The organism is Vibrio sp. 2033 (assembly GCF_033339735.1).
Map to the genome: position 1 here is coordinate 287,664 of NZ_JAWOVC010000003.1, position 115,343 is coordinate 403,006.

General features: G+C 44.1%; 104 protein-coding genes and 1 pseudogene (2 of these 105 cut by a window edge). 28 read left to right on the forward strand and 77 right to left on the reverse strand.

Going from position 1 to position 115,343, the window contains the following annotated elements:
• Both R7P74_RS06905 and R7P74_RS06910 read right to left on the reverse strand, forming a co-directional pair.
• Nucleotides 1-159, reverse strand: the 5' end (the start) of a protein-coding gene (locus tag R7P74_RS06905; RefSeq protein ID WP_225473017.1) for an ATP-binding protein. It extends 2,199 nt beyond the left edge of the window; only the first 159 of its 2,358 coding nucleotides appear in the window; it begins with the start codon at nucleotides 157-159; its stop codon lies off the left edge, out of view.
• Entirely contained in the window at nucleotides 152-1,120 is a 969-nt protein-coding gene (locus R7P74_RS06910) for a cytochrome-c peroxidase (protein WP_017820324.1), read from the reverse strand. The genes R7P74_RS06905 and R7P74_RS06910 overlap by 8 nt, the downstream gene beginning before the upstream one ends.
• 498 nt (nucleotides 1,121-1,618) lie before the next feature.
• Between R7P74_RS06910 and R7P74_RS06915 the strand changes: the two genes are divergently transcribed.
• Together R7P74_RS06915 and R7P74_RS06920 are read left to right on the forward strand one after the other, a co-directional pair.
• On the forward strand, nucleotides 1,619-2,995 hold the full coding sequence (locus tag R7P74_RS06915) for an NfeD family protein (RefSeq protein ID WP_053307604.1): 1,377 nt from the start codon (nucleotides 1,619-1,621) through the stop codon (nucleotides 2,993-2,995).
• Nucleotides 2,996-3,005: 10 nt separating this feature from the next.
• The gene (locus R7P74_RS06920) at nucleotides 3,006-3,788 is read left to right on the forward strand and encodes a slipin family protein (protein WP_318122771.1); all 783 of its coding nucleotides are present in this window, start codon (nucleotides 3,006-3,008) and stop codon (nucleotides 3,786-3,788) included.
• Between the two features lie 41 nt (nucleotides 3,789-3,829).
• On the opposite strand, the gene R7P74_RS06925 is transcribed toward R7P74_RS06920, so the two are convergent.
• Nucleotides 3,830-4,264, reverse strand: coding sequence for a globin (locus R7P74_RS06925; RefSeq protein WP_017633662.1), 435 nt, complete (start codon nucleotides 4,262-4,264; stop codon nucleotides 3,830-3,832).
• Between the two features lie 243 nt (nucleotides 4,265-4,507).
• Between R7P74_RS06925 and R7P74_RS06930 the strand changes: the two genes are divergently transcribed.
• Nucleotides 4,508-5,164, forward strand: a complete 657-nt coding sequence (locus tag R7P74_RS06930; RefSeq protein WP_064354707.1) for an NAD(P)H-dependent oxidoreductase — start codon at nucleotides 4,508-4,510, stop codon at nucleotides 5,162-5,164.
• A 96-nt stretch (nucleotides 5,165-5,260) separates the two neighbouring features.
• Here the strand turns inward: R7P74_RS06930 and choV are convergent, their stop codons facing one another.
• From choV to R7P74_RS07000, 14 genes are all read right to left on the reverse strand, one after another.
• Entirely contained in the window at nucleotides 5,261-6,439 is a 1,179-nt protein-coding gene (gene choV, locus R7P74_RS06935; RefSeq protein WP_042523602.1) for a choline ABC transporter ATP-binding protein, read from the reverse strand.
• 2 nt (nucleotides 6,440-6,441) lie between these two features.
• The gene (gene choW / locus R7P74_RS06940) at nucleotides 6,442-7,284 is read right to left on the reverse strand and encodes a choline ABC transporter permease subunit (protein WP_005392552.1); all 843 of its coding nucleotides are present in this window, start codon (nucleotides 7,282-7,284) and stop codon (nucleotides 6,442-6,444) included.
• 75 nt (nucleotides 7,285-7,359) lie between these two features.
• Complete coding sequence (locus tag R7P74_RS06945) at nucleotides 7,360-8,298, reverse strand: choline ABC transporter substrate-binding protein (RefSeq protein WP_005382646.1); 939 nt, start codon at nucleotides 8,296-8,298, stop codon at nucleotides 7,360-7,362.
• 36 nt (nucleotides 8,299-8,334) lie between these two features.
• Nucleotides 8,335-10,050 (reverse strand): choline dehydrogenase, encoded by a 1,716-nt coding sequence (betA, locus tag R7P74_RS06950; protein WP_318122772.1) that lies wholly within the window; start codon nucleotides 10,048-10,050, stop codon nucleotides 8,335-8,337.
• A gap of 180 nt (nucleotides 10,051-10,230) precedes the next feature.
• Nucleotides 10,231-11,691 carry a betaine-aldehyde dehydrogenase gene (gene betB, locus R7P74_RS06955; protein ID WP_053307603.1) on the reverse strand — a complete coding sequence of 487 codons (1,461 nt, stop codon included), beginning with the start codon at nucleotides 11,689-11,691 and terminating at the stop codon, nucleotides 10,231-10,233.
• A gap of 18 nt (nucleotides 11,692-11,709) precedes the next feature.
• Nucleotides 11,710-12,309, reverse strand: coding sequence for a transcriptional regulator BetI (gene betI, locus R7P74_RS06960; RefSeq protein WP_017820329.1), 600 nt, complete (start codon nucleotides 12,307-12,309; stop codon nucleotides 11,710-11,712).
• 605 nt (nucleotides 12,310-12,914) lie between these two features.
• A complete protein-coding gene (locus tag R7P74_RS06965) occupies nucleotides 12,915-14,936 on the reverse strand; it encodes a tetratricopeptide repeat-containing diguanylate cyclase (RefSeq protein ID WP_080996206.1) in 2,022 nt (673 codons plus the stop codon).
• Between the two features lie 462 nt (nucleotides 14,937-15,398).
• Nucleotides 15,399-16,157 (reverse strand): SDR family oxidoreductase, encoded by a 759-nt coding sequence (locus tag R7P74_RS06970; RefSeq protein WP_005373217.1) that lies wholly within the window; start codon nucleotides 16,155-16,157, stop codon nucleotides 15,399-15,401.
• A gap of 9 nt (nucleotides 16,158-16,166) precedes the next feature.
• Nucleotides 16,167-17,063, reverse strand: a complete 897-nt coding sequence (gene mmsB, locus R7P74_RS06975; RefSeq protein ID WP_053307601.1) for a 3-hydroxyisobutyrate dehydrogenase — start codon at nucleotides 17,061-17,063, stop codon at nucleotides 16,167-16,169.
• A 19-nt stretch (nucleotides 17,064-17,082) separates the two neighbouring features.
• A complete protein-coding gene (locus R7P74_RS06980; protein ID WP_225473013.1) occupies nucleotides 17,083-18,213 on the reverse strand; it encodes an enoyl-CoA hydratase/isomerase family protein in 1,131 nt (376 codons plus the stop codon).
• A gap of 10 nt (nucleotides 18,214-18,223) precedes the next feature.
• Complete coding sequence (locus R7P74_RS06985) at nucleotides 18,224-19,000, reverse strand: enoyl-CoA hydratase (protein WP_225473011.1); 777 nt, start codon at nucleotides 18,998-19,000, stop codon at nucleotides 18,224-18,226.
• 49 nt (nucleotides 19,001-19,049) lie between these two features.
• The gene (locus R7P74_RS06990; RefSeq protein ID WP_005382663.1) at nucleotides 19,050-20,204 is read right to left on the reverse strand and encodes an acyl-CoA dehydrogenase family protein; all 1,155 of its coding nucleotides are present in this window, start codon (nucleotides 20,202-20,204) and stop codon (nucleotides 19,050-19,052) included.
• Nucleotides 20,205-20,297: 93 nt separating this feature from the next.
• Nucleotides 20,298-21,791 carry a CoA-acylating methylmalonate-semialdehyde dehydrogenase gene (locus R7P74_RS06995; RefSeq protein WP_042523587.1) on the reverse strand — a complete coding sequence of 498 codons (1,494 nt, stop codon included), beginning with the start codon at nucleotides 21,789-21,791 and terminating at the stop codon, nucleotides 20,298-20,300.
• Nucleotides 21,792-21,861: 70 nt separating this feature from the next.
• A complete protein-coding gene (locus R7P74_RS07000; protein ID WP_167416104.1) occupies nucleotides 21,862-23,040 on the reverse strand; it encodes a thiolase family protein in 1,179 nt (392 codons plus the stop codon).
• Nucleotides 23,041-23,249: 209 nt separating this feature from the next.
• Between R7P74_RS07000 and R7P74_RS07005 the strand changes: the two genes are divergently transcribed.
• The 7 genes from R7P74_RS07005 to R7P74_RS07035 all read left to right on the forward strand — a co-directional run bounded on the left by R7P74_RS07005 (nucleotide 23,250) and on the right by R7P74_RS07035 (nucleotide 30,879).
• Nucleotides 23,250-23,636 (forward strand): MerR family transcriptional regulator, encoded by a 387-nt coding sequence (locus R7P74_RS07005; RefSeq protein WP_005373242.1) that lies wholly within the window; start codon nucleotides 23,250-23,252, stop codon nucleotides 23,634-23,636.
• Nucleotides 23,637-23,681: 45 nt separating this feature from the next.
• Nucleotides 23,682-24,851: an isovaleryl-CoA dehydrogenase gene (locus tag R7P74_RS07010; RefSeq protein WP_213869863.1), complete on the forward strand. Its 1,170-nt coding sequence runs from the start codon at nucleotides 23,682-23,684 to the stop codon at nucleotides 24,849-24,851.
• A 114-nt stretch (nucleotides 24,852-24,965) separates the two neighbouring features.
• Nucleotides 24,966-26,573, forward strand: a complete 1,608-nt coding sequence (locus R7P74_RS07015; RefSeq protein WP_225473009.1) for a carboxyl transferase domain-containing protein — start codon at nucleotides 24,966-24,968, stop codon at nucleotides 26,571-26,573.
• A 104-nt stretch (nucleotides 26,574-26,677) separates the two neighbouring features.
• Complete coding sequence (locus R7P74_RS07020; RefSeq protein ID WP_225473007.1) at nucleotides 26,678-27,460, forward strand: enoyl-CoA hydratase-related protein; 783 nt, start codon at nucleotides 26,678-26,680, stop codon at nucleotides 27,458-27,460.
• Complete coding sequence (locus tag R7P74_RS07025; protein ID WP_262634421.1) at nucleotides 27,453-29,501, forward strand: acetyl/propionyl/methylcrotonyl-CoA carboxylase subunit alpha; 2,049 nt, start codon at nucleotides 27,453-27,455, stop codon at nucleotides 29,499-29,501. Before R7P74_RS07020 ends, R7P74_RS07025 begins: the two co-directional genes overlap by 8 nt.
• Nucleotides 29,482-30,384 carry a hydroxymethylglutaryl-CoA lyase gene (locus R7P74_RS07030; protein WP_262634420.1) on the forward strand — a complete coding sequence of 301 codons (903 nt, stop codon included), beginning with the start codon at nucleotides 29,482-29,484 and terminating at the stop codon, nucleotides 30,382-30,384. The genes R7P74_RS07025 and R7P74_RS07030 overlap by 20 nt, the downstream gene beginning before the upstream one ends.
• A 174-nt stretch (nucleotides 30,385-30,558) precedes the next feature.
• On the forward strand, nucleotides 30,559-30,879 hold the full coding sequence (locus R7P74_RS07035; RefSeq protein WP_005373256.1) for a DUF1840 domain-containing protein: 321 nt from the start codon (nucleotides 30,559-30,561) through the stop codon (nucleotides 30,877-30,879).
• A 98-nt stretch (nucleotides 30,880-30,977) separates the two neighbouring features.
• On the opposite strand, the gene R7P74_RS07040 is transcribed toward R7P74_RS07035, so the two are convergent.
• On the reverse strand, nucleotides 30,978-31,844 hold the full coding sequence (locus tag R7P74_RS07040) for a mechanosensitive ion channel family protein (RefSeq protein WP_005373258.1): 867 nt from the start codon (nucleotides 31,842-31,844) through the stop codon (nucleotides 30,978-30,980).
• 334 nt (nucleotides 31,845-32,178) lie between these two features.
• Between R7P74_RS07040 and R7P74_RS07045 the strand changes: the two genes are divergently transcribed.
• Entirely contained in the window at nucleotides 32,179-32,727 is a 549-nt protein-coding gene (locus R7P74_RS07045; RefSeq protein ID WP_213961563.1) for a sugar O-acetyltransferase, read from the forward strand.
• A gap of 9 nt (nucleotides 32,728-32,736) precedes the next feature.
• Here R7P74_RS07045 and R7P74_RS07050 read toward each other — a convergent pair whose 3' ends face one another.
• Nucleotides 32,737-34,152 carry an aminotransferase-like domain-containing protein gene (locus R7P74_RS07050; protein ID WP_140298865.1) on the reverse strand — a complete coding sequence of 472 codons (1,416 nt, stop codon included), beginning with the start codon at nucleotides 34,150-34,152 and terminating at the stop codon, nucleotides 32,737-32,739.
• Nucleotides 34,153-34,306: 154 nt separating this feature from the next.
• On the opposite strand from R7P74_RS07050, the gene R7P74_RS07055 reads away from it, so the two are divergent.
• From R7P74_RS07055 to R7P74_RS07065, 3 genes are read left to right on the forward strand one after another with little or no spacing between them, the layout of a single operon-like run.
• A complete protein-coding gene (locus R7P74_RS07055) occupies nucleotides 34,307-35,671 on the forward strand; it encodes a cytochrome ubiquinol oxidase subunit I (protein WP_005373264.1) in 1,365 nt (454 codons plus the stop codon).
• Nucleotides 35,672-35,699: 28 nt separating this feature from the next.
• On the forward strand, nucleotides 35,700-36,707 hold the full coding sequence (gene cydB, locus R7P74_RS07060; protein WP_225473003.1) for a cytochrome d ubiquinol oxidase subunit II: 1,008 nt from the start codon (nucleotides 35,700-35,702) through the stop codon (nucleotides 36,705-36,707).
• Nucleotides 36,708-36,727: 20 nt separating this feature from the next.
• Nucleotides 36,728-36,856: a DUF2474 domain-containing protein gene (locus tag R7P74_RS07065; RefSeq protein ID WP_085569103.1), complete on the forward strand. Its 129-nt coding sequence runs from the start codon at nucleotides 36,728-36,730 to the stop codon at nucleotides 36,854-36,856.
• Nucleotides 36,857-36,989: 133 nt separating this feature from the next.
• Here R7P74_RS07065 and R7P74_RS07070 read toward each other — a convergent pair whose 3' ends face one another.
• The 3 genes from R7P74_RS07070 to R7P74_RS07080 all read right to left on the reverse strand — a co-directional run bounded on the left by R7P74_RS07070 (nucleotide 36,990) and on the right by R7P74_RS07080 (nucleotide 39,225).
• The gene (locus R7P74_RS07070; RefSeq protein WP_228010152.1) at nucleotides 36,990-37,412 is read right to left on the reverse strand and encodes a hypothetical protein; all 423 of its coding nucleotides are present in this window, start codon (nucleotides 37,410-37,412) and stop codon (nucleotides 36,990-36,992) included.
• Nucleotides 37,413-37,488: 76 nt separating this feature from the next.
• On the reverse strand, nucleotides 37,489-38,214 hold the full coding sequence (hxpB, locus tag R7P74_RS07075) for a hexitol phosphatase HxpB (protein WP_054574664.1): 726 nt from the start codon (nucleotides 38,212-38,214) through the stop codon (nucleotides 37,489-37,491).
• A gap of 129 nt (nucleotides 38,215-38,343) precedes the next feature.
• Entirely contained in the window at nucleotides 38,344-39,225 is an 882-nt protein-coding gene (locus R7P74_RS07080) for a LysR family transcriptional regulator (RefSeq protein ID WP_213869871.1), read from the reverse strand.
• A gap of 97 nt (nucleotides 39,226-39,322) precedes the next feature.
• Here R7P74_RS07080 and budA point away from each other — a divergent pair, with 97 nt between their 5' ends.
• From budA to R7P74_RS07095, 3 genes are read left to right on the forward strand one after another with little or no spacing between them, the layout of a single operon-like run.
• The gene (gene budA, locus R7P74_RS07085) at nucleotides 39,323-40,108 is read left to right on the forward strand and encodes an acetolactate decarboxylase (protein WP_017633685.1); all 786 of its coding nucleotides are present in this window, start codon (nucleotides 39,323-39,325) and stop codon (nucleotides 40,106-40,108) included.
• Between the two features lie 29 nt (nucleotides 40,109-40,137).
• A complete protein-coding gene (gene alsS, locus R7P74_RS07090; protein WP_213869872.1) occupies nucleotides 40,138-41,841 on the forward strand; it encodes an acetolactate synthase AlsS in 1,704 nt (567 codons plus the stop codon).
• A complete protein-coding gene (locus tag R7P74_RS07095; RefSeq protein ID WP_017820351.1) occupies nucleotides 41,838-42,596 on the forward strand; it encodes an SDR family NAD(P)-dependent oxidoreductase in 759 nt (252 codons plus the stop codon). Before alsS ends, R7P74_RS07095 begins: the two co-directional genes overlap by 4 nt.
• Nucleotides 42,597-42,884: 288 nt before the next feature.
• Here the strand turns inward: R7P74_RS07095 and R7P74_RS07100 are convergent, their stop codons facing one another.
• From R7P74_RS07100 to R7P74_RS07140, 9 genes are all read right to left on the reverse strand, one after another.
• On the reverse strand, nucleotides 42,885-43,481 hold the full coding sequence (locus R7P74_RS07100) for a methyltransferase domain-containing protein (protein ID WP_005382731.1): 597 nt from the start codon (nucleotides 43,479-43,481) through the stop codon (nucleotides 42,885-42,887).
• Nucleotides 43,482-43,617: 136 nt separating this feature from the next.
• Nucleotides 43,618-44,820, reverse strand: coding sequence for a phenylacetate--CoA ligase family protein (locus R7P74_RS07105; protein WP_258480611.1), 1,203 nt, complete (start codon nucleotides 44,818-44,820; stop codon nucleotides 43,618-43,620).
• A 9-nt stretch (nucleotides 44,821-44,829) separates the two neighbouring features.
• Entirely contained in the window at nucleotides 44,830-45,651 is an 822-nt protein-coding gene (locus R7P74_RS07110; protein WP_017633695.1) for an ABC transporter ATP-binding protein, read from the reverse strand.
• 80 nt (nucleotides 45,652-45,731) lie between these two features.
• Nucleotides 45,732-46,976 (reverse strand): ABC transporter substrate-binding protein, encoded by a 1,245-nt coding sequence (locus R7P74_RS07115; protein ID WP_033906430.1) that lies wholly within the window; start codon nucleotides 46,974-46,976, stop codon nucleotides 45,732-45,734.
• A gap of 45 nt (nucleotides 46,977-47,021) precedes the next feature.
• Nucleotides 47,022-48,089 carry a branched-chain amino acid ABC transporter permease gene (locus R7P74_RS07120; protein ID WP_005382737.1) on the reverse strand — a complete coding sequence of 356 codons (1,068 nt, stop codon included), beginning with the start codon at nucleotides 48,087-48,089 and terminating at the stop codon, nucleotides 47,022-47,024.
• A gap of 11 nt (nucleotides 48,090-48,100) precedes the next feature.
• A complete protein-coding gene (locus tag R7P74_RS07125; RefSeq protein WP_005373295.1) occupies nucleotides 48,101-48,994 on the reverse strand; it encodes a branched-chain amino acid ABC transporter permease in 894 nt (297 codons plus the stop codon).
• On the reverse strand, nucleotides 48,994-50,946 hold the full coding sequence (locus tag R7P74_RS07130) for a long-chain fatty acid--CoA ligase (RefSeq protein WP_005382741.1): 1,953 nt from the start codon (nucleotides 50,944-50,946) through the stop codon (nucleotides 48,994-48,996). Before R7P74_RS07130 ends, R7P74_RS07125 begins: the two co-directional genes overlap by 1 nt.
• On the reverse strand, nucleotides 50,946-51,746 hold the full coding sequence (locus R7P74_RS07135) for an ABC transporter ATP-binding protein (protein ID WP_005373297.1): 801 nt from the start codon (nucleotides 51,744-51,746) through the stop codon (nucleotides 50,946-50,948). Before R7P74_RS07135 ends, R7P74_RS07130 begins: the two co-directional genes overlap by 1 nt.
• Before the next feature lie 242 nt (nucleotides 51,747-51,988).
• Nucleotides 51,989-53,626, reverse strand: coding sequence for an electron transfer flavoprotein-ubiquinone oxidoreductase (locus R7P74_RS07140; RefSeq protein WP_053304706.1), 1,638 nt, complete (start codon nucleotides 53,624-53,626; stop codon nucleotides 51,989-51,991).
• 155 nt (nucleotides 53,627-53,781) lie between these two features.
• Between R7P74_RS07140 and R7P74_RS07145 the strand changes: the two genes are divergently transcribed.
• From R7P74_RS07145 to R7P74_RS07155, 3 genes are all read left to right on the forward strand, one after another.
• Nucleotides 53,782-54,534 carry an electron transfer flavoprotein subunit beta/FixA family protein gene (locus R7P74_RS07145; protein WP_042523555.1) on the forward strand — a complete coding sequence of 251 codons (753 nt, stop codon included), beginning with the start codon at nucleotides 53,782-53,784 and terminating at the stop codon, nucleotides 54,532-54,534.
• Complete coding sequence (locus R7P74_RS07150; protein ID WP_285384915.1) at nucleotides 54,531-55,457, forward strand: electron transfer flavoprotein subunit alpha/FixB family protein; 927 nt, start codon at nucleotides 54,531-54,533, stop codon at nucleotides 55,455-55,457. Before R7P74_RS07145 ends, R7P74_RS07150 begins: the two co-directional genes overlap by 4 nt.
• Nucleotides 55,458-55,543: 86 nt before the next feature.
• Nucleotides 55,544-57,571 (forward strand): acetoacetate--CoA ligase, encoded by a 2,028-nt coding sequence (locus R7P74_RS07155; RefSeq protein WP_213969780.1) that lies wholly within the window; start codon nucleotides 55,544-55,546, stop codon nucleotides 57,569-57,571.
• Between the two features lie 178 nt (nucleotides 57,572-57,749).
• Here R7P74_RS07155 and R7P74_RS07160 read toward each other — a convergent pair whose 3' ends face one another.
• Together R7P74_RS07160 and R7P74_RS07165 are read right to left on the reverse strand one after the other, a co-directional pair.
• Complete coding sequence (locus R7P74_RS07160; RefSeq protein ID WP_225472997.1) at nucleotides 57,750-59,300, reverse strand: alpha-glucoside-specific PTS transporter subunit IIBC; 1,551 nt, start codon at nucleotides 59,298-59,300, stop codon at nucleotides 57,750-57,752.
• A gap of 55 nt (nucleotides 59,301-59,355) precedes the next feature.
• On the reverse strand, nucleotides 59,356-60,684 hold the full coding sequence (locus R7P74_RS07165; protein WP_005373308.1) for a 6-phospho-alpha-glucosidase: 1,329 nt from the start codon (nucleotides 60,682-60,684) through the stop codon (nucleotides 59,356-59,358).
• Between the two features lie 180 nt (nucleotides 60,685-60,864).
• Here R7P74_RS07165 and R7P74_RS07170 point away from each other — a divergent pair, with 180 nt between their 5' ends.
• Nucleotides 60,865-61,572, forward strand: coding sequence for a GntR family transcriptional regulator (locus R7P74_RS07170; protein WP_054730587.1), 708 nt, complete (start codon nucleotides 60,865-60,867; stop codon nucleotides 61,570-61,572).
• 19 nt (nucleotides 61,573-61,591) lie between these two features.
• Here R7P74_RS07170 and mnhG read toward each other — a convergent pair whose 3' ends face one another.
• From mnhG to R7P74_RS07215, 9 genes are all read right to left on the reverse strand, one after another.
• Complete coding sequence (mnhG, locus tag R7P74_RS07175) at nucleotides 61,592-61,885, reverse strand: monovalent cation/H(+) antiporter subunit G (protein WP_005373314.1); 294 nt, start codon at nucleotides 61,883-61,885, stop codon at nucleotides 61,592-61,594.
• Nucleotides 61,885-62,163 carry a cation:proton antiporter gene (locus tag R7P74_RS07180; RefSeq protein WP_005373317.1) on the reverse strand — a complete coding sequence of 93 codons (279 nt, stop codon included), beginning with the start codon at nucleotides 62,161-62,163 and terminating at the stop codon, nucleotides 61,885-61,887. Before R7P74_RS07180 ends, mnhG begins: the two co-directional genes overlap by 1 nt.
• On the reverse strand, nucleotides 62,156-62,632 hold the full coding sequence (locus R7P74_RS07185; protein ID WP_104976188.1) for a Na+/H+ antiporter subunit E: 477 nt from the start codon (nucleotides 62,630-62,632) through the stop codon (nucleotides 62,156-62,158). Before R7P74_RS07185 ends, R7P74_RS07180 begins: the two co-directional genes overlap by 8 nt.
• Nucleotides 62,629-64,125 carry a Na+/H+ antiporter subunit D gene (locus R7P74_RS07190; RefSeq protein WP_053349220.1) on the reverse strand — a complete coding sequence of 499 codons (1,497 nt, stop codon included), beginning with the start codon at nucleotides 64,123-64,125 and terminating at the stop codon, nucleotides 62,629-62,631. The genes R7P74_RS07185 and R7P74_RS07190 overlap by 4 nt, the downstream gene beginning before the upstream one ends.
• A complete protein-coding gene (locus tag R7P74_RS07195) occupies nucleotides 64,122-64,475 on the reverse strand; it encodes a Na+/H+ antiporter subunit C (RefSeq protein ID WP_017633704.1) in 354 nt (117 codons plus the stop codon). Before R7P74_RS07195 ends, R7P74_RS07190 begins: the two co-directional genes overlap by 4 nt.
• Nucleotides 64,475-67,144, reverse strand: a complete 2,670-nt coding sequence (gene mbhE / locus R7P74_RS07200; protein ID WP_005386140.1) for a hydrogen gas-evolving membrane-bound hydrogenase subunit E — start codon at nucleotides 67,142-67,144, stop codon at nucleotides 64,475-64,477. Before mbhE ends, R7P74_RS07195 begins: the two co-directional genes overlap by 1 nt.
• Nucleotides 67,145-67,308: 164 nt before the next feature.
• Nucleotides 67,309-67,500, reverse strand: a complete 192-nt coding sequence (locus R7P74_RS07205) for a hypothetical protein (protein WP_005373328.1) — start codon at nucleotides 67,498-67,500, stop codon at nucleotides 67,309-67,311.
• Between the two features lie 109 nt (nucleotides 67,501-67,609).
• Nucleotides 67,610-68,545: a universal stress protein gene (locus R7P74_RS07210; protein WP_005373330.1), complete on the reverse strand. Its 936-nt coding sequence runs from the start codon at nucleotides 68,543-68,545 to the stop codon at nucleotides 67,610-67,612.
• Between the two features lie 393 nt (nucleotides 68,546-68,938).
• Entirely contained in the window at nucleotides 68,939-69,658 is a 720-nt protein-coding gene (locus R7P74_RS07215) for an SDR family oxidoreductase (protein WP_005373333.1), read from the reverse strand.
• 135 nt (nucleotides 69,659-69,793) lie between these two features.
• Between R7P74_RS07215 and R7P74_RS07220 the strand changes: the two genes are divergently transcribed.
• Nucleotides 69,794-70,702, forward strand: a complete 909-nt coding sequence (locus R7P74_RS07220) for a LysR family transcriptional regulator (protein WP_005373334.1) — start codon at nucleotides 69,794-69,796, stop codon at nucleotides 70,700-70,702.
• Nucleotides 70,703-70,792: 90 nt separating this feature from the next.
• On the opposite strand, the gene R7P74_RS07225 is transcribed toward R7P74_RS07220, so the two are convergent.
• Nucleotides 70,793-71,566 carry an AraC family transcriptional regulator gene (locus tag R7P74_RS07225; RefSeq protein ID WP_064376645.1) on the reverse strand — a complete coding sequence of 258 codons (774 nt, stop codon included), beginning with the start codon at nucleotides 71,564-71,566 and terminating at the stop codon, nucleotides 70,793-70,795.
• A 99-nt stretch (nucleotides 71,567-71,665) separates the two neighbouring features.
• Here R7P74_RS07225 and R7P74_RS07230 point away from each other — a divergent pair, with 99 nt between their 5' ends.
• Nucleotides 71,666-72,802: a multidrug effflux MFS transporter gene (locus R7P74_RS07230; RefSeq protein WP_318122773.1), complete on the forward strand. Its 1,137-nt coding sequence runs from the start codon at nucleotides 71,666-71,668 to the stop codon at nucleotides 72,800-72,802.
• A gap of 114 nt (nucleotides 72,803-72,916) precedes the next feature.
• On the opposite strand, the gene R7P74_RS07235 is transcribed toward R7P74_RS07230, so the two are convergent.
• The 20 genes and pseudogenes from R7P74_RS07235 to R7P74_RS07330 form a co-directional block, all read right to left on the reverse strand.
• Nucleotides 72,917-73,327, reverse strand: coding sequence for a hypothetical protein (locus R7P74_RS07235; protein ID WP_268208497.1), 411 nt, complete (start codon nucleotides 73,325-73,327; stop codon nucleotides 72,917-72,919).
• Nucleotides 73,328-73,578: 251 nt separating this feature from the next.
• On the reverse strand, nucleotides 73,579-74,016 hold the full coding sequence (locus tag R7P74_RS07240; RefSeq protein WP_258500532.1) for a hypothetical protein: 438 nt from the start codon (nucleotides 74,014-74,016) through the stop codon (nucleotides 73,579-73,581).
• A complete protein-coding gene (locus R7P74_RS07245; protein ID WP_237307019.1) occupies nucleotides 73,997-74,557 on the reverse strand; it encodes a hypothetical protein in 561 nt (186 codons plus the stop codon). The genes R7P74_RS07240 and R7P74_RS07245 overlap by 20 nt, the downstream gene beginning before the upstream one ends.
• Nucleotides 74,558-74,881: 324 nt before the next feature.
• On the reverse strand, nucleotides 74,882-75,373 hold the full coding sequence (locus R7P74_RS07250) for a hypothetical protein (protein WP_318122774.1): 492 nt from the start codon (nucleotides 75,371-75,373) through the stop codon (nucleotides 74,882-74,884).
• Nucleotides 75,374-75,381: 8 nt separating this feature from the next.
• Nucleotides 75,382-75,957 (reverse strand): imm11 family protein, encoded by a 576-nt coding sequence (locus R7P74_RS07255; RefSeq protein WP_318122775.1) that lies wholly within the window; start codon nucleotides 75,955-75,957, stop codon nucleotides 75,382-75,384.
• 170 nt (nucleotides 75,958-76,127) lie between these two features.
• Nucleotides 76,128-76,606 (reverse strand): annotated as a pseudogene (locus R7P74_RS07260) (hypothetical protein).
• A 21-nt stretch (nucleotides 76,607-76,627) separates the two neighbouring features.
• Nucleotides 76,628-77,194, reverse strand: coding sequence for a hypothetical protein (locus R7P74_RS07265; protein WP_237307294.1), 567 nt, complete (start codon nucleotides 77,192-77,194; stop codon nucleotides 76,628-76,630).
• Nucleotides 77,185-77,622: a hypothetical protein gene (locus R7P74_RS07270; RefSeq protein ID WP_237307292.1), complete on the reverse strand. Its 438-nt coding sequence runs from the start codon at nucleotides 77,620-77,622 to the stop codon at nucleotides 77,185-77,187. The genes R7P74_RS07265 and R7P74_RS07270 overlap by 10 nt, the downstream gene beginning before the upstream one ends.
• Entirely contained in the window at nucleotides 77,619-78,146 is a 528-nt protein-coding gene (locus R7P74_RS07275) for a hypothetical protein (RefSeq protein WP_237307296.1), read from the reverse strand. The genes R7P74_RS07270 and R7P74_RS07275 overlap by 4 nt, the downstream gene beginning before the upstream one ends.
• Before the next feature lie 128 nt (nucleotides 78,147-78,274).
• The gene (locus R7P74_RS07280) at nucleotides 78,275-78,766 is read right to left on the reverse strand and encodes a hypothetical protein (protein WP_237307291.1); all 492 of its coding nucleotides are present in this window, start codon (nucleotides 78,764-78,766) and stop codon (nucleotides 78,275-78,277) included.
• 9 nt (nucleotides 78,767-78,775) lie between these two features.
• Nucleotides 78,776-79,348 carry a hypothetical protein gene (locus R7P74_RS07285; RefSeq protein ID WP_130546509.1) on the reverse strand — a complete coding sequence of 191 codons (573 nt, stop codon included), beginning with the start codon at nucleotides 79,346-79,348 and terminating at the stop codon, nucleotides 78,776-78,778.
• Between the two features lie 260 nt (nucleotides 79,349-79,608).
• Nucleotides 79,609-80,025: a hypothetical protein gene (locus tag R7P74_RS07290; protein WP_130546334.1), complete on the reverse strand. Its 417-nt coding sequence runs from the start codon at nucleotides 80,023-80,025 to the stop codon at nucleotides 79,609-79,611.
• 50 nt (nucleotides 80,026-80,075) lie between these two features.
• Nucleotides 80,076-80,645 (reverse strand): hypothetical protein, encoded by a 570-nt coding sequence (locus tag R7P74_RS07295; protein ID WP_053304698.1) that lies wholly within the window; start codon nucleotides 80,643-80,645, stop codon nucleotides 80,076-80,078.
• Nucleotides 80,642-81,448, reverse strand: coding sequence for an AHH domain-containing protein (locus R7P74_RS07300; protein WP_017633750.1), 807 nt, complete (start codon nucleotides 81,446-81,448; stop codon nucleotides 80,642-80,644). Before R7P74_RS07300 ends, R7P74_RS07295 begins: the two co-directional genes overlap by 4 nt.
• A gap of 14 nt (nucleotides 81,449-81,462) precedes the next feature.
• Complete coding sequence (locus tag R7P74_RS07305) at nucleotides 81,463-82,950, reverse strand: PAAR-like domain-containing protein (protein WP_262591573.1); 1,488 nt, start codon at nucleotides 82,948-82,950, stop codon at nucleotides 81,463-81,465.
• A 147-nt stretch (nucleotides 82,951-83,097) separates the two neighbouring features.
• Nucleotides 83,098-83,889 carry a type IVB secretion system protein IcmH/DotU gene (gene icmH / locus R7P74_RS07310; protein WP_165401710.1) on the reverse strand — a complete coding sequence of 264 codons (792 nt, stop codon included), beginning with the start codon at nucleotides 83,887-83,889 and terminating at the stop codon, nucleotides 83,098-83,100.
• Nucleotides 83,886-85,211 carry a type VI secretion system baseplate subunit TssK gene (gene tssK, locus R7P74_RS07315; protein WP_130546339.1) on the reverse strand — a complete coding sequence of 442 codons (1,326 nt, stop codon included), beginning with the start codon at nucleotides 85,209-85,211 and terminating at the stop codon, nucleotides 83,886-83,888. Before tssK ends, icmH begins: the two co-directional genes overlap by 4 nt.
• A gap of 11 nt (nucleotides 85,212-85,222) precedes the next feature.
• The gene (gene tssJ, locus R7P74_RS07320) at nucleotides 85,223-85,723 is read right to left on the reverse strand and encodes a type VI secretion system lipoprotein TssJ (RefSeq protein ID WP_130546340.1); all 501 of its coding nucleotides are present in this window, start codon (nucleotides 85,721-85,723) and stop codon (nucleotides 85,223-85,225) included.
• Complete coding sequence (locus R7P74_RS07325) at nucleotides 85,716-87,209, reverse strand: type VI secretion system-associated FHA domain protein (protein WP_130546341.1); 1,494 nt, start codon at nucleotides 87,207-87,209, stop codon at nucleotides 85,716-85,718. Before R7P74_RS07325 ends, tssJ begins: the two co-directional genes overlap by 8 nt.
• Before the next feature lie 9 nt (nucleotides 87,210-87,218).
• Nucleotides 87,219-87,818: a hypothetical protein gene (locus R7P74_RS07330; protein WP_130546342.1), complete on the reverse strand. Its 600-nt coding sequence runs from the start codon at nucleotides 87,816-87,818 to the stop codon at nucleotides 87,219-87,221.
• Nucleotides 87,819-88,324: 506 nt separating this feature from the next.
• Here R7P74_RS07330 and R7P74_RS07335 point away from each other — a divergent pair.
• From R7P74_RS07335 to R7P74_RS07345, 3 genes are read left to right on the forward strand one after another with little or no spacing between them, the layout of a single operon-like run.
• Nucleotides 88,325-89,638 (forward strand): type VI secretion system ImpA family N-terminal domain-containing protein, encoded by a 1,314-nt coding sequence (locus R7P74_RS07335; RefSeq protein WP_318122776.1) that lies wholly within the window; start codon nucleotides 88,325-88,327, stop codon nucleotides 89,636-89,638.
• A gap of 27 nt (nucleotides 89,639-89,665) precedes the next feature.
• A complete protein-coding gene (tssM, locus tag R7P74_RS07340; protein ID WP_130546344.1) occupies nucleotides 89,666-93,055 on the forward strand; it encodes a type VI secretion system membrane subunit TssM in 3,390 nt (1,129 codons plus the stop codon).
• A 31-nt stretch (nucleotides 93,056-93,086) separates the two neighbouring features.
• Nucleotides 93,087-93,539, forward strand: coding sequence for an Lrp/AsnC family transcriptional regulator (locus R7P74_RS07345; RefSeq protein ID WP_005373369.1), 453 nt, complete (start codon nucleotides 93,087-93,089; stop codon nucleotides 93,537-93,539).
• 54 nt (nucleotides 93,540-93,593) lie between these two features.
• Here R7P74_RS07345 and tssG read toward each other — a convergent pair whose 3' ends face one another.
• The 13 genes from tssG to R7P74_RS07410 all read right to left on the reverse strand — a co-directional run bounded on the left by tssG (nucleotide 93,594) and on the right by R7P74_RS07410 (nucleotide 109,131).
• Entirely contained in the window at nucleotides 93,594-94,592 is a 999-nt protein-coding gene (tssG, locus tag R7P74_RS07350) for a type VI secretion system baseplate subunit TssG (RefSeq protein ID WP_005373373.1), read from the reverse strand.
• Nucleotides 94,589-96,337 carry a type VI secretion system baseplate subunit TssF gene (gene tssF, locus R7P74_RS07355; protein ID WP_042523535.1) on the reverse strand — a complete coding sequence of 583 codons (1,749 nt, stop codon included), beginning with the start codon at nucleotides 96,335-96,337 and terminating at the stop codon, nucleotides 94,589-94,591. Before tssF ends, tssG begins: the two co-directional genes overlap by 4 nt.
• 10 nt (nucleotides 96,338-96,347) lie before the next feature.
• A complete protein-coding gene (gene tssE, locus R7P74_RS07360; RefSeq protein WP_318122777.1) occupies nucleotides 96,348-96,758 on the reverse strand; it encodes a type VI secretion system baseplate subunit TssE in 411 nt (136 codons plus the stop codon).
• Nucleotides 96,759-96,819: 61 nt separating this feature from the next.
• A complete protein-coding gene (gene tssC / locus R7P74_RS07365) occupies nucleotides 96,820-98,295 on the reverse strand; it encodes a type VI secretion system contractile sheath large subunit (RefSeq protein WP_005373378.1) in 1,476 nt (491 codons plus the stop codon).
• 8 nt (nucleotides 98,296-98,303) lie between these two features.
• A complete protein-coding gene (gene tssB / locus R7P74_RS07370; RefSeq protein WP_005373381.1) occupies nucleotides 98,304-98,810 on the reverse strand; it encodes a type VI secretion system contractile sheath small subunit in 507 nt (168 codons plus the stop codon).
• Nucleotides 98,811-98,836: 26 nt separating this feature from the next.
• Entirely contained in the window at nucleotides 98,837-100,411 is a 1,575-nt protein-coding gene (gene tssA, locus R7P74_RS07375; protein ID WP_239945271.1) for a type VI secretion system protein TssA, read from the reverse strand.
• On the reverse strand, nucleotides 100,398-102,398 hold the full coding sequence (locus R7P74_RS07380) for a serine/threonine protein kinase (protein WP_085569123.1): 2,001 nt from the start codon (nucleotides 102,396-102,398) through the stop codon (nucleotides 100,398-100,400). Before R7P74_RS07380 ends, tssA begins: the two co-directional genes overlap by 14 nt.
• Nucleotides 102,399-102,635: 237 nt before the next feature.
• Nucleotides 102,636-103,580, reverse strand: coding sequence for a hypothetical protein (locus R7P74_RS07385; protein WP_262655594.1), 945 nt, complete (start codon nucleotides 103,578-103,580; stop codon nucleotides 102,636-102,638).
• Nucleotides 103,573-104,565, reverse strand: a complete 993-nt coding sequence (locus R7P74_RS07390) for a DUF2169 family type VI secretion system accessory protein (RefSeq protein WP_054730210.1) — start codon at nucleotides 104,563-104,565, stop codon at nucleotides 103,573-103,575. The genes R7P74_RS07385 and R7P74_RS07390 overlap by 8 nt, the downstream gene beginning before the upstream one ends.
• The gene (locus R7P74_RS07395; protein WP_318122778.1) at nucleotides 104,546-105,865 is read right to left on the reverse strand and encodes a hypothetical protein; all 1,320 of its coding nucleotides are present in this window, start codon (nucleotides 105,863-105,865) and stop codon (nucleotides 104,546-104,548) included. Before R7P74_RS07395 ends, R7P74_RS07390 begins: the two co-directional genes overlap by 20 nt.
• Before the next feature lie 111 nt (nucleotides 105,866-105,976).
• Nucleotides 105,977-106,459 (reverse strand): hypothetical protein, encoded by a 483-nt coding sequence (locus R7P74_RS07400; RefSeq protein ID WP_025767908.1) that lies wholly within the window; start codon nucleotides 106,457-106,459, stop codon nucleotides 105,977-105,979.
• Nucleotides 106,460-106,461: 2 nt separating this feature from the next.
• On the reverse strand, nucleotides 106,462-108,540 hold the full coding sequence (gene tssI / locus R7P74_RS07405) for a type VI secretion system Vgr family protein (protein WP_318122779.1): 2,079 nt from the start codon (nucleotides 108,538-108,540) through the stop codon (nucleotides 106,462-106,464).
• A gap of 72 nt (nucleotides 108,541-108,612) precedes the next feature.
• Complete coding sequence (locus tag R7P74_RS07410; protein WP_005373415.1) at nucleotides 108,613-109,131, reverse strand: Hcp family type VI secretion system effector; 519 nt, start codon at nucleotides 109,129-109,131, stop codon at nucleotides 108,613-108,615.
• Nucleotides 109,132-109,587: 456 nt separating this feature from the next.
• Here R7P74_RS07410 and tssH point away from each other — a divergent pair, with 456 nt between their 5' ends.
• Nucleotides 109,588-112,266: a type VI secretion system ATPase TssH gene (gene tssH, locus R7P74_RS07415; RefSeq protein ID WP_054576207.1), complete on the forward strand. Its 2,679-nt coding sequence runs from the start codon at nucleotides 109,588-109,590 to the stop codon at nucleotides 112,264-112,266.
• Nucleotides 112,253-113,884 (forward strand): sigma-54-dependent Fis family transcriptional regulator, encoded by a 1,632-nt coding sequence (locus R7P74_RS07420; RefSeq protein ID WP_054576094.1) that lies wholly within the window; start codon nucleotides 112,253-112,255, stop codon nucleotides 113,882-113,884. The genes tssH and R7P74_RS07420 overlap by 14 nt, the downstream gene beginning before the upstream one ends.
• Nucleotides 113,885-113,956: 72 nt before the next feature.
• On the opposite strand, the gene R7P74_RS07425 is transcribed toward R7P74_RS07420, so the two are convergent.
• On the reverse strand, nucleotides 113,957-115,343 hold the end of the coding sequence (locus tag R7P74_RS07425; protein ID WP_318122780.1) for an OmpA family protein. The gene runs 3,239 nt beyond the window's last position; the window shows 1,387 of its 4,626 coding nt (coding positions 3,240-4,626); the start codon falls outside the window, past its right edge; the stop codon is at nucleotides 113,957-113,959.

The window sequence follows — 115,343 nt, forward strand, 5'->3', positions numbered from 1 at the left end:
GATAACATCACGCTCTTCAATCAACTCATGTCCGATATTCATTAGCCCAGCATGAAATTCTTGAGCGTTTTTTGAATTCATATACGACATATACGCCAGTGTGCAGCACGTCAGTATCCCAATAAAAAAGCAAAAGTTGATCAGTTTGAATTTATTCATTTTCCAACACCTCTAAAATTATGGGTCTAGGTGCTGTCAACGACTGCAAGAATGCTTCAATGTCCGCGACATTCTCATCGTTCATCGTTATACCGAGCTGGGTTTTAGCCATGATTTGTATCGCGTCGGATAACTTATCGACTTGCCCATTATGAAAATAAGGACTCGTTAGCGCGACATTGCGTAAACTGGCTACTCTAAAATAGAATCGCTCTTCATCTTCTATCGTAACGAGTTGCCTGCCCGAGTCCTCTACTACTGGCTTATCCTTGAAATAGGCGAACCTTTGGATCATCGCTCCGCCGATATTTTTGCCCTGATGACACTGCACACAACCTGAAGTCTGAAATGTTTTCCAACCTCTGATTTGCTGTTCACTCAGTACATGCGTGTAACCCAATAAGTAAGCATCGAATGGTGCGCCAGGCGTCTGCAGCCCTTCAACAAACTCCACAATAGCGGACTTGATATTATGAACGTTAATCGGCAATTCACCGTCACGATTAAATAGAGCTTGATAATGTTCACTCTCTTTTACATATTGCTCTATTGTTTGCCAGTTTGAATCCATTTCCATTGGATTATGGATTGGACCATCAATCTGAGCCATCAAGGTGTTTTCCGTACCATCCCATAAAAAACGATAATTTAACGCTGCATTAAACACTGTTATAGAATTTCTAATTCCATCACCTTTCACCCCCGTAGAGACAGGTGTATTTTCAGCGCCATTGGTTTGCAGATTGTGGCATGTCGCGCAGCTGACATTACCATTTGACGATAATTGAGGATCGCGGAAGAGATGCCAGCCAATTCTCGCTAGCTTAATATCCACATTAGGATCACCCTGTATGGGCTGAACTAGGGAGATATCACCTAACATCTTCGCGTTTCTTGCGGTTGTTGTTTGGCTCAAAATGAGTGTTACAACAGCTAGTGCGATTGCGCTGAATTGCCTCATCAACTACATACCTTAAACTTATCATTGATATGAATTTAGTTGCATTTTGGCGTTTTTTCCACCGACAGGAAGTTGAAAAAACGAGTTAAGTATTGCTTTGTTTAAGGCTTTGGTTGAAGAGGGAGTAATAAGGCGAATAGGAAGAAACCTATCGCCTTATGAGTAGCTAACGTATTGAAATCTGAGTTTAGTGTAGAAAAGCCAAAAACCGTTGAAACCAAGTCACCTCTCCATACGAGATCAGATCGAAAATAGTAAAGAATACGGCACAGATAACGGCCAACTTAATCAAACGCTGAACAATAAACATAAACATCACAATTACCAATAATTTGCTTTAGTTTACTATCTCACACAGCGTTTATATATAAAAATGTAGTCTCCTAATTAGCCTCGGGAACTTATTCATTAGAACCTATACTCAAGCATCTCTAAGTTATTTGGATATACTTGAATTAGGATTTCAAAAAGTCCCTGTGACCACACAAGGAGGACTGCATGAAACGACTATGGATATGGTTCTTACCTTTACTCTTGATTGCCAGTCAAGCACTGGCGAATACCGTTTGGATTGTTCCTGTCAAAGGCGCTATAGGGCCTGCTACTAGCGACTATTTATCTCGTGAAATAGAAGAAGCTCAACTAAACGGTGTCAGTTTAGTGATCTTAGAGATGGACACACCAGGCGGCTTAGATAGCGCAATGCGAGATATTATTCACGCGATTACCACCTCCTCGACTCCCATTGCAACTTGGGTCGGCCCATCTGGTTCTAGAGCTGCCAGTGCAGGAACATACATCTTGCTCGCTAGTCACGTAGCCGCCATGGCTGAAGCGACAAACCTCGGAGCTGCAACGCCCGTCGCGTTAGGTGGTACGCCTCAACCTCCTTCATCGGATGATGGCAAAGATCAAAACGCGGAAGAAACGCCAGAAGGAACCAACGAAGGTTCAGAGAAAGTTCCCGCGAAAACCGCAATGGAGAAAAAGGTGATTAATGATGCTAGAGCCTATATTAAAGGCTTAGCAAAGCTTCATGGCCGAAATGCAGAGTGGGCAGAGAAAGCAGTGAGCGAAGCAGCGAGTTTGGACGCCACAGAGGCATTGGAATTAAACGTTATTGATTATATAGCCAACTCACCAGAGGATTTAGTCAAAGCCATTGATGGACAAACTGTTAAAGTTAACAATCGTGATGTGACATTGTCACTGGAAAATCCCGTATGGATTGAAAGAACACCCGACTGGCGAGCAGAAATGCTAGCCGTTATCACCAATCCAAACGTTGCCTACATTCTAATGCTCATCGGCATCTACGGTTTACTTCTTGAATTTTACAACCCAGGAATTGGCTTACCCGGTGTGCTAGGTGGGATTTGTCTGCTTCTTGCCATGTACGCACTACAAATGATGCCCGTCAACTACGCAGGTCTTGGTCTGCTGTTACTCGGTATTGCACTAATGATAGCGGAAGCATTCAGCCCGAGCTTTGGTATTTTGGGCTTAGGCGGCGTTGTCGCCTTTGTACTCGGTTCGATATTTCTCATGGACAGTGAGTTACCAGGATTCCAGATCGCCCTTCCTTTGATTTTTGGTATTGCCATATTTTCCGTGGCTCTAATCGTGCTGACCGTCGGCCTGCTGCTCAAAATTCGTCGCCGGCGTGTAACGACGGGTTTAGAGACTTACCCTGGGAAGGTCGCCGTGGTAAGCGATGACTTTATCGATGGCGAAGGACGCGTTCAACTCAACGGTGCGTTATGGCGAGCTAAAGCCAAAGACCATCAACAATTCAAACAAGGTGATCACGTCACCATTGTTAATGTTAAAGGGCTGACCTTAACTGTGATGCCTGATGACCGCCAAAATAAATAGGAGGCGCTTTATGATGCTCTATACCGTTGCGGTGATCGTGGTGCTGCTGTTCGCACTAGCGACCCAAATGTTCAAGGTTTTGAGAGAATACGAACGTGGGGTTGTGTTCTTTCTTGGTCGATTTCAAGAAGTCAAAGGACCTGGTTTGATCATCCTTATCCCATTTATTCAGCAAATGGTGAGGGTTGATTTACGTACTGTCGTTTTGGATGTGCCGACACAAGATTTAATTACCAAAGATAACGTTTCTGTGCGCGTCAACGCGGTCGTTTATTTTCGTGTAGTTGATCCTCAAATGGCGATTAACAATATTAAAAGCTACAGCGATGCTACCAGCCAGTTAGCACAAACCACGCTGCGCTCGGTATTGGGTCAGCATGAACTCGATGAATTGCTATCAGAGCGAGAACGCCTCAATAAGGATTTACAATCCATTCTCGATCAACAGACTGATGACTGGGGAATCAAGATTGCTACGGTTGAAGTCAAACATGTTGATTTAAATGACAGCATGGTCAGAGCCCTAGCCCGTCAGGCAGAAGCAGAACGTAACCGTAGGGCGAAGATCATTCACGCTACTGGTGAGTTAGAGGCTTCAAATAAATTAAAAGAAGCAGCGCAAATGCTCAACGAAGCACCGAATGCATTGCAATTACGTTACATGCAGACACTCACTGAAATCACTACAGACAAAACATCCACTATTATTTTTCCAATGCCGATCAATCTTGTCGAAGCTGTCAGTGATATCGCCGAAGCGGTGAAAAAGAATAAAGAGACACAAGATAAGTAAGATTCTGCCCCTAGGAAGTAACGACCACTCACGTTACTTCCTTATTTGGTACTCGCTTTAAGGATGTGCCCATCTTCTTTATCACATTCTTGTTTCATTACTTCTAAGCCCGTTTTAAAGCATGTTCGCCAAGCGGTTTCAACATCGGCATCGTACCCAGAATCACACTGCCGAACCGTTTCTAACAAACTCTCAAGCCAAACATCAAAATCCTGCGGCTCTATACCAATATCTGCACTTGCATGCTTTTTCCCATACTTTTCCACCATTTTGTGCGCTTCGGTCGAGGTATCTGCCATCATAAAAAATACGATAGACCCTCTAAGCATTCTCACTTGTTGGTGCATGTCTATACCGTCAAACTTCTGTCTAAAGTTGGCACTTTTCGACCATAAATTTTTGTAGAACAAGTCGAAAAACTCCTGATCTGAAGTACAACGTTCATAGCTATCATTAAAAACTTCAATCACGTTCATGTTGCTTTCCCCTACGCCTTAATATGAGTTTAATTTAATATCAAATAAAAGCTTCCAAATAAGGACTTTTAAGTTTCAAACCGATCAACCCACATCGATTTTCAACAAAAAGTAAAAAGTGATTTAAATAAACACCCTCTTATCAATGAAAAAATATCCATTATCATGACCCCATATTCGAGGTACGCATGGTTGTCGATGCTAGTGCATCCTCATCTGTCATCACATAAAGAGGATATAAACGTGTCCCATCAAATCATTACCGATCTAAATAGCCGTTACACTGCAAAAAAATATGATGAAACCAAGCGCGTTTCTCAAGAAGACATGGCGATAATCAAAGAAGCACTGCGCTTGTCAGCGTCTTCTATCAACTCACAACCATGGAAATTCATCGTTATTGAAAGTGATGAAGCGAAGCAACGTTTCCACAATACGTTTGCAAATATGCATCAGTTTAACCAACCACACGCGAAAGCCGCATCACATACGATTCTGTTTGCTTACGATCCTAAATTTACTAAAGAGAAATTTGCGAAGCGTGTGGATGCAGAAGTAACATCTGGCCACTTGCCAGCGGAGATGTACAACAACTTTATGGGTGCTTACGCTTTTGCCGATGCAAATACGGACGAAAATGGCTTCAACGGAAACTGGACAAAAGCACAAGTCTATTTGGCACTAGGCAACCTACTACACACATTGGCACGACTAGGCATTGATTCAACACCGATGGAAGGTGTCGATCCGGCTCTGATTGGAGAAGAGTTTAAAGAAGAGCTCGAGGGCCATATTTGTGAAGTTGCACTGGCGATTGGCTACCATAAGGATGGGGAAGATTATAATCATGGTCTTCCAAAAGCGCGCCTTGCAATGGATGATGTAATTACGACTCTATAGTCGACCATTGTCTTAGCTTAGCGACTTAAGTCATTGTTTAAACTAAAAAGAGCCGCATTAATGTGCGGCTCTTTTTTACTTGGTTCTGCGTCAACTTTACGCTACTTGCTCTGACTTAAAATTACCAAGCAATGCATCGTAAAGCTCATTGTCGCTTAACACACCAACCAGCTTATTATCTTCAACCATAAGCAGAGGCTGATTGCTACGCTGTTTAAGTTCAATCGCTTCTCGCATACTGATTTCTGGGCTAACCTGAACCAGAGAGTTTTCATTAACTTCGTCAAGGTTCGAAGAGTCGCTCTTCCATTGAATCAACGATTTATCTTTATCCGCTAAACTTAACCCCTTGCTCTCTTGTATCACCCAAATATCTTTATCAGGGCAAATCAGAACACGCGTATCTTCGCGAACCAAATCGTCACGCATTAAGGAACGTCCCTTCAGCACATTTAATGGATTAGTGTGAGCAACAAAGTCCGCCACATAATCGTTTTCTGGAGCAAGAATGATCTGTTCTGGCTTGCCATGTTGAATCAGCTTTCCTGATTCCATAATGGCGATGTTGTTACCGATTTTAAGTGCTTCATCTAAGTCGTGACTCACAAAAAGAATGGTTTTGTTTAGCTTTTCTTGAAGCAGAATCAATTCATCTTGAAGCTGAGCGCGAATCAATGGGTCAAGCGCTGAAAACGGCTCATCCATTAACAAGATATCTGTGTCCATCGCGAACGCTCGCGCTAGGCCAACACGCTGCTGCATACCACCAGAGAGCTCGTGCGGGAATTTCGTTTCCCACTCAGACAAACCGACCATTTCGAGCTGTTCACGCGCTTTTTTACGGCGCTCTGCTTTGCCAATGCCTTGCATTTCTAGACCAAACGCAACGTTATCTAATACCGTTAACCATGGCATCAATGCAAACTTCTGAAACACCATGGATACGCGGTGAGTACGAAGGTGGCGCAACTTCTGTTCGTCACAGTTAGAGAGCTCAACCATGTCGTCGCCGTCTTTAATTTTCAGAGAGCCACGAGAAATATCGTTCAACCCGTTAACCGTTCGCAGCAAACTTGATTTACCCGAGCCCGAAAGCCCCATCAAGACACAGATCTCACCCTGTTTCACGTTCAGCGAAACATTATCAACCCCAACCACTTGGCCAGTTTCATCAATGATTTCTTGTCGAGACTTCCCTTGATCTAGTAGTGCTAGCGCCTGTGCTTGTTGCTGACCAAAAACGACATCAAGATTTTTAATAGTAATAGCGTCCATGATTATGCCTCCTTCTGGTTTGGTGCTTTACACAAGCGATCAAGAATGATGGCAACGAGTACAATCGCTAAACCAGCTTCAAAACCTTGTGAAATGTTTACCGTATTCAGTGCACGTACGACTGGCTTACCAAGTCCATCAGCGCCAACAAGCGCCGCAATGACCACCATAGAAAGAGACAACATAATGCACTGCGTAACGCCAGCCATAATACTTGGCAATGCCGCAGGTAACTCCACCTTAAACAGTAGCTTCATACGGCTGGCACCAAATGCTTTACCCGCTTCAAGTAGCTCCTCCGGCACTTTAATAATGCCGAGGTACGTCAATCGAATTGGCGCAGCGATAGCGAAAATGATGGTCGAGATTAGGCCAGGAACAATACCCAATCCAAACAGAACCAAGGTTGGAATTAGGTAAACGAATGTCGGGACGGTCTGCATTAAATCGAGTATTGGCCGCAACAAGGTGTATAACCAAGGACGGTGCGCCGCCATAATGCCCAACGGCACGCCAATTAATACGGAAATCGTTGTCGCTGCAAACACAAGGACAAAGGTTTCCAGCATTTCTTGCCAGTAACCAAGGTTGAGAATTGCGAGTAAGGCCAACACGATAAATACGACAAGAGGAATGCTGCGGTGTAAGAACCAAGCAATTGCCGCCGTCATAATGATTGGCGCTGCAGGTGGCATCCATTTAAAAATGTCCACCACGAAAAGAATGATCGTTTCAAGTGTAATAGAGATTGCATCGAAAAAACCCGATGCATTGATGGTTAACCAATCGACGCCAGTTTCCATCCATTGGCCCAACGGTAGTTTGTTGTCCGTAATAAAATTCAAAATAAAACCTTTGTGTTAATGAAGCGGGCAAAACTGCCCACTTTCTTTTAAAAAAACGAGCTCAAATACTGCTTATTAAGCGTTTGTTTTTAAGTAGTTTGTAATAGCTGTTAGCGCATCTTGGCCATCTACCGTTTTCACGCCCTCTAGCCACGCTTCAATTTGCTCTTGGTTTGCATTCAACCATGCTTGCGCTGCTTTTGATGGCTTCTGTTTCTGGTTAAGAATCGCTTCCATCAGTTCATTTTCCATTTCTAGGTTAAACTCTAGATTTTTCACTAGCTGACCTACATTTGGACACTCAGCGAGGTAATTTTTACGTACGTTTGTGTAGACGTTCGCGCCGCCGTAGTTAGGACCGAAGAAGTCATCACCACCCGCTAGATATTCCATTTCAACGTTACTATTCATTGGGTGCGGCGCCCAACCTAGGTACACAATCCATTGATTGCGGCGTGCGGCACGTGATACTTGAGATACCATGCCAGCTTCACTGGACTCAACTAGGCTGAAATCTTTTAGGCCGAATGCGTTACTATCAATCATTGACTGAATTAAGCGGTTGCCATCGTTTCCTGGTTCAATGCCGTAAATGCGGTCTTTAAATTTGTCGGCATGTTTTACTAGGTCAGCGAAGTTGGTTACGCCTGCGTCATAAACGTATTTTGGAACCGCTAGCGTGTACTTTGCGCCAACGAGATTCGCGCGTACGGTTTCAACAGTACCTGCATCACGGTATTTCGCGATATCACCTTCCATCGTTGGCATCCAGTTACCTAAGAAAATGTCGATATCGCCATTAGCCATAGAGGAGTAAGTTACAGGCACAGACAGAAGATCGGTCTTCGTTTTGTACCCCAACCCTTTAAGTAACTCTGATGTAACGGCAGTGGTCGCTGTGATGTCAGTCCAACCTACATCTGCGAAACGAACCGTTTCACATTGGTTGGCGTAAGCGCCTGTTGCTAAAGTACTTAGTGCAATTGTTGAGAAGATTTTTGTCATCTTAGACATGTTGAATTCCTTGTAATGATTACTGACTTTTTCATTTTATGAGATCGAATCGAGATCTCTTTTTGGCGGATGCATTCGTTGCATCTCTTGCCAGTCCGGTGCAATCCAAACTGGTACGTTGTTCGACGTTTCTAGGGCGTTATCCAAAATCATATCCGCGGCGCGTTCTGCCACCATAATCGTTGGCGCATTTAAATTACCGTTCGGAATGGTTGGGAAAATAGAAGAATCCACCACACGCAAGCCTTGAATACCGCGTACTTGGCATCGCTCATTTAAGACGGCTAATGGGTCATTATCTGCGCCCATTTTGCAGGTACAAGATGGATGGTAAGCACTCTCGACGTTTTGCTTCACCCATTCATCAATCTGTTCATCCGTTGTGATGTTCAGACCGGGTTGGATCTCATACCCACGAAACTCATCCATGGCTGGCTGATTGAGGATCTCGCGAGTAAGGCGAATACAATCACGCCAATCCTGCTTATCTTGTTCAGTGGAAATGTAGTTAAACTCAATCTTCGGCTTATCATTCGGATTCGCAGAGACAACTTCGACCGACCCGCGACTTTCTGGCTTGTTAGGTCCGACGTGCACTTGGAAACCATGACCATCAAAAGCAGCTTGCCCGTCATAGCGCATTGCCGCTGGCAAGAAGTGATATTGAATATTTGGCCACTTTAGTCCTTCACGAGAGCGGATAAACGCACACGATTCAAAGTGGTTAGTAGCACCAAGGCCTTTGCGAGTTAATATCCACTCAGTGCCAATCAAGCCCTTGCTCACCAAGCCTAATTTGCTGTTGAGCGTGATAGGTTGCTTACAGTGATATTGGAAGTACACTTCTAAGTGATCTTGCAGGTTTTTACCTACCCCTTCCAACGAGTGTTTCACCTCAATGCCCGCTTTTTCTAATACTGCCTTAGGGCCAATGCCTGAAAGCTGCAACAGCTGAACGGAGCCAACCGAACCCGCACTCGAAATCACTTCATTATTCGCAAAACATTGCTGAATTGAACCTGACTTTTCAAATTCAACGCCTACCGCTTTCTTACCTTCTGCACCAGTTTCTTCTAATAAAACTCGATGAACCGTCACCCTCTTCATTAGGGTGAAGTTTTTGCGTTTTTTAGCGCGGCTTAAGTATGCATTAGAGGTCGAAGCGCGTACGCCTTTGTCGACGGTCATATGCATTGGGCCAAAGCCCTCTTGCTGATAACCGTTGTAATCTTTTGTTTCTGGGTAGCCCGCTTCTTTGCCTGCATCAATAAAAGCTTGGTACAGTGGATTGAGCTTCATATCGTTGCCGTTACATGTGCCGACTGGACCGTGATCGCCCCGATATTCATCAGCACCACCAATCCAAGACTCTGCTTTACGGAAATAAGGCAAACACGACTGATAATTCCAGCCTTTCGCGCCTTCCTCTTCCCACTGGTCAAAGTCACAAGCGTGTCCGCGAACGTAAACCATGCCGTTGATAGATGAGCTACCGCCCAGAACTTTTCCGCGAGGACAATGAAGTTGGCGACCATCCAACCCTTGCTCTTCAACCGTCTCAAACTGCCACGCGTATTTTTCAGTGTTCATCGGGTAAGAAAGCGCCGTTGGCATTTGGATAAAAATACTTTTATCCGACCCACCCGCTTCGAGTAATAGGACCGAATTTTGACCACTTTCACTTAAGCGATCCGCTAACACACAGCCGGCCGAACCCGCACCGACGATGATGTAATCGTAGTGTTGTTGCATTTTTATTCTCCTAGGAGTTAATACTAATCACCCTAGATAAGTGAACGAAATTAGCGTAGGAAAAATGCTTGAGAACAAGGCGGAAATTTTGATAAGTAGTTAACCTACAATCAAAATTGACAACGTAGTTATCGAGCATTTTAACAAGCTAAAGTGGTCAGTTATCTACTATGAGTAGTATCATTTGTAAGGGCTTTCGAAGTCGCTTAGCTGAACCAGAACACTCTTCGTTTGTGTGTAATGTTTAAGGGTTTCGACTCCGTTTTCACGGCCAACACCTGATTGCTTGTAGCCGCCAACTGGCATTTCCGCAGGTGAGTCACCCCATGTGTTCACCCAACAAATACCCGCTTGAATTTGATGGATCACACGGTGCGCACGAGATAGGTTTTGAGTAAATACACCTGCCGCTAAGCCATAATCGGTGCCATTTGCACGCGCAATCACTTCCGACTCATCGCGGAATTTCAGAACTGACATTACCGGGCCAAAGATTTCTTGTTGAACGTGGTTCATGTCATCATCGCAATCGACAAATACGGTTGGAGCAACAAAGTTACCATTGGCTAGGCCATTGTCTGTTGCTTTGTAGCCGCCAGTCAGTAACGTCGCGCCACTCGCTTTCGCGGCTTCAATCGCTCCTAGAACTTTCGATTCATGATCTTTAGAGATTAGCGCGCCAATTTGCGTGTTCTCATCAAGCGGATCGCCGACGACTAACAGCTCGGTTCGGGCTTTAAGCTGTGCGATAAAGTCGTCATAAATACCTTCATGGACAAATACACGTGTACCGTGCGTACAAACCTCACCTTGGGTGTAGAAGTTCGCCACCATGGCCGCAGAAACGGCATCGTTTAACTTCGCATCATCAAAAATAATCAGTGGAGACTTACCACCAAGCTCCATCGTTACTTGTTTTAGTGTCTTAGCGCTGTCACTCATGACGACTTTACCGGTGCCTGACTCACCCGTGAATGACACTTTTGCGATATCAGGATGCGCCGTTAGCATCTGTCCTACTCGGTAATCCCCTTGCACGACATTAAATACGCCATCTGGCATGCCCGCTTCTGAATAAATTTCGGCGAGCTTAAGCGCCGTTAATGGTGTTTCTTCTGATGGCTTGAAGATCATTGCGTTGCCCGCAGCCAGTGCTGGCGCCGATTTCCACATCGCAATTTGAATTGGATAATTCCAAGCGCCAATACCCGCGCAAATGCCCAATGGCTCACGACGTGTATAGAAAAACTGATCGTCGCTGAGTGGCTGCTGTTCACCTTGTAGACTTGGAGCAAGGCCAGCGTAGTACTCAAGAACATCGGCACCTGTTGTGACATCAACCGCGATAGCTTCTTGAATGGGCTTACCAGTATCTGCCACTTCCAATGCAGCCAGCTCGTCATTACGCTCACGTAAAATGGCAACGGCTTTGTGTAAAATACGGCTGCGCTCAATCGCAGTCATCGCCGACCATGCAGCAAAACCTTTCTTTGCCGATTCAATCGCTGCTTGAAGATCGTCTTGGTTCGCTTGTTTAATGTTGGCCAATGGCTCACCATTCGCCGGATTGTAAGTGGTGAAGTGTTCATCTGAACACCCGTCGTACATCGCACCATTGATATAGTGTGCTTTCATTTCCATTTTGAAGACCTGTAACTTTTATATTTTTTCAGAATAAAACGTAAGTTGTTTTTCGAGATAATCGTTGATGATGATTCTCGCTCTTTCTGCATCAATGCCTTGCGGGTTGAGCGTTCCGCGCAGCCAAATTCCATCAATAAGTGATGCAATACCATGAGCAACCAATTCAGCCTGCTCTGCATTTAATAATGCTTTGAGTTCTTTTCTTAGGTGGGACAATAGACGTCGTTCGTTGACACGCTGCAAACGCTTGAGCTGCTCGTCATGCATTGAGTACGACCAAAACGCCAGCCAAGTCTTGGCAACTTGGTTTTCTGCCTGATAGCCGACAAAATTACCATCAATGATGGCGTTAATTCTTTGGTGATGAGCATCACTTGGCAGCTCACGTAACTTCTGTGTGATAGTGGACGAAAGCTGACGCAAGATTTCGCGCATCGTTTCCTCCAGCAATCCGTGCTTACCACCGAAATAGTGGTTGATAATCCCCGTTGATACACCGGCTTCTTTGCTGATTAACGAAATACTCGCCGCGTGTAAACCGACTCTATCAATCACTGACATTGTCGCTTTCACAAGCTGCGGTTTTCTGATTTCAGGCATCCCCACCTTTGGCATTTTGCGTCCCTGTTATTTTTAATTGAACGGTTAGTTAAATATAAAATGCCTGAAAATTAATTCGAACTCAAATTATTTTTAAAGAAAAATGTTAGTAAAAAAGGATGAAAAGTTGAGGGTGTACGAAAAATTGCTCGGTAAGAACTTGTCGGGATAACTAGATTTCAGTTTAAGAACAAACAAATAAAGCAATTAAAATCAAGCGATTAAATGTAGATCCATTTTAAAAACGATGATGAACGAGTTGATTTTTGAACAACAAAAATCTGTGCCACAAAAAATTTATATCGACCACTAATCATTTCACCTGTACATGGTTTGTTTGTACAAAGAATAGACACACTAGTTTGTTATAGTTTTGTAGACACAAGTGGCATTCGCACTTTGAAGGTGAAGGAGGCAAAAAGAGAGGTTATATTGAACGCCATGAATATGCGATTCGATATCCTTAAGCCATTTTTAAGTAATATCGCCAAGTGACTTTAAGATTTTAGATTCAGCGTTTTATATTCGAAGCAAGGATCTCAAAGTCACTTGGCTATCAAAGTAAATGGGAGGGATAAGTTCAGATTCATCGTGCGATGAGCCTGAACTTTTGATTTCTGTTACGCTAGCGAGCGACCTTTCACGCAGTTGCGTCCGTTCGCTTTCGCTTGATAAAGCAATTTATCGGCCTGATCGCAAAGTGATTTAAAGCTCATCTCATTATCTTCAGTGGTAACGACTCCAAAACTACAGGTCACTCTCACTTCTTCTTTCTGTTCCGTAACAAAGCAATGTAGGGATAAAGCGCTACGTAAACGTTCGGCAGTAATAAGAGCGTTTTCATGGTCTGTATTGGGCATAACAACAACAAACTCTTCACCACCAAAGCGAGCAACAATGTCGTTCTCACGTACAGTTTCCTCCAACACTTTCGCAACGCCCGTTAGTACGGTATCTCCAAACACATGCCCATAGGTATCATTTACCTGCTTGAAATAATCCACATCGATTAACGCTAAAGTTACTGGCCCCGATTGTGGTTTATTTGGCACCATTTTCTGTTTATCGAGTTTGCTATCTACCCATTTATTTAAAGCTAGATAACCGTACTTAACTTGCTCGACTTGCTCAAAAACAAAGTGTTGTATTTTTTCTTGCTTAGATTGAGGTACCGGTTTCTCTTTTCGCTCACGCCTCACTTCTACTGGCTTAGTGAACCAGTCCTCTAAAAAACCGCGATTGAACAACCCTGTCAATGTGTCTGTCTTTGCGAGGCGACGCATTCTCAAACGCGAGCGATTGACGACGAGAAATATTACCGCCATCAAAAATAGAACACCGATGAGCGCAAGTAGCGCTTCACCCAATAAGTAAAAAGTACGACGGTTATTTTCTAGCTCCATACGCTGCAACACATTGTTCCAGTTGAGATCTTCGTTCTCATATTCAAGTCGTTCCAATTCAAATAACGTCTGCTGGCGCTCAAGATTTTCAACTTCTCTTTGATTGCTAAATTGGATAAATTTATCGTGATAGTTACCGTAAGTTTCGAATGCTAGTTTAAAGTCATTGCTCCCCGCATAGGCCATAGCGGCGACTTTTAGTAGCTCCATTTGCTGTTGCTTGACGTATCGACTCTCTATAATCTCCGGCAGCATTGGCGCGATCATCGCTAAAAGTATTTCAAATTGCTGCTGCTCTAACATATATTCGGCTTGTAACAACTTAAATGTTGCCAAATACGCGCTAGACGTTTCTCTGTACTGTAAATTCTCCGCCAGCTTCAAGTGGTTAACCATCTTCTTTTCTTGATTCGTCTCGCGATATAAAGCTGCAAGTTCAAGGTTAACTCGAAATCTAAAGCGTCCATCACCGATAATTTGAGCCAGCTTTAACGCTCGCTGATATGACGCTATCGCCTCTTCGTATTGGAACTGTGCTTTATGAAGTTTCGCTATCGTCAAAACGCTCAACAACTCATTGAACGACATACGCCTATCCCTAAAATAGCGATATGCTTGTTCCAAAAGCGCCTCAGATCGGTCGTAACCCTGAATTTTGACAAGTACGTCACCTAGCTCTAGTGCTGCACGTTCGACCAGCCCGTGAACACCTGAAGATTCAGCCACATCCATGGACGACATAAGTGCAGCATAGGATTTTTTAAACTCACCTTGCTCATCGTAATAGCGTCCTTTTAGCAACAGGATTTCTGATTCAAGTTGCTTATCACCATTCTCACGCGATGTTTCCAACAAGCTATCCAACGCAGAAAGCGCGGTATCGATATCGCTCTTTCCAACCATAGTTCGCATCTGAATCAACTTAAACAGGAGATACTCATGGCTCTGTGGACGCACAAGCTCCAATCCTTTTTGAACGACACTCTGACTCTCTTCTACGCGCCCTAGCAGCTCTAAAACCGTGGCCTTGGCAAGCCAGTAACGCACCAACAGCGCTGTTGGTTGGTTTTGTAGTAAAGACTCTTCTTCTAACGCTTCAATCAAAGCTAAAGAACTCTGAGGTAATGCGTAAATTTGATTTTCGATGCCTTCTAACGACTGTAAAAACTTACCTTCCTGTTCCACCTTTTCTGTGGAGGCCTGAACAGAAAAACACAGACACCCCAATAATAGCGGCATCGTCCTAAGCGAATGAAATAGTGACATTATTGCTCTTCCCTAATGGGTAGTTACTTCAGTGTAATTGAGAATTCTGATTATTTATTATTAAGACAACTGAAGGTTATTCAGTCAGCCTCATATTCCCATGTATTTTGCGCTGAATAATAAATCACCATCTTTAGATGCCGAAATAGTTTTCGGTTACAATATGACCAATAAGAATGTTTTTTACACACCAAGAATGACGATCTCGTTAGTGAGACAAAAGATCATCTTAGTTGTGAGTTGATACATTTACATGACAAGCAATATAGAACTAACCATTCACATTAGAAATAGAATCAATTTTTATACCGTTCGATGAGATAGCAGTCGACCATGCATCCAATACATTTTTCAGATAGAAGCAATAAAAGAAAGGAGAAAATGGAAGGAAGCGGACAATCAAACTCGCTCCCCTTTTTTATGTTGCAGAGGGGGTTACATTCGCATTCCGCCATCGACTTCGAACACTCGTCCGGTCACGAATTCGTTGGTTAACACGTATTTTATGGTCGATGAAATTTCATCCGCCAAACCTAAACGTCCAACTGGAATCATTCCGATTAAACGTTCCATCGCTTCAGGTTTTATTTGGTCTGTCATGGCAGTTTTGATGACACCCGGAGCAATCGCCACTGAGCGAATTCCGAAACGCCCTAACTCTTTCGCCCACACCGTTGCCATGGTGGCTACCGCCGCTTTAGATGCTGAATAGTTGGTTTGACCAATATTCCCGGCACGCGCAACGCTGGATATGTTGATCAGAACCCCTTTGCTATCGGTGTTCAGCATTACCTTGCTCGCTTCACGGCCACACAGGAAAGTGCCTGTTACATTCACATCTAGAACAGACTGAAATTGTTCCAGCGACATCGTGTTAACCTGACCATCTTTGACTTTAATGAACATACCATCACGCATAATACCTGCGTTATTGATAACGCCATTGAGCTGCTTGAAATCTGCCTCAATTTGCTCAAAAGCAGTGCACACCTGCTGTTCGTCAGTCACGTTCGTCACATAAAAACGAGCGGTAACGCCGAGAGATTCACATTCCGCTTTCGTTTCAGCCAGTTGATCTGAATTGAGGTCGATAAGCGCAAGATGAACGCCATTTTCCGCCAGTGACAGTGCCATTTGTTTACCCAGCCCCTGCCCTGCCCCCGTGATCGCAATGACCTTATTTGCTAACTCCATAAGCGCTCCTTAGGCCTGATTTTGCTTTTGGTAGAACTCAAACAAGCTTGAAAAATCTTTTTGCCCGTTGCCCTGACCGTTGTGAAAATTAAACAGATTACGAGCCAAGCTGCCCATTGGCGTTGATGTTTGACTGGCAACCGCCGCTTCCATCGCAAGACCCAGATCTTTAGCCATTAACTGGCTCATAAAGCCGCCTTGATAACCATTGCTTGCAGGCGTATTTTCCATCACACCTGGACAAGGGTTATACAGCTCTAGCGCCCAGTTACGCCCTGAACTTTGCAACATGATGTCGGAAAGCACTTTGGGATCGAGTCCGTTTTCCATCCCTAAATTGAGTGCTTCACAGGTGCCGCTCATCAAAATGCCCAACATCATGTTATTGCAGATCTTCGCCACCTGACCAGCTCCAGCATCGCCTGCATGGAAGATGTTTTTACCCATGTGGCTAAGCACCGCTTTGGCTTGAACAAAGTTCTCTTGTGAGCCGCCAACAATGAAAGTTAACGTACCTGCTGCTGCGCCCGCAACGCCACCAGATACTGGTGCATCAACAAAACTGATACCAAGTTGCGATGCTTTTTCGCCAACCAAACGAGCAGTCGCCGGATCGATGGTGGAAGAATCAATCAGCAAGGTACCTGATTCGACGCTATCTAAGATGCCATCTTGACCAAGATAAACGCTTTGAACGTGTTGGCTCGCTGGCAGCATAGTGACAACCACGTCAACACCTTGTACTGCCTGCTGAACGGAATCGGCACTTGAAGCGCCCAATGCGGTCAACTCCTCAACTGCGTTTGGGTTCAAATCAAATACTTCGACGTTCAAGCCCGCTTTGAGTAGATTCTTAGCCATAGGCGCACCCATGTTACCAAGGCCAATAAATGCAATTTTGTCCATATCGTATTTCTTCCTTGTACTAAAGTGCCGCTATAGCTACCGACGATGCGGTCAGTGGGTATTCTGCTGAGTCAATTGGCGAGAAGAAGCGCTCCAAAACTTGTGGCGTTACGTCAGAAACCGTGCGATGTTGCCAAGTCGGTTGATTGGTTTTATCAATAATCAGCGCACGAACCCCTTCTCTAAAATCACCTTCTAAGCCACAACGTAGTGTTAGGTTAAACTCCATATCAAAACACGCTTTCAAAGAGAGATTTTGATACTGCGTTAACTGCTGATAAGTGATACTGAGCGACAACGGACTGCCATAGTTCAGTGACTTCTGCGCATTGACGAACCACTTGTTATCAACGTTAGCACTGCTGATTGCGTCAACAATTGACGCTAAGTCACCCGAACATAACTGCTCAATCAATTCCGCATAGGGCATCAACATCCCTTCGCTTGGCTCATCAACTTGTACCGAACGCAGCATAGTGGCGATTTTTTCATTAATGTTTGCTTCATCTTGCCAACTTACCGATGCAAGCAGATCCAGCAGCACTTGCTTGTTTTCTGGCTGTGCAATCCATTGGCTTAACCCCAACGCTTTCATATCTGTTGCGTTAATTTGGCAAGCCGTCAAACTTAAGAACAGTGCCAAATGTTTTGGCAACTGGTTTAGGAAGTACGTCGCGCCTACATCTGGGTAAAGGCCAATTTTAATCTCTGGCATTGCAAAGCGTGTGGTCGTTTCTGCAACGCGATGGCTAGCACCCATAAATAAGCCCACACCGCCGCCCATCAAATAACCATGTCCCCACGCGATGATCGGTTTTGGATAAGTATGAATAAGATGGTCACAGCGATATTCGAGGTCAAAGAAGGTTTCCATCGCTGAAAACGCAGAATCAAAGTCTTGCTCTTTGTTTTCAAGTGCACGGTAGATCGCTTGAATATCACCACCAGCACAAAACGCTTTTTCACCTTGAGCATGCAAGAATACCGCGATGACGCTGTCGTCCGTTTGCCATTCATTAAGCTGTTTGTACAACTTCTCAATCATCACGTAACTCAACGCGTTGAGAGCTGCTGGGTTATCAAGCTCTAGCACACCAATAACAGAGCCATCAGCGCACTCAAGTTTTGAAACATTTACTGTACCTGTCATTTGGCCTCCGCTAGCTGTTTGTCCATTGTGGCTTGCGCTTTTGCAAAAACGCATTCACACCCTCAGTCTGATCTTGTGTATTGAACAGCTGTAAAAACAGTTCACGCTCCAAAACCAATCCAGCTGCATGAGTTTGGCTGCGTCGACCTTGAATTAGCGTTTTGCACGCTGACACAGATTTCGGTGATTGACCTGCAACACGCTGTGCTAGCCCCATAGCCGCTTCGAGTGCTTGACCTTTCGCCACCACCTCTTCGACTAACCCAATTTTTTCCGCTCGCTCGGCCGTCACACGCTCGCCACACAGGATCATACGCTTCGCCCAACCTTCACCTACCAACGCGGTCAGGTTTTGCGTCCCGCCCGCACACGGCAACAAGCCTACCGATGCTTCAGGAAGTGCCATTTGTACTTGTTCTTCTGCGATGCGAATGTCACACGCCATCGCCACTTCCAAACCGCCGCCCATCGCGTAACCATTAATTGCTGCGATGGAAACACCATCGAACGCAGACAGCGCTTCAAAGGCTTCACCAAATGCGAACGCCATATCTGCGGCTTGCGATTTATCGCCGGATGCAAAGTTGTTGAGATCCGCTCCAGCAGAAAAGAATTTCTCGCCTTCGCCTGTTAATACCAACGCATAAATGGAGCGATCATTACTGAGTTCAATCGCCAACTCTTTTAGCTGATTCAAAGATTCAAGCGTCCAGGTGTTTGCTGGCGGGTTACTAATCGTGAGCTTGGCAATGTGCGCTTCACGCTCTAGTTTGATTTGTGCCGTCATAATCTTTCAGTCCTTTTTAATTTCTTTAGGTAAGGCTGTGTCTCGCTGACTAAAGCAGCTCAACGCCTTCCGTTAGTAATCGTCTTGCGACGATCAGACGCATGATTTCGTTGGTACCTTCAAGGATTTGGTGAACACGAACGTCTCGGAAATGGCGCTCGACTGGATATTCTTTGATGTAGCCATAGCCACCGTGAATTTGCAGCGCCTGATCGCAGACTTTAAAGCCCACATCAGTAGCAAAGCGTTTTGCCATGGCACAGTACGCACTTTTTTCTGCGTGCTGGGCATCGAGTTTAGCGGCAGCGAGTCGCACCATTTGACGCGCAGCGACCAGCTCAGTCGCCATATCAGCAAGCTTGAACTGCAACGCTTGAAATTGCGCCAGTGAACGGCCGAACTGTTTGCGTTCGGTCATGTATTGTTTGGCTTCGTTCAGAGCTTGTTGCGCAGTACCGACGGAACAAGTGGCGATATTGATTCGGCCGCCATCCAGACCAAGCATGGCGAACTTAAAGCCTTCTCCCTCTTCACCCAACAGATAGTCAGCCGGAATACGAACATTTTCGAAGGTAATCATGCGAGTTGGCTGGCAGTTCCAACCCATTTTGGCTTCTTTTTTACCGTAGCTAATGCCTTCGCAATCAGCAGGAACAACGAATGCAGAAACGCCACCCGCTCCTTCACCACACGAACGCGCCATCACGACCAATACATCTGTATCACCCGCGCCAGAGATAAACACTTTTGCGCCATTGAGGACAAACTCATCGCCATCACGCACTGCGCTAGTCGTTAGAGAAGCGGCGTCAGAGCCGGCATTAGGTTCGGTTAAACAGTAGGAAGCGAGCTTTTCACCCGAAATTAGATCCGCGCTAAATTGCTGCGCCACTTCGGCTTTGGCAAAGCTGGTGATCATCCACGTCGCCATGTTGTGAATGGTCATAAACGCAGTAGTCGCGGTACAACCCATAGCCAACTGCTCGAAAATGATCGCCGCATCCAAACGAGATAACCCCAAGCCACCATGCTCTGGCGGCGTATAGATGCTCAGAAAACCAAGTTCACCTGCTTGACGCAGTACATCTTTAGGGAAATGATGGTTTTCATCCCACTCGGCCGCATGAGGCGCTAACATTTGGTCTGCAAACTGCTTTGCTACTTCGGCAAACGCGAGTTGATCTTCGTTTAATTCAAAATCCATCTTGAAGTCCTAAGGTCTAATTCGTTGCATTTGTATCCGAGCCAAGCCCACTTAAACGGTGGCGCTTGGCTAGAGGTGTCGCTAATCCAGTAATTAGCTAAGTTGAATGGTCATGTTTGGACCGCTCGGAATGTCATCTTCAAACCAACGCGCGGTGACAGTTTTCGTCTCGGTGTAGAAGCGAACCGCTTGTTTACCGTAAGCATGCAGGTCGCCGTAGAAGCTGCCTTTCCACCCAGTAAACGAGAAGAACGGCAATGGCACCGGAATCGGCACGTTGATGCCTACGTTACCTACTTCGATATTGTGTTGATACTTTCTCGCGGCAGCGCCGTTCGCCGTGAAAATAGACGTACCATTACCAAAGCGGTTTGCATTGATCAGTTCAATCGCTTCATCTAGGTCATCCACTTCCATAGTTAACAGTACAGGCCCGAAAATTTCTTCCTGATAAATCGACATGTCTGTGGTCACGTTGGTAAACAGTGTTGGCCCCACCCAGTTACCGTTCGGGAAGCCAGGTACTTGGCAATCTGTCCCGTCCAGAACACAATTCGCGCCTGACGCTTTGCCTTCATTAATCAGATTCACCACTCGCTGCTTCGCTTGAGGGCTAATCAGTGGACCATAACCGGCGGTTTCATCATCCCACGCGCCAGGCTGAACCTGAGCTAACGCCTCTTTAAGCTCTGGAATCCATTCTTTGGTTTCGCCGACAAATACGGCAACCGAAATAGCCATACAGCGTTGGCCTGCAGCACCAACTGACGCGCCAACTAGGTTATTGATGACTTGCTGTTTGTTTGCATCCGGCATGATGACCATGTGGTTCTTAGCACCTGCAAATGACTGCACGCGTTTCAGGTTGTCTGTACCTGTTTTGTAGATGTACTCACCAACGGGCACAGAGCCAACAAAAGAGATCGCACGAACAACTGGATCAGTCAGAATGCGGTCGACTTGCTCTTTGGTCCCGTGAACAACTTGCAATACGCCTTTTGGTGCGCCAGTTTGTTCAAACAGCTCCGCCAGTTTCATTGCCGTTAGTGGCACTTGCTCTGACGGCTTCAAAATAAAGGTGTTGCCACAAGCGATCGCCATCGGGAACATCCACAATGGAATCATCGCAGGGAAGTTAAACGGTGTAATGCCAGCACAAACGCCGAGCGGTTGAATGTAAGAGTAACCATCAATATTGGTCGCGACGTTCTCAACCGTTTCGCCCATCATTGAGCTACAAATGTTCGCCGCTTGTTCTACGACTTCAATCCCACGCCAAATGTCACCCTTTGCATCCGCGAGGGTTTTGCCTGTCTCACTTGAAAGCAGTATCGCCAACTCATCGTGTTGCTCTTTTAGCAAATGTTGGTAACGCAGCATCAATCTAGCACGCTCCGGCGCTGCAACTTCTTTCCAGCGTTTGAACGTTTCTGTTGCGCTGGCAATCGCCGCATTCATTTCCGATTCCGTGGCACAAGGTACTTGTGCAATCACTTCGTTGGTTGCCGGGTTGGTTACATCTAGCCATTGTTTTGAATCGGAGATGGCAAATTCACCACCGATATACTGCTTTACTTGTTCTGTCATGATGACATCCTTGTATTTTTCAGCTTGTTACGGACTACTGTTATGTAAGTGAAACTTTGTTGAGAGTGATTTAGCAGATTTCAATCGCGATAGCGGTTGCCTCGCCGCCGCCAATACAAAGCGATGCAACGCCACGCTTACCACCAGTTTGTTTTAGTGCATGAATCAAAGTGACAAGGATTCGATTGCCACTTGCGCCTATTGGATGCCCCAGCGCACAAGCCCCTCCGCGAGGGTTCACTTTGCTCTCGTCCAGTTCGAGAGCTTTCACCGCGTATTGAGTCACGACAGCAAAAGCTTCATTGATTTCCCAAAGGTCCACGTCTGATTTGTCCCAGCCCGTTTTTTCCAGCAGCGATTCAATCGCGAAGACTGGTGCGATGGTGAACTCATCAGGCTGCCTTGCATGCGTGCTGTACGCGACAATTTTGGCTAGAGGCTGAAGGTTTTCCTGACGACCAAAATCACTATCGACTAAGATCATTGCCGACGCACCATCCGAAATGGAACTAGAGTTTGCTGCGGTTACGCCGCCATCTTTGGCAAACGCAGGGCGTAAGGTAGGAATTTTAGTGACGTCGAGTTTGCTCGGTTGCTCATCATCTACAACCAAGGTTTCGCCGCGCCGACTTTTTACGTTAACAGGCACGATCTCTTCTTTGAACAAACCTTGTTCGATTGCTTGCTGCGCACGAGTCACCGACTGCTGCGCCCAGGCATCCATACTTTCACGGCTAAACTGATACTTTTGCGCCGTCTGTTCTGCAAAGACACCCATCAGCTCACCTTGGTAGGCATCCTGCAACCCGTCATAAAACATGTGATCAAGCACTTGCTCGTGACCTAAACGGAAACCATCACGCGCTTTCTTTAATAGATAAGGAGAAGACGACATGTTTTCCATGCCACCAGCGATGACAGCATGCGCATTGCCAGATTGAATAAGGTCATATGCCAGCATGACGGTTTTCATACCCGAACCACAAACTTTGTTCAGTGTCGTACAACCAATCGATTGTGGCATTTCAGCTTTAAGACTTGCTTGTCTTGCAGGCGCTTGCCCCACACCGGCGGTTAAAACGCATCCCATCAACACTTCGTCTATTTTGTGCACATCGAGTTGGCTTTCGGCTAGCGCCCCTTGAATGGCTTTCGCACCGAGTTCCGTGACATCTGTTGAAGCTAATGCACCTTGAAAAGAGCCGATAGGCGTTCGCTTAGCGGCAACAATCCATGTTTCATTTTTCATTCCATTAACCTTTTGTTGACGTTTACGTCATAACTATACTAACATTTACGTTAACGTCAAGTTTGAGGTTATTGTTTGTTCGAGTGATTCTTTGATTTCGAGTAAATACGAGTGATATCAAGGCTCAAGAGTGGATGTTGTTTGTTTACTTTAACGTTAACGAATTGTATATTCATGTAAATGTTATACGAAAGTCGTAAGGTTAAGGAATGAACACATTTAAGATCAGCGAGCTCGCGAAAGAGTTCGACATTACTACTCGAAGCATTCGCTTCTACGAAGATTTAGGTCTCCTAACTCCAGAACGTAAAGGCAACACTCGAATCTACAATGGTCGTGATCGAATTCGACTAAAACTGATTTTGCGAGGTAAGCGATTGGGCTTTTCTCTTGCAGATATCAAAGAGTTATTTGAACTCTACGATACCGATCAAAGTACTGAGCAGTTGAACTATATGATTCGGTTGATCGAAGAGAAGAAGGCAGCATTGCAACAGCAAGCAAACGACATTCAAGCGGTAATGATGGAGTTAAATGCTGCGCAGTTGCGATGCCAAAACACACTGAGATCCATGAAAGGCGAAAAAGTCACCTAACACCTCAACTCTGGGATGTAGGTGACGTAAAGGCAAGGACACGCAATGAAATCTACCTACTCTTCCCTGAACTTTGTTTATGACGAAAATACCGATTTGCTTCGCGAGCAAATCAATAGTTTTGCTGCAAGAGAAATTGCGCCGCTAGCGCAATCTATCGACCAAACTAACGACTTTCCAAACCATCTTTGGTCCAAATTAGGTGACATGGGTCTTTTAGGTGTAACCACCAGCGAAGAGTTTGGTGGTGCAGGCATGGGCTATCTCGCCCACGTTATCGCTATGGAAGAAATCAGCCGAGCATCCGCTTCGGTTGCGTTAAGTTACGGCGCTCACTCCAACCTTTGCGTCAACCAAATCCACCGTAACGGCACACAAGCGCAAAAAGAGAAATACCTACCTAAGCTCATCTCCGGTGAACATATCGGCGCCCTTGCAATGAGTGAACCCGGCGCCGGCTCTGATGTGGTCTCTATGCAGCTTAAAGCCGAACGTAAAGGCGATATTTTCCTGCTAAACGGCAACAAAATGTGGATCACCAACGGCCCTGATGCACACACCTATGTTGTCTACGCCAAAACCGACCCAAGCCAGCACTCCAAAGGCATCACGGCATTTATTGTGGAACGCGGATTCCCTGGATTTACTCAAGCACAAAAACTCGACAAGTTGGGTATGCGCGGCTCGAATACGTGTGAGCTGGTCTTTCAAAACTGCGAAGTCCCTGCGGAAAATATTCTCGGCGAAGAAAACCAAGGCGTGAAAGTATTGATGAGCGGCCTCGACTACGAACGTGTGGTGCTTGCAGGCGGCCCACTTGGCATCATGCAGGCGTGTATGGATACCGTTGTGCCTTACATTCACGACCGTAAACAGTTCGGTAAATCCATCGGTGAATTCCAGCTAGTTCAAGCAAAAATCGCGGATATGTACACACAAATGAATGCCGCTAAAGCGTATGTTTACGCCGTCGCTGCCGCTTGTGATCGCGGTGAAACCACACGTAAAGATTCTGCTGGCGCGATCCTCTACAGCGCAGAGCTGGCAACCAAGATGGCACTGGATGCGATTCAACTACTTGGCGGTAACGGCTACATCAACGAGTTTGATACGGGCCGTTTGTTGCGAGATGCCAAGCTGTATGAAATCGGTGCGGGCACTTCAGAAATTCGCCGCATGCTTATTGGTCGCGAATTGTTTAACGAAAGCGCCTAATCAACATACCTAGGCGTTCTGAATCTAAATAAATTCCTTATTCAACCTAAATCTTATTCAACATAGATAAAGGCGGGTGGTGTCACCCGTCTACCGAATGGAGATCGGCTATTTATGGCTTGTTTGACGACCAATATTAATACCCATTCAGAGCAGTATCAGGAAAACTACCGCTCTATGGCGTCACTTGTAGATCAACTTTATACCGTGACTGCCCAAATAGAAGATGGTGGCGGTGAGAAAGCCCGCGAGCATCAGCAGAAGAAAGGCAAACTTCCGGTACGTGAGCGCATTCTTGCCCTACTCGACCCTTGTTCGTCCTTTCTAGAAATTGGTCAATTTGCTGGCTGGGATGTGTATCCAGATTACGTTCCATGTGCTGGAGTGGTTGCAGGTGTGGGTGTGATTGACGGCACTGAGTGCATGATCGTCGCGAACGACGTGACGGTAAAAGGCGGCAGTTACTACCCACTCACCGTGAAAAAGCACTTAAGAGCACAAGAAATTGCAGAAAAATGCCAACTACCGTGTGTTTACTTAGTCGACTCTGGCGGCGCTAACCTACCCCGCCAAGATGAGGTATTCCCAGATAAAGACCATTTTGGCCGTATTTTCTACAACCAAGCCCGTATGTCGGCCAAAGGCACTCCACAAATTGCGGTGGTCATGGGGCTATGTACCGCTGGCGGCGCTTATGTTCCTGCCATGTGTGACGTATCCATCATAGTCAAAGAACAAGGCACGATTTTCTTGGCAGGTCCACCTCTTGTAAAAGCAGCGACTGGTGAAGAAGTCAGCGCGGAAGATCTTGGTGGCGCAGACGTTCATTGTCGCACCTCTGGTGTGGCGGACTATTATGCAGAAAATGATCACCACGCGTTAGAGTTGGCAAGACAAGCGGTTTCACAAATCAACCACTTGAAACCCGTTCAACTCAAGCAAAAAGCACCACAGGAACCACGTTTTCCTGCCCAAGAGCTGTACGGCATCGTCGGAACCGATCTCAAAAAGCCGTTTGATGTTAAAGAGGTCATTGCCCGAATTGTTGATGATTCCCAGTTCGATGAATTTAAAGCCTTGTTCGGCGAAACCTTGGTCTGTGGCTTTGCCCATATTCACGGTATGCCGATTGGCATCGTCGCTAACAACGGCATTCTATTTTCGGAATCAGCACAAAAAGGCGCGCATTTTATTGAGCTGTGCGCACAACGCAAAATTCCTCTGCTCTTCTTACAGAACATCACGGGCTTTATGGTCGGTCAGAAGTACGAAGCCGAAGGCATCGCCAAACATGGTGCGAAAATGGTAACTGCTGTTGCGTGTGCAGACGTGCCGAAGTTTACCGTAGTGATTGGTGGCTCGTATGGCGCTGGGAACTACGGCATGTGTGGCCGCGCTTATGATCCAACCATGATGTGGATGTGGCCAAACGCGCGCATCTCCGTCATGGGTGGAGAGCAAGCGGCTGGCGTGATGGCGCAAGTGACCCGCGATATCAAAACTCGCAAAGGCGAAAGCTGGAGCGCGGAGGAAGAAGAAGCGTTCAAACGTCCAATTGCGGAGCAATATCAGACTCAAAGCCACGCTTATTACGCCAGTGCTCGTTTGTGGGACGACGGCATTATTGACCCTGCGAAAACCCGTGATGTTGTCGGCATTGCTCTGTCTGCTGCGCTTAATGCGCCGATACCAGACAGCAAATTTGGCATCTTCCGTATGTAGTCGGATGCAAGGCAAACCTTAACTCCTCGCGAATACTGATGTTTAACAAGTAATGGTTAGCGAGCATTGAAATACAGACTGAAATATCAGACAAAGGAAGTCACATGACCGGACTACTGCTTGAAAAAGACAGCAATGGCGTTGCTTGGTTGAGCCTCAATCGACCAGAGAAACACAACGCGTTTAATGATGAATTAATTGCTTCACTTATCGAAACCTTGGAAAAACTTGAGAGAGACGACTCTCTACGTGCATTGGTACTAACGGCGCAAGGGAAACACTTTTCTGCGGGTGCGGATCTTGGCTGGATGCAGTCAATGGCCACCAAAACCGAGAGTGAAAACCTGCAAGACGCACAGCAACTAGCGAAGCTCCTGCACAAACTGGATACCTTTAGCAAACCAACCATTGCTATGGTGCACGGCGCAGCATTTGGTGGTGCACTGGGGCTTATCTGCTGCTGCGATATCGCCATCGGTACGCCTGAAAGCCGCTTCTGTTTGAGTGAAGTGAAACTCGGTTTATTACCCGCCACCATCGGCCCCTACGTAATCCGAGCGATTGGACAACGACAAAGCCGACGTTACTTTTTAACCGCCGAACTGATTGATGCCGAAACCGCGCTATCGATGAATATTCTTCATCAGATCGACTCTCAACCACGTGAAGCCGTCAATCGCACCATTGACCACCTGCTTAACAACGGTCCACAAGCCATGCAGGCGGCAAAAGCACTCTGCTTACGTTGTGACAACCACCCTATCGATCACTCATTAATTGAATACACCAGCCAAGCCATTGCAACCGCCCGCGTGTCCAGTGAAGGACAAGAAGGACTGAGTGCATTTTTTGAAAAGCGCGCCGCTCATTGGAGGAATCATGTTTAAAAGAATACTGATCGCAAACCGCGGTGAAATTGCCTGCCGAATCATTAAAACCGCAAAAAGCATGGCTATCGAGACGGTTGCCGTCTATTCCGAAGCGGATCGCAGCAGCTTACATGTTAAACAAGCGGATTTCGCCGAATTTATCGGCCCTGCTCCGGCGAGTGAGTCGTATCTCGATATCGATGCGATTATCGGCGCAGCGAAAAAATGGCAAGCCGATGCTATCCACCCTGGGTATGGTTTTCTTTCCGAGAACCCGAAATTAGCCAAAGCGTGTAGTGAAAATGGCATCGTTTTTATTGGCCCTTCCACCAGCGCAATTGAAGCGATGGGCTCGAAGTCGCAAGCCAAAGCCATTATGTCAGAGGCAAACGTGCCTTTGGTTCCGGGCTATCACGGCACAGACAACAGCGTTGAGCACTTATTAGCGGAAGCGGAAAAAATCGGTTACCCAGTGATGCTTAAAGCAACCCAAGGGGGCGGCGGTAAAGGCATGCGAGTGGTCAACAGCGAAGCCGAAATGCCGCTGGCCATCGACGGTGCGCAGCGTGAAGCACTTTCAAGCTTTGGCGATAAGCAGCTTCTTGTCGAAAAATGCATATTGCAACCGCGCCACGTTGAAGTTCAGGTATTTGCTGACCAACATGGCAACTGCGTTTATCTATCTGATCGCGATTGCTCCATTCAACGTCGTCACCAAAAAGTAGTCGAAGAAGCACCAGCTCCCGGTCTTAGTGATGAACTGCGAAAACAAATGGGTGAAGCCGCGGTTCAGGCCGCGCAAGCGATCGATTATGTTGGCGCTGGTACGGTTGAATTCTTACTCGATAGCCGCGGTCAATTCTACTTCATGGAGATGAATACCCGTCTGCAAGTTGAACATCCTGTCACTGAATTGATCACCGGCGTTGATTTGGTTGAATGGCAATTCAAAGTTGCGGCTGGCGAGCATTTACCGATCTCGCAATCCGAAATCACCCATAACGGACACTCAATCGAGCTGCGAATTTACGCCGAAGATGCCGACAACGACTTTATGCCGTCGACTGGACGCATTGATTATTTACAAGAACCCATCTCAGACAGCAATGTTCGACTAGCTTGTGTGCGTGTTGATAGCGGTGTTACCCAAGGCGATACCATTAGCGAATACTACGATCCGATGATCAGCAAACTGATCGTCTGGGGGCAAACTCGTGATATCGCTCTAAAGCAGCTTAAGCAGGCGTTAACTCAATATCACGTACGTGGCGTAACGACAAACATTGGTTATCTGCACAGCATTATTTCGCTGCCAGCCTTTGCAGAGGTTGAGCTTGATACAGGTTTCCTCGTCACACATCAACAAGGCATAAATGAGCAGCAAGACGTGTCGGATTCAATCTGGCTTACATTGGCGGCGGTTGCTCGCTGGAATGATCTGATTTCAAAATCAGACAGCTCAACGTTACCCGCGCCAACCAAACGAGGTTTTAGACTGTCGGTTGACAACGTTTACCGATTTAACTTCACGGATGCCAATGCCAACCATCAAGTACGTTTGCAACAATCATCGCAAGATACAGGATCTCACTTCACTGTCCGATGCGGCGAGGATCTGCATCAGGTCATCCTGCTTGAAAGTGACAACCAGTTTATCGTCGATATTGATAATGTGCGTTACACCTTTAATGCACTTAGCGATGAACAAAGAACAACACTATTTTATCTTTGTCAGCAGCGCACGTTCGCTCATCAACCTAACTTTGACTCTGCAAAAGATGTAGATGATGAACTAAGTCCAACCGCACCACTCAACGGCATAATTTCAGCAGTTATGGTGGCTAAAGGTGACGAAGTGGCGGCGGGCGATCCGCTTTTGGTACTCGAAGCAATGAAAATGGAATACACCATTACCGCTCCGGTAGCAGCAACCGTTGATGAAGTGTTTTATCAACATGGAGACCAAGTACAGCATGGTTCCATCCTACTGCATTTAATTTCTGCACCCGATAATGTCTGTGAAGATAAGGAGCACGAATATGCTACCAGCGAAGGTTAATATCGTCGAAGTTGGCGCGCGTGATGGCTTGCAGAATGAAACGGCAGTGACGCTGGTTGATAAAATCCGTTTGATCAATCAGCTAAGCACCAGTGGCTTAAAACACATTGAAGCAGGCTCTTTTGTCTCGCCGAAATGGGTGCCTCAAATGGCCGATTCCGATCAAGTATTTTCAGGTATCACGCAAAAGCCTGACGTGGTTTATAGCGCACTCACACCAAATCTCGCAGGGTTAGAACGTGCACTGGAAAGCGGCGTAAAGCAAATCGCGGTATTTGGCTCCGCTTCAGAAGCGTTCAGCCAGAAGAACATCAACTGCAGCATTGCGGAAAGCCTCTCTCGTTTTGAGCCCGTGATCGAACTAGCAAAGCAGCACAACATACCTGTGCGCGGGTATTTGTCTTGCACCATGGTTTGCCCATACGAGGAAGAAATCAAGCCAGAGCAAACCACTGCGGTCGCCAATACGTTGTTTGATATGGGATGTTATGAAATTTCTCTGGGCGATACTGTCGGTAAGGCAACCCCAAATCGCGTCATCGCCATGCTGGATTCGCTGTTAACGCAACTGCCGAAAGACGCATTAGCAGTGCACTTCCACGACACATACGGGCAAGCACTAGCCAATATTTACCAAGCCTTATTAATGGGCATCAACACCATTGACAGCGCTGTAGCTGGTTTGGGCGGCTGCCCTTATGCAAAGGGGGCCAGTGGCAATGTTGCAACGGAAGATGTGCTTTATCTGTGTGAGCAGATCGGGATTGAAACGGGGGTTGATCTCAACATCATCAATCAAGCAGGTTGGCAAATTTGCCGTGCGTTAGGAAAGTCTCCTGCTTCTAGGGTCGCATTAGCTCTGGGCGATCCGTATAGCTTGTAAATCATCAACAACCAATCAGGTAATGTATTTCAACGGGCATGCAGACGTACGTGCCCGTTTTTTGTTGTTACTCATTAAAAACCTTAACGCTCAACGGTCTTCATCACATTAATTAGTATCTGATTTCAGCTACAATTTAGTTTCAAACCGAACATATAAAACAGGATCAGGTAAATGCTCATAACATTTCGTTGTCGAAGCCACTCAAACGTCACAATGTTTGGTGATATTGCATTAGATATGCTCAAAATGATGGGTCACAGCGGCACGGTGCCGGGATCAATTTCCGCTCAAGATGTTCCTGACGCGCTATCAAGATTAACTTCTGCTCTATCTGCGAAAAATGCAGCTGAAGAAAACCTCCCTACTGATGTAGACGAAGAGGAAGAACAAGCAGAGCCCGCGGTAAGCCTAGGACGCAGAGCGTTTCCACTGATTGAGTTGCTAAAATCAGCAATCAAAGAAGAATGCGAAGTCATGTGGGACAACCAATAACGCCTTCAAACTGGTTTCTAGCGAGGTGAATCCGTGTTGTGACCGCCTCGCTATGGTTACTCGACACCAAGATAAGAACACCAATACCGCTTATCGCCCTATCCGTTTCTCTCCCTAGACAACTTGATTTGCCCATCAATGTGCACATCTCGTTGTGGAAACGCGATTTCAATGCCGTGCTTTTCGAAAGCTTCGTAGATTTCAAAACGCATGGCACTTGCGACCGAGCGAATACCGCCCTCAACCGTTGAGTTAATCCAAAAATAAGATTCGAAGATCAAAGCATTGTCACCAAAGTCTTGAAAAAACACATCTGGCGCTGGCGAACTCAGAACTTGCGCTTGCTGCGAAGTCACTTCCGCCATTAAGGCAGCAACCTGTTTGACATCGCTCCCATACGCGACACCGACGACGACAGAGCCACGGACTAATCTGTCGCATAACGTCCAGTTGATCACCACGTTCTCAATCAACTGACTGTTGGGTATGAGCATATGAACACCATCGGTTCGTCTGATTCTCGTTGAGCGTGTATTTATTTGCTCGACAGTGCCTTTGGCGCCCTCAACCTCTAAAAAGTCCCCAATTCGGATTGGCTTTTCACCAATCAAAATCCAGCCACTTATGAAGTTGTTAATGATGTTTTGCGCACCAAAACCGAAGCCGATAGCGATGGCACCAGACAGAAAGGCAAACGCGGTAATTGGCACATTTATCATCGAAAGTGTGGTCATAAAAATAATGGCGAGAGCGATGACAAATAATATCCGTTTAACCAAATGAATCACGTTTGGGTCTTTCCCCGATGAAGACATTCTTGACGTAACGGTTTTGATCAAAATTTTCGATAACCATAAAGCGACAATGACCCATGTCGGCACCATCAATATCGCCCACAACGTGATAGGTTGTTCGTTAAAGGTAAACAGTGTTGTTTCTAAAAATGAAATGACCCGTTCGAACATAAAGTGCTCACTCTTGATTCATCGTTGCCAGCAAGCCAGAGCGCATAAGTCTTATATTTTTAGCCCAATCGATAGCGCAAGCGGCTCAATTAAGTTCTTCTTATTAACTATATAGTAATCTACGTAAAACGCTTCGAGTGGTTTCCCACTTTGGCTTCAACCGATTAAGCCATTTAGGGAGTACGTCTTTGTGAACTAAACGAGCCAATCAACCAACTTGAGACGCAAGGCAAATCAGTGATAACTTTCTGATTTTTAAGCATCAAATTTTCACTTCGAATCACTCTCACTTATTATGCACCTTATTGCAAATAACATTGATGGAATGATTGTCATGTCAGAACTGACTCGGATGCGCTCTGGAGAAACCTATAATTGTCTGGATGAAGAACTAAAGCTAATGCGCGCCAAAACCGCTCAGCTTGTCTTCCAATTTAACCACGAGCCAAACCCAGATATCCGTAGACAACTATTGGCGGAAATGGGCGTCCAATTAAAAAACAGCGCCTGTATAGAGCCACCGCTACAACTTACCTACGGTTGTCACTTGTCCATCGGAGAAAACACCTACATCAACTGGGATGCCATTATTCTGGACAATGGGCAGGTTGAGGTTGGCGCGAACGTCATGATTGGGCCTAGAGTGCAAATTTACACAGCCGCTCATTCACTCGATACGCAAAGGCGCTTAGCTGGAGATGAGATCGCCAAACCGGTCAACATCGGCAATAACGTTTGGATTGGTGGGGGCGCTATCATACTGCCAGGCGTGACCATTGGCGACCAGGCCATCGTTGGCGCTGGCTCTGTCGTAACCAAAGACGTTGTGCCGGGCGATCGAGTTGTCGGAAATCCGGCGCGCTCCATTAAACCAAAAAACTGAAGAAAGTCGCTATTTCGCCAAATGACAGCGAATAATGTTGGCAAGCAAATTGAGAGCATGGACGTATTTGTCATTAAGCTCAAAAGAAGCGTTAAGACGAATACAGTGATCGTATTGTTCTGTCAGGCTGAACATCTTTCCCGGTGCGATGCTGATATTATCTTTTAGCGCTTCTCGATATATCTGCAAGGCGTCGATATGCTTGGGAAGCTCTAACCAAATAAAGTACCCGCCGCTTTGGCTTAACACTTTGACTTCTTCAGGTAACAGCTCACTAAGCAGATCCGTCATCTTACTTTTACGTTCAAACAGCTTTTTCCGTAACTGCTTCAAATGCGATTCGTAATTGCGGCTTGTTAAATAGTGCACCAATGTCATTTGCACTGGTGCGCTCGTCGCTAATGTACTCATTAGCTGTAACTTTTGTACCTCTAGCGCCCGCTTTCCCGCCGCAACCCAACCAATACGTAGCCCTGCGATTAATGATTTTGAAAACGAGGAGCACAACATGGTATTGCCCGTGTCATCAAACATTCTTAGTGGGTAGACCGAGTCATTCCCTGCATGCAGTTCGCTGTACACATCATCTTCAATCACTGGCACGTTATATCGCTGTGTCAGCTCAATCAGCTTTTGTTTTTTCTCGTTGGAGAGCGTAAAACCCAGAGGATTTTGGAAGTTCGACATCAGCCAACATGCTTTCACATCGTGTGTTTGCAGCGCTCGTTCCAATGAATCTAGGTCAATACCCGTGACTGGGTCTGTTCTTACTGAGAGCGCTTTCAAACCTAACCGCTCTAAGGATTGCAATGCACCATAAAATGCAGGCGATTCCACAACCACCCAATCTCCCGGTCTTGTACAAGCTTGCAAACTGAGCGTTAACGCCTCCAGCGCGCCTGCCGTAATGACAATTTCATCGGGTGAAATTTCAATGCCTTTCGCAGCATAACGCTTCGCGATGATGGTGCGTAATTGTTCGTTTCCCGGCGGTAAGTTATCAAAGGTGGTGGAAATCGGCATATTGCGAGCGGCTGCGCTCATCGCCCGATTCACGTGATAGCGTGGGTACAAACTTGGGTCTGGATAGGCAAAGCCAAAATTGATCATGGATGGATTTTTACTCGCCTGCAGAACATCAAAGATAAACTCATTGATGTCTACCTGCTCTGTCCACGAAACCGCGGCTGGCGCTTGGGGTTCATTTGAGCTCTTAATATTGGGCGCGACTCGATAACCAGATCGCGGCTGTGACGTGACCCAGCCTTGAGATTCCAGAATTTGATACGCGTGCAACACCGTCATCAAGCTCAAACCCGAGTGTTCAGATTGGCGACGCAGCGAAGGCAGCTTGTCACCCGGATGCCATATCCCCGATTTTATCTGCCTTTTAAGCTGTTCCACTAACTCTTGATACTTCGCCAAACGCAAATCCCCTTCCATAAAGCCGAATTCAAAATAATAACACTTCAATATTTAATCTGTTATAGGTTTATAGTCACTGTCTGTACCTACTTCCCTCATTCCGCTCCTTTTAAAATAGCTCTCTCATAAAACTTAAAAGATCAAAGGAAGTTTAATGTTTGGCCTCGACGCATTTATGCTTGCACGGATACAGTTCGCCTTTACGGTATCCTTTCATATTATTTTCCCCGCTATCACCATAGGTTTGGCCACCTATCTCGCCGTGCTGGAAGGCTTATGGCTAAAAACACGTAATCCCGATTACCAAAAGCTCTATCACTTCTGGTCGAAAATTTTTGCGGTTAACTTTGGAATGGGTGTTGTATCTGGTCTTGTCATGGCCTATCAATTCGGCACCAACTGGAGTGGTTTCTCCGACTTCGCTGGTTCTATCACTGGCCCATTACTGACTTATGAAGTGTTAACGGCTTTCTTTCTCGAAGCCGGATTTCTTGGCGTAATGCTGTTTGGGTGGCGTCGCGTCGGCGAAAAGCTGCACTTTTTTGCAACCTCGATGGTGGCGTTAGGAACGATCATTTCGACGTTCTGGATTCTCGCCTCCAACAGTTGGATGCAAACGCCACAAGGCTATGAAATTGTCGACGGACGTGTGGTGCCAACCGACTGGTTTGCTATCGTTTTCAATCCTTCATTTCCTTATCGTTTGGCGCACATGAGCGTCGCGGCTTTCGTCAGTTCAGCACTCTTTGTAGGCGCGTCAGCCGCTTGGCATTTATTGAGAGGCAATCAATCGACTGCGGTAAAAACCATGTTTTCGATGTCGCTCGGGATCTTAGTGTTCCTTGCGCCACTCCAAGCCGTGATTGGCGATGTGCACGGGCTAAACACTCTGGAACACCAGCCCGCCAAAATCGCTGCCATCGAAGGACATTGGGATAACAGCGATGGCAAACCAACCCCATTGATATTGTTCGGCATGCCAAACATGGAACAAGAACGCACAGACTATGCCTTAGAAATTCCTGTTTTAGGAAGTTTGATCCTACGCCACAGTTTAACTGAGCCAATCCCGGCGCTGAAAGACTTCCCGAAAGAGGAACGACCGAACTCACCTATCGTCTTTTGGTCATTTCGAATCATGGTCGGGCTAGGACTTCTGATGATTTTTCAGAGCTTCTACAGCATATGGTTACGAAAAAAGAACACGCTTTATACTTCGCGTTGGTTCCTCAAGTTTTCATTGTTTATGGGGCCATCTGGTCTTATCGCAATACTCGCTGGCTGGTTTACAACAGAGGTTGGTCGGCAACCTTGGGTCGTGTATGGCGTACAAAAAACGCGTGATGCGGTTTCTGCACACGGAGACCTACAAATGAGCATCAGCCTGCTGTGTTTCCTTGTTGTATACAGCTTGGTATTTGGTTTTGGTTATTACTACATGATCCACCAAATCAAGAAAGGCCCCGATGCAATCGAACACGATGAGCACGACATGACGACCGTTTCAGGTCGCATTTAGAATTTGTCACAAAGTGAAGGTAGAAAATATGCATTTTGATTTATCCGTGATTTGGTTCGCGATCATCGTTTTTGCCACTTTGATGTACATCATCATGGACGGCTTCGATTTGGGTATTGGAATACTGATGCCCTTCATCAAGGATGAAAAACAAAAAGACGTCATGGTCAACAGTGTCGCGCCAGTTTGGGACGGCAACGAAACTTGGATTGTGCTTGGAGGCGCATCTCTATTTGGCGCTTTTCCGATGGCTTACGCGGTGATTATTGAAGCGCTAACCATCCCTTTAACGTTGATGTTGATTGCTTTGATCTTTCGTGGCGTCGCGTTTGAGTTTCGCTTTAAAGCATTGGAAAGCCACTTAAAGTTCTGGGATCGCTCTTTTATGGTCGGCTCGATTTTAACCACGTTTTTCCAAGGCATCGTTGTTGGCGCGGTAATTCAAGGCTTTGCGGTGGAAAACCGCGTCTTCGTAGGTAGCCAACTCGACTGGCTCACCCCTTTTCCCATCTTTTGTGGTTTGGGTTTAGTCGCAACGTACGCGCTGCTTGGTAGCACATGGCTCATCATGAAGACGGAAGGTGAACTGCAAAACACGATGTACCGCTTCACTAACAAAACACTACTGGCAATGATCTCCGCATTAGTCATTGTGAGCGCTTGGACTCCACTTGCTTACCCTGCCATTGCGGAAAGATGGTTTTCTCTGCCTAATTTGTTCTACTTACTGCCCGTACCTGTCATTACTGGGTTGGTATGTTTGAAGATTGCCGACTCCGTTAAAAAGCGTAAAGAGCGCAGCCCTTTCGTGATGGCGTTAGTGATCGTGATTCTCGGATTCGCTGGGCTTGGCATCAGTATCTGGCCAAATATCATTCCTCCTAGCATATCGATATGGGAAGCAGCGGCTCCTGCAAGCAGTCAGCGCTTTATGCTCGTTGGAGCGGTGATCATCATCCCGATCATTCTGGCTTACACCTTTTGGAGTTACTACGTCTTCTCCGGAAAAGTGAAAGAAGACGAAGCGTACCATTAACGAGTTGATAAGGAGTGAGTATGAAAATCAAAAATTGGTGTCGCCAGTGGGCATGGATGATTGGGATTTGGATCGCTAGCGTCGCTGCATTAGGGTTAGTGTCTATGTTATTTCGCGTCATGATGACCGCTGCAGGGTTAAAATCTTAGCTCGACACGTTTAAGTCAATAAAAAATGGATGCCTCTAGATCTTGTGTAAGAGCTAGAGGCGTTGAACCTAATACTCAATCTTAATGAAAAAGCCAAGCGTTAAGAATCTACTCAAAACATTCTTTCATAAGTCTACATTGCCTGAAGTCGTTCATGCATGCTTACGAGATCAAAAGGTTCAAGCTTTTTCGCAATGCTCAGTAATGCTTCCTTTTTATCTTGCGGTAAACTTTGAAACTTCGACTCTAAACGTAAATCCACTTTGCTAAAAAGTAGCTTTCTAATTTGACTAGCTTTTGCCTTTGATAATTGCAATCCATCATTATCGGAGGTTTCAATTATCATGATAATTCTTGCTAAATCACTGAATTCATCATCAGAGCATAAATAAAGTGATTGTTTGTATAAATAGCCAACCGAAATTTCAAAATCAATATTAAGCGCTTGAATCTGACTGACAATGTTTTCACTCATATCACTTTGAGAAGCAGAGTTGATACAATCATCAAATCGCCTTTCAAATGTAACAAATCGATTATTGAGCTCGTCCAACATAGTCGTATCTTTTGCGAATGATTCTATAGGTAAAACCAATAAGAACATTGGCAGTAGGTATTTTTTCAGCGACCGGCTATTCACAATCAAGTCCTTCTTCTAAAAAACTTTCATGCGGTGTTGGTGCAAGTGTTGCTTTCAAATTCAAGTCCATTAAACTCGCCAAATGGCTTTCATTAAACTCTGATAGCTTTTGCAGCTTTAGACTGGCTTCATTAAACTCTTGGTAGAACTTATCAGGTTGAGGTATCACGACTGTTTTTATGTTTGCTCGTGTTGCCGCAAGCATACCCGAATAAGAGTCTTCAAAGGCAATACAGTTACTTGAATCTACACCTAGTTTATTGATTGTTGAAAGGTAGACATCTGGCTCTGGCTTACCCTGCTCTACATCGTCTGACGATGATATCGCGTCAAAGTAACTGGCAATACCGAGTTTGTTCAAAATGATGGGAATGAGTTGATAAGGTGAATTAGTAGACAACCCTATCTTAAACCCTTTTTCCTTAAGCAATTTGAGTGTTTCTGTAACACCCTCTAATTCGCATCCTTTTTCAATTATTAATGCCTCCACTTTATCCACAACAGCATTCTCTACTTCCTCTAGGCTCTTTTCTTGCCAAGGATTACGTTCATACCAAAACCTTGTTACTTCACCTGTCGTCATAGTTGCAGTCTGCTTTGACAGCACTTCGGTCACTTGGACACCAACTGATGAAAACACCTGCTTTTCCGCTTCCTTCCACAAAGGTTCTGAATCAATCAGCAACCCGTCCATATCAAAGACCGCAGCGTATATCATTGGTACATCCTCAGTAAGTTCTATTCGTTGAGTAAGATTTGTCTATTCAACCAAAGCATAGCTTTGCATATAACGAGTGAGAGTATCACATTTGCCTGTGGCTATCAGAGCCAGTTCGATGACTCATCTTTAAGCCTCAACATGACCGATGTTCGTGGCTACTTTTAACGCTTGTTTATTGAGATTAGACGCCTCCCAAGCAACGACAACACGACTGGTTAGGGGGATATCATCAATCTCGGCGACTGTCGCGGAATCATCGAGATGTTCAGCCAGTGAGCGCGGAACGAGAGCGATACCTAACCCAGCCTGCGCCATGGCAATCGTCGTACGAAGTTGCGGTGCTGCGAACTGTGGTTCGAGCCTTACTCCTGCGTCGGCAAAAAGTGTGCTCATGCCATCAAACAATGCGGGGCCCGTCTCTCGTGGAAACAGTAAAATTTTATGGCCTCTCAACTGTTTCATCTGGATACAGGGATATTTTGCCAGTTCGTGCCCCGCCGGAATCACCGCGACAAACGGGTCGTTAAACAACACCTTGTGCTCAAAAGGCTCACTGGCGTAACAGGGTAGCCGCATGATTGCGAGATCAAGTTGTTTGCTTTTTAACTGAGTGGCAAGCTCTGGCATTGATAGTTCCGCCGTCTGTAAATGAACCCCATTCTCTTGAATACGCCCAATCCTCTCCAATACCTTAATGCAGGTTGATGTTGACGTCGCGAACCCAATTTTAACCTGCGTATTTTCACCACGGGCAATCTGTCGGGCTTTTGCTTTAGCGCGTTCCACATCAGCAAGAATATTTACCGCATCCGTATAAAAGACTTGCCCTGCATGGGTCAGTTCTACTCCTCTAGACAAGCGCTTAAATAAGTCCACGCCAAGCTCGTGCTCTAGCTTTTTGATTTGTTGACTCAAAGGAGGTTGCGCAATCCCTAACTGTTCAGCTGCTCGGGTAAAGTGACGAGTCTCGGCGACCGCGACAAAATACTTCAGGTAGCGAAATTCCATATATTTTCCATATCAAAATAAATCTTTTTTATATTGGATTTAGCACCGTGTAGAAGTCAATCTAAATATACTCTTCATTGCATAACTGGTCTTACTCATGCGTGGATTTTATAACCCTCTATGTGCTTGTTCGCTTGAAGTAGCGAAAGAATTTTCTGAATACCATCACGTTACCGGAGATGGTGAGATTTATCAGACTTCGTTAATGAGTGCTTTGATCGCTGGTGTTTACGAAGGCTCAACAACCATAGAAGAACTGCTGAAACATGGGGATTTTGGTTTAGGTACGTTCAATGAATTGGATGGTGAGTTGATTGCGTTTGATAAGGAAGTTTTTCAACTCAAGTCGGATGGCTCCGCAAACCCGGCAGACCTGGCGCAAAAAACGCCCTTTGCTGTCATGACTTTTTTTAAGCCTGATATCGAGCTGCCACTGACATCGCGCATGTCACGTCATGAAGTCCATAGCATCATAGACGAGATGGTTCCAAGCGATAACCTATTTTGCGCAGTGCGCATTGATGGCGTTTTCGATTCAGTTCGTACTCGCACCGTACCTAAACAAACACGCCCTTATCGGCCAATGCTTGAAGTGGTCAAAGAACAACCAACGTTCCGCTTCACGCATAAGCAAGGCGTGGTCGCCGGCTTTCGCAGTCCTAAATATACGACTGGCATCAATGTGCCCGGCTATCACGAACACTTTATTACCGATGACCGCCAAGGAGGTGGTCATATTCAGGATTACAGCATTTCGTCAGGGTTCCTCCAGATTGGCAAAGTCTCGCGGCTAGTGATTGATACCCCGGTATCGACAGACTTTCTCAACGCCAATTTGGCTCCGGAAGATATAAATACCGCCATAGAAAAGGCGGAAAAGTAACAAAGTCAGGCAAATAATAAGGACAACAAATGCAATCCAAACCTTCAAATAAAAATGGATCTCAGTTGATCGCTCAACAGCTAGAGTCTCTCGGCATTAAGTACATTTTCGGTATTCCCGGTGCAAAAATCGATCGACTGTTCGATGCGATTGAAGACACTAACATCCAAATGATTCCGGTACGCCACGAAGCTAACGGCGCATTTATGGCGGGCGTTATGGGAAGACTAACCGGCAAAGCAGGCGTCACCATGGTTACGTCAGGCCCTGGCTGTGGAAATCTAGTTACGGGAGTGGCAACAGCAAACTCCGAAGGCGATCCGCTGATTGCTATCGGTGGTGCGGTGAAACGAACTGACCAGCAAAAACAAACACACCAGAGCATGGATACCGTCAGTATTTTTCGCTCTATAACTAAGTTCAGTGCTGAAGTGCAGCATGTGGACGCCGCAAGCGAGATCATGGCGAACGCATTTCGTATCGCAGAGTCAGGTCGTCCTGGGGCTTGCTTTTTGAGTCTCCCCCAAGATGTTTTATCCGAGCAAACCCAAACGGACATTATTGTCCCCTCGCCTTACACACAGCCTGGTTGCGCAGACATCGCAGCAATCGAAGAAGCGGTCAGTCGAATCAGTAAAGCAAAGCGCTGTGTGGTTTTACTTGGCCTTCACGCGAGCCGCAGTAAAAACGCTGCTGCTATCGCCCGATTTCTTCAAAATACGCAGCTACCCGTTGTCGGCACTTACCAAGCCGCCGGCACGGTAGACATCAATTACTATCATCACTTTGCTGGGCGTGTCGGTTTGTTTAATAACCAACCTGGCGATGTTTTACTGCGGGACGCCGATTTAATTCTCACCATCGGCTTTAGCCCAATAGAGTATGACCCTGAGCTTTGGAACAGCCACCGCAACCCAGTGATTCACCTCGATATTGAACCGGCAGAATACCAACTTAATTATCAGCCTTGTGTTGAAATCGTCGGAAACATTGCGCAGTCATTAGACAAGATGGGCAGCTATATCTCTGAATATGCCCGCCTTTCCCCAACGGCACTTTCAGTACTGGAAGAGGTAGCACTGCAACGGCAAGTGATCAAAACCTATCCCAATGTCTATCACAAGCAAGGATTTCATCCACTGGCACTGATTAAAGCCATGCAATCTATCATCACACCAGATACCACGCTATGTCTTGATATGGGGAGCTTCCACATCTGGATCGCTCGTTACTTAAGTTGTTTTCGAGCTCGCCAAATGCTGGTGTCTAACGGCCAACAAACAATGGGCGTTGCACTACCATGGGCCATTGGTGCCAGCCTACTAAAACCTGGTAGCAAAGTGGTATCGATATCAGGAGACGGCGGTTTTATGCAATCGAGCATGGAGTTAGAAACCGCGGTTAGACTGAACTGTAATATCGTCCATATTGTGTGGGTTGATAACGCCTACAACATGGTAGAAATGCAAGAGATCAACAAATATCAGCGCTGCTCTGGTGTGAAATTTGGACCAATTGATTTCAAGGCGTACGCCGAATCATTTGGCGCGAAAGGCTTCGCAGTGACTAGTCAACACGAATTGCTACCGACATTGAATAAAGCCATGGACGTTGAAGGACCAGCAGTGGTGGCTATCCCCGTAGATTACAGCGACAACGACAAACTGATGTTGCCGCGCACAGAGAAAAATCAAGATCCCGTTTTTGTAAGTTTCGAAGGAGAAATCGCATGAGAGGATTAAAAAATAAAGTCGCACTCGTCACTGGTTCTGCCAATGGTATTGGTTTGGCCATCGCAAAACGTTTGTATGAAGAAGGCGCAAACGTCGCTCTTGCCGATTGGAATGAAGAGCAATTGGCAAACGCCGTTGAGGGCTTTGATAAACAGCGTGTGTCTGCGCATTCTATTGATGTTTCTGACCCAGAAAAAGTCGCAGCACTGATTTCTGACGTTGTTACCCGTTTCGGTAAACTGGATATTTTAGTAAACAATGCTGGCGTACATGTCCCTGGCTCCGTGATTGAAGGTAGTGTGGAAGACTGGAAGAAGATCTCTGGTGTAAACATTGATGGTGTTGTTTATTGCGCGAAGTTTGCTTTGCCTGAACTCTTAAAAACGAAAGGTTGTATGGTAAATACCGCGTCCGTTTCCGGTTTGGGTGGTGACTGGGGTGCCGCATTCTATTGCGCGAGTAAAGGCGCAGTGGTGAACCTTACCCGAGCGATGGCATTGGACCATGGTGCGGATGGGGTAAGAATTAACGCCGTATGCCCAAGTTTAGTAAAAACCAACATGACAAACGGCTGGCCGCAGGACATCCGCGATAAATTCAATGAGCGCATTGCGCTTGGCCGAGCAGCCGAACCTGAAGAAATTGCGTCTGTCGTGACTTTCTTGGCAAGTGATGACGCATCTTTCATTAATGGCGTAAACCTACCTGTAGACGGCGGTGCCACCGCATCAGATGGTCAACCTAAAATAGTATAAGCATGAAATAGACAGATCAGTGAGAGACGTTCTACTACCTTTCGGATCGATGCTGATCTGTCGCTTTACGCTCTGAGCACACAACCCGTGCCGGCAATAAACTCAACCACTCGACCGCTGTTAGAGATATCTCAACAACTTAAACCAGCAACGAGAAATTAATGTTTCACACAAACCGACAAACTATGTGAGCATTCCATCAGGCATAGAGTGAAGACTTATGTATCAGCGATTCACAAAGAACCAGACAGTTTCCGCGAATACTTTCTAAAGAAGTCTCAGTGACGACTAACGTTTCTGCCACACCATCCATTGCTCTCTGCCTTTAAAAACCTCAACACTGTTTGCCACCACTGAGGACTTCACAAGTTCAAACGTGGGCTCTAGAAAAGATGCCAACTCCCCACTTCGCAAACAAAATGGAGGAAAGCGTGATAGGTAATTATCATCAATGACGAAAAAACCAATTAGAAAACCTCCGCTTGGCAATAATTTATCCACCATCGAAAAGTATTCTGACCACATGTCTCTCGGTAGTGCTGCGAGAAAGGCCCGCTCGTAAATGACATCAAACGAGTGAGAAAAATCGGCATTAAATACATCACCCAATACGACTTTATCTTTGTAGTTACCTAACGTTGATTGCGCCATTTTTACCGCTTCTTGGCTGTAATCCATCGCGATCACGTCATGCCCATATTGAATAAAAGTGCTCAGTTCATAAGCGGCACCACACCCAGGAATAAACACTGACTGGCCTACATGAAGTGAATTGTCGAGATAATCCTTGAGTTCTTGAGGTGTCGATTGGGCATCCCAAGGCATAGTGCCTCGGATAAACAAATCATCCCAGAATTGTGTGTTAATCATTGGTGCCTGTTTCATTTACCCGCTCCCTGATTGCGGTAGTAAAAAATAAAGGGATACGCAGCGCAATGTGGTATCCCTTTTCTAGCCTTTTGTCTGACGTTGTTAGTTTTTTATGACAACCACTTTCTACTGCACTTATGCCACCAATGAGTTAACTGCGAAGATCATTGATTAACGGCTGCTCCGCTTGGTTCGGTACAAACTGGACATTGCCTTTCAGTTTAGTGACAGACTGGAGTGTTGCTTGAATGTCCTCTGCTGATACATGCACATCATGACAACAGAAAGTAATGGCATCGTTGAAGCCATCGCGCTCAATTTTCAAGGAGCCTTTAATATCGTGGCGACGACAGACTTCTTGGATCTGATGCGGATAAACAAACAGCCCTTTTACTTTCACCGCGGAGTCTGCTCGTCCCATCCAGCCCTTAATTCGTGCATTCGTGCGTGAAGAATCAGAACTAATCTCTAGATATGCCGATAAATCTCCCGTTGCGTAGCGAATCAGCGGGAACTTCTCATCGAGCGACGTTACAACGACTTCACCGACTTCTCCCGGTTGTACAGGAACACCATCAGGATCAACGATTTCAACAATAATATCTTCGGCAATCACTAATCCTTGTTCACCAGACACTTGATAAGCAATCAAACCAAGCTCTGCACTTGCGTAGGCTTGAAATACTGCAATGCCTTTTTCCTCAAACATCTGTTGCATGTCTGCTGTAACCGCTTCACCAGAGACCAGAGCTTTCTCAAAGCTAGGCAGCTCATTGTATTTCTCTTGATACTTTTGTAGCAACGTCAGCAAATACGAAGGTGTACCAGTGTAACCATTAGGTTGAAGCTGTTTAATTGCCTCTATTTGCGCTTCGGTATTGCCTACTCCAGCCGGAAATACCGCACAGCCACAAGCCCTTGCGCCACCATCCATAATAAATCCGCCAGGAGAGAAATGGTAAGAGAGCGTGTTATGCACTAAATCACCCGCACAGAACCCAGCAGCGTGAAACGCGCGCCCCATACGCCAGAAATCGGCCTCATCCGTTTGAGCCTCATACAACGGCCCAGGAGATTGGAATACGCGCGCCATTTGACCAATGGCAGCGCTATTTAAGCCACCAAACGGCGGTTTAAGTTGCTGCTGATTAGGTACATTGAACTTACGTGTAATCGGGAACTGAGCAAGCCCTTCACGATTGTTTGCCAATGTAGGCTCTAACTCAGAAAAATGCGCCGCGTAATGTTCGCTATTGGCTTTCGAATTTTCAATCAGTGCTGGCAAACGTTGAAACAGCGACTCTTCTCGCGCCTGTAGAGACAACGATTCTTTCGCATCAAATAGTTCGTTCATCCTTGCTCCTTACAACCAACGCTTACGACGTTTGTAAGATTTCAGATTCTTAAAGCTCTTGCGATCTTCATCGCCGCCGCCAAGGTAGAATTCTTTTACGTCTTCATTGTTTAGCAATTCGTGCTTGCTGCCATCTAGTACGATTTTGCCTGATTCCATGATGTAACCGTAATCGGCCGCTTGAAGAGCGAAGTTGGCATTCTGTTCAACCAAAAGCATGGTAATACCTTGCTCTTTGTTGATCTTGTTAATAATGCTGAATACTTCTTTAACTAGCAGTGGAGAAAGCCCCATAGACGGTTCGTCCAACAAAATCATCTTCGGTCGAGCCATTAACGCTCGGCCAATCGCTAACATTTGTTGCTCACCGCCAGACAAATAGCCCGCCAGGCCAGTGCGCTCTTTGAGTCGCGGGAAATAGTCAAACACCATTTCGATGTCTTGTTCAACTTCGTTGTCAGAGCGTGTATAAGCGCCTAAGCGAAGATTTTCTATTACCGTCATATCTTCAACAATTCGGCGCCCTTCCATAACTTGGAAGATGCCCGAACGGACGATCTCTTCCGGGCTTTTGTTGTCTATACGCTCGCCCATGAAGTTGATTTCGCCGCGCGTCACTTCACCATCTTCGGTTTTCAATAAACCAGAAATGGCTTTCAACGTTGTGGATTTACCCGCACCGTTGGCGCCCAGTAAGGTCACAATCTGCCCTTTTGGAACTTCTAAACTCACACCGCGAAGTACTAGTATTACTTCGTCGTAGACGACTTCAATGTTGTTCACTGAAAGCAGTATTTCTGCCGGTTCGATATTCGTTGCTAATTCAGCCATCAAGCTACTCCTTGCTAGGGTGAGAGTGTTCTCTCACCCATCCTTATTTTCAGTAAGCTTTGTTATTAATAAGTCGTAGATTAGTAACCTAGCCAATCGTCACGACGTGACAATGTCACCTGAGATACTTTCTTAATATCAACTGCGCCGCCATCGTTGTTGCCCATAAAGACGTTCACGGTTGTTGTGCCTCGGTGATCTTCCGGTTTCCAGTTCGCAGGGACACAAACACCTTCTAAGCCTTGTGGTACCCAGTTGTCATGGACATACATGCCCTTCTTGATGTTTTCACCTGTGATGCCACCGTTGTCTTTCGCCCACTCCATTGCTTCTTTCATATAGAACGCAGAACAAATACCGCGAATGTAATGGTGAGTTCTGAATTCGCCCGGCTCTGATTCAGACTGCTTAGAAATCTCACGGACCAGTTTCATGCCTTCATTATCATCTCCCCAAAACGCAGTCATACCTGGGAAAACGTAATCTTTAAGGCCATCGCCTGCTGCTTCAAGCACTGGCTTATCGCCGCCCCAAATGTTTGCCATGTACTGGAACTCTGTCCCAACCGTGTTACAAGACTTCACTAGTGAGATAACCGAGCTACCGATATTAGCAATGTAACCGTAGTTGGTGCCTGACTCTTTCAGCGACAAACATTGCGCTTTGAAGTCCCCTGGTTTTAGTGACACAACGACTGGGTTTTGCACATCAAAACCAAGTTCTTTGGCGTACTCTGCACACGCTTCTTTTGGCGCATTCGGGAATGGATGGTTATCGCCAATGTGCGTAAATTTCGGCGCACCTTGATTGCCCTTAGATTCCCAATCTTCTTTCGCCCACTTAACTAGCGCACGGCACGCATCTGAGTACGACGCACCATAAAAGAAGTTATAAGGCGCTGGTTTCGCGGTTTTTGGGTTTTTACCGGTTGGGTCAGTTAAGTGACCAGAGTAAGAAGCAGAGAACACCGGCACTTTGTCTTTGGTAACAAACGAAATAAGTGCTTCGGTATCCGCCGTACCCCAACCTTGCAGCGCAACCATGTCTTTACGCGCCACCCAACGTTTATAGTTGGAAATCGCCACTGGTACTTTGTACGCCATGTCTACTGTTTCAAATTCGAGCTCGGTACCGTTAATGCCACCGTTTTGGTTAATCCAACGCAATGCGTCTCGCACGCCAGAACCATAGGGCTTGCTCACATAGGCAGTTGGTCCAGAAAAGTCGACTAATTGCCCGACAAACACAGAATCTTTTGCCCAAGTTGTGGTAGTAAACAGTGCAGATGACAGCACCAACGTTGTCGCTAAATGTCCTTTGTTCATAACTCGTTGTCCTTGTTATTGAGGTATATTCCACTTAATTCCACGTTAATATGAGAACGGATAGTGTTTCCAATATGCTCGAATCTGTTGCCAGCGATGCGATAATCCTTGAGGTTCGAAAATAAGGAACAGCATGATGACTAAACCAATCGCCATCTCTTTGAAGTAAGCCAGACCATCAGTGAAAGCGGTGGTATCACCAAACGCTGAAAGCCCCGTTACGCCAAACTCTAAAACTTCAGGCAGCAGTACGATAAATATCGTCCCCATCAGCGTACCTTTAACTGAGCCTAAGCCACCAATGATGATCATGGCCAAAAACTGGATAGACATCATGATGGTGAAGCCTTCTGCTGATACAAACCCTAGATAATGTCCGTAGAGTGCGCCCCCGATGCCCGCATAGAATGCACACACTCCAAATGAGAGCAGACGATACTTGGTTAGGTTGATTCCCATGATCTCTGCTGACAGATAGTGATCTCGTACTGAGACAAACGCGCGACCGTCACGAGAACGGATTAAGTTTGATGCCCACATATACATGAAGATCAGCGCAAACAGGGCGATGTAGAAGAAGCTTTCGTCAGTCGTAAACTCAAAGCCAAACAAATTAATTGGGTTCGCGCTTGCACCGTATGAGCCGCCACTGAACCAATCTGCGCGAGCAAAGAAGTCCTCTAGAATAAACTGCGCCGCCAACGTTGCGATAGCTAGATATAAACCTTTAATTCGAGCCGCTGGCAGACCAAACAGCATCCCCACAATCATGGTTAAGTAACCCGCAAGCGGAATCGCAAACACGACTGGAATGTTAAACTGGTTATTTAGCCAAGCCGATGCAAAGGCGCCAAAGCCAAAGAACGCACCGTGACCTAGCGAGATTTGTCCGGTAAAACCAACCAAAATGTTTAAGCCCAATGCCGCGATACCGAGGTATGCAATCTGAATAAACAGGTTTAGGAAGTAAATATCCAAGACCAGCGGTGCTGCCAGCATGGCGATGACACCAGCAATCGCAAGGCTTCTGATGGTTTTGGTTTCAAAAATTGGCGTATCGCTTTTGTATGTGGTTCGAAAATCCCCACATGGGCGCATGCTAAGTTGAGCCATGTTATTTCTCCTTAAATACGCTCAATATCTTTGGTACCAAACAGGCCATATGGCTTGAAGGCAAGAATGATTAACAGCACATAGAATGGTGCGATGTTGTACAGGTTACCCACTTGCAGGTATTGGCTATCAAAAAACTCAGCCAAGTTTTCTAGCACCCCGATGGTGATACCACCGACAATTGCGCCGACTACCGAATCTAAGCCACCTAAAATAACGGCTGGGAAAACTTTGATACCAATAATGGATAGCGCGTCAGATACGCCGTTAACGATACCGATAACAATCCCTGCTGTTGCAGATACCATTGCCGAAATGGCCCAACTGATGGCGAACACTTTCTTGATGGAAATGCCAAGACTCTGGGCTACTTGCTGGTTGAATGCCGTTGCGCGCATTGCCAGACCCATTTTGCTGAATTTGAAGAACCAGTAGAACGCGCCCATGATGAGCATTGAGAAGATCAAGCTCAGAATGTAAGCAAACTCAACATTCAAACCTCCGATATTCACCACGTTGGTTTCGAACACTTGCGGGTACGACACAGCCGAGACACCGAATATCCACTTCATCAGCGCTTGGAAAAACATCGATAGACCAATGGTCACCATGATCACAGAGATAATCGGTTCACCAATCAACGGTCTGAGCACAATGGTTTGCACGGCGATACCAAAAATCATCATGAACGCGAGCGTGAGTAAAAAGCCAATAAAAAACGGTAACTGTAGGTGCACCAATGCCGCCCAACATACCCACGCGCCAATCAACAAAAACTCACCCTGAGCAAAGTTGACCACCTGGGTCGATTTGTAAATCAATACAAAGCACATGGCGACAACGCCATACAACATGCCAACGATCACGCCATTAATGACGAGTTGCAGTAATAAATCCGTATTCACTATGCGATCCTCCGTTGTTCGCTATCCACTAGTGTTGGCTCATGCTCAATAAGCGTTTCAATAACTAGCGACGTTTGAATGCGTGTTTTGGTGCCATCTTGATAAGTGATCACTGTATCGACATCGACTTTTGGATCGTCGCTGTAGATGGTTTCGATGATGTCTCCGTATTTCTCTGCAACCACACCACGGCGTACTTTACGTGTGCGAGTTAGCTCTCCATCGTCGGCATCCAACTCTTTGTAAAGTAGAATGAATTTGCTGATCTTCTGTGCATCCGGTAGGGATTCGTTCACTTTTTGAACTTCTTCACGAATCGCTTGGTACACTTCTGGTTGAGCAGATAAGTTGGTGTAGTTGGTAAATGCCAAGCCGCGTTGCTCTGCCCACTTCGCGACGATCGCATAGCGAATACAGATAATGGCAGACAGCCAAGGTCGACCTTTACCTACCACCACGGCTTCTGCAATAAACGGCGAGAACTTGAGTTTGTTTTCGATAAACTGTGGCGAATAACGGTCGCCATGGCTGGTTTCCGACATATCTTTCAGACGATCAATCACGACCAAGTGACCGGAATCTTTAAAATAGCCCGCATCGCCTGTGTGCATCCAACCATCTTGAACATCTTCATCATATGCTGCTTGGTTGTTTAAGTAGCCAGTAAACATGCCTGTACTTTTCGCGATGATTTCACCAACGCCATTGCTGTCTGGGTTGATGACTTTCACTTCTGCATTATCAAACGCAACACCAACGGAATCGTAATCCACATCATCCGCTTGGTGCACGGTGTATGCGCCACACATTTCGGTCTGACCATAAAGCTGCTTAAGTGGCACACCAATAGCTTGTAGGTAACGGAAAGTGTCAGGCCCCATCGCCGCGCCGCCCGTTGCAGCAGATGTTAGGTTCGAAAAGCCTAAACGGTCTCGCAAAGCACGCAAAAGAATCCATTCGGCGAGTTTAGAACGTTTGCCCTGCTCTAACGCTTTGTTGGCTAAGCTCATGCCCAGTTTGTACATCTTTTGCTTAAACGGTGTCGAATCCATCATTCGTGCAGACACGTCTGCCACAATGTTTTCCCACACACGTGGCGCTAACAGCACAAAGTTTGGACCGATTTCACGCAAGTCGGACATCATGGTTTCTTGTTCTTCCACAAAGTTAACGATTTGACGAGAAATCAACGCCTGACCAACCACGTAAACCTGCTCCATAATCCAAGGCAAAGGCAGAACAGAAACGTAGTTGTCGCCTGGGGAACGAGGGTCTGCACGCAAGTAAGCCGCACAGTGATCCAAGAACGTGCCACTGTGTAGCTGAGCCAATTTTGGTTTAGAAGTCGTACCCGACGTTGTACAAAGAATTGAAAGATCGCTGCCTTTGGTTTCAACAACCATATTGAGATATTTGTCTGGGTCCGCTTTATCAATCAGCTGACCTTTTTTGTAGACCTGTTCAACATCAATCAATCTTGGATCATCGTATTTACGCATTCCACGAGGATCGCAGTAAATAATGTATTCAACGCTAGGAATTTCATCACCAAGCTCAAGCAGCTTGTCGCATTGCTCTTCATCTTCGGCAATCACGACTTTTGCTTTGGCATAGTTGATAAGGTACGCCACCTCTTCGTGCATAGAATCTTGATAGATGCCCAGCGAGAAACCTTTGATCGCATGTGCCGCTAACTCGCCCCATACCCATTCCGGGCGGTTATCACCTAACAAACCAACGACATCTTGCTCACCAATACCCAAATCTTGTAGTGCCAGTGCCATCCACTTGACGCGGTTTTCGTAATCCTTCCAAGTGAACTCTCGCCATATACCAAACTCCTTTTCACGCATTGCGACTTGTTCGGGCCAGTTCTTGGCATTGTGTTGCAACACTTTTGGAAAGGTATCTAAGCGGGTTATATCTGCCCAATCATTATGTTGCTGTGCCATTATGCACTCTCCTCTAATGTCGGTAGCTCTTCGCCTAAGTACGCTTGTTTCACATGTGGGTTGGCCATCACTTCTTCAGGCTCACCTGTAGCAATGTGTTTCCCGAAATCCAAAACCAAAACGCGATTAGAGATGTCCATGACCACGCCCATGTCGTGCTCAATCATGATGATCGTGATATCTAATTCTTCATTCAGATCCATGATGTAACGTGCCATGTCTTCCTTTTCTTCCAAGTTCATACCTGCCATTGGTTCATCAAGCAGCAGTAACTTAGGTTTTAAGGCAATGGCACGAGCAAGCTCTACACGCTTACGTAAGCCGTAAGATAGGGTGCCTGCAGTCGCTTTTCGGATGTGCTGGATTTCTAGAAAATCGATCACGTCTTCCACATATTTGCGGTGCGCCATCTCTTCTTTCTGCGCATTAGAGAACCAATAGAGTGGCCCCGTGACGAAGTTGTTTTTTAGTAGGTGGTGTCGGCCAACCATGATGTTGTCCAGTACCGACATGTGAGAAAAGAGCGCTAAGTTTTGGAAGGTTCTTCCCAACCCTAACTCAGCTCGTTGGCTAGGTGTCCGTTTAGTTACATCATCTCCAGCGAAGATTACAGAGCCTTTGTTTGGTGTGTATCGACCAGAGATGCAATTGAGCATTGAGGTTTTACCTGCACCGTTTGGGCCAATGATTGAAAAAATTTCCTTTTCATTCACATGGAAGCTCACGTCAGTTAAAGCTTTCACCCCACCAAAAGCCAATGAAATATCGTTTACCTGCAACAGAGGCGATTCCGATACCATAGTTGATCTCCCTTTCGTTATTTTAAGTGCGTTCCATTGAGCACTATTTGATCAAACCTAACTTTGATACTGGTAACCGCTTTTACACCTATGCATCAACTTTGTATTCAGTTTACGTAAACGTCAATTTAAAATCAGAATAGTGCCTGAAAGATTAAGTTGCAATCGAGTTCATCGAGAAAGATTTGAACTAACGCAAACTTTAAGTAAATAAATTGTTAATAAAAATTATTCTCAAACGCTTACATATTTGGATAGTTCGGACCACCACCACCTTCTGGCGGAGTCCAGGTAATATTTTGACTTGGATCTTTGATGTCGCAGGTCTTACAGTGGATACAGTTGGCCGCATTTATTTGAAGCTCTGGCTGCTGCTCCCCCTGTACGATTTCATACACGCCAGCCGGACAATAGCGCTGTGCTGGCTCTGCATATAATTCAAGGTTCTGCTCAATAGGGATCCGCTGGTTCTCCAGTCGTAAGTGGCATGGTTGATCTTCCTCATGGAAGATATTGGATAGATAAACGGAAGAGAGGCGATCGAAACTTAACACGCCATCAGGCTTCGGATAGACAATTTCATTGCTGTTTTCCGCCAATAACAGAGACTGATGATCAGGCTTATCACAGCGGATATGCCACTTAGCTTTACCTTTTAACACGTTATGTTCCAGCAGCGCTAAACCACCGCCCAGCCACGATCCAAAGCGGTGGATTCCACTTGAGAAGTTACGTGCTTGATAAAGCTCTTCATACAGCCAAGACTGTTTGAAATGCTTTTGATAATCAGCAGTAACTGACTGACTCTCAAGGGCTTCACATACTGCTTCAGCGGCAAGCATTCCAGATTTTATTGCGGTGTGTGTGCCTTTGATTTTAGCGCCGTTAAGTGTTCCTGCATCACAGCCAATTAACAAGCCACCAGCAAACTGCTGCGTGGGAAGCGAATGAAAGCCGCCCTTGGTAATCGCTCTCGCGCCATAGCTAATACGCTTCCCATTTTTGAGGTATTGCTCAATCAACGGGTGGTGTTTAAAACGTTGAAACTCATCAAATGGACTCAAGTGCGGATTCTTATAATTCAAGTCAACAATCAACCCGACGGCAACTTGGTTTCCCTCTAAATGGTAGAGATAACTGCCACCTGTAGCTTCATTTGATAACGGCCAACCTAATCCGTGCACTACTAAACCTTGCTGATGCTGCTCTGATGGGATTTCCCACAGCTCTTTAAAACCGATAGCGTAGTGTTGAGGCGTTTTCTCTTCAGCAAGATTAAATCGGTTAATCAACTGCTTACCAATATGCCCCCGTGCGCCTTCAGCAAATAAAGTAAACTTCGCTCGCAGTTCAATACCAGGTTCGAAATTTCCTTTTTGTTCACCATTTTTATCTAATCCCATATCGCCCGTGATCACGCCACAAACACGACTATCTTCATCGATGATCGCTTGACTGGCGGTAAAACCTGGGTAGACCTCCACCCCCAAGTTCTCAGCCTGCAACGCCATCCATCGGCATAGACTGCCCAAACTTATGATGTAATTACCTTTGTTATGTAACGTATTAGGCACCGCCCAAGACGGCAGTTCATGACCATTGATGTCATTGCCTAGATAGTAGGTTTTATCTTGGTTTACTTTGGTATTGAGCGGAGCGCCTTTCTCTTCCCAGTCGGGAAAAAGCTCATCCAAACTCCGCGTTTCAAACACCGCACCCGATAAAATATGCGCTCCAACTTCAGAACCTTTTTCTACCACGCAAACAGAGAGGTCTTGTTTTTTTTCTGCTGCTAATTGTTTGATTCGGCATGCCGCAGACAAACCTGCGGGACCAGCGCCTACAATCAGAACATCAAATTCCATGCAGTCTCTTTCCATGATTGCATTCCTTTTTCTTTGCATGTTGCCAACTTGTTAATCAACAATATATTTAAAGTTGACGCAAACGTAAAGGTAAATTAACATCATTTTAAAGACGTCATCACATCGTCTTCACTGTAAACACATAGTCTTCACTGTAAAAGGAATCTAACGTGAAAATACTAGTGCCAATCAAAAGGGTCATTGATCCCTACGTTAAAGTTCGCGTGAAAGCGGACCATAGCGATGTTGAAACCAATAACGTCAAGATGACGATTAATCCATTTTGCGAAATAGCCGTTGAAGAAGCCGTACGACTAAAGGAGCAAGGTATTGCAGATGAAGTCATCGTTGTCAGTGCTGGCGGTAGCCAGTGTCAGGAGCAACTACGTACCGCGCTTGCATTAGGCGCCGATCGCGCTATTCATGTCGATACTGAAGACAAAATAGAGCCATTAGTTGTTGCTAAGCTGCTCAAAGCTCTAGTTGAGCAAGAACAAGCACAGCTTGTGATTACGGGTAAACAATCCATTGATACGGACAACAACCAAGTGGCTCAGATGCTGGCCGCCCTACTTGACTGGCCTCAAGCAACTTTCGCTTCCGACGTGAAGATTGAAGATCAAAAAGTTCAGGTCGTGAGAGAAGTGGACGGCGGCTTGATGACGGTCGCGATGAACTTACCTGCGGTGATCAGTACTGACTTACGCCTGAATGAACCGCGTTTTGCCTCTTTGCCTAATATCATGAAAGCTAAGCGCAAGCCGTTAGATACCATCACACCTGACAGTCTGGGTGTTGAAGTGGTATTTAGCCAAACCATTCAAGAAATCACACCGCCAGCGCAAAGAAAAGGTGGCATCAAGGTTGAATCTGTCTCAGAGCTTCTCGATAAGCTGCGTAACGAAGCGAAGGTGATTTCATGAAGAACTTAATCATAGCAGAGCATGACAATAACCAATTGCATGCGGACACACTCAAAGTGGTTAATGCAGCAAAACAAGTCAGCCAAGACAATGTTTTGATCGTAGTGGGCCACCAGTGTGAAGAAGTCGCTCAACAAGCTTGTCGCGTTGATGGTATATCAAACGTAATTTGTGTCGATGATGAGCAACTTAAGCATCAATTTGCCGAGAGTATCGCACCTATTGTAGTGAGTGTTGCTGAAGGTTTTGACGCAATCTGGGCTAGCTCATCATCAAAAGGGAAAGATCTTGCACCGCGAGTAGCAGCGAAGTTCGGCGTTGGGCAAATTTCCGATATTGTCCAAGTTATCGATGAAAACACTTTTATCCGCCCTATTTACGCAGGAAACGCATTTGCCAAAGTGACCACCAGCGACAAGGTTCGCGTCATCACCGTGCGCGCGTCTGCGTTTGAGCCGGTTACTTGTCACAACCAAGCTGATATTAAGCATCAGCAGGTCACTATCTCAGCTCCAATGATTGAATTGGTTTCTGTCGATAAAACCGTGTCAGAACGTCCTGAATTAAGCGCGGCAGAGGTGGTTGTGTCAGGTGGACGCGGGGTCGGTAGCAAAGAGAACTTCGCGTTGATCGAACAAGTTGCCGATAAACTAGGTGCTGCCATTGGCGCTTCTCGCGCGGCGGTTGATGCCGGGTTTGTTGCCAACGACTTACAAGTGGGTCAAACCGGTAAAATCGTTGCACCTAAGCTTTATATAGCGGTTGGGATTTCCGGTGCCATCCAGCATCTTGCAGGAATGAAGGAATCCAAAGTGATTGTCGCGATCAACAAAGATCCAGAATCTCCTATCTTTGAAGTTGCCGACTATGGATTGGTTGGTGATTTATTCGAGGTACTACCTCAGCTTGCCGAACAACTTTAAACGATCAGATAAGGGGCGAACACTGCTATGTTCGCCCCTTTATTTTGTTTTGGTCATATTCAAAAGAATTGAAATTAGAGGGACCTATGCCAAAATCTGCACCTATTTGGTCACCATCTGCTGAGCGCGTCAGCAATAGCAACTTATTACGGTTCATCGAAAAGGTTAATAAAGACAAAGCCGAAGGTACCGTAATCAACAATTACACGTCTCTACACCAGTGGTCCATTGAGCACAATGATGAATTTTGGCGACATACTTGGCAGTTTTGCAACGTAATCGGAGATATGGGTTCGCAAATCAAGAGCCTTGGCAGTCCCAAATGGACACAAACAGGTTCTAATCATCACCATGTAAATAGAGACACAGTATGGTTTGCTGACGCCACGCTGAACTACGCAGAGAACCTCCTATCTCAGGCTGAACAATCACCAGAGCGTGAGTTTATTGTTTTTAGCAATGAAAGCGGTGAACACCGACAACTCACCGGTAAACAGTTGCTTGAACAAGTTTCCGCCATTCAACAATGGCTACTCAATTGTGGTGTCGGTAAAGGCGATGTCGTTGCGGGTTATTTGCCCTACCTTCCTGAAACCGTTATTGCCATGCTGGCCACCACCAGTCTTGGTGCCATTTGGACTTCAACCTCTCCTGATTTTGGTATCGATAGCGTCGTAGAGCGTTTTGGTCAGGTCAAGCCGAAAGTTCTTTTTTGCTGTGATGGCTACCAGTTCGGAGGCAAAGCTTTCGATATGACGGACAAGAACACCACTCTTAGTAGTAAGTTAAGCAGTGCCTCCGAAGAGACTACTATTAGCGTATGCCAAATCGAATATTTACAAAACGCTGAGAGTGCTAGCACTTCTGAGTTTGTTTCTTGGTCCGATATTACTCACCACTTTTCTCCACAATCAATTCAATATCAACCAACGCTGTTTAATGACCCGTTATTCATTTTGTATTCTTCTGGTACAACAGGTCAACCTAAGTGTATTGTCCATTCCGCAGGCGGTACCTTGCTCAATCACCTCAAAGAACATCAACTGCATTGCGACATCAAATCGCAAGACAAGGTTTTCTACTACACAACATGTGGTTGGATGATGTGGAACTGGCATGTTTCCGCTCTTGCGAGTGGTGCAGCCTTAGTGATTTACGACGGTAGTCCGGTTTACCCTGATCACTCCGTCTTATGGCGATTAGCTGAAGAACATAACGTGTCGCTGTTTGGTACTTCAGCGAAATACTTAGAGGCACTGGAGCAGGCAAACTGCTCTCCAAAACTAGAACATAACCTGAAGTCACTCAAAACTCTGTGCTCAACTGGTTCGGTGCTTTACCCAGAACAATTTAATTATGTCTATCAGCACATCAAGCAGGACTTGCATCTCGCTTCTATCGCTGGCGGCACAGATATTTGCGGATGCTTTGTACTTGGAAACCCTATTTCACCAGTTTACAAAGGTGAATGCCAAGGCGCAGGGCTAGGAATCGACGCACGTGTTCTAGAGGATGGTGGACATACTATTACGCAAAAACGCGGCGAACTGACTTGTAATAACTCGCTACCTAACTTCCCTATTGGCTTCTGGAACGACAACGGCGAACGTTATCACAACGCTTATTGGAGCAAGTTTACCGATATCTGGCACCATGGCGACGATGTGATGCAAACCGAACATGGCGGCTTTATTTTTTATGGCCGTAGTGACGCAACCTTAAATCCAGGCGGCGTACGAATCGGTACCGCTGAAATCTACCAGCAAGTGAACGCGTTACCCGAGGTTGAAGACTCCATCGCTGTCGGCAAGTTAAACCAGCAGTCTGAAGAAATCTGGTTACTAGTAAAACTCGCTCACAACGTCGAGTTAACCCAACAACTCACCGATTCAATTCGCCAAACATTGAAAACAAAATGTTCACCGCGCCATGTCCCACGACAAATTTTTGCTATCAGTGATATTCCTAAAACGCGCTCAGGCAAATTGGTTGAGCTAGCAGTGAAACAATTGGTAAACGGACAAGCTGTAAAAAACATTGGTGCTATTGCTAACCCAGAAGTACTTGAAGAAATTAAAACGCTTTTCAACATAGAAGGCGCCACTGTCACTTAGAGACTCAACAAGTCTTCCAACAATACAGACGGGTATAACCTAACTGTATTTTTAGCTCGCTCGATAACTCCTCCCCACTTTCGTGGAAACTGCGCGAAATATGCTTCATGTACACAAAAAAGGTGAGATAATTATATCTCACCTTTGAGCCATATGAGCTGGAGCATTAGTTTGGGGGTTAAGCTTTTATCAGTTGGCTCATATCTTCGCGAACTTGTGGCACCGTTAAACCAACGATGATTTGAAGGCTCTCTTGATTTCTAACAATATTCACCGCTCCGTGCTGTGTGAAAAATGCGTTCTCCTTTACCAGAGAGACATCTTTAACTTTAACACGCAGACGCGTCGCGCAATTAGTTAACAAGTCAATGTTTTCTTTTCCACCCAAACCTTCAATAAAGGCACTAGCTTGTGACGGACTTGCGCTACTGTTATGGACCGCTTTCGTTTCTTTGTAGTCAGCTTTTGAATACAACTTACTATCTGCACCTTCACGCCCCGGAGTAAGTATGTTGTATTTTAAAATAAGCGCGCGAAACGTAACAAAGTAAACACCAGTAAACATGAGACCAATAATAATCTGAATCACGTATGTTCCTGCATGGTTACCAGCCAAAGGCAACCAGTTTTGGAAAATGAAGTCTATCAAGCCAGTCTGAAAGTTACCGGAAACACCAAACATAAAGGCGATCGTTGCCATTGTCGCAGATAACAACGCATGCAAAGCAAACAGCGCAGGTGCGATAAATAAGAATGTAAACTCTATTGGTTCGGTGATCCCTGTAAGAATTGCTGTGATTGCGGCTCCGAGCACTAACCCCATCACCATCTTTTTATTTTCTTTTTTCGCAACTGAATAGAGTGCTAGTGCGATACCCGTACAACCAAACACTTTACCCATTCCCGTCAACATCAAACCACCCTGAGGAAATTGTGTCGTTAAACTTTCCGAGTTCTGGGCGAATGTCTGTATATTTTGAATCCAATAGGCAACCGTTCCGCCATCGACTGCAACTGGCCCATAAAAAACGGGACCATATACGAAATGATGCAACCCCGTTGGTATCATGATTCGCTCTAAAAACGTAAATAGCCATACCCCTAACGATCCAGCAGAAACCAAAAATGATTGCAGATTATTAATACCATGCTGAATACTTGGCCAAGTCAAACAAGTTAGAATTGCCATCACGACCATAATTGGGAAGCTAATGATCACAACCAATGGCGTTCCGCCAAATACAGCCGCCCAATCCGGTAGCTTTTTATCAAAGAATCGGTTGTGAACCCAAACAGAGAGACTTGCAATTAAAATCGCACCTAGCAAGTTGGTATCAAGCGTTAGAATGCCACCAACTTCAGTCAAGCCTCGCTCACCTTCCGTATAGTTAACGCCCAGTTCTGGCCCCCAAAATTGAAGGATTCCACCAATAACGTAGTTATACGTAATGTAGGAAACAAGTGTTGCAAGTACAGCGCGACCAGATGCTTTTTTAGCTAAAGCGATAGGTAACCCAACGGCAAAAATAAGTGCCATATTTTTAAATACAGCGAGTGATGCCTGTAAAATGATCGTCGAGACTTTAACCCAAGCACTCCCCTCTAGTGCCCAAGGAAACACTTCTTGATTTAACAGCACAACAGAGAAACCCAATAACATGCCCGCTGCTGGAAATAATAGAACGGGTACAAACATCGCGGCTCCGAACCTTTGAATAATGTCTTTCATATAAACCTCTTGTTTCATTCACGGAGCCTACAAGTAGGCCCCGAACGTCCAGTTGTTATTGAAAAAATTGAGGAAGGTAGGCTTTATTTTCTTCTAGTAATTGTTTTGTTATTTCTTTAGCTTTTGGCACATTAACCACGGTACGGTTAAGTGTGAGTGCATTAATCAGCTTTTGCTGACTTCCTTCGTACCAAGCATCCACGACTAATTTCTCGTAACCAAGTTGGCTTTCAATCATTGCTTTTTGGAAGGTTGGGATTTTTCCTACAGTAAAAGCTTTCGGTCCATCACTAGTTAGCGCAGCTGGAACTTCTACCATGGCGTCATTTTGTAAATTTGTAATAGCACCATTATTCGGTACGATGACGAGATACACATCGCTCAAGTTGTAGGCTAGCGAAGCCGCGACTCTCACCATGTATCGACCATGGATATCGGCATGCAGTGTTTCGTGCTTCGTGGTGCCCGCTTCAATTATTCTTGCGTTCAATTCGAACACTCGTTTCTCACGGCCGTTAATTACCTGCCTTGCACGAGTATTATTGATATCCTCTTTCGCCACCATTTTTTCAGGGTACAAATAGTATTGAAGATACGTATTCGGCAAAAACTCTGGATTATCAGCAAGCATTGTTCTCATGTTTTTGAATGTGGCTTGCCACGATGGGTCATCCGCTATTTCCGCATCAACCGCACTGATCCCTTCTTTTAGGATGATATTTTTAATTTTGTCCGTTAAGTCTTCACCCTGTTTGTTACGAATTTTGGTAAACCAGCCATAGTGATTAAGCCCAAAATATTCAGGAACGAAGTCCCAAATTTCACATCCTAACAATTGCGCATAGCTGACCATAATCGCTGCTGGCATATCACAGATATTTAGAATTCGCTTATCATGCGGAAATTCACGATTTAAAGCTTCAGCGACAATTGCCGCCGGGTTGGTGTAATTAAGAATCCACGCATCTGGACACGTTTGTCGGATCTCGTTCACTAGCTGGATCATGTCGCCGATAGAGCGAAGTCCATATGCCATTCCTCCCGCGCCACATGTCTCTTGCCCAACACAAGAGTTGGATAGCGGGATTTGTTCATCGCGCTCGCGCATGGCCAACCCACCAGTGCGGATCTGGATAAAGAAAAAGTCCGAATCTGCGAATGCGACAGATTTATCCGTTGTATAAACAAACTCTTCAACTTCTGGATAGTGTTCTCGCAATAGAATTTCAGTAGCTAATGCATTCGATTCTTGGCGTTTCTCATCTATGTCGTAAAACACGACTTTTGCGAGTGGAAAGTTATCTTTTTCGGCAATAAGGCTGTTCATCATACCAAGTGTGTATGTACTGCCAGCACCAACAATCGTTAATTTTTGACGTTTCATTTCGCTACCTCAAATGTTTATCCTGAAAATGTATAAAATAAGTATTAATACTTTTATGATACATTTAAAGTATAAGCACAAAGATACGAGATAAAAATCACACAAAGATCCTAAGGAAAAGTATTAACTACATCTCAGATCACATTCTTGCTATCATGATCCAAGACTTAGCGAGGTATTATGAAACCCAAATACATAGACATTGCGGAACGATTAGAAAAAAAGATCAAAGATGGGGAACTACAACCGAAATCGATGCTTCCAAAAGAGAGTGATTTGCAAGAAGAGTTTTCCGTAAGCCGCGTAACCATCAGAAAAAGCTTACAAATTCTGGTCGACAATAATTTAATTAGTCGGACAAGAGGTAGTGGAACTTATGTAAACGATCTAAAAGCCCAACATGATGCCTTACATTTGCTGGGTTTTATCGAGGAAGTCAGTAAACAGGGGAAAACGCCTAGCTCTCAAGTCATAAAGTTCGAACTTAAAAAGCCGAATGAGCAGGTTGCTAAGCAGTTAAATCTCTCGCCCAATGATGATACATATGAAATACATAGACTCAGATGTATTAATGATGAGCCTGAAATTTACGAAGTCACTCATATGCCAGCAATGTTATTTCCAGACTTGAGCATAGCCATAATGAATGGTTCTAAATATGAGTACATTGAAAATAGCAAAGGATTGAAAATTGCGAAAAGCAGTCAGTCTGTCAAACCGTACTTGTTAGATGCAGAGACGGCCTCATACCTGAATGAATCAGAAGCTTCCCCTATTCTAAAAGTTGAGTCCACTGGTTACCTAGAAGATGGTCGTGCATTTGAATATACCGTCAATTACTTCCGACTTCATCAATACAGCTTCGAGTTTATTTCAACTAGGGCGTAGTACTATTCGACGCTAATGGTTAATCATTACGCCAAATCTTATATCCGACCTCTCGCATTGCTCTGCCGAGCAGGTGGGAGGCGACTGGCGCAGTGAGAACGATAAACAACATCGTACCGATAACCCGAGAGATCACGGTAACTTCAGGGAGTGAGAAAGCGACCGCTAATAACAAGCAGCTCACTCCGACAGTTCCAGCTTTGGTCGCTGCATGCATTCGGGTATACAAATCAGGAAGCCTCAGGACACCTAGACTTGCAACCAAGGTCAACAATGTTCCTAAGCATAAAAATAGTCCAATCAACACGTCCATTATTCTTTCTCCTTTCTTTTAACGATCAAACGTGCAAATGCGATCGTGCCGAGAAATGCAACCAAACCTAATGTAATGGCGATATCTAACAGAGCGTCCTCACCGCTGTCTAAGGTGTAAACCGTAATAAATCCGATAGTGATAAATGAAATCAGATCTAACGCCACAACTCGATCAGCTAGCGTTGGTCCTAGAATTAAACGAGCAAAAGCCATAACAAAGCTGAGTAGTAGCCCAGAATAGGCAAAAGTGACCGTTATTTGCAGCCAACTATCCACGCGTCACCTCCAAAATTCGATGCTCTAACCCATCTTTAATTCCGCGAATAACCTCTTCATGTTCAGGTGCAAACATGGCATGAACGATAAGATACTTTTTATCAGCCGTAACATCCAAACTAAGCGTGCCCGGTGTTAAAGAAACCATGTTCGCCAGTAATGTGATTTCTAGATCAGAATCGACCTCCAGAGGGACATAAACGATATCAGGCTGACTCAAATGAGTAGGTGTCACGACGTCCCACACCACTTTCGCAACCGATATAACCATTTCATAAGCGAAGTACATCAATAACTTCAATGCAGATGCAAAACGTTGAAAATAGCTCGTTTTCAATCCAAATGGTTGACTCAACCTTAAAGCAAAAAAACCGACCGTAAATCCGACAACAAAATTCAGACTCGAATAGCTGCCATTAAGCATCATCCACGCTAACGCTAAGAAAAAATTGAGGAATAGATAGATCATGCATTTCCTCCTAACACCACTCTGATGTATTCAGTCGGATTTAACAGTTGTTCTGCAGCTTGAACGGAAAATTGATAAAAAGGCTCCGCCACTAAGCCAATGATTAGCGTCAACGTTGTCAATACAATAATTGGAACGCAGTACAACCAATGTACTTTGGCCTGCAGAGTCTGTTCTGGCTTCTCTCTAAATGGCTTTTTCCAAAATGCCTCACTCCAAATTTTCGTCATCGAGTAGACAGTAAGCAACCCCACCAATAACGCGGTACCTGCTAACCAGTAATACTCAGCCTGTATGCTCGACTTGATGACCAATAGCTTTCCCCAGAAACCCGATAGCGGTGGGAAACCGGCCAGAGAAAACGCAGGGACAAGAAACAAGAACGCTAACCAAGGCATAGCTTTGTATACCCCACCCAAATGTTCAAGTTGACTAGAGCCATATTTGCGCTCGATGAATCCACCTATTAAGAACAAATTCGCTTTTACAATGATGTGATGAACAATGTAGAAAATGGCACCGGCTAAAGCTAAGGGAGTGTAAATAGCCAACCCCATGATCATATAGCCTATTTGGCTAATAATATGAAAAGAAAGAATTTTCTTAATGTCGAATTGGCTAGCCGCTCCTAAAACGCCCGTTAACATGGTTAGCCCTGCGACCCAAATTAACGTCGGTTGCCAACCACTCTCGGCGAGCGGAAATACCAAGGTAAAGACTCTTATCAACGCGTATACACCGACTTTAGTAAGCAACGCGGCAAACAGTGCCACCACACCGCTTGGTAACGTGTGATAAGAAGCTGGCAACCAAGCAAATAAAGGAAAGAGTGCCGCTTTAATAGAAAAGGCAAACAAAAATAGCGCGGACAGCATCATGTTGATGCTCAATTCATTTTCCCCTACTTTGGTGTAGAGATCGGCCAAGTTCAAGGTGCCCGTTGCGCCATACAATAAACCGATAGCAAGCAAAAATACCAGCGTCGAAATCAGGTTCAACATCACGTACTTTACTGCACCATCAACTTGAGTTTTCGTTGCATCTAACACCATTAAACCAAATGATGAAATGAGCATGACCTCAAACCAAACATACAGATTAAAAATATCTCCAGTCAGGAAAGCACCATAAACGCCAGCAAGCAACACGTGCATTAACGCATGGTAATTGCTATAGGAGGGCTTTCGGTGAAGGTCCGCCATCGCGTAGAAAACACATATCGCACCAATCACCGCCGTGATCATCACCATAGCAACGCTGAGGTAATCTGCGACAAACACGATACCAAATGGCGCACTCCACTGACCAAAAGCAACGGCTTGAATACCATTACTTATGATGTTTTCTGTGAGAAAGCCCGCAACGAAAAGGTTCGAAATCGCACTTACACCGCTCAACCACTCAACACTTTTTGTTGAGCGACGGACGAAGAAGATAGTCAACGCCGTACTCAGCGAGAGAACAACCGGTAACGTAAGCAAAATCGAACTCATTGACCCTCCTCAGAACGTTGCATTTCATCGACGTTTGCAGTTCCAGTGTCTTTATAAGCTCGATAGAACAGCATTAAAGCAAAAATAAGTAGTCCAAAACCGATGACTATCGCAGTTAAGATAAGCGCTTGAGGTAAAGGATTTGCCGCGCTATCTGGTGGTAAAAGAGCATTATCGCCAATCAATGGCGGCTCTCCGGGCGTCAGCCTTCCAGCGGTAAAAATAGCAAGGTTAACCGCACTACTGAGTAACATGATGCCGAACAAAAGGCGCAAGATATGCTTTTCAAGCATTAAATAAACACCTGCTGCGACAAATACTCCAACGACAACACTCCAGACTATTTCCATCACTCTAGCTCCTCATTAATACGAAGCAGCATACCCATCACGCCACCTATAACGGCAAGGTAAACACCAACATCAAAAACCAATGGCGTCCCTAGTGGTATCACGTCTTTCCACCACAGTCCGGTCAAAAACGGTTTATCAAACGCAAAGCTCAAAGCACCAGAAACTAAGCTCAATGCGATGCCAGATAACGCAATGAGAAACGGTTTGAAATACAACCTAGAACGAACGTATTTCGGTGATTCCGCGAACATGAGAAGTGATAAACCAATAACGGCAATCAACGCACCAATAAAGCCACCGCCCGGTTCATTATGACCACGTAACAACAGATACACTGAAAATACGAGCATGAGTGCCGAAACAATGTGTGCCGTGGTTGCAAAAATTAATGATTGGATACGATTTTGCTTTTTCGCTCTTGTCTTAAGCAAACTCACTGCCGCAATCCCAGCAATAACAACGACGACAACTTCTCCCAATGTATCAAATGCGCGAAAGTCAACCAGAATAACGTTAACAATGTTTCGCCCATGTCCACCCGGGACACTGTTTTCTGCAAAGAAATCTGACACCGAAGAGTCCATCGGCTGAGACGTGATTCCTAACAAAAGTAAAGTAACCGAAACTCCTATCACACCTGCTATGCAAATATTCGCTACTTTACGTTTTATTGAATGCTTGGGCACGGTGGTTAGACGCGGCATATGACGCATTAACAATGCAAGAAAGACCACCATTAATGTTTCCACTAACAGTAAAGTCTTCGCAACGTCCGGGGCGCTATAAATCATAAAAACAAGCGTAGTCATGAAGCCAATCATACCAAGCGCAGAAATCGCAAGAAGTCTTGCGTGGGACAACGTACATACGAGCGCAGCACCAATCAACAATAAGGCAATACCAATCTCATAGAAAGTGACACTTGAAAGTTCGCCAACCAAAGGCAGAGGAATAAGCGCTACCTGACTCAGTAACGCAACGGCAAGTACCGTGAAAAATAATAGGACATAGCGACTCAATTTCTTTTGCTGTAACCGCGCCGTTTGCCACTTCGCCACTGTCATCATGCCATCTAATAGTCGTTCAAAAATATTCTCCGCTTTGGGGACGAATAGATGTAACCGCTGAAAAAATGCAGACACAGCTGGATAAACACGGTACACCACATACCCCAACGCTAGCGTAATAACGCTTAACACTAACGGTACATTCACGCCATGCCATAGTGATGTCTCTTTAAGAGCTGCTGTGGGCAGAATGTCAGCAGAGCCCGGAAAAATAATATTGCGATCTAACCAATTTAAACCGAATAACGGGACCAGGAGACTGCCAAGTGCCAAGAGCAAAGGCGAGATCCACATGGCTTTTTTTGTCTCAACTGGCTTAGTTTCAATCGGCACGAGATCACGGCGAGCAAAGAATGGTCTCGCAATAAGCATAATGGTTAGCGCGACCATCAGTATATTCACGATTAATAGTACAAAGGCGATCCAGTTATTGAGCTCTACTGCGGACTTGTACATGTATTCTTTGCTCAAAAAGCCTAACAACGGCGGGAACCCCGCTTTAGACAATGCAGCCAAACTCCCCGCAACCATGCTGATGACGAGAACTGACTTCAGACCGTACAATTGATCAATATCTCGTGTTCCTGTCGCTTTGTCGATATTACCCACCACCATAAACAGCGCCGCTTTATAGAAAGAGTGAGCGAGAATAAACATCAATACTGCACTAACAGCCAAATCTGTGCCCATACCTAGTAATAATGTTAATTTACCCAAAGCAACATTCGTGCTGTAGGCTAGCATCAGCTTCAAGTCAGTTTGTTTTAATGCGACAAATGTGCACCAAATGGCCGTGATACTCCCAGTGATGACTAAAGCATAAAACCAGATCTCGCTGTGGGCATAAACTGGCGATAAACGTGCTAATAGGTAAATGCCTGCCTTTACCATTGTTGCCGAGTGTAAATACGCACTGACCGGAGTGGGAGCTGCCATCGCGTTAGGTAGCCAAAAATGAAACGGGAATTGCGCAGATTTAGTAAATGCACCGAGTAGTATGAGCACTAGAGATGGGATAAACCATTCATGCTGCGCAATAGTGTCTGCCTGCTCGATAATGGTATTTAGCTCATAACTCCCTGCCATTGCTCCCAGCAAGATAAGACCAGCTAGCAACGCTAGTCCACCAGCACCGGTAACAATCAGCGACTGCAAGGCGTTTTTCCGAGACGTTTTATTTTCGTGATTAAACCCGATCAGTAAGTAAGAAGTGATGGTGGTGAGTTCCCAGAAAACAAATAACAACAGGATGTTATCGCTCATCACAATCCCTAGCATGGCAAGCATGAATAGGGTTAGATACAAATGAAAGGAAAACCGGCTATCACTTTCCCGTAAATAAGCCAAAGCGTAGATTTGAATCAGCGCGCCAATCCCACTGATCAGTCCCGCAAAAAGAAATGAAAGGCCATCTAGTCTAAAGCTAAGGTTGATATCGAGGCTTGGTATCCATTCCGCATTCCAGCTCACGCCTGCAGGAGTATAGATGTAGAAGAGAAAAGAGAAGATTAAAACTGGCAGCGCAGGGAAAATCAGTAAGACCAACTGATTATCTAGGTTTTTCGGCAGGTTTTCTTTACCCGTTATGTTATTCAACATCGCAGCCCATTCATTATTATAAGAAGGTACGCCCTATTCGGCGCAAATGACAAACTCCACTGTATTGTTTTAGCCCAAGCGCTTCAAAAAAGATCATGAAACCAAGGGAAAAGTAGCAAACAGTAATCACTGAGTGCTACTTAGAGGAACGCCGATACAAACCGCTATTTGCTGTCTGCTACGGCATAAGAACGTAGGTCACTACTTACGTGTTCTTGGCTGAATGTATATGGATTATCGTCATCAGCTAACTCGAATGCATCGTAGGTGCAGTCACCGATATCATTTCTCGGACAAACATAAACATTCGAACGTTCTATCATTTCTGTGTGGCATTTCGGGCATAGGTTTTTCATGTCACTCTCCTCTGATAACTTATTGATACATTGATAATTCCATGTTCTAGAGATCCATCTCCCTCCTTTACCTAAAACATCACTTAAACCCAACTTTGTTACACCCCAATTACTGAATCGGTGAGACAAAACCATCGGGCTTAAGAGCGACCAAACTACAGTTAATCGATTGCAAAATATTTTCAGCCGTATTACCAATGACATAACCAGATATACCAGTCCTCGCTAAGGTACCCATGACCAACACGTCTACCTCAATACTTTCTACGTAATCTGGAATCTTTTCGTCGGGTTTTCCATGCAGGTGGTGAATCACAATTTCACCTGTAATCCCAGACTCCTCCAACAGCTGTTGCAGAGCTTGTTTATGATCGGCTTTTGCCTTATCGAGTTCATGTTTCAACTCAGCATCATCGACTTGAATCCAAGCGTTACCATTAAGGTAGTTTTCTAAGTAATACTCCCAGCAAGAAATCACGTGTAAACGACTATCGCAGGTGTCGGCTATCGAACGCGATAATTCGAGTAAACGCACGGCTAATGAGTGCTGTTCATCGCTTGCCGTTAATGGGTCGATAGCCACAGCAACACGGCGCTTATCTCTTGGCTTATCAATTGGTCGGTGCAACCATAATGGACAAGGACATTTGCGTAACAGTGTCATATCAATAGCTTTGAAACCCTCAGCACCTTCACCGAGCGGTTCAGCTTCTTTGATGATGAGATCTTTGTTATCAGCTAATGCTTCTTGAATAATACAGACAGCGGGCTTTTCACTGCTTTTCACAGTAAGAGGAAATGCGAGATCCTCTTCAGAGAGTCCCAGCTTCTGTCTGTATTCGTGAATACTTTGTTTGAGGGAGTCTTGCAGCGATTGCTCATAACTTTGCTGATACTGGATCATGTCTGTTGGGAAATCAGGACACGCTATTAGCCCTGAGACAGGCACTTTGTTGCTAGATGCAATCCTCATCGCTTGTTCGAGGGCGTCACTATGGCCTGGCAATCCTTGTGTTGCAAAAAGTATGTTTGCGAATCGTTTCATACACACCTCCTTGTTTGGTTAAATATTAACCACCCACAAAGTATAATACCTAACGGATAATTGTAACGGCTTGTGACGTTGATGAAATCAATTCTCATTAAGAGACGGATATTGCTTCATTTTGTTTTACGTCACACTCTCCTTTCTTCACAACTATCGCCTTCGACCTAAATAAATTCCGCTACCTAAAGTTGAGACCAAATAAAAACCCAAATTACTCAAAGTTTTTTCTCACCTTGAGTAACTTGGGTATAAGCAATAACACACTTAGTGTCCGGATTTAAATGGATGACCTAAATTTTCACGCAACTTAGTTTAAAGATGCCATCTCAATCACGAATCGATATGCAAAGTTTTACGGCTTTAGTGACCTAAAATCGCCGTAACTCGATGTTAAGGTTGTTGTTTTGTCGGTGCCAAAGCAATTTCACGAACACATACACCTTGCGGTTGCTGATAAGCAAACAGCACTGCTCGTGCAATGTCGTCTGCTGCCAACACGCCGCCCATATCCACCTTCCAGGCGTCATAACCATCTTTAATATCTTGAGACGTTGTATGTGAAAGTAATTCCGTTTCCACTGCACCAGGTGCAATCGTCGTAACGCGAACATTCGATGATGCAACTTCTTCACGTACGTTTTCAGAAATAGCATGAACCGCAAATTTGGTACCGCAATAAGCAGCATGATCAGGGAATGTTTTCTTGCCCGCAATAGAGCTGATGTTAATGATCGTACCACTGTTACGTGCTTTCATAGGTGCTAGGACGGACTGCATGCCATTGAGCAAGCCAATTACGTTCACATCAAACATGCGCTTCCACTCCGATGCTTCCTGAGTATCTATCTGACCTAGAAGCATAACGCCTGCGTTATTTACAAGTGCATCTACCGGACCATACAACGCTTCAGCTTTCTCAATTGCAGCCTCAAAAGAAGCTTTGTCGGTCACATCTACCTTTTCACAAAGCGTATTTGGTAAGTTTAATGCTTCCAAACGTTCTACACGTCTTGCTAACAAAAGAAGAGCATGGCCCTGTTCACTGAAGTGACGTGCAATCGCTTCACCAATGCCTGAACTAGCGCCTGTAATAACAATTAACTTTTTCATTTTGAATCCTTAATCGAACGGTTTACATCAGTGGCGGTAAGTTTAAGAAAACTTTGTTTGTTGATATATACCGACCTAGTTGAAACACTGTTGTTATACTGCAACAATACTTTTTTGAATTATTAAGAAGTCATCATGCAAACACACATCAACCTTGCGGATATTCGCTCTTTCGTCCTAATAGCTCAACTAGGAAACTTCACGAAAGCAGCAGAGCAACTTGGCGTTTCTCGCTCACACGTTTCACGTCAAATAACAAATCTGGAGCAACAGATTGGTGTCACTTTGCTACAAAGGACCACTCGAACACTGAACCTCACCGAAGCAGGCAAGGTTCTTTATAAACAGTGTGAAACTGCCCTTCACAATATTGATCAAGCTGTTATGGCAGTGGTTGATGATGTAGAAGACTTAAGAGGTGACATTCGTATCAACTGTGTGGGGGGCTATTTAGGAGAAGACGTTGTCGCAGATATCGTTGCTCAATTTCTAATCCAACACCCACAAGTGAGCATTAACTTAGATTTTAGTAGCCATCGTGTCGATTTAATCGCGGATGAATTCGATATCGCTTTTCGAATGGGAAAGTTAGACGACTCCAACTTTATCGCTCGCAAACTGATCGATGTGGAAATGGGGACATACGCAAGCCCAAACTATTTAGAAACATATGGCTATCCTTCTCATCCAAAGGACTTAGAAAAACACGTTTGTTTGACAGGTAGTGTGACACGGTGGGCATTTGAGAACACGAATACAAAGCAGTCAACGGAACACCAGATACGTGGACAGTTACGATGTAAGAGTGGCAGAGTAATGATAAAAGCAGCCTTGGCGGGAAATGGCATCATCCGTGTGCCAGCACTTTATTGTCAACAAGAACTCCAGACAGGCAAGCTAAAAGAAGTGTTTACCAATTGGAGCATTCCGAGTGTGGAATTTTCACTCCTTTATCATCACGACCGACATCAACCAAAACGCATCCGAGCCTTTGTTGATTTTACTACGCAATACTTTCGCAAACTGCAGAGTAAAGACAAGTAACCTGCACGTTGGTACCTGTCTATGTATGCTTTATAGGCTGAGCCTGTGAACCTGGGGTTTGTTCTAGAAAGAGTGTGAGCATTTTGACGCTTAAGGCTTGGTTTTCATAAACGTCAGAGGTGTTTGTCCAGTTTGCTTTTTGAAAAATGCAATAAAAGCACTGTCTGACGAAAACTCCAGCCAATCGGCAACTGCGCTGACTGGCATGCCCGTTGATAACAATTCAACTGCTTTTAAAAGCCTCCACTGTTGCCGCCAATCTTGATAGTTCATTCCCGTTTCCGACTTAAATAATCGTGTTACCGTCTTGGTGCTTGCCCCAACTTTGCTTGCAAGAGTAGTAAGCGAAGGAGCTAGAAATGAAGGTTCAACCAACTCTCGACGAAACGTTGTTAAGCGCCGATGCGATGGCAAAGGCAACTGAAACGAATAACGTTTCGCAGCATAAAACTCCTCCCAAAAAAGCGCCGTCGTATTTACCATCTCGCTGCTAGGCTTATCCCACTCCCAAAATGACATTTTATCAATAAGAGCTTGGAGTAAATTATTCACTTCTATCATCGTGATCTTACTCGGACAGGCAAACTCCTCACAATCAAAATACAAAGATCGATACGCCACCACATTCGTCATTAGTGCGCGATGCGGCGTATTAGGTGGGATCCAAACCGCCTTTGTCGGTGGCAAAATACAAATCGAGTCTTCCAGAGCAAAACTCATACAACCTTGAGGTGCGTACAATAACTGCCCTTTTTTGTGCTGATGCATACCTGAGTCGTGCTTGCCAATATCCGCAGCAATTCCCACTACACAATTAGAAATTTTGTCTGCATCAAATTGTGTTTTTTCGTTAATAAGCGCCATTTTGTCCGAATGTTGATGTATTTGGTTTTTATGTTGTTATTAGATCAATCATAGCCTCATTTATACTGCCCGCCAACTTCATTAACGATGGGTAACAATATGAATACTAAGCCCTCTTTATGGCTCATGCTGGTTATGTTGATGTTTCCGCAAATTGTAGAAACCATCTATAGCCCAGCGTTGAGCTCAATCGCTCTATCATTTGATGTAAACCACGCACAAGCAGCCCAAACATTGTCGATTTACTTCCTAGCTTTTGCCATTGGCGTTGTAGTTTGGGGAGTTCTCGCAGATAAACTGGGAAGAAGGCCCACCATGCTTATTGGGCTCTTTATCTATGGCTGCGCATCTTTACTCGCAACTCAAACCGAAAGCTTTGCTGTTGTCATGGCCGCGCGAGCCCTAAGCGCATTTGGTATCGCGGTAGGATCCGTTGTCACACAGACCATGCTTCGTGACGCGTTTGACGGTCAAGAACTGAGTAAAGTCTTTAGCTTAATGGGGATGGGTATATCAATCAGCCCGGTAGTTGGCATGCTATTAGGCGGACAGCTTACAGCGCTTGGTGGATACCGTTATGTGTTTTTTGCCTTGTTTTTAATCGCGTTAGTATTGCTCGCTTATAACGTTATTGAGCTTTCAGAAACACAGAAGGAACAGACACCAGTACGGTTGCATCAACTTAGCTGGAAAATGGTAAGAGACGCGCGAATTTGGCGCTCAGGATTACTGGTTGCTTTGTATAACATTGCTCTATTTTCTTATTACCAGCTTGGCGCATTTACTTTCTCAGCACTTGGGTATAACTCCGAACAATTTGGATACAGTGGCATGGTACTGGGGTTAGGCACTCTGCTTGGGAGTTATTTAAACAAATCCCTAGTGTCTAAAAATGTTCGAAAAAGCCAACTACTTTGGCTCTCAGCAGTATTGCTTAGTTTGGGATCAGTCGGTGTGTTGATTCTGAGCCAATCAATCTGGTTTGTTGCTCCAATGGTGTTAGTCGTCATGTCTTACGGGATTGCGATACCCAACATACTCAGTGATGCACTCGTTAATTATAAACAACAGGTTGGCAGCGCAGGCGCTTTATTTGGGCTCATGTACTACATCATGATCGGGACGGGATTAGCGATGGCTGGAACAGTACAAAACTTAGGTGTCGTTCTATTATCATGTAGCTGTTTAGCGATTTTATTAGCGTTTTCTAAAAGGCAAGTTCATACCAACTTGTGACCAGATACTACACATTGCTTGCCTAATCTTCCGAAGATTGGTCTACATCTTTTCTAACGGTTAACTAAAACGTAAATAAAAAGCGCCTGTCGGCGCTTTAATTATCCATAGATCTTATTGCCATGTTGGCTCACCGTACTCTTCACAACGTTGCTTGTCGTAATTTTCAATGCGCCCGCGTTTACCTACAAACTGAACCTGAACAACCATTCCAGCTTCAACATATTCACTGAAATAATCGCAAGAAACACGAAAACTAGTATCGCGTATAACAATTGGTACCCATTCATAACCGCCGCTGCGTGGTAAGTAAGACTTGAAGGTAATGACACCGTCATCTGAAACGTTGATTTCTTCATCATATTCATTCAACTTATAAAAACGTTGTCCATCAAACTCTGTCTTTGCTTTTTCAATTATTTCCTTCGTTGCTGTCGATTGCATCGGCGTATTTGAGACCAGTTGACACCCAACAACAGATGTCAATACGGACAAAGCCAAAGCGAGTTTAGTTATTTTATTCATTTACCTAACCACTGTTGAATTATTCAACACTTACCATTTAAAAAAAGGATGAGAATATACTTTATTTTTAAATAATAAAAGCAATAACTTATCTTTGATAAGCGTGTTCACTGCCAACTTTATCGTCAAAAGATTGGAAAAGTTAGTTGTAATTTTTGCGATGGAATCACAGAACATACTCTTAATTCTTTGTTTTACGTTCGTTTTTAGCTCACCTGCATCACTTCTACAGTTAAGGAAAAGCAATTATTCTAATAACGCCCAAACGGAGCTGTTGTATCATACCAAACGTCGACACATCCAGCTGACTTCAAGTCTTTAACGAAATTATCACTAATATATAATTCATTGTTCTCGTTAAAAACAAAAGCATACTTTTCTTCTATGTCTAAATCAGATAGGGTTGGAAATTGTAAAAGTTCAATTGTTTTATAATCATCAAACTGTCTATCATAATCATCAGGATGGCTACCAAAATCGAAATCACTATCCCAAGCATCTTTCCCTTCTAGCCAAAATTGATTCAACTTTTCTAAAATCTCTTCCCAAATTACAAATCGAATATTATTTTCAAAAATAATAAACAAATCAGGGTTAGAAAAAATCATACCTGGTCTTTTTTCAGGTAATAATTTACTAATATTTTCTTTATTAAACTTGATATACATGTCAACCAGCCCACGCTTCATTAAAGTGCTCTATTGGTACAAATTCAACGCCATTTGGAGTTTTTGATTCAATTTCTTTTACTATACTTTTATGAAAGAATGTGTGAAACCCCCAAGCTGAATCTCTAAAAACTAGCCTTTTTTGAAGCGGAATCGGTGAAATTTTCTGAGGATCAATAACGACTTTTTTCATTCCTGATATATTTCCTCGTTTGAACCTTTTAAAGTCGCTCTGTTCATGACAGATGACATCTAGTTCATTTGCTAACTGTAACATCATGAAATCATGTTCACCTTTATCAATTAATTTGATATGTATCCAGTTAGAACCATATAACTGTTCAACTTTCAAGCTATTATATATATCCTTAGATATAGCAAATTCAGGCTCTATAATAACATCTGGTATTCTATACTGTTCGTCTGGTTTGTATTTTGCTAAAACAGGTACGGGTTTACATGGAAAGGTAAATCTTGTACTGTATGCTGCTTCTTCATATTCCTCAGGAACTGCATAAATTGGTGTAATTTGATTTTCTTTTACGAAGAAATAATCACGCATGATCCTGCCTTTAACTTTCTAGGTTCCATTATCTTGCCTAGTTTATTCCGAATAGTGTGCCTAGTTCCAGTAACATTAAGCCTATGAGGACACGCTTCTCTACTTTTTTTGTCGCTTTCAACGTTACCACCTCCGCATCCAATTTTTGAGCCCGGATCATAGTCTTTACCAAACCTGGACAGAGTCCAATGAAAGCTGTTTAGTTTATCCACTATATCTTCCGCAGCATCATCTAAGTCTTCAGTAAACTCTTTTTTACAGTAATATTTTTTCTCAACTCTTTTTTAATCTCGCTGATATGAAAAAAGCTCCTTTCGGCGCTTATTATACATCTCTTATCCAAATGTCTTTGACGTCTTTTTTAAGAAGGTCAATCACACTTTGGTGAATGAAAACTAAGCCAAAATCTTCTTCTAGTTTAAATATCAATCGTTCTTCTAAGGGGATATTTTCTAATTTAGAGAAATCAAACTCTGTTGACTCGATATCTAACCAGTTCAACTTGCCATATTGTTTTGCTTTATCCGTCAATTTATAAGTTTGATGTATGTAAGGCATACGATAATCTTCGTAAACTTTAATTTCATCATCAGATGGCTGGCTTGGAGAACAATCCACGCGAGCGTCTAACCACTCTACTCCGTGTACGACCAGTTTCTCCACTTTTGACGCAATATCACTGATGATAAATAGCTTTGGAGAAAAGGTCATTTCCAAAAGCAAATCTGGCTCTACTGGCACTATTGGCTTAGGGCTTTGTTGGAATGGGAAGTTACCTAGGTCTTGTTTAGTTAGTAAATGATATTTTTCTTTCATTTTAAGCCTCAAAACTTTGGAGCAAGGTCATCAGTGCTAATCTTAGCTTTTCTCAAAGAGTAAAATTCTGCCATAAAGTCAATCACATCAAACAATTCTTCACAAAAAAACATCGCCGTTTCAGCGCCTTTTACTCGAAATGCTACTCTATTAGATAACGGAATTTGCTTTAACTTTTCTTCAGAAATAAATAATTCGTGGACTATCAGTTCACCGCTTCTTGGAGAGATTTCGATATCTGAACGCTCTTCATCTAGTACATCTATAATATTATTGATAGCTAAAATGTATCGATTCTGTACTTCTCCATCCTCCAACTTCAGCTGAGAAGGATAATATTCAATACCAAAAGGGTCGAAACTCATTAAGATTTCAGCAAATAGACGACTTACCGATAAATCACCACAATCAACTATCGGTCCAACGTTTTTTATACTTCCTCCTTCACTATCCACCCACACAACAGGGTTTATCGATGAAGTTGGATGATAATGGTTTGTACTGTACAACGACTCTCTGTTATCTACAGAAACAAAGTTAACACTTGAAGAGAAGTAGTTTTCGGAGATCAATGAAAAATACATATATACCCTACTTTATTTTTGTTCTTTGATTGTTTTTAATCGACGACCACTATAGCAAAATGCTTTTACTTCTATAGTACTAGGAGTATTATCTTAGCCATTAAAATGATTCATTTTCCTACCTTTAGACTCCATCTTATGACAAATAAAAATGCGCCTTTCGGCGCTAATTATACATCTCTTATCCAAACGTCTTTGACGTCTTTTTTAAGAAGGTAGGTCACATTTTGGTGAATGAAAACTAAGCCAAAGTCTTCTTCTAGTTTAAATATTAATCGTTCTTCTAAGGGGATATTTTCTAATTTAGAGAAATCAAACTCTGTTGACTCGATGTCTAACCAGTTTAACTTGCCGCATTGTTTTTCTTTATCCGTCAATTTATAAGTTTGATGGATGTAAGGCATACGATAATCTTCGTAAACTTTAATTTTTTCATCTGTTGGTTGGCTTGGAGAACAATCGACACGAGCGTCTAGCCACTCTACTTCATGTACGACCAGTTTCTCTACTTTGACGCAATATCACTGATGATAAATAGCTTTGGAGAAAAGGTCATTTCCAAAAGCAAATCTGGCACTATTGGCTTAGGGCTTTGCTGGAATGGGGAGCCAGTCAAAGATTGTTTAGATAAAACTGTGTAGTTAGTCATTATTCTATTTACCTACTTACACTAGACTCGGGGCGTCTCTTCGGATGTATCAAATGAAAAGGCAACGATACTAGTACTTATTTTACCCTCCTCATCTAAACGGACAAGCGCTTCAAACAACTCGATTGAGAAGAACGTTTTTGTCATTCCGACAGGTTTAAAAACGTGCCTCTTGCTATCCGGAAGTTCCTTGATCTTTTCATCAGATAAGTAAAAACGGGTAGTTACGTCAGTCACTTTTATGCTTTTATCATAATCAACGACATCTACTAAGTTATCTACTGCTATTATGTAGCGCTCAGTTAACACTCCGTCTCCGGAACAGGTTAATTTTGCGGGATAAACTTCAACACCGTATGGGTCGAAACTCATAATTAGTTCAGCAATAGGCTTAGTGACATTAAAAGCGTCACCTTTGATTAAATCTAATGCTTCAATTTCATAGATATCATCATCTTTCCACACAATCTCACTTTTACAAGAAGTAGGAGTGAAATCATTATCATCATAGAAAGACGACCGAATATCAACGGAAGTAAATAATGATTCACCCTCGTTAAAGTCCTCATTTAAGTATGTTATTTGCATTTTAAACGTGGAAAGCTCCTAATTTCATTACGTAAACAAGGTTGACAACCAGTACAAACACGATCAGTTATACTAGAAACTAAAAAATCGATCAAAACATAAAATTTATTTGTAAATAGTTCTTCATATAAGTCTTTATAAATAAAAAAATGCCCTTCTTCATTTGTAAAAAATGAACTTTCATCTCGTAATATTGGTTCTGACTTATAATAACCAGGCAAAAAATCATCTGTCTTAAAATAACGGATTGATATAACACCCTCAGTTAAATTAAGAACATCAATATAACGTATTTTCCTTTTAACATAATCACTTATAAAAATACTTAATCCGTATGTTTGGGATATATCCGGCTCAACTTTAACAAGTCGGATTTTATAATGATACAAGCTAACTAGGTCATCAATTTTATGCTCTGTATAATTCATGACATTTCCCATTCAACTGACCAATCGGAAGCCTTTTGATACTTTGCATATGAAAAAATCTTAACAGAATTGATTTTCTCTATAATTGATTTATGAAAAAAAACAACGATAGATCCATAAGAGGGTTTGAATACCAACCTTTCCTCGACGGGTATTTCTGATAATAGATCAAAGTTAAACCCCTTAACTTCATCCTCTATATCGATAATATTATAACAATGAAGATAAACAAACTCTTTCTCTTTGATCTTAGCAGGAACAAGTGAGTTTTTGTATAGCATTAATTCTGATAATACTGCAAGAAAATCCAGGTCAAACAATATCTCAGTGTTGACAGAAACATCAAACGGAGCATCGATAGCGCTGAAATTCTTTAAGCTAATACACTCAAAGTTAACATGCATGGTTGTAGATATCGCTTTATCCATTAACAAACTAAATCCACGTTCATCTTCCATGTTTACTACAAAATTCACCTTTGAGTAGTCATTTGATAACACATAATATTCTTCACTAATTGGCATCACACCATGCTTCTTAAACAAATAATAAAAAGAAGGCTAAGCGTTCAGCTTGCGTTTCCTCTTACAAAATACTCAACACATTACATAAATTGAAGTTACGTGCTCAAAAAAGCGCCTTTCGGCGCTTATTATACATCCCTAACCCAAACGTCCTTGACGTCTTTTTTAAGAAGGTCAATCACACTTTGGTGAATGAAAACTAAGCCAAAATCTTCTTCTAGTTTAAATATCAATCGTTCTTCTAAGGGGATATTTTCTAATTTAGAGAAATCAAACTCTGTTGACTCGATATCTAACCAGTTCAACTTGCCATATTGTTTTGCTTTATCCGTCAATTTATAAGTTTGATGTATGTAAGGCATACGATAATCTTCGTAAACTTTAATTTCATCATCAGATGGCTGGCTTGGAGAACAATCCACGCGAGCGTCTAACCACTCTACTCCGTGTACGACCAGTTTCTCTACTTTTGACGCAATATCACTGATGATAAATAGCTTCGGAGAAAAAGTCATTTCCAAAAGCAGATCAGGCTCTACTGGCACTATTGGTTTAGGGGTTTGCTGGAATGGGAAGTTAGTTAAGTTTTGCTTTGTTAAAATAATATAGTCTTCTTTCATTATTTTCCCCTAAAATTTAGGTGCACGCATAGATGTATTCTTCTTCATTTTCCTAACTAGAGAAAATCTTGAATCATTACTAATCAAATCATAGATTTCTGGAGCGAAAAATACTGCAGTATCAGCTCCTTTAGCCCTATAAACCACCCGTTTATGGAAGGGGATCTTTAAAATTTTCTCTGGGCTTAGAAACAATCGGTGGACGATCAGGTCCCCATTGTTTGGTGATACTTCTACAACACTTCGTTCAAAGTCGACAACGTCTTGAATGTTATTCAGAGCTAGTATATATCGATCGGTGATGACTCTATCTTTAGTCGATAGTGATGCTGGATAAAACTCTACACCATAAGGATCAAAGCTCATTACAAGATCTGCAAATTCTTTAGTAACACATATGTCACCATTGTCCGAAATGGGGTGAACCATGGAGGAAGTTACATTTTTATCCTCCCATCTTATTGGACTCTCCGAACTCGTTGGGTGAAAATTATTTGTACTATATAGAAATTCACGATCATCCACACATTGGAATACCGTTGAACTTCTCATATAGTCCTCAGAGATTACCGAAAACTCCATCTTATACCTCTTTATTGTTTGGTAATTATCTTGCTTTGCTCTCTTACACTCATAAGGCGATATTACTAGTGAAGGAATTAAAAACACATCAATAATCTTCTGTAGGAGCAAACCTTTTTACAAGCGGAATTGGCTGATTAGGATATGTTAATACGTTGGATGGAACCGAATAAGAAAATTCATCCGGAAAATCATAAAGTGGTGTTTCAATCGTAGTATTAAAGAAAAAGCGCCATGAGACGCTTTTCAATGCTGGCAGTCTAATAACGGCCATATGGAGCTGTGGTATCATACCATACATCGACACATCCAGCTGACTTCAAGTCTTTAACGAAGTTCTCACTAATATATAATTCATTATTCTCGTTAAAAACAAAAGCATATTTTTCTTCTACTTCTAAATCTGTCAGGGTTGGGAATTGTAAAAGTTCAATTGTTTTATAATCATCAAACTGTCTATCATAATCGTCGGGATTACTACCAAAATCAAAATGACTATCCCAAGTATCTTTTCCTTCTAACCAAAATTCATTTAACTTTTCTAAAATTTCTTCCCAAATTACGAATCGGATAGTATTGTCAAAAATAATAAACAAGTCAGGGTTAGAAAAAACCATACCTGGTCTTTTTTCTGGTAGAATATTGCTTAAATTTTCTTTAATAAACTTAATATACATATTACTTTAGGATTGTTATTTACATAAAAGTCATTTAAATTTAATTTCATCTATCTAAAGTCTGAATAGCCGTCTGCCGGTATAAATTCCACACCGACTAGCTTAGAATTTTTTATTTTTTCAACTAAACTTTTATGGAAAAAAACACACTTCAACCAACCAGGATCTATCACTATCTGTCTTCTATCTACTGGTATAGTCTGAATTAGTTTTTCATCTAATATAAGATTAAGAATACCACTAATCATCTCATCACCATTAGAATCCTTTCGGTACCTCTTGATCTTACTTTCAGATCTATCAATCAACTTAATCTCGTTGACAACTTGTAGCATAAGAAAATCATGTTCGCCTTTATCATGAAGTTTAATATCGACCCAATTAACCCCAAAAATGTTATTAAAATCTAATTTCGAAAATTCATTTTTCTTAATCGAGAAATTTGGCATTTCAAGTATATCTGGGATTTCATAATCATCTTGTGGAAGAAATTCGACTATCAAGGGAACAGGTGCTTTAGGGTAAGTAAAACTCGTTAAGGGCACGGAATCGATGTATTCATCTGGAAAACAATAAATTGGGGAATTGACACACTCTCTTGCAAAAAAATATTCACTCATTTTCCAACCTCAAGTTTTCTAGGTTTCATAGTCTTACCTTTTACATTCTTTATATTGTGTTTTTCTTCCGGTAGCTTGGAAGATCTACTTGGGCATGCGCTTCTTGATTTATTCTTGCTTTCTATATTACTCTCGCCTGCACAACCTATGTCACTTGCCGGAGAGTAATCATGACCAAAAGTCGAAATTGTATATAAAAAGCTATCTAAACACACTAAAACGTCTTCAGAGACGTCGTCTAAATCAGACTGAAAGTGCCTTTTATTCCCTGATTTGCAATAATAGCCTCTTCTTGCACTTTCTTTTACACCTTTAATATCTCGATTAACTGACTTTATATACTTTATATCATCCAGCCGCAACTTAGATGCTACGGGATCAGGAACCTTTGTTACCGGAATTGATGTAAGTTCACCACTTTCAAGATCTGAACTTGTTTCCCAAAACTGTTCTTGCTCGGTCTTGAAGTCCAAACCTCCACCATGGCCAGACTTATGGACGTGTGTATTGACTTGACAAGCGATATCCGTTTTGGAAGGGAACATTACCCCATTTTTCCAGGTGTTTATATCATACTCATATGCTTCTCTGTATTTTTTCCACTCTGGAGTATCTAAGTTTTTAGTTGTTATGATGTGGTGAGCCTGAAGTCCGAACTGTCCGTCATCCCCCTTCAAACGTCCATCCGCCCATAAATGTTCATTGAAGCCCGACTTATAGTGCTTAGATTTAATTGCTTTTGCTAAAGCAGGCCCTGAACCTTTTATAAGACTATGTGTTTTTGCAGTTGAGTTTTTAGCCATGATGGTATTGACCTCTAATAAGCATCACATTTTTCTGGTTTTTTCTTACAAACGGGACAGACAAAATCTTTTTTATCTTTGTCCTCATTTGCCTTCGCAGAATTCTTTCCTGACTGTGCAGACTCGCCAGTATTATGTTTTACTTTTGCTGGGTAAGTTTTCTCACTCTTACCTAAAATTCGAGCAAAAAGGTCATCAAACTCGCCCATCGCTTCTTTAAGCTTATCCGGTACCATCTTATCGATGATTTTTACCTCATCCGCTAACTTCAAGAAATACGTACCGAGCTCATCTGCACCCATTCTGTTTGCGTAAGACGCCAACTCCGTTGCCACTTCAATACAAGGTTTTAGAACATCGCTAACAATCTGGCTGGTCTGTTTCGCATAATCCATCCAATCTAACGTGCGCAAGAATTTTTCTGGATCACCCTTACCCATGCCTCTTAAAACAGCTAGCAAAGTATCCTTTGAAGTTCCTTTCCCGCCTTTAAGGGCTACTTTACACGTACCTTTGACTGCACTACCAAATGTCGGGACACAACCGATAAGCGTTAATGAAAGAGCCAGCCAGTTTTCCGACTTTTCACGTTCTTCCTCATTCAACAACGTCATAATGTTCGCTGATAAATCGCGGACATCTGCTGCTTGATCGACAACAGGGATCATGGTCAGGGCCGTATTGGCAATGATCTGTTCTACGGAGGCATCATCGTTAAAGTCACCAAGAATAACGCCCCAAACCCAGCTTGCAGCACCAGACATTCTCTTCCACGCATTCTCCCAGAAACCGACTTCTCCACGCTTAGCTTCTTCAATAATTAGCTGCGCGTTTGCACTTGGATCAAAGTTCGGGTTGGTCTTGGTTGGGACGTTTGGCATAAAATCACGGCTGTCCTCGCCGTACTCTATGGCAAACTCACCCGGAGCAACGCCACCAACCGATGCTTTACCGTTGTCGTCGAGAGTTCCTTCAAACACCGCGCCAGATTGATCTGTGAGAGTGTATGTTGCGCCTTGAACGGGTTCACCATCTGAGTATGAGAGATACAAATCAACCGTATACGTCCCTTCCTGCTCTTCAGTCACAGAAACCGATGGGTTTTGTGCGCCACCAAGACACATGGTATTTGCTTTGTTCATGGTCATTTGATCGGACAGACGACATACGCCCTTACCTTCAAATTTAACCGTTGGTGAGGCTGAAATGAATTTTGCTTCGGCTTCTATCGTGCCTGAGGCAACGCCTTTTCTGTCACCGCCCGCATCGCCAGTACTTTTTGAGAACGTACTGCCCTTGATAGCGACACTGTTACCGCCATCCATAGAGACTGTCGTAGTCCCACCAGCAAGGTCTGCTGATTTAGCATTGTTGCCATAAGGGATAGGAACGACTGGCTTGCCGACCTTAGTTAAACAAACATCTGGGAGCGTTGCATTCGCTTCACCACCTGAGCCTTTATGAACTATCGAAAGTCCATTCGCACCAACTGTTACGCCCATAACCAATCCATTTGAATTTTATTGATTGAATGATAAAAGAGATCGCAAGCTGCAATCTCTCTAAATAACTAGTGAATTCCACTAAAAGACCAGTGATATTCACAGCAAACCTTAAAATTGGCAGAAGATCTCATTTTAGATCTCTGGTTATCTATACATTTCAAGCAGTTGCTGAAATTTTAAGTCTATGACGATGTAGGTTGCCGCATACATAAACGCAAACGTCATCGCACTAAGACTCAAGATCAGCTTGGGTGAAATTACCCTTTTTAACGGCTTCTTTAGGTATTTAGCTTTAAGGTTGATTAAAGAAACTTTTTCTTGTTCTGCTAGGCGGTCATCTCGCACTAATCGATAAATGGTGCTGCCAATTTCCGCTAACTTTTCGTTACCACGCTCTTCACGGCCATACTTGCCTTGGAAACCAAGTTGAAGCAGTAAATAGAGAAACTCTATAACGTGACGGTATTTACGAGGGTCGGCTTTTAAGCGATCGAGAATAACGAAGAACTTATCACCACCAGACGTTTCGTTGTGGAATTCAGACAGTAAGCTGTTTTGGCTCCAGTGACTATTTGCCCCCCACTCTTGTCGACAAACAGATTCATCAATCGCCGCACACAAGCAGTAACGAATAACAAGAACCGAAGCACGATCGAGCTCCATTTCATTAAGTTTTCGTTCACCTTTTCGAATCTCACGTGCCACTTGTTCACGAAATGGCATCGGGTCATCAAGCCAAGGGATCGAAGACATACAAGACAGACTGGCGATCAACCATGAGAACTGGTCCACCAGCGGGTTAATACCCATGTTATCGATAGATAGATCTTGTACTGCGATGTTTCTCGACAAGTCAGGCGCTGGCATTACCTCCATTGGTTTGCCAGGCTCTGGTTGGAATAAGACTACGGTGACGTCGGTTTCTGCGTAACTCATAGACGAACGGCCCAAAGTTGCAATGATAAGTTGGCGAAATCGCCCGCAACGTGAATCGCAATCGCAGCAGTGTTCTTCAATGCCATCCACTCTTCGCCCGTTTTATCGAGCTCGAAATAGGTGTAGCCAGCGTGATACGGCAGCGCGCGTGGCACAACTGGCATTGGTTTGATCTCAATCCCAGGCAGTTGAAGGTTAATCAAGTCACGTATGTTATCGATAGAACCGATCTTCGTTTGGCTGACAAACTGGGTATGCAGAACATCCAAGGTCACGTCGGCTTTAACTGCGAGGATAAAGGTTGTCGTATCAATGATCTTATTGTCAGGGATTGCTGCCGTTCTGATGCCATAGTTCTGATCTTTTAAGGTCAGTGGAATTGCTCTTTGCTCAGACATCACGCTCAATGTCATTTTCGCACTGTCTAGGACGCGAGAAAGACAGCTAGTAAGATCACCATGATTGTACTTCGTAAACTCAATAGGTCGGCGAGTCGTTGAGCACAGCGTCGAAAGCTCACCCTCTGCCTGAAGAAGAATTCGATACAAAGACTCAGGATGCACAGCTTCTGTGCTGGCGAAATGCCAAAATAAGGGTTCGTATCGGTTGAGCGCTTGCAATAGCATAAAGTCAGAAACCGATGATACGCCTTGTTGATCCACCACCCCTAATCGCTGGACTATCGATTCCGCGCGATGCTTCAACATAGAAGCAAACTCGGTCGCAAATTTACTCAGTACTGTCGACGCATGAATATCGATACAGGTAGGAATGAAACTATCATCTAAGATCACGCTGCCATCAGGCTTCACTTCTAAGATCTTTAAGATCGGAATAGACGTGTAAGCACTCTTATCTTCATGATCGTACATTAAGCAAAAGTTAAGCTTACCGACGACGATATTTGCCATGTCTTCCGAATCATAACAAGCGTCAACCGCTTCTTGAGATTCCATCGTATAGCGCGCACCGTCTTTTTTGGTACCAAACAACTCAGAACGTTCCGATGGTAACGGACAGCACAAATAAACGACTTTATCGGCAATCGAAGGATCTACATCTTTCACTTCAGGCAACTCGGCAAGCAACGGAAGCTCAAATGGTGTCCGGTCTTGTAAAATACCTTCAGCACGAGTAATACCGATTTTACCCAGTGCTAGTAACTGAGAGTTGATTTCTAAACGTTTAATTCCCCAATGCAAAGGCGATGCATTGGCACTCAGTAGGCTCGATAGTTTACTTTGCGAACGATCGAGTTGTTGAAAATGCTGTGGCTTCATGAACATTCCATCTTGCCAAACAACTGGATTGTATAAAGACATGTTTCTATCCCTTAAAAGTAAACCTGTTCAATGCCGCGAGTGTTATCAGAAATTAACTCACTGCCCTCTAACTTGAGCTTGATGTAGTACTCGCTCTTCTCTTCAATAACTTCCACTTTTCGCCAAGACGAACCATCAATATCACGAAAAGCCACTGAAAAACCGACGGCACGAGTGTCAGGGTCTAGCGTTAGCATTTCATGAACTTTTCCACCTGGCTGTATTTGATATTCGTAACGTTTGATGTACTCATCACCCAACGACGCTTTATCGTTTTCAAACAGCGCAAAAAAATCTAAGCTTCGGAATAAAACTGGCGAATTTAATTCGTGAAGACGGAGAATAACTGGAGATGACTGGCCCCCATTTCTCACATTGAGTACAGGTGATGCCTCAATAACCAATTCAATGGACGAAGTTTCTGGTGTGATACCCGTGGACTCTTTAAATTGATCCCACATGGAACAACCGGACAACATGGCAAATCCGAGTAATACGGCGATACTACGCATGGTTTCCCTTAATCACTTTGTTATAGTTTTTCTTAATCAGCCCTTTTAAGGATGTTTCATTAAGCAGGCGACGATTATTAGTGTAGAAATCTAGGTATTCGGCCCACAGCTTTGACTTAGTTGAGAACAAAGACTGGCTAGCGACCCTGTTAGCAAATGCTACGGGATCGTTCGTTTCTGACTGTTCTAAAACGAGCTCATTCAGTGCTTTGTTAAACATAACTTGGTGGTCGTTCAGCTCATCGAGCATTTGTTCAACCAGTTCATTTGGAGCCAGTAATTGCTGACTATTCAAAGTGAGCATTAGCTCTGCGATGTTCGAGTTAGCCTCACTCGCACTCTGCTCATCTTTTAATGATTCCACTTCGTGCAACTCTTTCTGTAGGTTATCAATACATAAACGCAAGCAAGTGCCCATTTGCTTGAATAACTGCGCCTCGTTTGTCATCAACTCTGGGTTTCGAATACCCAAACCATCAAAAAACGCTTGCGCTATATCTTGAGAGCAAACGGCCGCATCAGTATCGACTTGTGCTTTCGTCGTAGTGTTTATCGCGTGCTCTGCCGTAGGTATTTGAAGTTGCTGATTAGTGTTAGGAGAAGGCGTAAAAGATTGGGTCATCTCTTCCCATTTTAACCCTGTGTTAGCCTGCTCTACGACCATCTCAGTAACATTAGGCGTACGATGTTGTCTTTGAATCGTGCTATCTGGGGCTATTGTGCCAGGTTGCATCACCTCAGCTGAGGCAATATCGGCTCTATGTGCCTTACCGCTTTCTGGCGCTAATGCATCATTGACTGATGCGTTACTCTTGGTTTCCGCAGCCATCCAGTCTTCAGGGATGAGGCTTGGCTGATCGAATTCGGAATATATGCTGAAACTGTCATCGACCACCTGACGTGTGCTTTCCACGGTTCTAGGTTGTTCAGATTCTGTACGCTCATTATCACGAATTAAGTAATCGTCATCTCGCTGCATCGAAAAGTTAAGGTGAGCAACAGGATCATGACAATCAATGTCATCCTGTTTAGTCTCCATAAACAAATCTTCTAAGGCACCGACTTTTTCTTCCTCTTCGACAACCGCATCTCCTAGACTAACCAGAGGATCGCTAGATACTCGCTCAGGAGCAATATCAGCGGCGATGTCTAGTGTTGAGGTAACGCGCTCAAGAGAAACACCAATCTCATATTGCCCTAAAGAAATGATGTCGCCATCAACTATCGCAACGGGTTGATTTTTTAGTATTTTATTCCCATTTACCATGGTGCCGTTAGTTGATACGTCACTTATATAGTAGGTATCTCCATACACGCTGAGCAAACAATGAGTGCCCGATATAAAGCGGTTGTGATCGGCTAAAGACACGCTACAGCTTGGGGAACGACCTATCGAACCACCACTTTCAGGCATTTCAATATGCTTTGCACCGGTGTATTCCTCTGGACACTTTGAGATAAATAAAACTAGCTGATTTGAGTACATTTACGAACCTCAAAAGAGCAAAGAAACTGATAGTTCAAGCCCACCAATTCCATCATTTACAACCGGAAGGATATAAGAGGCCTGCGGGATAATTTGTATATGGGCGTCAGGATTACTGCCTAACTTTATAGCAGTACCAAGGGTCACAACCGCACCTAACTCAAACTGGTCGATGTCTTCAACACTCTCATAACGATAACCGTCTTGGTCTACTTGCCAGCGATTAGAATATTGCGAGTAACCGACAGATAAGCCCGCACCAACGTATGGCGTGAAAACACTCCAAGAAGTCAACGCATATTGAGGAACAACACGAAGTTCATAGTTCGTCGCTTCTTGATATAAGCCGTTTGCTGGCGCTTCAATATCTTCTGCTAGATAGTTTAGCCCTAACCACCAACGCCAACGGTTATTGTTTTCATCAATAGGACGAGTATGAACCAAGCCGAACCTAAGCGTATCCTGCTCACCACTTTTACCTTCATCGTAATTAATGCTATCGATAGTCAACATACTGGTAGAGAGTCCATATCGCTCCCCTTTTGCCATTGCAACAGAAGAAAATAGACACATGGCTGAAATCAGCCCAATTTGACTTGGTTTTAGCATTTCGTCCCTCTAGGAAAACCGATATTCTACTTAGAGGCGAAAGATATCAATTATATTCTCTTTTTCAATAAGCCTAAAAAAACACCTATAATTTAATACATTTCAACTATCAGGTTGGTTGTTTTACCTACAAACAAAAACTAAAGAACCAACTACAGATTAAGTGACGAGACAGTAAATCTTTCTATTTAAATAGAAGTAACAGAATTTGATTGCTAATTGAACAAAACGTAATCTCCGATAACAATTTAGTTACTTTTTAATCAACGTTCTCATCTTCATATATAAGTTTCTTCTTATAAATAGACTTAACTATTGATATTAATATTATGAACAAAGATCACACTAAAAGTAATTTAATTTCTTTTAATGAATTTTTATTATCTAATCCGCTTATTTTGTCTATAGAATTGCGACAGATGTGCACTGCTTATAATTTAATATAACAACAGTAGTGAAATCCTATATAACTTAATACTTCTATATGATCAGTTGGAACTTTCCTTATGCTTTTTACCGACTTCGCTCGAAGACCAATCGATGAAAATAACCCAAGCGGCTCTAATCCTAATGGTTCTGAGGATTTTGACGAAATTAAACGTCAAATAAACAACCTGAATAAAGTCACAGGGAGAATCTCGTGGAAAACGGTTCAAACACTCTCAAAAAAGATCTTGAGTACCCAAGCGAAAGACCTACGTTGTTGCTGTTACTTTACCGTTGCATCAACCTATAACGACGGCTTAAGAGGCCTTGTTGAAGGGTTAAACTCAATACTTGATGTATGCGTCGTATATTGGTTCAACGCGTATCCAGAGCATTCAAAGTCAAAGGCACGAATGAGCGCTATTGAATGGATGGTAGAGCATACTGAAAAACGAATTAATAAGCATCGGGCGTTACCAGAAGAGCTTCCATTGATAGAGGCAGCACATCAATTATGCTTGAGGATTGAGGAAGAGCTTCGTCTTCATTACGGTATTGAAGCGCCGTCATTAGGTCGCATTCGCCGTATTTTGAATCAATGGATTGAGCAGATAAAAGAACAACAAATTGCGGCTGAGTTACGCGAAAAAAAACAAGCCGACACTAGCGCTCCTGCAGCAACGCAGAAGGCACCTGAAATTAAAGTGAATGTGTCTCCCTCTCCGGCACCGGTGTCATCACCCAACCTAAATAGCCAAGAGAAAGCATCACCGGCAAAGTCTGGTCGATTTATGATCTACTTCGTTATTGGTTTGATTGTTACTGCGATATGTTCACATTTCATGTACGAGCAACAACGTTATCGAACATTGGAACAAAAAATTAATCAAGCTTCACTTAATGAACTTGTAAATTTGGTCGCCTCGTTAGATTACGAAAATAAAAAATATGCTCAGTCATTGAAAACGCAGGCGATTAATCGTGTCGATATTATGATGAATAACTGGTTTTTAGACTCGGCAAAAGTAAGTAACGTCAGCGAGCTCGATAGCTTGACCAATGAATTAATCGCAATCTATCCGGATTCGTCTTCTGCACAGCAGCTACGTCAAAACTTTTTGACACAGAGCGCCCATTTAGAAGACCAGTTTATGGATGTTTATAAGCGATTCTCAGACGCAAGAACGGTGTTTGCCAACGTAGCTAGACAGAATGTAGATAAGAACTCTGAAAAGGCGTACGAATACAGTAACTCGTTATTCCCGCTTTTAGGTCGTATTGAATACGCTGAAAAGTATTCACAGCAAAAGGAAATTGACCGCGCAACCCTTTTACTGAACATCTACCTATATAAATTGAGTCAGCTACAAGCTGAAAAAACTGACAATAAATAACAATACAATTAAAGAAGTTTTAGGCTTATGTTCAAACAAAAACTGTTTAGAAATCCAGTGGTGATTTCTACTATATTGATGTTTTTAGTGGCTGCAATTATCACCACTATTTATCTGCTTTTTCTTGACGAAATCGATCAACTTTATCTTTGGCTGACTCTTGGTGCTATCGCCATGGTTTACGTCACTTTTCAATTCACATTATGGTTGAAGAAAAAGAACAACGCTAAAGCTCAACATTTGGAAACCGAGGAAGAAGCACTTTCTATGGTTATCCAGCCTCTTCTTGCTAACTCAGGCAAGAAACCAATTTACCTGATGCTTGGTAATAAAGGGTCAGGGCGACGTCAATTTTTATTTAGTTCTAGTGCAATCAAACCGATGGATCGCACTAGGACCGCTAAGAATGACTTTTTTGAATGGTACGAATCTGACAGCGCTGTATACATCAAACCAGACCAACGCTTAGTATTCCAGGAAGTATCAAGCAGTGATGCTTCTTTATGGAATACGTTCATTGAAGAAGTTATTCATCATCGACCTAGAAAGCCATTTTCTGGGTGTCTATTCTTCTCCGATTTCGAGTTCATGATCGTCTCTGAACCAGAGCAAAAAGAGTACACCATTTCGTCGTTATTGGCGCGCTTGAGTACCATCAACTCTAAAACGTCTTCAGCATTGCCAATCTATTTGATTATGTCAAAGCTAGACAAGTTAGATGGCTTTAAAGAATACATGCACTTTAGCTCTCTCAAGACACGTGTTGAGTTCCTCTCTATCCCACTAAAAGAAGCCAAAGGTGTATTTGCAGAGTACTACCGCGATAGCTATCGAAATCTAGTGAGAGTGCTTGAAAGTAATGCGCTAGATGCATCCGCTAATTCAACGGACATTGATGAGAAACAAGCAATACTCGCTTTCCCTAAGCAGTTTGAGTTATGTCAGTCTGAGGTCAGCTATGTGCTTGAGCGTCTATGTGATGTTAACAACGGTGTCTATTCACTAGACATCCGTGAGATTTTCTTTAGTTCGAGTCTGCAAGGCGGTCGCAAGTACAATTTACTTGCAAAAAGTTGTAGTAATTACTTCAACTTACCTATTATCGCGTCAGAGCATACTCAGTTAACCGAAACGCCTTATTTCTCTCGCTTTCTGATTGATTCACAAATATTGCCGGAAAGCGACTTTGCGGGCGAAAACAAGACGTATCTTCGTCTAATTCAGAGACAAAGCCGTTTGGCAATACTCGGCTCTATTATCCTGCTTACTGGGGGCAGTTACTTCTTTTTCACGACATTAGACAGTAACTTACATGTGATGAATCAACTCTTGAGTATCGATGACAAATCGCAAGTGGAGCAAGATGCAAGATTCAATGAGCTTTTAGCGAAGGCGACGAAAGCAATAGAGCCTTCTTATGGGGCGTGGCTTAAAGGTTCTAAGGCTTTGGATGAAGAGATATTACCACTCAACATTAGCCGTTTGGATCAAAGCACTCGCATCGCTTACGAAGCATTACTTAAGGACGTTGCTCAACAGTTGATACCTCTCATTGAGAAAGGTTACCGTCTACAACTGACACAAAATCAAAACACTTTTACACGCGCTTTACCTCTATTGAAGGGGTATCTAATGTTAAACGATCCAACAAAGCGTGATATCCGTTTTTTGCGTCATCAAACTCTCCAAATGATGAACGATTTAAGCAACCAAAGTGACGTCGTCAATCAGGCGATGCGCTATTTGGACGCTTACTTTCGCACACAGTTTGATCCAATTGATATCAATATGGATCTTGTTCGCGCAACACGTCGCTCATTGCTAGCAAATTCGAATGTTGATCTCGTTTATGCAGGCATTTTAAACGAAGCAAATTCGATTGATTTAGGAACCCTAGATCTGCAACGAGCTGTGGGTTTCGAGTTTAGCAATGTGTTCAACACACCAATCGATAGCGAACGCTTGATCGTAGATAAGATCTATACCTCCACTGGTTTTAGCACTTTTTATCGACCACGCGTGGACCTAATGTCACAACAAGTCATCAGTGACAACTGGGTTTTAGGTCTGTCACAACACGTTATTCCTACTAGTGAAGAACAAGAAGCCTTCAAAGAGGAAGTACGTAAAAAATATACTGACGACTACATCAGTAATTGGCGCAATGCGCTGAGTGAACTAAAAGTCCAGAACTATGACAATGTCGGCGATCTAACGAACGCGATAGACTTAATCTCGGGCCCTTCTTCACCAATGACAACCGTACTGAAACAGGTCTATGCCAACACACAATTTTCACCCGTTGGTGAAAAAAATGCTCTGATTTCAAAACTAGACCCGAAACTCGTGGCAGCGGCAGACTCCGCATCAGACGCAGTAGAGGAAGTAGTTAAGCCTGATTACTTGTTGATGAAACGTGTTGAACAAGCTTTTCACTTATTAAACCAACTTCAGGTCAGTGAAACACCAAACTCCCCTACTCCTTGGGATGAGACCGTAACAGCGTTAAGCCGTGTTCGCACTTATATGAAAGACATCGCTGATGCACCTGACCCGCAAATGGCGGCGCTAGCGGCAGCTCAGCATCGAATGAACAGCAGTGAAGCTGACCCATTAATCAAACTTAAACAGATTGCCCAAAAATCACCGGAACCCGTTCGTAGCTGGTTGTTAGATGTGGTTCAACAAAGCTGGTCAGTCATGATTAAAGAGTCCGCTAAAGGCATTCAAACCCAATGGTACAGCGAGATTTACACCAAGTTTAAAGAGATAGGGCTAGGACGATACCCATTTGATCTAACAGCGACCGAGGAAATCTCAATTGAAGATTTTGAATTACTGTTTGCTTCCGGTGGTTTGTTAGACACATTTATTCAGAAAAATTTTGCACCGTTCTACGATACCAATTTATGGACGCCAAAACAGGTGGATGGCGAGACGATGCCAATCTCTCCGGCTCTGTTAGTGCAACTGCGTAACTATAACGTTATTCGAGACACATTAATTAATAAAAGCACTAACCGCGTTCATATTCCGTTTAGTGCAAGAGTACTCGATCTTGATTCTAGTGCGATTAGAGCGAGCTTAAAAATTGCAGATACCAATATAAGTTACTACCACGGTCCAAGCCGCATTCGTGAAATGGCATGGCCACCGCAAAATGGTGACTTCAATATTAGTATCACACTCCAGGATGTAACCGATGAAGGCAGACAGCACGTTTTAAATAAGAGTGGTCAATGGGCGATATACAGATTGCTAGGTGACTCGACCTTGACAAACACTCATAACGGCAGCTTTGTCAGTGACATAAAAGTGTCAGGGAGGGACTTGAGCTTACGCATCACTCCGTTGACACAGAAAAACCCATTCACTCTTGCTGAGCTGTATAACTTTACGCTCCCAGAGTCGATTTAATAACAATATAAAAACAAAATAGGCAGAACACATGATTTCAAACATGACTTTACAAGGTTTAGATAAATTAGATCGAAAAATACTTTCAAGTCTATTGTCGAATGGGCGAGAGTCGATTGCGAATCTATCCCGAAACATTGGTTTGTCTCGAACAGCAGTAGCAGAAAGAATTAATCGTTTAGAAAAGACCGGTATTATCAAAGGCTATACCGCACAGATTCGTGTAGAAAATGAAGGGCGAAAAGCCGCTAGTTATCTACTGATCTCTTGTGAAAAGGGTAAGAAGAATGATGTAACGAATGCACTTAAAGAAATCCCTGAGGTTCGCTTAACGAGCGTTGTTGGTGGCAACTTTGATATTATTGCCCTAATTGAAGCGCCCGACCTGCAGTCTATTCATCATCTTTGTAATGAAATTGAATCATTTAACGGCATTCAAAGGCTTGATACTACCGTTGTACTGCATCAGCCGATCAGTCGTTAAGCTTTTCTGACCTCTTTGAGGAAAACATAAAGGGCCGCTCGTTGAGCGGCTTTCTTATATGCTTCCGATAAGTCGAATTTTGGCGTCTTTATCACCTGGGTTTCCTAGCCAGAACGTTTGACCTAGTTGGTTCCCTTCTCCATTACCCAGTTTGTTTTCTGGAATACTGTCTAGGTTAACTGTCAACTTTAGGTCCCACGACATTGGGTCACGCAGAATAAAGCGCATCAAGCCCACCAGCGTCTTATGTAACTCACCATCGTAGGAAAACTGCTTAAACGTTTCAAAATCAATGTTGTCGATACACAAGTTAAACTTGCCGTTCAAATCCGCAATGCTTTGTCCCAAGTGTAAGCTTTGCCCCAATACACAATTGGAACGATTGAGTTTGTTACGCTGGCTTTCAGCGATTTCTACGCGTCTATAAACCCATTCTTCGATTCGCACATTCGGCAGTGAAAAGTAGTGCGAAACAATACCGGAAATAAGCTTGGGTGAGCGTGTACGCGTAGATAACTGGTTCACGTAAGACAGAACTTTCGCTCGATCTAACTCCGCTACTTCACAATCTTGCATAACGCTAGAAAGACCAGCCAAATGCAGTATGCGCCCAGAAAAAGCATCGCTTGCCCCGCTTTTGTACTGCACGTGATATCGGTATTTCTTCCAAACACGATACAGTAAGCTTGTATAGCGGTTGTGGAAAAAGTCGAAGAAATCCTTCACTGGGTTATCATCGGGATCACGACCGACGAGTTTCTCAGTGTAAGACGCAGGCAGGGGCGAGCTTGAACCATGCAAGCCAAGAAAGTTCGTCTCAATACGTGAATATTGCTGTCCGTTTCTTTCCATATGAGTAATAAAGTCCATATCACTCTTTGGAAAGCACAGGTTTGGCGACACGCTGAACTCAATTCGCTCTTGGTGAAAGTATTTGTTCTCGCCCACGGCAACAAAATTTGAGTTTGGCTCCAGCTGGTAGTGTTTCTCTAACAGCAACACCGCTTGGTAGAAACTAAACTCATTCGACTTATCAGAAAGTGTGTTAATCATAGTATCGTCTGCTGCCCGATTAGGCTTGCCCAGTTGTAAACCTCGCCCGTCGCTTCATCGAACACCTCTAGTTCGGTAAAGGAGTTCACACTCGAATACAAACGGATAAATTCATTCAATACCGTGGCCATAAGGAACATATCGCCTTCATTTACGAAGAACTTAGAGTCCGTCACGAGCTTGAATTGGTTACCACGCACAGATACACCACGAAATACGCGATCGATTGGTTTCATCTCTGAAGAAATAATGCCATCAAGTCGATGAATCGACGCGCGGTGGGCTTGTCTATCGACTCGAGAGTGGAAATCATAAGTCGAGAGCAACACTTTCAACACATCGATATTGGCCAAAGACAAGTAGTTGAGCGACATGTTGGCAATCAACTGCCATTGAAGCTCACCATTAACCTGAGGACTTACTGACTGTGTTGGCTTAGTAATGTTTTTAAACGTCGCATACGTTGGCGATTTGTGCGTCGCGTACGTGATGTCTCCTACTGACAGGCGCTCCGCTAAGTCCGCGTTACTGCATTGCAGTTTCATCAATACTGTTTCAGTCCCTAAATCCGCGATGTCGCCATTGTGAGTATGGAATGAGATATAGCGCTCTAACCCTCTTCCGCTTACTCGCTCGCCCACTTTGGATTTGTAGAACTCTCGCTTATCACGCTGGTTGATTTGGTGCTCAAACGATTCAAATTCAATCAGTGGTTTTCGGCGACGCTCGTCTTTACTCCAGCTCTCCACTTGCTCAATGGAATAAACCTCGTAATGCTCCTGAGTGTTACTTTGTGGACGCACCTTGTACTCGTTTCGTCGATGCTCTAAACGGATTGGGTCGCCGTCTTTTTCAAACAAGTTAACGGCAGGTGTGCAGTGCAACCTTAAGTGTTTATCTTTAAGTACCACTTCTGAAGGCAAAGCACGCTTAAAGTGGAATTTGATTTTGACCGTGCTGCGTTGCGGAATGCCTTTTAGCCACTCTAAGCCTTTAATGTCGAAGAACATGAACTTATCTGGCAAAGAGAAGAATTCTTGCAGCAAACGGTAGCCTGCAAAGGAGTTTTTGCTGTAAGGCAGCAGCGCCTCGTCCTCTTCATGCCCGACTGGCTTAACGTACTCTGGCCCTAAACGATGTTTGTAGCCACCACCAACATCCAACTCGACGTAATCTAGATAACGGAACAGCCATAAGAAGACAGTGCGAGTAATATGAATCTCACCATGCAGGTGCAAACGCAACGTATCTAAACCGATACGAGACAGCTCAAGGCCATGCTCCGTCGATAACGTCACATCAATCATCGAGCTGGTGCGGCTGTTAGTTTGTTCGATGTTAGTAATCGTAACTGGGTATAGATTGACGTCATAACAAGTACGGAACAAACACTGCGTGCCTTCTACCTGTTCGCTGGCCATTTCCGCACCACGTTTCACCACGGTTTTCTCAGTAACACTTCCGGTATGCGGTTTTAGTTCGCTAATACACAAAGACGGAATCGAACGCATGTAATGTGGCCACAGCAAAGTCATCAGAGATTGCGTTAGCTCAGGAAGTTCATCGTCAATCTTTTCGCGGATGCGTCCGGTCAAAAAAGCAAAACCTTCCAGCAGTCGTTCGACATCTGGATCAAAAGTTCCTTCAGAGAGAAAGTGAGTTAACTTCGGATGATATTTGGCAAACTCACTACCCGACTCGCGTAAATACGTGAGTTCATCTTGAAAGTATTTACTGTTACTCAAGTGGCACCTACTAAACGTTAAATTGGCCGTCGGTTCCCATGTAGACATCGATCGACATTGGGACTTTACCGCCGTTATGGGAAACTTCGCCGCGAATACCAAAGCCGAGTTGTAATGGATTATGGTGGTCTTCACGGTAATGAACCTCGACATTCAGCAGTCGGGGCTCAAAGCGTTCTATGGTTGACGTGATGTTTTTTTGAATATGGCGAACGAGGTTCGTGTTGTTAGAAAGTACGTCGTTAAAATCTGGCAGACCATACTCATTGTCGATCATTACGTTGCCGGAATGCGTATTCAACAAGTCAGCGAGATGCGAGTGAATGGATTCAATCAAATGCTTATGAGACACCACTTTCTCGTAGCAGTTTTTTGGTTCTCCTAGCTCGATCCGCTCTAAAAGACGGTAACCTTTTTCCATATGCGATCCTACGAAAAAAGCAGCCAGTCTTCACTGGCTGCTTGATGGTTTCAGTAATGGGTTATTGGTCTAGCTTACCAACTAGAGACAAGTCGAAGCTTGCGCCCATGTACTTGAAGTGAGGACGTACAGACATCGATACTTTGTACCAGCCTGGATCGCCTTCTACGTCTGATACTTCAACCTTCGCAGCGCGAAGTGGGCGGCGACCACGAACTTCCGCTGGCGGGTTCTCTTGGTCAGAAACGTATTGACGAATCCACTTGTTCAATTCGATTTCTAGGTCAGAACGCTCTTTCCAAGAACCAATTTGCTCACGCTGTAGCACTTTGATGTAGTGCGCTAAACGGTTGATAATGAACATGTAAGGAAGCTGAGTACCTAGCTTGTAGTTCATCTCTGCTTGTTTGCCTTCCGGCGTATTCGCAAACACTTTCGGCTTTTGAACAGAGTTTGCAGAGAAGAACGCCGCGTTGTCAGAACCTTTACGCATGGTTAGCGCAATGAAGCCTTCTTCCGCTAGCTCGTACTCACGACGGTCAGAAACCAGGATCTCGGTTGGGATCTTAGTCTCGATTTGACCCATAGCTTCAAAGTTGTAAACCGGTAGATCTTGTACAGTACCACCGCTTTGAGGGCCAATAATGTTCGGACACCAACGGTACTTAGCAAATGATTCACTGATCTTAGACGCCATCGCGTACGCTGAGTTACCCCATAGGTAGTTATCATGGCTGTCTGTCACTTGCTCATCGTAGTCAAACGCCTTAATTGGGTTATCTTCTACAGAGTAAGGCGTACGTAACATAAAGCGAGACGTACATAGACCTAAATAACGTGCATCTTCGTGCTCACGCAGACCACGCCATTTCGCGTACTGTGGACCTTCGAATACAGACTTCAGATCTTTTAGGTTTGGCAGCTCTTCATAGCTGTCTAGGCCAAAGAATTTAGCCGATGCCGACGTGATGAATGGTGCGTGAGACATTGCGCCTACGTTCGCCATGTATTCCATCAGTTTGATGTCAGGCGAAGAGGCAGACATAGCGTAATCACAAATGACGGCGCCAACAGGTTTACCACCGAACTGGCCGTATTCACGTGTGTAGATTTGCTTGTACAGGCCAGACTTCACCACCTCTGGAGCGTCTTCGAAGTCATCAAGAACTTCGTCTTTCTTCGCAGAGATCAGTTCAATTTGAATGTTCTCGCGGAAGTCAGTGTGATCAACCAGGTACTTAAGGCCACGCCACGTTGATTCAATCGCTTGAACTTCTTCGTTGTGAAGAATTGCATCAACTTGCTTAGACAATTTTTGGTCGATTTCAGAGATCATCAGATCAACCAGAGATTGGTCGACTTTCTCTGTGTTCGAACTGCTTAGTAGCTCACTGATGAATGCTTCTACGCCGCGTTTTGCAACGTCAAAACCTTCATCACTTGGCTTTAAACGTGTTTCGTTAAGAATGCTATCCAGAAGTGAGCCTGATTCAACTAAGGCTGCTTCTTGTTCTGGCGCTTGTGCTTCTGCAGACATGATATCCCTTACTCTTCTTTCGCGTCTTGGTCGTTGCCAATGCTTAGTTCATCCAACAGTTTCTTTCTCGCTTCTTCATCTTGAAGAACCGATGCGATCTTCTTACGGAACGCAGGAACATTTCCTAGAGGACCTTTAAGTGCAACCAAGGCTTCGCGAAGCTCAAGTAGGCTGTTTAGTTCAGGTACACTTTTCGCGATCGCTTCAGGTGAGAAGTCCTTCATGTTTTGGAACGTCAGATCAACACCAATCTGGCCGCCTTCTTCATCAGAAAGACGGTTTTCAACGTTGACTTTAACGTTTGGAGACATGCCCTCTAGCACTTCGTTAAAGTTGTCTTTGTCGATGTTAATTGGAGTACGTTCTTCAATTGGTGTCTCATCTGCACGCGCAGTAAAGTCGCCAACTACCATCATGCTTAGCGGCAGCTCTACGTCTTCTTGCGTATCGCCAGTTGCTGGAACATAACGGATATTAATTCGCTCTTTAGGAGCCACCGAGCCGTCACGTGACATAATTCGTTCCTTATCTAACTCTTTAATTAGTCGTAAATTGCTTTCCACTCTTCATACTTCTCAGGTAGAAGATCCTTGCTTCCAAATAACCGATGGAGTGTTTTTCGAATTAGGTCTTCTAACTGTGACGATAAGTGGGGTTCCCAGCTCGCGAGATTAAACGCTTTTTGTACTTCCCACCCCTTCTCAAGATACGGCAAACACAACGGGTATAATCCAACAGACTGGTAAGCTGCTATCAATTGTAAATACAGCATGAACTGCCCACGTCCCGAGCTATCCAGCTCAAGTTTGTGGGCAAGCTCTGCGGCACATTCCCCTAGATTTTCTAGAGTGATATCCTCCATTGGCAGCGAGTCTTCCTGCGAAATCACAACCGTTTGAACAACGGGTTGAGAAGTCGAAGAAGTAGTATCTTGAGTCGATAACCAGCTCAAGGTCGCTTCATCTGCAAATGGTATAGAATTCTTAAATGAGAGGTGCTCGATGCCCTCTAGCGATTCAACAAAACGCGTCACTTCTTGTTTCACAGCAAGCGCTGCATCATCAAAGCCCAAGTTATTAAGCATCGAATACACGAAGTAATGGCCCGTCAGCCAAAACGGCGCATCCGTTAATGTGCGCTCCAAACGCTTAATCGTGTCGATGTCGCTTTCTTGGTCAGCTTTATCTCGGTATTCCGCTTGTTGATCGGACGACACTGCCAAGCTCAAAGGCGTTTGATTATTTTGGTGGTCGGGTAGACCATCAATGTCATCCCAAGTCAGATGACGATAAATCCGGTAAGCCAGCGGATCACTTGGGTTCGCATGAAGCATGACTTCCGCAACCTTCTTCAAGGTGCGCTTAGAAGCCGTCGGCGAAGAGAAGTCCGTATCGACATCGACTTCTTTTGCTACCGCTTTCTTAACTGGCGCAGGTTTAGGGGCCGGCGGAACCGCCTTCACCGGTGCGGTTTGCACTTCACTCTGCGCTGGCGTTTCTGCGGCAGCAGGCTGCGTAGCTGGTGCAGGCGCCGCTTGTTCGACGTTAACGACTGCATCATCGCTCTGCTCATCAGCCGCCGCTTGTTGAGATAAAACATTGAGTTGAGTGCGAATCTCAAAGAAATCCGCTTCTGAGTCTTGATAAACCTCGTCGTATTGACGCTGCACTTCTTCAATAGTCGAAATGCAGTTTGATACCAAATCCCATGACTGAGCGCTTTCCGCTAACTTGCTGCTGACCAGTTTAAACTGATGGTTCAACCATTCGACCGCGCCATCTCGACCCCGCTTTCGCGAAGGATACAATTCAACACCAAAGCGACTTAACGCCTCACTAAGCAGCTTTAGACCTTGTTCAAAGCCTTGCAGACCAAACTCTTCTGTTAGCGCGCGAACGAGGTAACAAATGGCTTTTAAGTCTTTACTGTGGTGCTCTAGAACTTCAGTCGCGTGCGTTTTTACCACGCTCCAATCTACTGTTTCGCCAAACAAGGAACCGAATTTCTTCACTTCGGACTCCATCATTTCATAGCAAAACTCGTAACGGGCATCGTTTCCCACTGGAGATTCATCAGAAATAGGATTAAGCAGACGATCGATATCAATGTTGGACAAAATTCACGTCTCCTTCAGTCAAGTAATCTCTCAACGCACGCGCTACCGCAATTGCGCCATTTGCTGGCTTAGATAACCGATGGCTCTGCTCTATCGCATCCGACGCCATGCTATCTAGAATTTTCGTGATTTCTGTAAATTTGCTTGGTGCATTCCGTTCTAAATCGGCAAGGGATTCATGTAGCTTTTGTTTGTCGTAAACGGATTGCTCCATCACGGTGCTAAACAAAATAAATTCGCTTCTTGCGACGATTAAATCCTTTATTTTTTTGTCTAGTTCTGGCGTATTACCGAAGTAGGCTTTGGCTAATTCAGCTTCTTCAATTGCTTTGGTGTAAAAGTGCGCCTCTGCATGTTTATCGATGGAGTCATTAATATTTTCCATCACAGCCTTTGGTAAGATTTGGTTGTAGAAATAGGCTTGTGACTGGTTTAATAACCATGCCTCTTTCATTTCATTTTCTGCGAGCTTAGCTTCACCATCTAAAATTAAGCGAGCAATCTGCTTATCTCGACTGCCAGCTATGGCAGATACTTTCATGGAATCGATAGACGCGACATTTAATCCAGACATCACTTTAGTCAGCGCCTCATCCGCATATGGAAACAGAGCACCGTCACGAACAAGGGTTTCTCGCAAGGTGACAAGCTCCTTACGTAACTCGACTAATGCCATTGGTAAGCCATCCGCTAACGATTGATACGACGTTAACTGAGCCTGTTTTTCTTCATATAAATTCGAGAGGCTTAACTGCTGAGCTTGATATGCTGTTCGATAAGCTTCTGTCATATCAATACTCTGAGTAGCTTGAGACAATTCTTCTTTGATTTTCCATGGAGGCTGAGCCAAAAAAGAAGCCGTTTCAGAGGGCGTAATAACGTGAGTTACAGGAGCGACTCCTTGGGAAAAAATGGCATCCAATTGATCTTTATTCTGTTGATATAAATAACTTCCTGCTGTTGCCAGCACACTCAGCACTAAGCTCGCCTCTAATATTTTAAAGCGACCGTACGCCGTTTTATCATTTGGCTTACAGTGTGTAAGCAGCAAATCCGCGTTACGCAAGCTACTGAAAATTGGTGCGTTAGAATTTGAGCTAATTGATTGCGTATCGATTCGCGCTAACTGTTGAGCAAAAGAAATAGCGGTATAGCCATGCCCTCTTGGTTTGTTGATGACTTCTTTCAGCAATTTCCAAATATGAACCGGGATCAAAGCCGGACGCTTTCGATCTTTTAACTGCTTATTCCATGCATCACCAAATATTGATCCTAAAAATAGGTGTCCAGCGAGCAAAGCGAGAGAGTAAACATCATCTTGCGGTTCCGCGATGCCAGTTTCTATATAAAGAGGGGAAGCGTAGCTCAAGCTTGCTTCTGCGTAAGGTTCTGTCTCTCCAATGTAACGAGCAGCGCCGAAATCAATGAGCTTAACGTAATCGCCTTCACTCACTAATACGTTAGATGGTTTAATATCAAGATGGCAGATACCTCTTGTATGCATAAACTCTAGAGCGCCAGCGAGTTGATACACCAACCAAGCGATGTGGTCGTGGCGGAAGCCTTTAGAAGAATGACGCTCCATTTTTTCTGCCAGTGATTCACCTTGGATCCACTCGTACATCAAATATGGGCGTTCGAATTCGTTGCCGATTTTTACAAAGTTAGCCACGCTAGGGTGTTGAGAAAGCTCCAGCCTGCTCGCTTCGTTAATCAACATTTTGCTCGCAAATTCTGGCGAGTCATCATTGATAACTTTGCAACAGATTTGCTTCTCTGGCTGCCCTTTTTTTGCAAGATGGTAAACCGTTGTCTTACCATTTTTAGAAGGAAGCTTGTCTAATACATCAAACTGTGAAAAAAGCACGTACTCAAGCTTCGGCTTATTTTTTTCTGCTAGCCTTTGCTCATTCAGTTTCTTTTTCTCAATAGCTTTAACAACCAACTGATCGATATATCCTTTGGCTGTACTCTGATTATTAGACACTTAGTACTCTTTCATAGAATAAATATTATTAGAGTTGAATAATATTTTCTTGAACGTACTTGTATCAAGGTTGGTATTTAAAACAAACAGTAAGCCTATTATTTTAGTTATTATTACTAACTTATTAGACCTTTTTACTTACGCTTTCACTGCATGAGTTATACGCTTTTTCGTGTTACAAACTTCAACCTAATAATATGAGTATATTTTCATTGCCATTTGATCGATGAGTGCCAACTAACATTGCAGTAATTGGAGAACTCCTTTGTCACCATGAAAGTCGAACATTAACAATGTAGTTGGTTGCTTAAAGTGGTGCTCTCTGACCGCAAAGGCAATTAAAGCGAGAGAAGAACAACTGCCCATTGTGCCCCACAACTCATTGATAAGCTGCGGTTGTTCTGGGTTCGTGAATCGTTCTGCTTTCGCCCCCAGAGCAAAGCCGTAATCTTCCGAATGCATGCGCAGGTTCGTCATATCGGAATACACTTCACCAAATAAATCGAGCTTTTTACTCGCACGTTGAACAAGTCGAAACATGCCTCTTCGGTCTGAAGTGTTTAATTCCGTATCAATGTAGCCAAGCTGCGCTTGAGGCTTAAGTTTCAATGTTTCTACGGTATTTCTTCGACAAAGAATTAAACCCGCCCCACCCTCACTCGGAATAACGCCCCATGGATTATTGGTACTCATTACCATCGCATCGTCGATGAGTGTTTGCATCGAACTCACCAAGGAATCGACACTGATACACATCATAGCATCATATTTATCCAATGATTTCATGGCCTGGAGAACGAAACTGGGCCCACTGGCATGAACAGCATTCACCACAGAGAGAAATTCAGCATAGTTACTTTCACCAAGCCATTCTTGCACCTTTACTAGTGAAACAGACACAGGCACCGCTATAAGCAAAGGTATTGGTCTCAATGAACGTGGTAACTGCGCTAACAATGAATCAAGCAAGTGGGTGATTAACTCACACGTTTTCTCAAACTGCTCACTTTCTTTGGTGTATTCGATTTTGGCGTAAGTAAAACGCTCGATACCATCATCCCCTATACATTGGTCAAATCTTCCTAAATCAGCATACGAAACTGCACTAGCAATATCTAAATTCATACCGGTTGGCGTCATCACTTCCATCCCTAGCACGTAACGGCCTGTTGAATTATGCATGCTCGCTTACCTCTTCCAGCTTAGTGATCGATGTCGACACCAACAAATGCTCCTTGCCCTGACAAGGAAACGCAGCGGTGTAACTGATTGATATAGTTTTCTTTTCCGCATCAACGAATAAGGTGTACATCGCCATATCAGCTTGATAGCTTTGATCTTTGAACGTCGCGATCGCACGGTATTTTTCTTTAGGAATTCGAAATGAAAGCGTGTCATCATGACAAAAACCACTCATCATCAAACGCTCCCCCCCACGAAGAAAGCCTTTGCACTGTTGATCAATAGGCGCGCTTTGGAAGAACCGCTTATCAAAATCGAGTGGCAACATTGGCTTGCGATTCTCAATCCAATCGTCATCGAACGTGCCGGCCAGCTTCTGGCGCGACTCAAAGAACGGAGGCACAGGCCCGAACCCCGCAACGCGTAGTTTTTTCGCGGCGGCACTCCAGTCTTCACGAGGATAAAAAACCGAAGGTGCTTTCTGTTCAAGCAATTCTTTGTTGGAATCGGCAACACCACCGCCTATTCGGTTACGTAAATCACCGCCTACCGCGCAAGTGTAATCAATGTCTTTTTCAATAAATGGAACTGGATTGCTCAGCGTGATACTACCAGCATGCTCAACCCATACGCGTTCCCCGTGAATAGCGAGAGTCTTATCGATATGACCATCAATCAACACCCGACACTCTTGGTATGTCACTGGCTTTTTCGCGTAACTGCGCGCTTTACCGTAAACAAGTACATCTGTATTGTCTTTGGTATACGCGAACTCGTGGTCAACTTTCATCGCAGAGAAGCCTTCTTCGCCCAAATATTGGGGATCATCGAAGATTTCACTTTCACCTAATTCGTGCCAAACCACACCATCGAATTGCCATGTGCGTTTGGCAACGACAACCCACACTTCATCGCCGTTTTCGTCACGTTGAAAACGACCTTTAAGTGATAGCTCAGGGTGCGTCTCAATATCCCATAACTGCATTGCTATTCCTTAAGTTGAATCGTTCGCTCGCAGAAGGTGCGGCCTTTAAATTGTTAAAGTTCCAGTCTTGTTGATGAATCGGCATTTCCATATCCCAAGGCACGTAGGCTCTGGATTGAATACAGAGTTGACGCCATAGCCAATCGCGGAACAGCACATCAACGTTAGAATCTTGCATCGCAGCTAACGTAGACTCGAAGCTCAATGCGTAACCCAAGCGGCTTGGTAGATTTTGGATATATTTTTCATCTTCCACCCACTCATTGAGCAGATCGACGATCTCTTCCCATTCATACTCGACACCAACATCTTGGGGAGTCAGAGGAAGAAGCTTTCCGTAGACGACATACAAGGCATGAAGCCAAATTTCACCTTCAGCTTCCTCCAGACTTTCCAAGTGCTCGATGATTTGGGGCACCAGTTTCCAATCACCACTCAGCGCAAAATCAACAGGTGCTAATGAAGAAGAGATATCAAACGCCTCAAACTCTTTTAACTCAAGCAACTTGGCATAAGTAAGCACTTGCGCTGATGGTAATCCATTTGGTTCGATGCCAAAGCTCTGACGGAACCAAGTGCCTCTGTCACGTTTGGTAATCAAACGTTCAAATAGGTATTGTTCGCTGCCTGCATTGTCATTAAGCCAATCAATCCCCTCTTTTACGTCTTGTAAAGCGAGCAGTGGCAAAGCAACTTGAGAGCTAATGATGCTGGCTTTGTGCCAGCGCTTGATGAGAGAAACACTTAATGTTTGACGTACACGTAAGCATTCAAAGTAAAACGCACTGGATGTCGCATTACCCTCAATAAGCTCCGAAAGCGTGCTATCCATAGATTCAACCGGAGATTGTACGGCAATGACCATTGCGGTTTTAGCGTCAATATCTTCGAGTAAACTCAATCCGCACAAAAGGTTATCCAACTCTGAGCCCAACTCGACCTGTAGCATCAGCCAGCTGTAGATTTCTGGCTCCTGGCCTCTTAACTGATGAATCAACCCCGGTGCTAGCCGATAAAACGACAAGTACACCTGCTTCAGTTCTTCAATTTGGCGTTCAATCAGCTTGAGATACGCCAACTCACGACTTGGATAACCCCTTTTGTGAATTTGAACTCGCTGCCTGATTAAAAAACCGATACTTTCAGAAGCAATGGACAGCTTTTCATTACAGAAATCCAGCCATGTTACTGGCAATTGGGAAAGGTCGTTCACAGCGCGCTCAGCTTTTGCTAACGCGCCTTCGACTTCTTGATTGGTTATGGGTGCCTTTAGGTGCTCGACACCGATTCTTTGTCGCATCTAGTTATCCGTTATTAGCGTGCCATAACGCGATTGCAATTAGTTAACTCGAAGTAATTAGCTCACTCGGCGTGACTTGTTAACACAAAACCATTAGCTAATGCTAGGTAATTAGTTAATTGCGATCGTTCCGCCTTGAATTTTTTGTGCTTTTTCTGCTTGAGAGGTGACGTACTTCGCTTTAGTGGTAATTCGTCCATCGCGCCCGCTATAGCGAGTTTCTGTCTCACCACTTTTGACTACCAACTCTTGTTCTGTCTCGATAACCATCTTCTTCGCTCGCAATACAAACTCGTCAGAGTCATCCAGAATGGAGAAGAAAATGTCCGTCACAAGAGGCAAGCTTAAGTCGTCGTTCAAAAATTCAACTCGACAACTTAATCGATTATCGATAGCCATTTGCAGCTCAGAACGACGAAAGCCACGTCCTAGTCTCGCAGTGAGTGGCTGCTTAAATGGGTTACCATCAAAATCAACTCGCACACTGCCCGTAGACTCATTGATAGCCACTATTCTTCCAAAACGCGAAAAGCAAGCCGTTGATTCGGCTTGCTGCTCTGATATTACTTCTGTTGTAAGAGGTTGTTTTTCCATTGTTAGTTAACCACTACGTTGCCACCTTTCACGACGACTTTGTCACTGCCTTCGATCGTAATAGCCGAGCCTGATAACTTTATTGAACCATCACTGTTCATCACTAAAGAGGAACCACCCGTTTTCAATACAATCTTGTCGCCACTGATAATTTGCGTTGCACCATCAGCTTTATAAGCGGTGTTCCCTTTCACTGATACCGTTAAGTTGCCACCAACCGTCTGGTTATCATCCGCACCAATATCTGAACTCTTAGACGCACCGATAGTAAGGTTACTGTTTTCGCCAATATCTAAGTCATCATTTTTACCGATCTTAGTCGTACGGTTATCACCAATTTCTAAGTCAGAATTGTTTTTCACATACTGGGCTTCGTTCGCGTTGTATGTAACGGTAACGTCTTGCTCGACTGTCTCGGTAAAGGTGCTGTTTACTTGTGTCGTTTTATGCCCATTAATGGTTTCTTTATGGTCACCATGAACTTCATTCGTTTGGTGACGTGCAACCTTCAAGAATTCATCTTGACCGATATCACGGTAACGGTTGTTGAGCACCTTGGTCGACATGTCTTTTTGAGCGTGAATATAGACTTCTTCTTGGTTCGCTTCGTCTTCAAAACTCAACTCGTTGTAACCTGTTCCTTTGTGCGTTTGCGTGCGGAACGTGGTACGAGTTTTGTTTTCTGGCAAAGAGTACGGTGGGAAATGCAAACCGTTGTAAACTGCGCCCGTAACTAACGGACGATCTGGGTCCCCCTCAAGGAAAGTTACTACGACTTCGTGGCCAATACGCGGCAAATAAACTGCGCCCCATGTTGGCGCCGCCATGGATTGGCTTACACGAATCCAACAGCTTGAATGCTCGTTGTTATCACCGTAGCGATCCCAATGGAACTGTACTTTCACTCGACCAAGCTTGTCGGTGTAAATCTCTTCACCTTCTGGTCCTACAACGACCGCCGTTTGAGGGCCATCCACTACTGGTGCCGCTAGTTTAGGCGCTTTAAACACCACATCACGTGGAATACACGAGAACTGGTTGTAGTAAGTGGTTGGCATACCACTCGCTTCATCTTCATGCACTTGCGGATCTTGACCTGTGTGCATTACAGACAACATGAGGTAATCGCGGTTAATCTCAGAACGCGGGTGGTCACTGACGTTAAAGCTGTAACCAGATGCTAAACGCATTACGTCACTCGTTGCTTCCACTTGTTGATTATCGACTATGTGTTCCGACATCCACTCCGTGGTTCTCACCTGCCCCATCAGCGGGTCGACGTATCGTCCAGGATAATCAAACTGCTTGAGATCTTGGTCTAGCTCGCCAGCCTGTGTCATCTCTTGTGGAATTTTAGGGTGTTCGTAGTTGTAATCTGTGTACGTAACCTGTCCCGTTCTAACGCGGTTAACTAACTCGAGATCAGAGATATGTTCGCGATCGGCAACACCGCCACCATCGGCATGATAAACAATCGGCCCAATGTATGAAGCATTTAGTGGCGAGCTTATCAAAGGTGCAATCGCGTCATTACTGTCGACAATGACCATCGTATGATTTGAATCGCTATGGTCAAAGTAATACCACATACCGTGTTCAGCCATCATACGCTGCGCGAAGTGCAAGTCAGACTCACGGTATTGCAGAACGTATTCTTTTGGAGGATAAGTACCCGAAACTTCAAATCGGTAATCGGTGACTGCCCCATCATCGAGTACTTCTGTGATGATGTCTTGCGCTGACTTTTGCTGGAAAATACGACAATCTTGGCGCTGAGATAAGAACCAAGCTTGAGGAACCAAGACTAATTGATAACGAGAAAAACGACGTCCAGTCCCTAAGTAACGAACTTCATTCACCACGCCGTTGAACACACGCGCAGCCCCAACACCTTGTCCGTAAAGTGTCAATGTTCCTGCTTTACGTATTAACTCATCGAACGAGATATCTGGATCAAGTGAAAGTAATGAGAGATTGATGTGGAAAGGCTTAGATAACTCTTCATGAACATGAAAGCTCTCAACCCGAAATTCATGCCCACATCCAGGCACTTCAAATTTAAATTCTACGTCATTCACCATATCTTTTACCTGATACAAATAATCGAATTAGGGCCAACAATCGTTGGCCCTGAATCTTTACGCGACGAGCAATTAAGCTTCGCGTGGAGCACGCCAGTCGTCGTTACCCGCAGTACCACAGTTTTCGTGAGTTACTTCGATCGCACGGTAAGTGAACTTAAGCACTTCTTCTGTCACGCGGTCAGCTGTTGCTGCGTCTTGACAGTGGTTCATACGAGTTTGGATATCGACAAGTAGCGCATCAATCAATTTGATTGAGTAGTAGTGCTCTTGTTTACCTTGAACTGAAGTACGGTAGAAGCGGATCACACACTCAGGAAGTTTTTCGCCAGATACTAGTGCGTTGAATAGTAGTGGAGATGAGCGATCTTGAACTTTAGTTACAACAAGTGGACGGTGTACACGTTGACCAGTTGGCTGACCACTTTGTGGATCACGTGGAACAGTTAGCACGTGATCAAGTTCTTGTACTAGGAACTCATCAACGTGAGCTTCTTGCCATGTGTTACCTACTGAATCTGCAGAGTAAGTATCTTTAGTAATATGGCCTTGAGTCTCACCTTGGATAGACATATATGCTGGAGTTGGCATCGCTATTTCCTTTTCTAAAATCTGTTTTGTTTAAATCACCAAATCGCTTATCACCGCGACTACTTGGTATAATCAAAGTCCGTGCCAACTTTAAAAATACAATAAAAACAACAACTTAAACAAATTAAGACATTATTCACTAATATCTTGAGTACAATTTATTGGATAAAAAACCAAAAAGTTGGATTAAGATAATAATAAATTGTTCTAACTTTAAAAAGTGAAAATAACCATATAAAACCGTGTAAATAAAGTCATTAAAACTAACAAATCCGACACTTTTACTATCAATTAATTTAGAATAACAACGCCATTAAAATAACCACAAACATTAATGTCACAATAATCATTAAAAATAACCAACAAACGATAGTCAAAATATCTTGATAAAAAAAGAACGCAATCACTTTTAGTATAATAGCCGCTACCTCTTTTCCTCTAAAGAATAAAATGGCTATGATAAATATAAACCTTTCTTCATTAATTCAGCGTCTACACCCGATTGCAAAAGTAGCATTAGAAGACGCCGCTGCACTTGCAGTCTCTGAAAAAGCAAACGAAGTTCAAATTGAGCATTATTTACTGAGTCTATTAGAAAGGCCAAATAGTGATTTTGACGTCTTATTAAGTCATTTTGATTGTTCTGAGAACTTATTAAGACAATCGGTTCGATCCACACTCGACACCAACGCCAAAGGAAATGGCAGCAAACCTGTTTTTTCTGCTTTATTAATCGAATGGTTGCAAGAAAGTTGGCTGGTTTCTTCTTTAGATCTATCCGAAACACAAATCCGCTCTGGTGCCCTGCTCCTTACTCTTGTTAGCAACCCTCTCCGTTACGGCCAACATGGTTACGCCTCTATCCTTGAAGCGGTAAACCCTGACAGCCTTAAGCGTAACTTTGCAGAGCTAACAAGCCACTCTATTGAGGCGCAAGTTGCTACTTCAGAAAAAACACAAGCTCGTGAAGATGGTTCAGCACTGAGCAAGTTCACAACCGACTTCACTGGTAAAGCACGCAAAGGCGAAATCGACCCTGTTTTCTGCCGCGACCAAGAAATCCGCCAAATCGTGGACATCCTTGCTCGTCGCCGTAAAAACAACCCTATTGCTGTTGGTGAACCGGGCGTTGGTAAAACCGCAGTAGTAGAAGGCTTGGCACTTAAGATTGTACAAGGTGACGTACCAGACAACCTCAAAGGTGTTGAGCTTTACGGCCTGGACATGGGTCTTCTGCAAGCTGGTGCAAGCGTAAAAGGCGAATTCGAAAAACGCCTAAACGCAGTATTGGATGAAGTGAAAAACTCGCCAACCCCTATCATTCTTTTCATCGATGAAGCACACACCCTTGTTGGCGGTGGTAACCAAGCGGGCGGCAGCGACGCGGCAAACTTGCTAAAACCAGCCCTAGCGCGTGGTGAAGTGAAAACCATCGCTGCGACAACATGGTCGGAATACAAGAAGTACTTCGAGAAAGATCCTGCTCTTGCGCGTCGTTTCCAATTGGTGAAACTCGACGAACCGTCTCCTGAGCAAGCAGCATTGATCATTCGTGGTCTGCGCCCAGCATACGAGAAGTCACATAACGTTTACGTGCGTGACGATGCTATCACTGCTGCGGCAGCACTTTCTGCTCGTTACATCTCTGGCCGTCAACTGCCAGACAAAGCGATCGATGTACTAGATACGGCGTGTGCACGAGTGAACATCAGCCTTAATGCCATTCCTGCTTCTGTTGAGACTCTGCAGCAAGAACTTGCAGCTCAACAGCGCGAGCTTGAAGCACTTGAGCGTGATGCTCTGCAGCAAACTGGCGACAAGCACAGCCTTGCTAACATTCCAGACCTAAAACTGGCAATGGAAACAACGAAAGAAGAGCTAGCAGAACAAGAAGCGCAATGGCACAAAGAAAAAGAGCAGATCCAAGAGATGATTGCTCTACGCTCTCGCTTACATGAACTGGTCTTTGGCGAAACAAACGAAGAAGAGCTTGTTGCAGACGAAGATTCAGAACAAGAGCAAGACGTTTCTCCATATGCAGAAATGGACGAAGAAGCCGTTCGCATTGCAATTTCGGGCTGCCAAGAACAGCTAGATGTAATCCGCAATGGCAACCCACTGGTTCACTTTGAAGTGGGCCCAGATGAAGTCAGCCATGTGATCTCAGACTGGACTGGTATTCCAATGGGTAAGATGCTTCAAGACGAAGCAGAAACCACGCTAAAACTGAAAGAAAGCCTAACACAAAGCATCAAAGGCCAAGAATACGCTATCGATGCACTGTCTGAAGGCATTCAAACCGCAAAAGCAGGCTTAGGCAACCCAGACGCACCAACAGGCGTATTCCTGCTGGTTGGCCCAAGTGGCGTGGGTAAAACCGAAACTGCTCGTGCAATTGCTGATCAAATGTTTGGTGGTGAGCGCTTTATGACGACCATTAACATGTCTGAGTTCCAAGAGAAGCACACGGTATCTCGCCTAATTGGTTCACCTCCGGGTTACGTAGGTTACGGCGAAGGCGGCATGCTGACAGAAGCGGTTCGTCAACGTCCATATTCTGTTGTTCTTCTTGATGAAGTGGAAAAAGCCGACCCTGAAGTGTTGAACCTGTTCTACCAAGTGTTCGACAAAGGCACGCTGAACGACGGCGAAGGCCGAACCATCGACTTCAAGAACACGCTGATCATCATGACCAGTAACCTTGCAACACACGAGATTGAATCTTTGGTTCATCAATCAAAAGACATCGATGCAAACATCATCGCAGAAGCTATTCGCCCTACATTGAACCAACATTTCAAACCAGCGCTGTTGGCACGTATGTCAGTACTACCATTTGTTCCGCTGTCTGATGAAGCAATGACAGAAATTATTCACCACAAGCTGAACAAAGTTTCTCAGCGTCTACAGAGCCATCACAAGTTGTCGCTAAGCTACGAAGACAGCTTGGTTGAGTTCGTACTAGGTAACTGTCGCCTTGCTGAAACGGGCGCGCGTAACATCGACGCGGTCATCAACCGTCAGTTGCTGCCGCAACTATCGACTCAGCTATTAGTGCATGACAAGGATGATTCACATACGCAAATCGAAGTGTCTGTCGATGAGCAAGGAACACTAACCTATGCGTTCAGCTAACCATAGCGAACTTAGTAACGCCCTACTTGCGATCAGTCAGTCTTTGGCTGATCGCAGCCAGCTTACCCAAACCTTGGATGCTGTGTTGACCGCTGCGAGACAAATGACCCTCGCAAAGCACGGCATCATTTATGTTTTGGACCAGACTGGCCAGGCGTTGATTCCAAGTACCGCTCACCATAACGATAAAACGATTGTTTCCCACCCTTGGGAGGCATTGCAGATTGATTCCGCTAGTGAGAACGATCCATTTAACTTTGCCATTCGTAATGGTGAAGTGGTGTTGATTAACGAGTTGTATAAGTACAACGGCTATGACTGCGAAAGCATCTATCAAACAGAACAGACGCTAGGGCTAAAAAGCGAGAACTTACTGGCTTGGCCTTTGATTGATAGCGAAAGTAAGACCATTGGACTCTTGGTCTTGCTCGATTTAAGTGTTATCGACAATGAAGCTGCATTGACTGAGTTTTGTCGTATGGCCGCGAGTAATATTCGCCAAGCCGTTTGGTTAGAGCAATACGGGCAAGTAATAAAAAATCTCAATGCCGACAATCAAGCCCTAGTGCGCGAGAACACTCAGCTCAAAAAACGTACCCAGAAAGCCTATCAAGGTCCTATTGCAGAGAGCGAAGAAATGCTCAATGTCTTGAATCGTCTTGATAAGGTGCTATCTCTTCCTGTCGACGTTCTGTTGCGTGGTGAAACGGGCGCTGGTAAAGAAGTGATCGCGAAATACATTCACGAAAACTCTAATCGTTCAGAACAACCTTTGATCGTACAGAACTGTGCCGCAATCCCAGAGCAGTTATTAGAGTCAGAACTCTTTGGCCATAAGAAAGGCTCATTCACTGGCGCGGACAAAGACAAAGTCGGTTTGTTTGAAGCAGCCAACGGCGGCACGCTATTCCTGGATGAGATTGGCGATATGCCAATGCTACTGCAAGCAAAATTGCTGCGTGTGCTACAGGAACGTAAAGTTCGCCCAATCGGCACTAGCAAAGAGATTGAAGTGGACGTTCGCGTTATCGCCGCAACCCACTGTAATCTTATGCAGCAAATCAAAGATGGCGGATTCCGTGCCGACTTGTTCTATCGCTTAAATGTCTTCCCTATTACATTGCCGCCCCTGAGAGCCCGTAAGTCGGACATTATTCCCCTTGCTGAACATTTCGTGCAACACACAACCAACACGCTAGGTTTGCCGCAAGCGCCAGGGTTAAGTGCCAACGTACGTAAACAGCTCCTTGCCTACCAATACCCAGGGAACGTGCGTGAGCTTAAGAACATCATTGAGCGCTCGGTGCTACTGTCCGATTTTGAAACCATTACTCACATTGAGTTTGGCGAACAAATCCCAGAAGATGTACCAAGCATCGACATGAAAGCAGCTTCACCTACCCCAGAGCAACCTGCTTACGAGCAGCAAGCACAAGTGGATTTAGAAGACGTTTCAAAGAGCCTTAAGGACGTTGTCAGCCAATACGAGCGTACAGTAATCATCGATTGCTTAAATGCCTGCAATTGGCACACCAAGAAGGCCGCTGAGCAATTGGCGCTGCCAATGAGCACACTCAACCACAAGATGAAGAAATACGACATTTCTGCAGCGGGTTGATGGGGCTTAAAAAGAAAATTCTAAATTCAGTATGAAGTCATAAGAAAAGAAAAACCGCCCGAAGGCGGTTTTTTATTTATTTAAAATCCAATCATTTATCAATTCAATTTGGTCATCACTTAACCTATTCGGCCTAGCTTCACCCTTGTCCAGCCATTCTAAAATAGGTCGAAACTCATTGTGCGTTTTTCCTAGACGGCTTACTATTTCTTGTCTCGAAAATAAGTCTGTTTTATCCTCTATTTTCAGAATTTCTTCGGCCCCTTTGATTAGCTCATCCTTACATTTATACCAAGTTACTGGAATGTCCTCACGGTCAACGGCATGTATATTAAGCTTTAATTTTTCTGATTGCGCATGTAAACCTGATCCAATAGGCCCAATAAGTTCAAGTTGAAGGTCAATATATTCGTGAAAATTATCAACTAGCTTCTCAACTCTCTTAAATGGTTTAAGCCCAGCTACTTTTGAACCTAATACATTGACATATTCGGGCTTGAAAATCTGTGCATAGATATCCGTCTTCTGGTGCAATCCAACTAAGTTGGTGATAGCGTGACTTTTAAGTTCATTCGAACTCATTCTTGAATAAGATTGACGTAAGCTCTCTAGCTGAGTGGAGAGCTCAGTTTTTAATGGTGCTCCATGCTTTTGTGAGGTCATTACGTCAAACTGCCATTCATTATCTTTTTCAACAATGGTGCCTATTCGATATAACTCCTCTTTACCCAAAGTGAAGTGAGTTCCACCTGACACACCAGGTAGAAAATCAATATTGTTTGTAAGCTCAACCGCTCGCAATTTGGCCTCAACACCTATCACTTTACCAGGCGCGAATCCTAGGTTACTGAAATGTGTATCAGGACAGTGTTTAGTCTTAACAACCGCTAGGCAATTGACCCACTTACTCCAATCAAAATCCTCAACCTCCTCCTTGTAGTACCGCGCGAAATCAGAGTATTTACCTTCAAGACCTTGCTGCATTATATGGAGTTCAACGGTCGGATCATCAAACACTTTCGGGAAACTACCTTGATCTGCATCTGGTTTAGGCGCTGACAGGAAACTTCCTGAAACTAACAAATGATCAGCATGTTTAATGTCTTTATTTTTACCAAATTGATAAAGCCGAGAGGGGCTTAATGAAAGATCGAATGTAGAAATCCCCCATGTCCCCCAAAAGTCATAATTAATAGGTTCAAATGAATCATTAACCCCTTTGATGCCCGCCAGGTACTCATACTCTAGAGGTAACTCACCGGTGCGTAATTCTCTATTTTCCTCTTCAAACAAGCTTTTCAAATATATGTTTTTCAGCGAATCGGACGGAATCCACGGCCTTGTTCCTTTAATTTTGTTGACTCCAAAAACAAAAGACGGTTCGATAATCACGCCCCAAGTTTCATCATCAGATTGCTGGTTAAACAGCGCTTGTTCTTTAGAAGTCAAATTTAAATTA

What these genes read in the sequence shown, in the direction of transcription:
- R7P74_RS06910 (WP_017820324.1), bottom strand. Translation starts at nt 1,120, where the DNA reads ATGAGGCAATTCAGCGCAATCGCACTAGCTGTTGTAACACTCATTTTG.
- R7P74_RS06915 (WP_053307604.1), top strand. Translation starts at nt 1,619, where the DNA reads ATGAAACGACTATGGATATGGTTCTTACCTTTACTCTTGATTGCCAGT.
- R7P74_RS06920 (WP_318122771.1), top strand. Translation starts at nt 3,006, where the DNA reads ATGATGCTCTATACCGTTGCGGTGATCGTGGTGCTGCTGTTCGCACTA.
- R7P74_RS06925 (WP_017633662.1), bottom strand. Translation starts at nt 4,264, where the DNA reads ATGAACGTGATTGAAGTTTTTAATGATAGCTATGAACGTTGTACTTCA.
- choV (WP_042523602.1), bottom strand. Translation starts at nt 6,439, where the DNA reads ATGGACGCTATTACTATTAAAAATCTTGATGTCGTTTTTGGTCAGCAA.
- R7P74_RS06945 (WP_005382646.1), bottom strand. Translation starts at nt 8,298, where the DNA reads ATGTCTAAGATGACAAAAATCTTCTCAACAATTGCACTAAGTACTTTA.
- betA (WP_318122772.1), bottom strand. Translation starts at nt 10,050, where the DNA reads ATGCAACAACACTACGATTACATCATCGTCGGTGCGGGTTCGGCCGGC.
- betB (WP_053307603.1), bottom strand. Translation starts at nt 11,691, where the DNA reads ATGGAAATGAAAGCACACTATATCAATGGTGCGATGTACGACGGGTGT.
- betI (WP_017820329.1), bottom strand. Translation starts at nt 12,309, where the DNA reads ATGCCAAAGGTGGGGATGCCTGAAATCAGAAAACCGCAGCTTGTGAAA.
- R7P74_RS06965 (WP_080996206.1), bottom strand. Translation starts at nt 14,936, where the DNA reads ATGCCGCTATTATTGGGGTGTCTGTGTTTTTCTGTTCAGGCCTCCACA.
- R7P74_RS06970 (WP_005373217.1), bottom strand. Translation starts at nt 16,157, where the DNA reads ATGGAGTTAGCAAATAAGGTCATTGCGATCACGGGGGCAGGGCAGGGG.
- mmsB (WP_053307601.1), bottom strand. Translation starts at nt 17,063, where the DNA reads ATGGACAAAATTGCATTTATTGGCCTTGGTAACATGGGTGCGCCTATG.
- R7P74_RS06980 (WP_225473013.1), bottom strand. Translation starts at nt 18,213, where the DNA reads ATGACAGGTACAGTAAATGTTTCAAAACTTGAGTGCGCTGATGGCTCT.
- R7P74_RS06985 (WP_225473011.1), bottom strand. Translation starts at nt 19,000, where the DNA reads ATGACGGCACAAATCAAACTAGAGCGTGAAGCGCACATTGCCAAGCTC.
- R7P74_RS06990 (WP_005382663.1), bottom strand. Translation starts at nt 20,204, where the DNA reads ATGGATTTTGAATTAAACGAAGATCAACTCGCGTTTGCCGAAGTAGCA.
- R7P74_RS06995 (WP_042523587.1), bottom strand. Translation starts at nt 21,791, where the DNA reads ATGACAGAACAAGTAAAGCAGTATATCGGTGGTGAATTTGCCATCTCC.
- R7P74_RS07000 (WP_167416104.1), bottom strand. Translation starts at nt 23,040, where the DNA reads ATGAAAAATGAAACATGGATTGTTGCCGCTAAGCGAACGCCTATCGGC.
- R7P74_RS07005 (WP_005373242.1), top strand. Translation starts at nt 23,250, where the DNA reads ATGAACACATTTAAGATCAGCGAGCTCGCGAAAGAGTTCGACATTACT.
- R7P74_RS07010 (WP_213869863.1), top strand. Translation starts at nt 23,682, where the DNA reads ATGAAATCTACCTACTCTTCCCTGAACTTTGTTTATGACGAAAATACC.
- R7P74_RS07015 (WP_225473009.1), top strand. Translation starts at nt 24,966, where the DNA reads ATGGCTTGTTTGACGACCAATATTAATACCCATTCAGAGCAGTATCAG.
- R7P74_RS07020 (WP_225473007.1), top strand. Translation starts at nt 26,678, where the DNA reads ATGACCGGACTACTGCTTGAAAAAGACAGCAATGGCGTTGCTTGGTTG.
- R7P74_RS07025 (WP_262634421.1), top strand. Translation starts at nt 27,453, where the DNA reads ATGTTTAAAAGAATACTGATCGCAAACCGCGGTGAAATTGCCTGCCGA.
- R7P74_RS07030 (WP_262634420.1), top strand. Translation starts at nt 29,482, where the DNA reads ATGCTACCAGCGAAGGTTAATATCGTCGAAGTTGGCGCGCGTGATGGC.
- R7P74_RS07035 (WP_005373256.1), top strand. Translation starts at nt 30,559, where the DNA reads ATGCTCATAACATTTCGTTGTCGAAGCCACTCAAACGTCACAATGTTT.
- R7P74_RS07040 (WP_005373258.1), bottom strand. Translation starts at nt 31,844, where the DNA reads ATGTTCGAACGGGTCATTTCATTTTTAGAAACAACACTGTTTACCTTT.
- R7P74_RS07045 (WP_213961563.1), top strand. Translation starts at nt 32,179, where the DNA reads ATGTCAGAACTGACTCGGATGCGCTCTGGAGAAACCTATAATTGTCTG.
- R7P74_RS07055 (WP_005373264.1), top strand. Translation starts at nt 34,307, where the DNA reads ATGTTTGGCCTCGACGCATTTATGCTTGCACGGATACAGTTCGCCTTT.
- cydB (WP_225473003.1), top strand. Translation starts at nt 35,700, where the DNA reads ATGCATTTTGATTTATCCGTGATTTGGTTCGCGATCATCGTTTTTGCC.
- R7P74_RS07065 (WP_085569103.1), top strand. Translation starts at nt 36,728, where the DNA reads ATGAAAATCAAAAATTGGTGTCGCCAGTGGGCATGGATGATTGGGATT.
- R7P74_RS07070 (WP_228010152.1), bottom strand. Translation starts at nt 37,412, where the DNA reads ATGTTGGACGAGCTCAATAATCGATTTGTTACATTTGAAAGGCGATTT.
- hxpB (WP_054574664.1), bottom strand. Translation starts at nt 38,214, where the DNA reads ATGATATACGCTGCGGTCTTTGATATGGACGGGTTGCTGATTGATTCA.
- R7P74_RS07080 (WP_213869871.1), bottom strand. Translation starts at nt 39,225, where the DNA reads ATGGAATTTCGCTACCTGAAGTATTTTGTCGCGGTCGCCGAGACTCGT.
- budA (WP_017633685.1), top strand. Translation starts at nt 39,323, where the DNA reads ATGCGTGGATTTTATAACCCTCTATGTGCTTGTTCGCTTGAAGTAGCG.
- alsS (WP_213869872.1), top strand. Translation starts at nt 40,138, where the DNA reads ATGCAATCCAAACCTTCAAATAAAAATGGATCTCAGTTGATCGCTCAA.
- R7P74_RS07095 (WP_017820351.1), top strand. Translation starts at nt 41,838, where the DNA reads ATGAGAGGATTAAAAAATAAAGTCGCACTCGTCACTGGTTCTGCCAAT.
- R7P74_RS07100 (WP_005382731.1), bottom strand. Translation starts at nt 43,481, where the DNA reads ATGAAACAGGCACCAATGATTAACACACAATTCTGGGATGATTTGTTT.
- R7P74_RS07105 (WP_258480611.1), bottom strand. Translation starts at nt 44,820, where the DNA reads ATGAACGAACTATTTGATGCGAAAGAATCGTTGTCTCTACAGGCGCGA.
- R7P74_RS07110 (WP_017633695.1), bottom strand. Translation starts at nt 45,651, where the DNA reads ATGGCTGAATTAGCAACGAATATCGAACCGGCAGAAATACTGCTTTCA.
- R7P74_RS07115 (WP_033906430.1), bottom strand. Translation starts at nt 46,976, where the DNA reads ATGAACAAAGGACATTTAGCGACAACGTTGGTGCTGTCATCTGCACTG.
- R7P74_RS07120 (WP_005382737.1), bottom strand. Translation starts at nt 48,089, where the DNA reads ATGGCTCAACTTAGCATGCGCCCATGTGGGGATTTTCGAACCACATAC.
- R7P74_RS07130 (WP_005382741.1), bottom strand. Translation starts at nt 50,946, where the DNA reads ATGGCACAGCAACATAATGATTGGGCAGATATAACCCGCTTAGATACC.
- R7P74_RS07135 (WP_005373297.1), bottom strand. Translation starts at nt 51,746, where the DNA reads ATGGTATCGGAATCGCCTCTGTTGCAGGTAAACGATATTTCATTGGCT.
- R7P74_RS07140 (WP_053304706.1), bottom strand. Translation starts at nt 53,626, where the DNA reads ATGGAAAGAGACTGCATGGAATTTGATGTTCTGATTGTAGGCGCTGGT.
- R7P74_RS07150 (WP_285384915.1), top strand. Translation starts at nt 54,531, where the DNA reads ATGAAGAACTTAATCATAGCAGAGCATGACAATAACCAATTGCATGCG.
- R7P74_RS07155 (WP_213969780.1), top strand. Translation starts at nt 55,544, where the DNA reads ATGCCAAAATCTGCACCTATTTGGTCACCATCTGCTGAGCGCGTCAGC.
- R7P74_RS07160 (WP_225472997.1), bottom strand. Translation starts at nt 59,300, where the DNA reads ATGAAAGACATTATTCAAAGGTTCGGAGCCGCGATGTTTGTACCCGTT.
- R7P74_RS07165 (WP_005373308.1), bottom strand. Translation starts at nt 60,684, where the DNA reads ATGAAACGTCAAAAATTAACGATTGTTGGTGCTGGCAGTACATACACA.
- R7P74_RS07170 (WP_054730587.1), top strand. Translation starts at nt 60,865, where the DNA reads ATGAAACCCAAATACATAGACATTGCGGAACGATTAGAAAAAAAGATC.
- mnhG (WP_005373314.1), bottom strand. Translation starts at nt 61,885, where the DNA reads ATGGACGTGTTGATTGGACTATTTTTATGCTTAGGAACATTGTTGACC.
- R7P74_RS07185 (WP_104976188.1), bottom strand. Translation starts at nt 62,632, where the DNA reads ATGATCTATCTATTCCTCAATTTTTTCTTAGCGTTAGCGTGGATGATG.
- R7P74_RS07190 (WP_053349220.1), bottom strand. Translation starts at nt 64,125, where the DNA reads ATGAGTTCGATTTTGCTTACGTTACCGGTTGTTCTCTCGCTGAGTACG.
- R7P74_RS07195 (WP_017633704.1), bottom strand. Translation starts at nt 64,475, where the DNA reads ATGGAAATAGTCTGGAGTGTTGTCGTTGGAGTATTTGTCGCAGCAGGT.
- mbhE (WP_005386140.1), bottom strand. Translation starts at nt 67,144, where the DNA reads ATGTTGAATAACATAACGGGTAAAGAAAACCTGCCGAAAAACCTAGAT.
- R7P74_RS07205 (WP_005373328.1), bottom strand. Translation starts at nt 67,500, where the DNA reads ATGAAAAACCTATGCCCGAAATGCCACACAGAAATGATAGAACGTTCG.
- R7P74_RS07210 (WP_005373330.1), bottom strand. Translation starts at nt 68,545, where the DNA reads ATGAAACGATTCGCAAACATACTTTTTGCAACACAAGGATTGCCAGGC.
- R7P74_RS07215 (WP_005373333.1), bottom strand. Translation starts at nt 69,658, where the DNA reads ATGAAAAAGTTAATTGTTATTACAGGCGCTAGTTCAGGCATTGGTGAA.
- R7P74_RS07220 (WP_005373334.1), top strand. Translation starts at nt 69,794, where the DNA reads ATGCAAACACACATCAACCTTGCGGATATTCGCTCTTTCGTCCTAATA.
- R7P74_RS07225 (WP_064376645.1), bottom strand. Translation starts at nt 71,566, where the DNA reads ATGGCGCTTATTAACGAAAAAACACAATTTGATGCAGACAAAATTTCT.
- R7P74_RS07230 (WP_318122773.1), top strand. Translation starts at nt 71,666, where the DNA reads ATGAATACTAAGCCCTCTTTATGGCTCATGCTGGTTATGTTGATGTTT.
- R7P74_RS07235 (WP_268208497.1), bottom strand. Translation starts at nt 73,327, where the DNA reads ATGAATAAAATAACTAAACTCGCTTTGGCTTTGTCCGTATTGACATCT.
- R7P74_RS07240 (WP_258500532.1), bottom strand. Translation starts at nt 74,016, where the DNA reads ATGAAGCGTGGGCTGGTTGACATGTATATCAAGTTTAATAAAGAAAAT.
- R7P74_RS07245 (WP_237307019.1), bottom strand. Translation starts at nt 74,557, where the DNA reads ATGCGTGATTATTTCTTCGTAAAAGAAAATCAAATTACACCAATTTAT.
- R7P74_RS07250 (WP_318122774.1), bottom strand. Translation starts at nt 75,373, where the DNA reads ATGAAAGAAAAATATCATTTACTAACTAAACAAGACCTAGGTAACTTC.
- R7P74_RS07255 (WP_318122775.1), bottom strand. Translation starts at nt 75,957, where the DNA reads ATGTATTTTTCATTGATCTCCGAAAACTACTTCTCTTCAAGTGTTAAC.
- R7P74_RS07265 (WP_237307294.1), bottom strand. Translation starts at nt 77,194, where the DNA reads ATGCAAATAACATACTTAAATGAGGACTTTAACGAGGGTGAATCATTA.
- R7P74_RS07270 (WP_237307292.1), bottom strand. Translation starts at nt 77,622, where the DNA reads ATGAATTATACAGAGCATAAAATTGATGACCTAGTTAGCTTGTATCAT.
- R7P74_RS07275 (WP_237307296.1), bottom strand. Translation starts at nt 78,146, where the DNA reads ATGCCAATTAGTGAAGAATATTATGTGTTATCAAATGACTACTCAAAG.
- R7P74_RS07280 (WP_237307291.1), bottom strand. Translation starts at nt 78,766, where the DNA reads ATGAAAGAAGACTATATTATTTTAACAAAGCAAAACTTAACTAACTTC.
- R7P74_RS07285 (WP_130546509.1), bottom strand. Translation starts at nt 79,348, where the DNA reads ATGGAGTTTTCGGTAATCTCTGAGGACTATATGAGAAGTTCAACGGTA.
- R7P74_RS07290 (WP_130546334.1), bottom strand. Translation starts at nt 80,025, where the DNA reads ATGTATATTAAGTTTATTAAAGAAAATTTAAGCAATATTCTACCAGAA.
- R7P74_RS07295 (WP_053304698.1), bottom strand. Translation starts at nt 80,645, where the DNA reads ATGAGTGAATATTTTTTTGCAAGAGAGTGTGTCAATTCCCCAATTTAT.
- R7P74_RS07300 (WP_017633750.1), bottom strand. Translation starts at nt 81,448, where the DNA reads ATGGCTAAAAACTCAACTGCAAAAACACATAGTCTTATAAAAGGTTCA.
- R7P74_RS07305 (WP_262591573.1), bottom strand. Translation starts at nt 82,950, where the DNA reads ATGGGCGTAACAGTTGGTGCGAATGGACTTTCGATAGTTCATAAAGGC.
- icmH (WP_165401710.1), bottom strand. Translation starts at nt 83,889, where the DNA reads ATGAGTTACGCAGAAACCGACGTCACCGTAGTCTTATTCCAACCAGAG.
- tssK (WP_130546339.1), bottom strand. Translation starts at nt 85,211, where the DNA reads ATGTCTTTATACAATCCAGTTGTTTGGCAAGATGGAATGTTCATGAAG.
- tssJ (WP_130546340.1), bottom strand. Translation starts at nt 85,723, where the DNA reads ATGCGTAGTATCGCCGTATTACTCGGATTTGCCATGTTGTCCGGTTGT.
- R7P74_RS07325 (WP_130546341.1), bottom strand. Translation starts at nt 87,209, where the DNA reads ATGTACTCAAATCAGCTAGTTTTATTTATCTCAAAGTGTCCAGAGGAA.
- R7P74_RS07330 (WP_130546342.1), bottom strand. Translation starts at nt 87,818, where the DNA reads ATGCTAAAACCAAGTCAAATTGGGCTGATTTCAGCCATGTGTCTATTT.
- R7P74_RS07335 (WP_318122776.1), top strand. Translation starts at nt 88,325, where the DNA reads ATGCTTTTTACCGACTTCGCTCGAAGACCAATCGATGAAAATAACCCA.
- tssM (WP_130546344.1), top strand. Translation starts at nt 89,666, where the DNA reads ATGTTCAAACAAAAACTGTTTAGAAATCCAGTGGTGATTTCTACTATA.
- R7P74_RS07345 (WP_005373369.1), top strand. Translation starts at nt 93,087, where the DNA reads ATGATTTCAAACATGACTTTACAAGGTTTAGATAAATTAGATCGAAAA.
- tssG (WP_005373373.1), bottom strand. Translation starts at nt 94,592, where the DNA reads ATGATTAACACACTTTCTGATAAGTCGAATGAGTTTAGTTTCTACCAA.
- tssE (WP_318122777.1), bottom strand. Translation starts at nt 96,758, where the DNA reads ATGGAAAAAGGTTACCGTCTTTTAGAGCGGATCGAGCTAGGAGAACCA.
- tssC (WP_005373378.1), bottom strand. Translation starts at nt 98,295, where the DNA reads ATGTCTGCAGAAGCACAAGCGCCAGAACAAGAAGCAGCCTTAGTTGAA.
- tssB (WP_005373381.1), bottom strand. Translation starts at nt 98,810, where the DNA reads ATGTCACGTGACGGCTCGGTGGCTCCTAAAGAGCGAATTAATATCCGT.
- R7P74_RS07385 (WP_262655594.1), bottom strand. Translation starts at nt 103,580, where the DNA reads ATGCATAATTCAACAGGCCGTTACGTGCTAGGGATGGAAGTGATGACG.
- R7P74_RS07390 (WP_054730210.1), bottom strand. Translation starts at nt 104,565, where the DNA reads ATGCAGTTATGGGATATTGAGACGCACCCTGAGCTATCACTTAAAGGT.
- R7P74_RS07395 (WP_318122778.1), bottom strand. Translation starts at nt 105,865, where the DNA reads ATGCGACAAAGAATCGGTGTCGAGCACCTAAAGGCACCCATAACCAAT.
- R7P74_RS07400 (WP_025767908.1), bottom strand. Translation starts at nt 106,459, where the DNA reads ATGGAAAAACAACCTCTTACAACAGAAGTAATATCAGAGCAGCAAGCC.
- tssI (WP_318122779.1), bottom strand. Translation starts at nt 108,540, where the DNA reads ATGGTGAATGACGTAGAATTTAAATTTGAAGTGCCTGGATGTGGGCAT.
- R7P74_RS07410 (WP_005373415.1), bottom strand. Translation starts at nt 109,131, where the DNA reads ATGCCAACTCCAGCATATATGTCTATCCAAGGTGAGACTCAAGGCCAT.
- tssH (WP_054576207.1), top strand. Translation starts at nt 109,588, where the DNA reads ATGATAAATATAAACCTTTCTTCATTAATTCAGCGTCTACACCCGATT.
- R7P74_RS07420 (WP_054576094.1), top strand. Translation starts at nt 112,253, where the DNA reads ATGCGTTCAGCTAACCATAGCGAACTTAGTAACGCCCTACTTGCGATC.